At 71.0% G+C, this 112,931-nt stretch carries 104 protein-coding genes; 59 read left to right on the top strand and 45 right to left on the bottom strand.

Annotated elements, in window-relative coordinates; all coding sequences use genetic code 11:
- Window positions 1-471: 471 nt before the first annotated feature.
- The 5 genes from ACIBI9_RS40830 to ACIBI9_RS40850 form a co-directional block, all read right to left on the bottom strand.
- The gene (locus ACIBI9_RS40830) at window positions 472-1,788 is read right to left on the bottom strand and encodes a PP2C family protein-serine/threonine phosphatase (RefSeq protein WP_397230649.1); all 1,317 of its coding nucleotides are present in this window, start codon (window positions 1,786-1,788) and stop codon (window positions 472-474) included.
- Window positions 1,789-1,807: 19 nt separating this feature from the next.
- Window positions 1,808-2,071 (bottom strand): hypothetical protein, encoded by a 264-nt coding sequence (locus ACIBI9_RS40835; protein WP_397230651.1) that lies wholly within the window; start codon window positions 2,069-2,071, stop codon window positions 1,808-1,810.
- A 333-nt stretch (window positions 2,072-2,404) separates the two neighbouring features.
- Entirely contained in the window at window positions 2,405-2,572 is a 168-nt protein-coding gene (locus ACIBI9_RS40840) for a hypothetical protein (RefSeq protein ID WP_397230653.1), read from the bottom strand.
- Window position 2,573: 1 nt separating this feature from the next.
- Window positions 2,574-2,999, bottom strand: coding sequence for an organic hydroperoxide resistance protein (locus ACIBI9_RS40845; protein WP_397230655.1), 426 nt, complete (start codon window positions 2,997-2,999; stop codon window positions 2,574-2,576).
- 87 nt (window positions 3,000-3,086) lie between these two features.
- Window positions 3,087-5,582, bottom strand: a complete 2,496-nt coding sequence (locus ACIBI9_RS40850) for a BTAD domain-containing putative transcriptional regulator (protein ID WP_397230657.1) — start codon at window positions 5,580-5,582, stop codon at window positions 3,087-3,089.
- A 272-nt stretch (window positions 5,583-5,854) separates the two neighbouring features.
- Here ACIBI9_RS40850 and ACIBI9_RS40855 point away from each other — a divergent pair, with 272 nt between their 5' ends.
- Window positions 5,855-6,622: a BTAD domain-containing putative transcriptional regulator gene (locus ACIBI9_RS40855; RefSeq protein ID WP_397230659.1), complete on the top strand. Its 768-nt coding sequence runs from the start codon at window positions 5,855-5,857 to the stop codon at window positions 6,620-6,622.
- On the opposite strand, the gene ACIBI9_RS40860 is transcribed toward ACIBI9_RS40855, so the two are convergent.
- Entirely contained in the window at window positions 6,611-9,334 is a 2,724-nt protein-coding gene (locus ACIBI9_RS40860) for an AAA family ATPase (protein ID WP_397230661.1), read from the bottom strand. The two genes, ACIBI9_RS40855 and ACIBI9_RS40860, sit on opposite strands and share 12 nt — an antisense overlap.
- A 190-nt stretch (window positions 9,335-9,524) precedes the next feature.
- Here ACIBI9_RS40860 and ACIBI9_RS40865 point away from each other — a divergent pair, with 190 nt between their 5' ends.
- Both ACIBI9_RS40865 and ACIBI9_RS40870 read left to right on the top strand, forming a co-directional pair.
- The gene (locus tag ACIBI9_RS40865; protein ID WP_397230663.1) at window positions 9,525-10,160 is read left to right on the top strand and encodes a hemerythrin domain-containing protein; all 636 of its coding nucleotides are present in this window, start codon (window positions 9,525-9,527) and stop codon (window positions 10,158-10,160) included.
- Between the two features lie 6 nt (window positions 10,161-10,166).
- Complete coding sequence (locus tag ACIBI9_RS40870; protein ID WP_397230665.1) at window positions 10,167-11,018, top strand: LLM class flavin-dependent oxidoreductase; 852 nt, start codon at window positions 10,167-10,169, stop codon at window positions 11,016-11,018.
- Between the two features lie 130 nt (window positions 11,019-11,148).
- Here ACIBI9_RS40870 and ACIBI9_RS40875 read toward each other — a convergent pair whose 3' ends face one another.
- Window positions 11,149-11,700: a TetR/AcrR family transcriptional regulator gene (locus tag ACIBI9_RS40875; protein WP_397230667.1), complete on the bottom strand. Its 552-nt coding sequence runs from the start codon at window positions 11,698-11,700 to the stop codon at window positions 11,149-11,151.
- Between the two features lie 109 nt (window positions 11,701-11,809).
- Here ACIBI9_RS40875 and ACIBI9_RS40880 point away from each other — a divergent pair, with 109 nt between their 5' ends.
- Window positions 11,810-14,530 carry a LuxR C-terminal-related transcriptional regulator gene (locus ACIBI9_RS40880; RefSeq protein ID WP_397231013.1) on the top strand — a complete coding sequence of 907 codons (2,721 nt, stop codon included), beginning with the start codon at window positions 11,810-11,812 and terminating at the stop codon, window positions 14,528-14,530.
- A gap of 7 nt (window positions 14,531-14,537) precedes the next feature.
- On the opposite strand, the gene ACIBI9_RS40885 is transcribed toward ACIBI9_RS40880, so the two are convergent.
- Complete coding sequence (locus ACIBI9_RS40885) at window positions 14,538-15,311, bottom strand: alpha/beta hydrolase (protein WP_397230669.1); 774 nt, start codon at window positions 15,309-15,311, stop codon at window positions 14,538-14,540.
- Between the two features lie 226 nt (window positions 15,312-15,537).
- Here ACIBI9_RS40885 and ACIBI9_RS40890 point away from each other — a divergent pair, with 226 nt between their 5' ends.
- Window positions 15,538-16,539, top strand: a complete 1,002-nt coding sequence (locus ACIBI9_RS40890) for an alpha/beta fold hydrolase (protein WP_397230671.1) — start codon at window positions 15,538-15,540, stop codon at window positions 16,537-16,539.
- Window positions 16,540-16,605: 66 nt separating this feature from the next.
- Here ACIBI9_RS40890 and ACIBI9_RS40895 read toward each other — a convergent pair whose 3' ends face one another.
- Both ACIBI9_RS40895 and ACIBI9_RS40900 read right to left on the bottom strand, forming a co-directional pair.
- Entirely contained in the window at window positions 16,606-17,154 is a 549-nt protein-coding gene (locus tag ACIBI9_RS40895; RefSeq protein ID WP_397230673.1) for a DUF308 domain-containing protein, read from the bottom strand.
- Window positions 17,155-17,174: 20 nt separating this feature from the next.
- Window positions 17,175-18,797 carry a tannase/feruloyl esterase family alpha/beta hydrolase gene (locus ACIBI9_RS40900; protein WP_397230675.1) on the bottom strand — a complete coding sequence of 541 codons (1,623 nt, stop codon included), beginning with the start codon at window positions 18,795-18,797 and terminating at the stop codon, window positions 17,175-17,177.
- A 256-nt stretch (window positions 18,798-19,053) separates the two neighbouring features.
- On the opposite strand from ACIBI9_RS40900, the gene ACIBI9_RS40905 reads away from it, so the two are divergent.
- The 5 genes from ACIBI9_RS40905 to ACIBI9_RS40925 all read left to right on the top strand — a co-directional run bounded on the left by ACIBI9_RS40905 (window position 19,054) and on the right by ACIBI9_RS40925 (window position 23,658).
- Entirely contained in the window at window positions 19,054-19,881 is an 828-nt protein-coding gene (locus ACIBI9_RS40905; protein ID WP_397230677.1) for an alpha/beta fold hydrolase, read from the top strand.
- Window positions 19,882-19,909: 28 nt separating this feature from the next.
- Window positions 19,910-20,350 carry a VOC family protein gene (locus ACIBI9_RS40910; protein ID WP_397230679.1) on the top strand — a complete coding sequence of 147 codons (441 nt, stop codon included), beginning with the start codon at window positions 19,910-19,912 and terminating at the stop codon, window positions 20,348-20,350.
- Window positions 20,351-20,391: 41 nt separating this feature from the next.
- A complete protein-coding gene (locus ACIBI9_RS40915) occupies window positions 20,392-21,879 on the top strand; it encodes a dihydrolipoyl dehydrogenase family protein (RefSeq protein ID WP_397230681.1) in 1,488 nt (495 codons plus the stop codon).
- A gap of 69 nt (window positions 21,880-21,948) precedes the next feature.
- The gene (locus ACIBI9_RS40920) at window positions 21,949-22,791 is read left to right on the top strand and encodes an oxidoreductase (protein WP_397230683.1); all 843 of its coding nucleotides are present in this window, start codon (window positions 21,949-21,951) and stop codon (window positions 22,789-22,791) included.
- 9 nt (window positions 22,792-22,800) lie between these two features.
- Window positions 22,801-23,658, top strand: coding sequence for an SDR family NAD(P)-dependent oxidoreductase (locus ACIBI9_RS40925; protein WP_397230685.1), 858 nt, complete (start codon window positions 22,801-22,803; stop codon window positions 23,656-23,658).
- Window positions 23,659-23,669: 11 nt separating this feature from the next.
- Here ACIBI9_RS40925 and ACIBI9_RS40930 read toward each other — a convergent pair whose 3' ends face one another.
- Both ACIBI9_RS40930 and ACIBI9_RS40935 read right to left on the bottom strand, forming a co-directional pair.
- Window positions 23,670-24,344 carry a helix-turn-helix domain-containing protein gene (locus ACIBI9_RS40930; RefSeq protein ID WP_397230687.1) on the bottom strand — a complete coding sequence of 225 codons (675 nt, stop codon included), beginning with the start codon at window positions 24,342-24,344 and terminating at the stop codon, window positions 23,670-23,672.
- A 43-nt stretch (window positions 24,345-24,387) separates the two neighbouring features.
- On the bottom strand, window positions 24,388-24,768 hold the full coding sequence (locus ACIBI9_RS40935; RefSeq protein WP_397230689.1) for a hypothetical protein: 381 nt from the start codon (window positions 24,766-24,768) through the stop codon (window positions 24,388-24,390).
- Window positions 24,769-24,917: 149 nt separating this feature from the next.
- Here ACIBI9_RS40935 and sigJ point away from each other — a divergent pair, with 149 nt between their 5' ends.
- Window positions 24,918-25,829, top strand: a complete 912-nt coding sequence (sigJ, locus tag ACIBI9_RS40940) for an RNA polymerase sigma factor SigJ (RefSeq protein WP_397230691.1) — start codon at window positions 24,918-24,920, stop codon at window positions 25,827-25,829.
- 7 nt (window positions 25,830-25,836) lie between these two features.
- Here the strand turns inward: sigJ and ACIBI9_RS40945 are convergent, their stop codons facing one another.
- Window positions 25,837-28,602 carry a BTAD domain-containing putative transcriptional regulator gene (locus ACIBI9_RS40945; RefSeq protein ID WP_397230693.1) on the bottom strand — a complete coding sequence of 922 codons (2,766 nt, stop codon included), beginning with the start codon at window positions 28,600-28,602 and terminating at the stop codon, window positions 25,837-25,839.
- A 96-nt stretch (window positions 28,603-28,698) separates the two neighbouring features.
- Here ACIBI9_RS40945 and ACIBI9_RS40950 point away from each other — a divergent pair, with 96 nt between their 5' ends.
- The 3 genes from ACIBI9_RS40950 (at window position 28,699) to ACIBI9_RS40960 (ending at window position 30,122) form a co-directional block, all read left to right on the top strand.
- Window positions 28,699-29,151, top strand: coding sequence for a carboxymuconolactone decarboxylase family protein (locus tag ACIBI9_RS40950; RefSeq protein ID WP_397230695.1), 453 nt, complete (start codon window positions 28,699-28,701; stop codon window positions 29,149-29,151).
- 197 nt (window positions 29,152-29,348) lie between these two features.
- Window positions 29,349-29,639, top strand: coding sequence for a hypothetical protein (locus tag ACIBI9_RS40955; RefSeq protein WP_397230697.1), 291 nt, complete (start codon window positions 29,349-29,351; stop codon window positions 29,637-29,639).
- Window positions 29,640-29,963: 324 nt separating this feature from the next.
- Window positions 29,964-30,122, top strand: a complete 159-nt coding sequence (locus ACIBI9_RS40960) for a hypothetical protein (protein ID WP_397230699.1) — start codon at window positions 29,964-29,966, stop codon at window positions 30,120-30,122.
- Window positions 30,123-30,324: 202 nt separating this feature from the next.
- Here ACIBI9_RS40960 and ACIBI9_RS40965 read toward each other — a convergent pair whose 3' ends face one another.
- Both ACIBI9_RS40965 and ACIBI9_RS40970 read right to left on the bottom strand, forming a co-directional pair.
- Entirely contained in the window at window positions 30,325-30,966 is a 642-nt protein-coding gene (locus ACIBI9_RS40965; RefSeq protein ID WP_397230701.1) for a response regulator, read from the bottom strand.
- Window positions 30,967-31,533: 567 nt separating this feature from the next.
- Window positions 31,534-32,658: a sensor histidine kinase gene (locus ACIBI9_RS40970; RefSeq protein ID WP_397230703.1), complete on the bottom strand. Its 1,125-nt coding sequence runs from the start codon at window positions 32,656-32,658 to the stop codon at window positions 31,534-31,536.
- Between the two features lie 165 nt (window positions 32,659-32,823).
- Between ACIBI9_RS40970 and ACIBI9_RS40975 the strand changes: the two genes are divergently transcribed.
- Genes ACIBI9_RS40975 through ACIBI9_RS40985 form a run of 3 tightly spaced genes read left to right on the top strand, consistent with a single transcriptional unit; the run spans window position 32,824 to window position 35,953 of the window.
- Window positions 32,824-34,290, top strand: coding sequence for an alpha/beta fold hydrolase (locus ACIBI9_RS40975; RefSeq protein WP_397230705.1), 1,467 nt, complete (start codon window positions 32,824-32,826; stop codon window positions 34,288-34,290).
- Window positions 34,287-35,204, top strand: coding sequence for an ABC transporter ATP-binding protein (locus ACIBI9_RS40980; protein ID WP_397230707.1), 918 nt, complete (start codon window positions 34,287-34,289; stop codon window positions 35,202-35,204). The genes ACIBI9_RS40975 and ACIBI9_RS40980 overlap by 4 nt, the downstream gene beginning before the upstream one ends.
- Complete coding sequence (locus tag ACIBI9_RS40985) at window positions 35,201-35,953, top strand: hypothetical protein (RefSeq protein WP_397230709.1); 753 nt, start codon at window positions 35,201-35,203, stop codon at window positions 35,951-35,953. The genes ACIBI9_RS40980 and ACIBI9_RS40985 overlap by 4 nt, the downstream gene beginning before the upstream one ends.
- 774 nt (window positions 35,954-36,727) lie before the next feature.
- On the opposite strand, the gene ACIBI9_RS40990 is transcribed toward ACIBI9_RS40985, so the two are convergent.
- From ACIBI9_RS40990 to ACIBI9_RS41000, 3 genes are all read right to left on the bottom strand, one after another.
- Window positions 36,728-38,227, bottom strand: a complete 1,500-nt coding sequence (locus tag ACIBI9_RS40990) for a serine/threonine-protein kinase (RefSeq protein WP_397230711.1) — start codon at window positions 38,225-38,227, stop codon at window positions 36,728-36,730.
- Between the two features lie 186 nt (window positions 38,228-38,413).
- A complete protein-coding gene (locus ACIBI9_RS40995; protein ID WP_397230713.1) occupies window positions 38,414-38,572 on the bottom strand; it encodes a hypothetical protein in 159 nt (52 codons plus the stop codon).
- 330 nt (window positions 38,573-38,902) lie between these two features.
- A complete protein-coding gene (locus tag ACIBI9_RS41000) occupies window positions 38,903-39,457 on the bottom strand; it encodes a CHRD domain-containing protein (RefSeq protein WP_397230715.1) in 555 nt (184 codons plus the stop codon).
- A 194-nt stretch (window positions 39,458-39,651) separates the two neighbouring features.
- Here ACIBI9_RS41000 and ACIBI9_RS41005 point away from each other — a divergent pair, with 194 nt between their 5' ends.
- Window positions 39,652-39,795, top strand: a complete 144-nt coding sequence (locus ACIBI9_RS41005) for a hypothetical protein (RefSeq protein ID WP_397230717.1) — start codon at window positions 39,652-39,654, stop codon at window positions 39,793-39,795.
- A gap of 550 nt (window positions 39,796-40,345) precedes the next feature.
- On the opposite strand, the gene ACIBI9_RS41010 is transcribed toward ACIBI9_RS41005, so the two are convergent.
- Together ACIBI9_RS41010 and ACIBI9_RS41015 are read right to left on the bottom strand one after the other, a co-directional pair.
- A complete protein-coding gene (locus ACIBI9_RS41010; protein ID WP_397230719.1) occupies window positions 40,346-40,900 on the bottom strand; it encodes a plastocyanin/azurin family copper-binding protein in 555 nt (184 codons plus the stop codon).
- A 452-nt stretch (window positions 40,901-41,352) separates the two neighbouring features.
- Window positions 41,353-42,336, bottom strand: a complete 984-nt coding sequence (locus ACIBI9_RS41015) for a hypothetical protein (RefSeq protein WP_397230721.1) — start codon at window positions 42,334-42,336, stop codon at window positions 41,353-41,355.
- 266 nt (window positions 42,337-42,602) lie between these two features.
- On the opposite strand from ACIBI9_RS41015, the gene ACIBI9_RS41020 reads away from it, so the two are divergent.
- The 16 genes from ACIBI9_RS41020 (at window position 42,603) to ACIBI9_RS41095 (ending at window position 57,077) form a co-directional block, all read left to right on the top strand.
- Window positions 42,603-44,273, top strand: a complete 1,671-nt coding sequence (locus tag ACIBI9_RS41020) for a PQQ-dependent sugar dehydrogenase (RefSeq protein WP_397230723.1) — start codon at window positions 42,603-42,605, stop codon at window positions 44,271-44,273.
- A 201-nt stretch (window positions 44,274-44,474) separates the two neighbouring features.
- On the top strand, window positions 44,475-45,584 hold the full coding sequence (locus tag ACIBI9_RS41025) for a DUF418 domain-containing protein (protein ID WP_397230725.1): 1,110 nt from the start codon (window positions 44,475-44,477) through the stop codon (window positions 45,582-45,584).
- Between the two features lie 170 nt (window positions 45,585-45,754).
- The gene (locus tag ACIBI9_RS41030; RefSeq protein WP_397230727.1) at window positions 45,755-46,378 is read left to right on the top strand and encodes a hypothetical protein; all 624 of its coding nucleotides are present in this window, start codon (window positions 45,755-45,757) and stop codon (window positions 46,376-46,378) included.
- Window positions 46,379-46,476: 98 nt separating this feature from the next.
- Complete coding sequence (locus tag ACIBI9_RS41035) at window positions 46,477-47,226, top strand: SAM-dependent methyltransferase (protein WP_397230729.1); 750 nt, start codon at window positions 46,477-46,479, stop codon at window positions 47,224-47,226.
- Between the two features lie 146 nt (window positions 47,227-47,372).
- A complete protein-coding gene (locus tag ACIBI9_RS41040; protein WP_394493680.1) occupies window positions 47,373-47,789 on the top strand; it encodes an ArsR/SmtB family transcription factor in 417 nt (138 codons plus the stop codon).
- Window positions 47,789-48,688: a cation diffusion facilitator family transporter gene (locus ACIBI9_RS41045; RefSeq protein WP_397230731.1), complete on the top strand. Its 900-nt coding sequence runs from the start codon at window positions 47,789-47,791 to the stop codon at window positions 48,686-48,688. Before ACIBI9_RS41040 ends, ACIBI9_RS41045 begins: the two co-directional genes overlap by 1 nt.
- 86 nt (window positions 48,689-48,774) lie before the next feature.
- Window positions 48,775-49,479, top strand: a complete 705-nt coding sequence (locus ACIBI9_RS41050; RefSeq protein ID WP_397230734.1) for a DUF4097 family beta strand repeat-containing protein — start codon at window positions 48,775-48,777, stop codon at window positions 49,477-49,479.
- 85 nt (window positions 49,480-49,564) lie between these two features.
- Window positions 49,565-50,278, top strand: a complete 714-nt coding sequence (locus ACIBI9_RS41055; RefSeq protein WP_397230736.1) for a DUF418 domain-containing protein — start codon at window positions 49,565-49,567, stop codon at window positions 50,276-50,278.
- Between the two features lie 3 nt (window positions 50,279-50,281).
- Entirely contained in the window at window positions 50,282-50,800 is a 519-nt protein-coding gene (locus ACIBI9_RS41060) for a sigma-70 family RNA polymerase sigma factor (protein ID WP_397230738.1), read from the top strand.
- Window positions 50,797-51,978, top strand: a complete 1,182-nt coding sequence (locus ACIBI9_RS41065; protein ID WP_397230740.1) for a TolB family protein — start codon at window positions 50,797-50,799, stop codon at window positions 51,976-51,978. The genes ACIBI9_RS41060 and ACIBI9_RS41065 overlap by 4 nt, the downstream gene beginning before the upstream one ends.
- Before the next feature lie 54 nt (window positions 51,979-52,032).
- A complete protein-coding gene (locus ACIBI9_RS41070) occupies window positions 52,033-52,842 on the top strand; it encodes an alpha/beta fold hydrolase (protein WP_397230742.1) in 810 nt (269 codons plus the stop codon).
- 62 nt (window positions 52,843-52,904) lie between these two features.
- Window positions 52,905-53,723 (top strand): patatin-like phospholipase family protein, encoded by an 819-nt coding sequence (locus ACIBI9_RS41075; protein WP_397230744.1) that lies wholly within the window; start codon window positions 52,905-52,907, stop codon window positions 53,721-53,723.
- A gap of 43 nt (window positions 53,724-53,766) precedes the next feature.
- A complete protein-coding gene (locus ACIBI9_RS41080; protein ID WP_397230746.1) occupies window positions 53,767-54,069 on the top strand; it encodes a MerR family transcriptional regulator in 303 nt (100 codons plus the stop codon).
- Window positions 54,070-54,170: 101 nt separating this feature from the next.
- Window positions 54,171-55,364, top strand: coding sequence for a sugar ABC transporter substrate-binding protein (locus ACIBI9_RS41085; protein WP_397230748.1), 1,194 nt, complete (start codon window positions 54,171-54,173; stop codon window positions 55,362-55,364).
- Window positions 55,357-56,325 carry an ABC transporter permease gene (locus ACIBI9_RS41090; RefSeq protein ID WP_397230750.1) on the top strand — a complete coding sequence of 323 codons (969 nt, stop codon included), beginning with the start codon at window positions 55,357-55,359 and terminating at the stop codon, window positions 56,323-56,325. The genes ACIBI9_RS41085 and ACIBI9_RS41090 overlap by 8 nt, the downstream gene beginning before the upstream one ends.
- Complete coding sequence (locus tag ACIBI9_RS41095; RefSeq protein ID WP_397230752.1) at window positions 56,322-57,077, top strand: ATP-binding cassette domain-containing protein; 756 nt, start codon at window positions 56,322-56,324, stop codon at window positions 57,075-57,077. Before ACIBI9_RS41090 ends, ACIBI9_RS41095 begins: the two co-directional genes overlap by 4 nt.
- Here the strand turns inward: ACIBI9_RS41095 and ACIBI9_RS41100 are convergent.
- Window positions 57,074-59,026: a polysaccharide lyase 8 family protein gene (locus ACIBI9_RS41100; RefSeq protein ID WP_397230754.1), complete on the bottom strand. Its 1,953-nt coding sequence runs from the start codon at window positions 59,024-59,026 to the stop codon at window positions 57,074-57,076. The two genes, ACIBI9_RS41095 and ACIBI9_RS41100, sit on opposite strands and share 4 nt — an antisense overlap.
- A 15-nt stretch (window positions 59,027-59,041) precedes the next feature.
- Window positions 59,042-60,022, bottom strand: coding sequence for an Lrp/AsnC family transcriptional regulator (locus tag ACIBI9_RS41105; protein WP_397230756.1), 981 nt, complete (start codon window positions 60,020-60,022; stop codon window positions 59,042-59,044).
- 85 nt (window positions 60,023-60,107) lie between these two features.
- Here ACIBI9_RS41105 and ACIBI9_RS41110 point away from each other — a divergent pair, with 85 nt between their 5' ends.
- Entirely contained in the window at window positions 60,108-61,475 is a 1,368-nt protein-coding gene (locus ACIBI9_RS41110; protein ID WP_397230758.1) for an MFS transporter, read from the top strand.
- A gap of 3 nt (window positions 61,476-61,478) precedes the next feature.
- Here ACIBI9_RS41110 and ACIBI9_RS41115 read toward each other — a convergent pair whose 3' ends face one another.
- The 3 genes from ACIBI9_RS41115 to ACIBI9_RS41125 all read right to left on the bottom strand — a co-directional run bounded on the left by ACIBI9_RS41115 (window position 61,479) and on the right by ACIBI9_RS41125 (window position 64,915).
- Complete coding sequence (locus tag ACIBI9_RS41115) at window positions 61,479-62,900, bottom strand: WGR domain-containing protein (RefSeq protein ID WP_397230760.1); 1,422 nt, start codon at window positions 62,898-62,900, stop codon at window positions 61,479-61,481.
- A 78-nt stretch (window positions 62,901-62,978) separates the two neighbouring features.
- Complete coding sequence (locus ACIBI9_RS41120) at window positions 62,979-64,328, bottom strand: hypothetical protein (protein WP_397230762.1); 1,350 nt, start codon at window positions 64,326-64,328, stop codon at window positions 62,979-62,981.
- Window positions 64,329-64,447: 119 nt separating this feature from the next.
- On the bottom strand, window positions 64,448-64,915 hold the full coding sequence (locus ACIBI9_RS41125) for an ATP-binding protein (protein WP_397230764.1): 468 nt from the start codon (window positions 64,913-64,915) through the stop codon (window positions 64,448-64,450).
- A 215-nt stretch (window positions 64,916-65,130) separates the two neighbouring features.
- Between ACIBI9_RS41125 and ACIBI9_RS41130 the strand changes: the two genes are divergently transcribed.
- On the top strand, window positions 65,131-65,307 hold the full coding sequence (locus ACIBI9_RS41130; protein ID WP_397230766.1) for a hypothetical protein: 177 nt from the start codon (window positions 65,131-65,133) through the stop codon (window positions 65,305-65,307).
- 60 nt (window positions 65,308-65,367) lie between these two features.
- Here ACIBI9_RS41130 and ACIBI9_RS41135 read toward each other — a convergent pair whose 3' ends face one another.
- The 4 genes from ACIBI9_RS41135 to ACIBI9_RS41150 form a co-directional block, all read right to left on the bottom strand.
- Complete coding sequence (locus ACIBI9_RS41135; RefSeq protein WP_397230768.1) at window positions 65,368-67,665, bottom strand: xanthine dehydrogenase family protein molybdopterin-binding subunit; 2,298 nt, start codon at window positions 67,663-67,665, stop codon at window positions 65,368-65,370.
- A 135-nt stretch (window positions 67,666-67,800) separates the two neighbouring features.
- Entirely contained in the window at window positions 67,801-69,249 is a 1,449-nt protein-coding gene (locus tag ACIBI9_RS41140) for a multicopper oxidase family protein (RefSeq protein WP_397230770.1), read from the bottom strand.
- Window positions 69,246-69,635, bottom strand: a complete 390-nt coding sequence (locus ACIBI9_RS41145; protein ID WP_397230772.1) for a hypothetical protein — start codon at window positions 69,633-69,635, stop codon at window positions 69,246-69,248. Before ACIBI9_RS41145 ends, ACIBI9_RS41140 begins: the two co-directional genes overlap by 4 nt.
- Window positions 69,632-70,666, bottom strand: coding sequence for a carboxymuconolactone decarboxylase family protein (locus ACIBI9_RS41150; RefSeq protein WP_397230774.1), 1,035 nt, complete (start codon window positions 70,664-70,666; stop codon window positions 69,632-69,634). The genes ACIBI9_RS41145 and ACIBI9_RS41150 overlap by 4 nt, the downstream gene beginning before the upstream one ends.
- 167 nt (window positions 70,667-70,833) lie before the next feature.
- Here ACIBI9_RS41150 and ACIBI9_RS41155 point away from each other — a divergent pair, with 167 nt between their 5' ends.
- From ACIBI9_RS41155 to ACIBI9_RS41180, 6 genes are all read left to right on the top strand, one after another.
- Window positions 70,834-71,994 carry a sensor histidine kinase gene (locus tag ACIBI9_RS41155; RefSeq protein ID WP_397230776.1) on the top strand — a complete coding sequence of 387 codons (1,161 nt, stop codon included), beginning with the start codon at window positions 70,834-70,836 and terminating at the stop codon, window positions 71,992-71,994.
- Window positions 71,991-72,650, top strand: a complete 660-nt coding sequence (locus ACIBI9_RS41160) for a response regulator (RefSeq protein WP_397230778.1) — start codon at window positions 71,991-71,993, stop codon at window positions 72,648-72,650. Before ACIBI9_RS41155 ends, ACIBI9_RS41160 begins: the two co-directional genes overlap by 4 nt.
- A 19-nt stretch (window positions 72,651-72,669) precedes the next feature.
- The gene (locus ACIBI9_RS41165) at window positions 72,670-73,269 is read left to right on the top strand and encodes a sulfite oxidase-like oxidoreductase (RefSeq protein ID WP_397230780.1); all 600 of its coding nucleotides are present in this window, start codon (window positions 72,670-72,672) and stop codon (window positions 73,267-73,269) included.
- Window position 73,270: 1 nt separating this feature from the next.
- Window positions 73,271-73,984: a ferredoxin reductase gene (locus ACIBI9_RS41170; RefSeq protein WP_397230783.1), complete on the top strand. Its 714-nt coding sequence runs from the start codon at window positions 73,271-73,273 to the stop codon at window positions 73,982-73,984.
- 21 nt (window positions 73,985-74,005) lie between these two features.
- Window positions 74,006-74,272: a DUF6510 family protein gene (locus tag ACIBI9_RS41175; protein ID WP_397230785.1), complete on the top strand. Its 267-nt coding sequence runs from the start codon at window positions 74,006-74,008 to the stop codon at window positions 74,270-74,272.
- Window positions 74,273-74,405: 133 nt separating this feature from the next.
- Entirely contained in the window at window positions 74,406-75,812 is a 1,407-nt protein-coding gene (locus ACIBI9_RS41180; protein WP_397230787.1) for an LCP family protein, read from the top strand.
- A gap of 205 nt (window positions 75,813-76,017) precedes the next feature.
- On the opposite strand, the gene ACIBI9_RS41185 is transcribed toward ACIBI9_RS41180, so the two are convergent.
- Together ACIBI9_RS41185 and ACIBI9_RS41190 are read right to left on the bottom strand one after the other, a co-directional pair.
- Window positions 76,018-76,584, bottom strand: coding sequence for an NADPH-dependent F420 reductase (locus tag ACIBI9_RS41185; protein ID WP_397230789.1), 567 nt, complete (start codon window positions 76,582-76,584; stop codon window positions 76,018-76,020).
- Between the two features lie 74 nt (window positions 76,585-76,658).
- Complete coding sequence (locus tag ACIBI9_RS41190; protein ID WP_397230791.1) at window positions 76,659-77,255, bottom strand: TetR/AcrR family transcriptional regulator; 597 nt, start codon at window positions 77,253-77,255, stop codon at window positions 76,659-76,661.
- Between the two features lie 73 nt (window positions 77,256-77,328).
- On the opposite strand from ACIBI9_RS41190, the gene ACIBI9_RS41195 reads away from it, so the two are divergent.
- Window positions 77,329-78,597: a cytochrome P450 gene (locus tag ACIBI9_RS41195; protein WP_397230793.1), complete on the top strand. Its 1,269-nt coding sequence runs from the start codon at window positions 77,329-77,331 to the stop codon at window positions 78,595-78,597.
- Here the strand turns inward: ACIBI9_RS41195 and ACIBI9_RS41200 are convergent.
- Window positions 78,560-78,730, bottom strand: a complete 171-nt coding sequence (locus tag ACIBI9_RS41200) for a DUF3073 domain-containing protein (protein WP_364833949.1) — start codon at window positions 78,728-78,730, stop codon at window positions 78,560-78,562. The two genes, ACIBI9_RS41195 and ACIBI9_RS41200, sit on opposite strands and share 38 nt — an antisense overlap.
- Before the next feature lie 87 nt (window positions 78,731-78,817).
- Here ACIBI9_RS41200 and ACIBI9_RS41205 point away from each other — a divergent pair, with 87 nt between their 5' ends.
- Window positions 78,818-79,150: a helix-turn-helix transcriptional regulator gene (locus ACIBI9_RS41205; protein ID WP_090938046.1), complete on the top strand. Its 333-nt coding sequence runs from the start codon at window positions 78,818-78,820 to the stop codon at window positions 79,148-79,150.
- Here ACIBI9_RS41205 and ACIBI9_RS41210 read toward each other — a convergent pair.
- Entirely contained in the window at window positions 79,143-79,715 is a 573-nt protein-coding gene (locus tag ACIBI9_RS41210; RefSeq protein ID WP_397230795.1) for a hypothetical protein, read from the bottom strand. The two genes, ACIBI9_RS41205 and ACIBI9_RS41210, sit on opposite strands and share 8 nt — an antisense overlap.
- A 59-nt stretch (window positions 79,716-79,774) precedes the next feature.
- Between ACIBI9_RS41210 and ACIBI9_RS41215 the strand changes: the two genes are divergently transcribed.
- Genes ACIBI9_RS41215 through ACIBI9_RS41225 form a run of 3 tightly spaced genes read left to right on the top strand, consistent with a single transcriptional unit; the run spans window position 79,775 to window position 82,145 of the window.
- The gene (locus ACIBI9_RS41215; RefSeq protein ID WP_397230797.1) at window positions 79,775-80,287 is read left to right on the top strand and encodes a PadR family transcriptional regulator; all 513 of its coding nucleotides are present in this window, start codon (window positions 79,775-79,777) and stop codon (window positions 80,285-80,287) included.
- A 10-nt stretch (window positions 80,288-80,297) separates the two neighbouring features.
- The gene (locus tag ACIBI9_RS41220) at window positions 80,298-81,176 is read left to right on the top strand and encodes a 1,4-dihydroxy-2-naphthoyl-CoA synthase (protein ID WP_397230799.1); all 879 of its coding nucleotides are present in this window, start codon (window positions 80,298-80,300) and stop codon (window positions 81,174-81,176) included.
- Between the two features lie 54 nt (window positions 81,177-81,230).
- Window positions 81,231-82,145 carry an aminoglycoside phosphotransferase family protein gene (locus tag ACIBI9_RS41225; protein WP_397230801.1) on the top strand — a complete coding sequence of 305 codons (915 nt, stop codon included), beginning with the start codon at window positions 81,231-81,233 and terminating at the stop codon, window positions 82,143-82,145.
- Here the strand turns inward: ACIBI9_RS41225 and ACIBI9_RS41230 are convergent.
- Window positions 82,142-83,065: an NADP-dependent oxidoreductase gene (locus ACIBI9_RS41230; RefSeq protein WP_397230804.1), complete on the bottom strand. Its 924-nt coding sequence runs from the start codon at window positions 83,063-83,065 to the stop codon at window positions 82,142-82,144. The two genes, ACIBI9_RS41225 and ACIBI9_RS41230, sit on opposite strands and share 4 nt — an antisense overlap.
- 141 nt (window positions 83,066-83,206) lie before the next feature.
- Between ACIBI9_RS41230 and ACIBI9_RS41235 the strand changes: the two genes are divergently transcribed.
- The 3 genes from ACIBI9_RS41235 to ACIBI9_RS41245 are packed head-to-tail and all read left to right on the top strand — an operon-like array spanning window position 83,207 to window position 90,857.
- Entirely contained in the window at window positions 83,207-83,758 is a 552-nt protein-coding gene (locus ACIBI9_RS41235; RefSeq protein WP_397230806.1) for a hypothetical protein, read from the top strand.
- The gene (locus ACIBI9_RS41240) at window positions 83,758-85,854 is read left to right on the top strand and encodes a flotillin family protein (protein ID WP_397230808.1); all 2,097 of its coding nucleotides are present in this window, start codon (window positions 83,758-83,760) and stop codon (window positions 85,852-85,854) included. Before ACIBI9_RS41235 ends, ACIBI9_RS41240 begins: the two co-directional genes overlap by 1 nt.
- 59 nt (window positions 85,855-85,913) lie before the next feature.
- A complete protein-coding gene (locus ACIBI9_RS41245; protein ID WP_397230810.1) occupies window positions 85,914-90,857 on the top strand; it encodes a DNA repair ATPase in 4,944 nt (1,647 codons plus the stop codon).
- A 76-nt stretch (window positions 90,858-90,933) separates the two neighbouring features.
- Here the strand turns inward: ACIBI9_RS41245 and ACIBI9_RS41250 are convergent, their stop codons facing one another.
- Window positions 90,934-91,353, bottom strand: a complete 420-nt coding sequence (locus tag ACIBI9_RS41250; protein ID WP_397230812.1) for a MarR family transcriptional regulator — start codon at window positions 91,351-91,353, stop codon at window positions 90,934-90,936.
- A 101-nt stretch (window positions 91,354-91,454) separates the two neighbouring features.
- On the opposite strand from ACIBI9_RS41250, the gene ACIBI9_RS41255 reads away from it, so the two are divergent.
- The gene (locus tag ACIBI9_RS41255; protein WP_397230814.1) at window positions 91,455-92,600 is read left to right on the top strand and encodes an FAD-dependent oxidoreductase; all 1,146 of its coding nucleotides are present in this window, start codon (window positions 91,455-91,457) and stop codon (window positions 92,598-92,600) included.
- Here ACIBI9_RS41255 and ACIBI9_RS41260 read toward each other — a convergent pair.
- Window positions 92,562-93,440, bottom strand: coding sequence for a 4-hydroxy-tetrahydrodipicolinate synthase family protein (locus ACIBI9_RS41260; RefSeq protein WP_397230816.1), 879 nt, complete (start codon window positions 93,438-93,440; stop codon window positions 92,562-92,564). The genes ACIBI9_RS41255 and ACIBI9_RS41260 overlap by 39 nt on opposite strands.
- Before the next feature lie 71 nt (window positions 93,441-93,511).
- Here ACIBI9_RS41260 and ACIBI9_RS41265 point away from each other — a divergent pair, with 71 nt between their 5' ends.
- Entirely contained in the window at window positions 93,512-94,381 is an 870-nt protein-coding gene (locus tag ACIBI9_RS41265) for a LysR family transcriptional regulator (RefSeq protein WP_397230818.1), read from the top strand.
- On the opposite strand, the gene ACIBI9_RS41270 is transcribed toward ACIBI9_RS41265, so the two are convergent.
- On the bottom strand, window positions 94,378-94,962 hold the full coding sequence (locus ACIBI9_RS41270; protein WP_397230820.1) for a TetR/AcrR family transcriptional regulator: 585 nt from the start codon (window positions 94,960-94,962) through the stop codon (window positions 94,378-94,380). The two genes, ACIBI9_RS41265 and ACIBI9_RS41270, sit on opposite strands and share 4 nt — an antisense overlap.
- An 82-nt stretch (window positions 94,963-95,044) precedes the next feature.
- On the opposite strand from ACIBI9_RS41270, the gene ACIBI9_RS41275 reads away from it, so the two are divergent.
- On the top strand, window positions 95,045-95,998 hold the full coding sequence (locus tag ACIBI9_RS41275; protein ID WP_397230822.1) for a zinc-binding alcohol dehydrogenase family protein: 954 nt from the start codon (window positions 95,045-95,047) through the stop codon (window positions 95,996-95,998).
- 7 nt (window positions 95,999-96,005) lie between these two features.
- Here the strand turns inward: ACIBI9_RS41275 and ACIBI9_RS41280 are convergent, their stop codons facing one another.
- The 4 genes from ACIBI9_RS41280 to ACIBI9_RS41295 all read right to left on the bottom strand — a co-directional run bounded on the left by ACIBI9_RS41280 (window position 96,006) and on the right by ACIBI9_RS41295 (window position 99,874).
- Window positions 96,006-96,956: a serine hydrolase domain-containing protein gene (locus tag ACIBI9_RS41280; RefSeq protein WP_397230824.1), complete on the bottom strand. Its 951-nt coding sequence runs from the start codon at window positions 96,954-96,956 to the stop codon at window positions 96,006-96,008.
- A gap of 63 nt (window positions 96,957-97,019) precedes the next feature.
- Window positions 97,020-97,547: a flavoprotein gene (locus ACIBI9_RS41285; protein WP_397230826.1), complete on the bottom strand. Its 528-nt coding sequence runs from the start codon at window positions 97,545-97,547 to the stop codon at window positions 97,020-97,022.
- A gap of 62 nt (window positions 97,548-97,609) precedes the next feature.
- Window positions 97,610-99,067 (bottom strand): argininosuccinate synthase, encoded by a 1,458-nt coding sequence (gene argG, locus ACIBI9_RS41290; protein WP_397230828.1) that lies wholly within the window; start codon window positions 99,065-99,067, stop codon window positions 97,610-97,612.
- A gap of 78 nt (window positions 99,068-99,145) precedes the next feature.
- On the bottom strand, window positions 99,146-99,874 hold the full coding sequence (locus tag ACIBI9_RS41295; RefSeq protein WP_397230830.1) for a class I SAM-dependent methyltransferase: 729 nt from the start codon (window positions 99,872-99,874) through the stop codon (window positions 99,146-99,148).
- Between the two features lie 127 nt (window positions 99,875-100,001).
- On the opposite strand from ACIBI9_RS41295, the gene ACIBI9_RS41300 reads away from it, so the two are divergent.
- From ACIBI9_RS41300 to ACIBI9_RS41310, 3 genes are all read left to right on the top strand, one after another.
- Window positions 100,002-101,372 carry an LCP family protein gene (locus ACIBI9_RS41300; protein ID WP_397230832.1) on the top strand — a complete coding sequence of 457 codons (1,371 nt, stop codon included), beginning with the start codon at window positions 100,002-100,004 and terminating at the stop codon, window positions 101,370-101,372.
- 134 nt (window positions 101,373-101,506) lie between these two features.
- On the top strand, window positions 101,507-102,436 hold the full coding sequence (locus ACIBI9_RS41305; RefSeq protein ID WP_397230834.1) for an ATP-binding protein: 930 nt from the start codon (window positions 101,507-101,509) through the stop codon (window positions 102,434-102,436).
- A gap of 77 nt (window positions 102,437-102,513) precedes the next feature.
- Window positions 102,514-102,900: an SCO5389 family protein gene (locus ACIBI9_RS41310; RefSeq protein WP_397230836.1), complete on the top strand. Its 387-nt coding sequence runs from the start codon at window positions 102,514-102,516 to the stop codon at window positions 102,898-102,900.
- A 32-nt stretch (window positions 102,901-102,932) separates the two neighbouring features.
- On the opposite strand, the gene ACIBI9_RS41315 is transcribed toward ACIBI9_RS41310, so the two are convergent.
- From ACIBI9_RS41315 to ACIBI9_RS41325, 3 genes are read right to left on the bottom strand one after another with little or no spacing between them, the layout of a single operon-like run.
- Window positions 102,933-103,916 carry an LLM class flavin-dependent oxidoreductase gene (locus ACIBI9_RS41315; RefSeq protein ID WP_397230838.1) on the bottom strand — a complete coding sequence of 328 codons (984 nt, stop codon included), beginning with the start codon at window positions 103,914-103,916 and terminating at the stop codon, window positions 102,933-102,935.
- 28 nt (window positions 103,917-103,944) lie between these two features.
- Window positions 103,945-104,655, bottom strand: a complete 711-nt coding sequence (locus ACIBI9_RS41320) for a ribonuclease HII (RefSeq protein WP_397230840.1) — start codon at window positions 104,653-104,655, stop codon at window positions 103,945-103,947.
- Window positions 104,652-105,614: a LysR family transcriptional regulator gene (locus ACIBI9_RS41325; RefSeq protein WP_397230842.1), complete on the bottom strand. Its 963-nt coding sequence runs from the start codon at window positions 105,612-105,614 to the stop codon at window positions 104,652-104,654. The genes ACIBI9_RS41320 and ACIBI9_RS41325 overlap by 4 nt, the downstream gene beginning before the upstream one ends.
- A 79-nt stretch (window positions 105,615-105,693) precedes the next feature.
- Between ACIBI9_RS41325 and ACIBI9_RS41330 the strand changes: the two genes are divergently transcribed.
- The 3 genes from ACIBI9_RS41330 to ACIBI9_RS41340 all read left to right on the top strand — a co-directional run bounded on the left by ACIBI9_RS41330 (window position 105,694) and on the right by ACIBI9_RS41340 (window position 111,022).
- Complete coding sequence (locus tag ACIBI9_RS41330) at window positions 105,694-106,941, top strand: pyridoxal phosphate-dependent aminotransferase (protein WP_397230843.1); 1,248 nt, start codon at window positions 105,694-105,696, stop codon at window positions 106,939-106,941.
- Window positions 106,942-107,121: 180 nt separating this feature from the next.
- Window positions 107,122-107,766 (top strand): GNAT family N-acetyltransferase, encoded by a 645-nt coding sequence (locus ACIBI9_RS41335; RefSeq protein WP_397230845.1) that lies wholly within the window; start codon window positions 107,122-107,124, stop codon window positions 107,764-107,766.
- Window positions 107,767-108,022: 256 nt separating this feature from the next.
- Window positions 108,023-111,022 (top strand): BTAD domain-containing putative transcriptional regulator, encoded by a 3,000-nt coding sequence (locus tag ACIBI9_RS41340; protein WP_397230847.1) that lies wholly within the window; start codon window positions 108,023-108,025, stop codon window positions 111,020-111,022.
- Window positions 111,023-111,380: 358 nt separating this feature from the next.
- Here ACIBI9_RS41340 and ACIBI9_RS41345 read toward each other — a convergent pair whose 3' ends face one another.
- Window positions 111,381-112,772 (bottom strand): methyltransferase, encoded by a 1,392-nt coding sequence (locus tag ACIBI9_RS41345; RefSeq protein ID WP_397230849.1) that lies wholly within the window; start codon window positions 112,770-112,772, stop codon window positions 111,381-111,383.
- Between the last annotated feature and the right edge of the window lie 159 nt (window positions 112,773-112,931).

The raw sequence follows: 112,931 nt of genomic DNA on the forward strand, positions 1-112,931 counted from the left end.
TGGACGAACATCTCCTCCACCTCGCGGTGGTCTACGACCAGGACTTCGATCATGTCCTGCTGCGTGCCCATGACGGCCTCCCTCGAAGTTGGCGTGGGTCATGGGGCCCCGCCGCCGTATGGCAGCGACGTTGACGGGGCCTCCCGCTCTCGTGCCCGCTGACAGCGGCTGAAACATGAAACGACTCAGCGGAGCAGGTCGCGGATTCGTGCCGCCGCCGGGTGATCCTGAGGGGCGATGCGGAGGAAGCGTCCCAGGGTCCGGCGGCCCTGCGGCGGGTCCGTCACGAGCTGCGCCGGCAACGCGAGAGCGTGCAGGGGACCGCCTCCGCCCGCACGCTCGCCGCCGCCTCGCTCGAACTCCCGGCCGCGGCTGCCCGCCGGAATCCTGTGGCTCTGGGTGGGCGCCGGCTACCTGGTCACCATCGCCGTCTGGGTGGCGTACATCGGCTGGCGTCTGCGGCATGGGCGGTCATGAGCCGCTGGGCATGCGCGGCGCTCTCCGCGTGACCGCGTAATAGCGATGGGTGCCCAGCGGGGCATACGCCTGGGACTGCCATTCCGCGAGCAGCACGGTGGCGTCGTCCTGGAGCACGCCTTGCTGGTACTGCAGCAGCGCCTGGACCAGCCGGCGCAGCGTTTCGGGGGCTGAGACCTGATCGGCTTCGTGGCGGGCGATGAAGTCCACGAACCGGTCCAGGCCGAACTCGCGGCCGTGCGGGTCCTTGGCCTCGACGACGCCGTCGGTGTAGCACAGCAGCCGGTCGCCCGGCTGGAGCTGGTAGTGGGCCGGGTCCTCGTAGGCGCCCAGCCACAGCCCCATGGGAGGGTCGGGCTCGGTGGCCAGTTCGGCCACCACGTGGCCCTGGCGCAGCAGCAGCGGTGGCGGATGGCCGCGGTTGACCCAGGTGAGCACGCCGGTGCGGATGTCGAGGGTGGCCAAGATGCCGGTGGCGAACTGCGTACGGGCGAACTGCTGGGCGATGGCGCCGTCGATCGCCTCGCCGACGGCGCGCAGGCCGTCGCCGCGCAGGCGGTGATTGCGGAAGGCGCCGATGGCGATGGCGGAGGTCAGCCCGGCGGTGAGGTCATGTCCCATGGCGTCGAAGATCGCCAGGTTCAGCGTGTCACGGGTCAGGGCGTAGTCGAAGGCGTCGCCGCCGATCTGGTAGGCGGGTTCCAGGGCGGCGGTGACGACGATCCGGTCGGTGGCGAAGGTCTTGGCGGGCAGCAGGGACCACAGCACTTCGGCCGACAAGTCCATCGGCCGGTCGCGGACCACGGTGGCGTAGGTGTCGCTGGTGGCTCCTTTGGCGGCTATCACCATGGCCAGCAGGGACGCGAGCCAGTGCGCGCGGCGCCGGGTGTCGTCGTCGTCGACGGGAGCGGTCATGGCCAGGACGCCCATGCGGTCGGTGCCGTCCAGCAGTGGCAGCCACCAGCGCCTGGGGCCGCCCTCGCCGGGGCGTGCCTCGTCGAGCCCCTCCTCATCCGGGTCGGCCGCGCCGGGATCGCGGGTCTTGGTGGAGGAGACCAGGTACAGGCTGCGGTAGGCGCGCCCGGCCAGGGTGGTGTCGATGCGCAGGCGTTGCGGGGGCGAACCGTCGGGCAGGTGCTGGCCGGGCAGCGGCACCAGGTACTGCTGTTGCAGATCGGCCAGATACAGCAGCGGCTCGGAGAAGCCGGCCAGGCCGGCGTAGGCGACGAGCAGCGCGGGCAGGTCGTCCATGGGCGTGAGGTGATGGGCGGCGATCAGGCCTCCGAGCATCTGTTCGCCGTCCCTGTCCATGTGCTGCCTCGCGGGCAGTTCAGGCGTCCTCGCGCTGAGGGTTCTCCAGGCGGAAGAAGTTGCTCTGGGTGCCGTCGCTCTTGGATTCCTGATAGATGAAGTTGAGCCCCCGCTTGTCGAAGGTGTCGAACCACTCTTCCCAGCTCACGTGCCGAAGCTTGTCCCCGCCGCCGTAGCCGGGAAAGTCGAATCGCAGCACGCCCAGGTGATCGCCGTGCTCGGTGCCCTCCACCGTGGCGGCCGTCGCGTCGCGCCCCTCGGCCCAATCTTCTCGTCGTGACATGGCCTGTCCCACCTCCGTGTGGCCCGCCTACCCGTGCCCTGCCACACAAACGGGGTGCGCTGCCCAAGCTTTCTTGGTGATGACCAGGGCCGGGGCTCGGCGCCGTCGCGCTGCGGGACGCGGACGTGGCGCGGCCGTGGCGCCGTTCGGCCGCATGTTGCAACTGGGTGCCGTGCTGGTGAGCGGAGGGGTGGCGCTTTTGGTGGCGATGGTGCGGCCCGGACCGTCGTCAGAACACCTGGGCCAGGCACCCCAGGGCGACGGCCACCACGATCGTGGCCACCGCCAGGACTGTCGCGGATTTCGGTATGCGCAACACGAGCCCCTCCAGTTTCACAGGCAGTACCGAACGAGCCATTCGTCCGAGTCATAGGCGTCCCGCGCGGGGTCCGGCGCGGTGGCCGCGTGCTCTTCGACCGTGTCCTCGAGCCGGACCCGCTCGGGCAGCCGGCCGAAGCGGGCCCGGCGCGCCGCTTCGGCGAGGTCCTGCGTCGCCCGCATGTCAGGCGACTTTCGTGTTGATGGTGACCGGGATGTTGCCGCGGGTCGCCTTGGAGTAGGGGCAGATCTGGTGGGCCGCGGCGCCGAGCTCGTCGGCCGTCTGCTGGTCCACGCCTCCGAGCTCCAGGTTGAGCACGGCGCTGAGGCTGAACTCGCCGTCGTCGCCGTGGTTCAGGGTCACCTCAGCCGTGATGGCCGTGCTCTTCAGCGTGATCTTGCGCTGCGCCGCCGCCCTCCTGACCGCGCCGAGGAAGCAGGAGCCCCAGCCCGCGGCCAGCAGCTGCTCGGGGTTGGTGGCCCCGCCCGCGCCGCCGAGCTGCTTCGGGATGGCGAGCGTGGTGTCGAGGAGGCCGTCGTCGGCCTGGACGCGGCCTCCGTTGCGGCCCTCCCCCGTGACGGTGACGACCCCGGTGTAGCTGACGGCCATGGCTTTTCCCTCCTGGTCAGGTGAACGCGCCACTTGCGCGTCACCGGTTCAACTGGTGACGATATTGGCAGGATCGAGCGTCACCTGTCAAGCCGGTGACGAGTCCACTTCGGAGCGGTGGAACAGGTTCGGGTGCCGTTCGGCCCAGAGCTCTTCCTCCAGGTGGTGGTCTCGCCACTCCTCCGGCGGGTCGGCCAGCCAGTCGTGGCCGAAGATCGTGTACGGGTGGTCCGCGCGCACGCGCTCCACCTCGTACTGGCCCAGATACTCCATCAGCGGCCGCCACCACTGACCGTTCGCGACGACCAGGTACGAGGCCGCCAGCCCCGGCTCGTGCAGCCAGCCGCGCATCATCCGCGCCTGGAAGACGTCCATGACGGGAGACGGCTTGGCCTCGAAGGCCGGGCAGATCAAGTGCCGCGCGATCGCGATGTGCGCCCCCGGGGGCACCGCCCTGCGCCGGCTCACGTCGTGCCAGATGTCGCCCACGACAGGGTCGGCCTCCAGCTCGTCCCGCTCCGGCGCCCGCAGGGTCAGCCAGCTCATGAAAGCCCGCAGCCGGTTGTTCTCGCGGCACCGGAGGAGGAAGAAGGCCTCCGGCTGACGGCCCAGCCAGAACCGGACGGACGCGGCCGTGACCTCACCGCCGCACTCGCGCGCCATGGTGACGAGGTCGTCGTGGTCGGCGGGGGTCGCCTCGGCCACCCGCACATCGGCCTCGCCCACCTTCGAGACGTACCGGCGCACGACCCCGCCGCGCCGGCGCAGATGGCTGATCGTCCGCATGGCCGCCACGCTCGCCCGGGGTTCGCGGGCGTCGCGCAGGAGCTCGTCCATGGCGTAATGGCGGATCCGCCGGTGCATCCGCTCGTAGCCGACGGGGTCCCGCCACCGCAGGTCGTGGTCGAGGGCTTCGCGCAGCACGCCGTTGATGTCCAGGCCGTGAGCGGCGGTGTCGACACATGGTTGCGCCCGGAGCCAGTCGAACAGCTCCGCCGCCCGTCCGCCCGGCACCACGGCGCCGAGGAGATCCTCGGTGGTGTGGCGGGCGTGCGCGCACACGTGCAGCGCCCACCGGTGCGCGTCCGTCGGCACGCTCCCGGCCAGGCGCGCGAGCACGTTGTCGACGACGTGGCGTACGGCGTCACGGCGCGACGGCTGTCCCGTGGCCGACATGCTCCTGCCGACCTCGGCGGCGAGCGACAGGGCGAAGGGGTTGCCGGCGGCGAAGTCCACGATGGACCTCCGCAGGCCGGGGTCGACGCCGCGGGCCTCGACCAGCGCGGTGGACTCCGAGGCGGTGAGGACGTCGAGGTGGCGGATGACGATCGTCCCGGACCAGGCCGGATCGGTGAGCCAGGCGGCGCTCGGCCCGGTCCGGCCCGCCACCACGACGATCGTGTCGGCGGGCAGCCGCCGGAGGCATTCGTCGCGCAGCCACGGTTCGAGGTCCGCCAGTTCCTCGAACGAGTCGATGAGCAGGATCGGGCCGGGTACGCCGGAGAGCTCCTCCGCGAACCGTCCGAGGTGTTCGCGCGCTTGCGTGACCACCGAGCCGTGGAGGTGCCACACCCGCCGGCCCGCGTCGGCGGCGTCGTCGGCGAGCCGGCGCAGCAGTGTCGACTTGCCGATGCCGGCGGGTCCGCGGAAGAAGAGAAGGCCCGGACGTTCGCCACGGCTCTTCTTCAGCAGGTCCTGGAAGGCGGCGCGTTCCGTGTCCCTCCCGACGAACCGCCAATGGGGAGTCTCGTCCGGGGAGCGTACGGCGGGCCGCTCGGCCCATGGCGCGAGGGCGAACCCGTCGTCGTGGTCCGCGTCGGCCCGCAGGATCCGGTCGTGGATCTCCCGCAGCCGCGGCCCCGGGCTGACGCCCAGCTCCTTGCCCAGCAGGTCATAGACCATCCGGTAGACCTCGAGCGCCTCCACCCGCCTGCCGCAGCGGTACAGGGCGAGGAGGTAGATCTCGTACAGCGGCTCTTCGAGCCGGTTCAGCTGGATGAGCAGCGGGATCTCGGCCACCACCTCCGCGTGCTCCCCCCGCTCCAGGCGGAGCTGCAGCAGCTCCTGGGTGGCGAGCAGCTTCAGTTGTTCCAGCCGGAACCGCTCGCATTCGGCGGCCTCGCCCGGCACCCCGGCCAGCGCCGTGCCCGTCCAGAGGCCGAGTGCCTGCTCCAGACGGCTCGCGGCCACCGCGACGCGCCCGCTCGCGCGCTCCTGCCTGGCGGATTCGAGGAGATCGGCGAACTCGGTGGCGTCCAGCGCGCACAGCGACGGGTCCAGCATGTAGCTCCCGGACTGGGAGCTGATCGCCGACTCCAGCCCGCACTCGGACAGCAGCCGCCGGATGCGGGAGATGTAGGTCCGGATGACGGCTTCCCCTGTGGCCGGTGCCCGGTCGCCCCACACACCGGTGATCAGCTCACCCATCCGTACGAAAGTGCCGCTGTTGACCAGCAACAGCATCAGCACGGCCTGTTGTTGCGGTGCGCCGAGATCCAGGCGCGTCTCACCGCAATAGAGGCCGGGCGGCCCGAGAACGGTGAACCTGCAGGGAGCCGAGACGACGTTCGGCTGTCCAATCACGATCGGGCGCTTTCCTTACGAGTGCACAGTGCGGGCCCGCGGTAGTAGATCCCGGCCCGGACCGCCTTCGCGAGCGTCACGTGACGCCGTACGTGTACGTCATCCCGGGACAGCAGGGCCTGAGCCGGGAAAAGTCAGAAAACTCACAGACCACTGACAAGCCGGTCAATGCGCCAAAAACCCCGACGCGGCGTCAGTAGGGTCGGTCAGGGACGCCCGAGTACGGCGTCGGTGACGCTACGTGAGAGGGCGGGGGAACCTCGATGGGTGGGGTGAGCTTTGGGCTACTGGGCCCGATCAGGGTCTGGAGCGGCGGGGAAGAGCTGGACACGGGGTCGCCGCAGCAGCGGGGAGTGCTCGCCCGGCTGCTCCTGAGCCAGGGGCGTCAGGTCACGATCGACGAGATCGTGGGCGCGTTGTGGGGTCGCGAGGCGCCGCGCAGCGCCGTCGTGAGCACCCGTACCTTCATCTCCCGCCTGCGCCGGGTGCTGGCCGACGCCAGTTCGGCAGGACTGGGCACCGAAGCGGAGATCAGGTCGGTGGGCCGCGGTTACCAGTTGGCGGTCGACCCCGGTGCGGTCGACGTGACGGTGTTCCGCCAGGCCACCGCCGCCGCCCGCGAGGCCCGCGAGCAGGGGAAGATCACGGAGGCGTCCGGGCTGCTGCGTGGCGCGCTGACGCTGTGGCGCGGACCGGCGCTCGACGGGATGAGCGGCGCCTTCTTCGAGGGCCGCCGCGCCTGGCTCGAACAGCTGCGCGCCTCGGCCATGGAGGAGCGCTGGGCGCTGGACATCGAACAGGGCGACTGCGGCGACGCGATCGATGGACTGACGCTCGCGACGGCGGCGGAGCCCTATCGCGAGCGGTTGTGGGAGCTGCTGATGTGGGCCTTCGACCGCGACGGCCGCCGCGAGGAGGCTCTGTCGGCCTACCACCGGATCGCCGGGCTGCTGGACGACGATCTGGGCCTGGAGCCCGGCCCCGGACTGCGGAGGATGTACGCGCGGATCAGGACGGCGGCCGACGCCTCACTTGTCTGAGCCGTACGAAGTCGTGAGCACCCGCGCGAGATCGGCCCGGGAGCTCACCCCCAGCTTGGGGAAGATCCGGTGCAGGTGGGTGCTGACGGTCCGGTGGGACAGGTACAGCCGCTGTCCGATCTCCCGGTTGGTCAGCCCCTCGGCGGCCAGCTGCGCGATGCTCAGCTCGTGCGGGGTGAGCTTCTCCCGCGCGTCCGGGTCGCGGTTGGGGCTCGACTCCCCCGCGCCGCGCAGCTCCCGTCGTGCGCGCTCGCCCCATGCGGCCATGCCGAGCGCGTCGAAGGTCTCCCTGGCCGTACGCAGGTGCGTCCGGGACTCCGCGGCCCGGCGCCGCCGCCGCAGCCATTCGCCGAACGCCAGATGGAGGCGTCCGCGCTCGGCGGGCCATCCGGTCAGGTCCGCCCGCAGCGCGGCGGTGAACAGCTCCTCCGCCTCCTCGTCCGGGGCGAGCACGGCACGCGCGTAGCGCAACCCGATGTGCAGCGCCGGTGACGGCGTCGACGCGGCCAGCGGCTCCAGGTCGCGCAGAATGTCCCGCATGGCCTCGGTACGCCCGGCGCGCACGGCGGCCTCGGTGAGCTCCGCGAGGCAGTAGGCGCGCAGGGCCAGCTGGTAGCCGGGGTCCGCGGGATCGAGGATCCGGCTCAGGGCGGCGAACGCGTCGTCGAAACGCCCCTCGCTCAGGGCCGCGAGCCCCCGCGTGAGCTGGACGGTGGCCAGGACGGGCCGGGCGCCGACCGGGAGTGCGACGCGTTCCGCCTCGTCGGCGAGGGTCCCGGCCTGCCCGGTGTCACCCCTCAGCGCGGCGATCTCGGCCTGGACGGCCGTGGCCAGCCCGTACATGAACGGCTGGCCGGTCTCCCGGGCGAACGTGGCGGCCTCCGCCGCGGCCGTCAGGGCCCCGGCCAGGTCGCCGAGCCGGGCCCGGCTCCACGCCAGAACGGCCAGCGCCCGGGGCAGCAGGCCGAGCCGCCCCTGGGCGCGCAGGGCGGGCGCGGCCGCCGCGGAGAAGCGGGCGGCCAGGTCGAACGCCCCGACCTGCAGCGCCGCGCTGCCCAGGTAACGATCAACCTCCGGGTCGGCGCCGGCCACGGCGGCCAGTTCGCGCAGCCTGTCGAGCGTGGTGCCGCCCCGCTCGAACGGCGCGACGTACGCGGCGACCGCGACCAAGCGCGGATCGCCGGCGGGAACGGGCAGCCCGTCGGCCACGTCCAGCAGCGCACGCCGGGCGGCCGGGCCCGGTTCGGACCAGAAGCAGCGCATGGCGGCGCCCCACAGGATCCGGACAGCCGGCTCGACCTGCCCGTCGGCGGCGACCGAAGCGGCCAGCTCGGCCAGCTCCGGCACCCGGGAGAGGTCCTCGCGCACGCCGTCCTCGAAGCTGCTGAGCAACCACGCGGCGGTGGCCCGCCGGCGCGGCGAGAGTTCGAGTGCCTGCGCGTCGCGCACCAGACGCTCGGACGTGCCGCGGCTGCCGGACTCGACCGCGAGCTCGGCCGCTCCCAGCAACCTGTCCGCCTTCCGATCCGGTACCTCGCTCAGCCGGGCCGCCTGCTCGAAGGCCGCGATCGCGGCGGCGACGCCGCCCCGGCGCCGGGCCCGGTCGGCCGCGCGATCCAGCTCGGCCGCCACCGCCTCGTCGGCTCCGGACGTCGCGGCGGCCCGGTGCCATGCCCGCCGGTCCGGCTGGTCGCGCAGCGTCTCGGCGAGGGCCAGGTGGGCCTGCCTGTGTTCGGCGAGCGCCGAAGCAGCCGGGATGGCCGACCGCATCAGGGGATGGCGGAACCGCACCGCGCCGATGCCGAGCTCGATCAACCGGACCTCGACGGCCGGTGCGAGGATCTCCAGCTCGGCCGCCGACCCCAGGATCAGGCCCGTGGCCGCGAGCGTCTCGGAGACCGAATCGCTCTGGTTGAGCGCCGCGACCAGCAGCGCGGTGCGGGCCGGCACCGGCAGGGCGGCGACCCGGGCGGTGAACGCGCGCTCAAGCCGCTCGCTCAGCGGCAGCATCGGACCGCGCTCGCCGTGGTCTCCCCCGGCCACCGGCAGCTCGGTCAGCGCCAGCGGGTTCCCGGCGGCCTCCGCCAGCAGCCGCGCCCGGACCTCCGGGGTGAGGCCGGGAGCGATCGAGTCCAGGAGCTCGTCGGCGACGTCGTCGGAGAGGCGGCCGACGGGCATCGGGGACAGCCCGGCGTCCTGCAGGTGAGAATGCTCGCCTTCCCTGAGGGTCGCGACCATGCCGATGGGCTCGGACTCGATCCGGCGCGCCACGAAGGCGAGGATGTCCGCGCTGGCGCGGTCGAGCCAGTGCACATCCTCCGCGACGACCAGCAGCGGCTGGACGGCGGCCGTCTCGGCCAGCAGGGTCAGCGTGGCGAGGCCGACGAGGTACGCGCTGGGTTCGGCCCCCTCCGCCAGGCCCAGCGCGCAGCGCAGGGCGTCGCGCTGCGGGGCCGGCAGCGCGTCCACGCCTGCCCGGACCGGGTACAGCAGTTGGTGCAACCCGGCGAAGGCGAGGTGCTGCTCGGCCTCCACGCCGGTCGTCGTCAGCACGCGCAGGCCCGCGGCCGACGCCGCCGAAACGGCCTCCGCCACGAGCGCGGACTTCCCGATGCCGGTCTCCCCCCGCATGAGAACGCCGCTGCGCGCCGCAGGGTCGTCGATGAGCTCGGCCAGGGCCTTCAGCTCGGCTTCCCGTCCAAAAAGGCGCATGGTGCGGCGCTCCTCCCCTCGGTGGCCTCGGCCGGCTCCCCCAGCCGTTCGAGTCCCGCCGCGACCCTACCGAAAACGCCCCGGTACGATACCCCGTGCATTCGGACGTATACGTCCGGGACGGACGCCTGCCTCGGGCGCCAACCATTCGTCAACGTGACCTCCTCCCGCGGCTTCTACGCTCCCCGGCATGTCGACCAACACCGAGATCGCGGCCGTCACCGAGACCCGCCTCATCCACGCCTTCCACCGGCGCGCCACGACGTTGTTGTCGGAGGCCGCCCTCAAGCCCTCCGTCCCCCTCGGGGCCCTGGCCGAGCTGCGCGAGTTCCTCGTCAAGAACTTGCGCCACCATCACGAGACCGAGGACCACCAGCTGTGGCCGATGATCGCCGCGGTGGCGCCGGAGGCGGCGGAACGGTTCGCCGTCCTGAGCGAGGAGCACGACGACCTCGACATCGCGCTCGACGCCCTCGGCGCGGTGCCGATCCGCGAGGACGGCGACCGCCCGGGGCTGCGGCGGGCGGCCGAAGCGGTACGGGACCTGGTGCATCGGCATCTCGAGCACGAGGAGCCGCTGCTGTTCCGGGCGTTGCGCGAGCACATCTCGCCGGACGAGTGGGCCGCCTTCTCGCGCGCGACCGTCGCGAGCTCGCCGGCCGAGGCGGCACACCTGATCGTGGGATTCCTCGACGAGGTCGGCACGCCGGAGGAGGTCGCGCTCGTCCTGTCCGGCCTGCCGGAGCCCGCGCAGCAGTTCGTGCCCGCGATGCGCGAGCAGGCGCGTGCCGCCCTCGCGGTCCTGTCCGGCGCCACGGAAGGCTGAACGCACATGACGCTCGGACTCGCGGTGCCCTTCGTCGATCCGGCCGCGCTGGTCGCGTGGGCGCGGCGCGCGGACGCCGGCCCGTACGCCCGGATCGGCGTGCCGGACCGGATCGTGTACAACAATCCCGAGATCATGGTCACGCTGGCCGCGATGGCGGCGGTGACCGAGCGGATCCGGGTGCAGTCGGAGGTGCTGCTCGCGCCCCTGCGCGACCCGGTGCTGCTGGCCAAGCAGAGCGCGACCCTCGACCGGTTGTCCGGTGGCCGCTTCACCCTGGGTCTCGGGGTCGGCGCGCGGGAGGACGACTTCCAGGCCGTGGGCGCCGATCACGCCACCCGGGGGCGGCGGATGGACGAGCAGCTGGCGACCATGCGCCGGGTCTGGGCCGGCGAACCGGTCGCACCGGGCATCGGGCCGGTCGGTCCGTCCCCGGTGCAGCAGGGCGGTCCCGAACTCCTCTTCGGCGGTTTCACGCCGCCGGCGCTGGCCCGGGTCTCCCGCTGGGGCTCCGGCTACATCTGCCCGGCTCCGCCGGGATACGCGGGGGCGTTGTTCGAGCTGGTCAGACGGCAGTGGAAGGACGCCGGCCGGGCGGGCGAACCGCTGCTCGTCGGCCAGATCAACGTCGCGCTGGGGCCGGAGTTCACCGTGTCGGACGCGCGGGCGTCGCTGCTGCGCTATTACGGGTTCGCGCCGGAGCTCGCCGCGCAGTCCGCGCAGGGGATGGCGACCACCGCCGCGGAGATCCGGGAGACCGTCGCCGCGTACCGGGACCTCGGGGCCCACGAGGTGATGCTCAGCTGCTGGTCGGATGACATCGAGCAGATCGACCGGCTGGCGGATCTGCTGGCCTGAGCAGCCCGGCCATGGCTTGTATGCGCGTTGTCTGCGGTTCGTATGCAGGCGGTGCCTAGGGTCGTACCGGGGCGGGTTTGCCCGGCCGTGCCGTACGGGAAGGAGACCCATGACCATCACCGTCACGGGGTCAGCGCGCCCGCGGAACGCCGACGCCGCGCAGCAGTGTTTCGACCACGATGTCGGCGGCCTGCGCGGCGCTCAGCTCGGGCAGGTCCTCGGCGGCGTGCACCATCAGCGGCGGCAGGACCGTGGCCACCCAGCCGGGCGGCAGGTCGGAGCGCAGCAGGCCCTCGTCGGCGGCGCGCCGCAGGAAGGCGTCGACCTCGTCGATTAGGCCGCGGCGGCGCTCGCGGAGCGTCACCTCGCGGAGCATGCGGCTCGTTTCCACGGGCCATTTGCGGTTGACGGCGATGATGCCCTCGACGTAACGGTGCAGCGCCACCGCGACCGGGGCCTCGCTCAGCCGGGCCGCCTCGATGGCCTTCTCGACCGCGTCGTAGCGGGCTCCGTAGACGGCGGCCATGAGATCTTCACGGGAGGCGAAGCGGCGGTAGACCGTGCGGCGGTCCACCCCCGCCGCGGCGGCGATGGCGGCGATGGTCGCCGAGGGGTCGTCGGCGAGCATGCGGGCGCCTGTGCTCAGGACGCGTTCGAGGTTGCGGGTCGCGTCTGCTCTCACCCGCCCCAAGATACCTCTGTCGCGTGGCATATGAAGCAAATTAGTGTCACATTAGTGAGGCAGTTAGTTGTATGGGAGTGGGGGAAGCGTGGAGTCGCTCGTCTCGACAATGGTGGGCCGGGATGGCGTCCAAAGGGAGTTGTCCGCGTTCATGGCGGCCGCCGGGGGGCAGGCCCTCATCCTCAGGGGCGAGACCGGGGTCGGCAAGAGCGCCCTGCTCGACCACGTGGCCGGCCTCACGGGCCCGGAGCGGCACCGCGTGATCCGCGCCGCCGGGGTCGAGGCGGAGACGGAACTGCCGTTCGCCGGCCTGCACCAGTTGCTCTATTCGCTGCTGCCCCACTCGGCCGGGCTCGACGAGGGCCACCGGGCCGTCTTCGACGTCGTCTTCGGGCTGCACGAGGGCACGGCGCCGTCGGTCATGTCCCTCGGCATCGCCGTGCTCGACCTGCTGTCCCTGGCGGCGTCGGAGAAACCGCTGCTGCTGTTGCTCGACGACGGTCAGTGGATGGACGCCTCCAGCGCCGAGGTGTGCGGGTTCGTGGGGCGCCGGCTCAGCGGGAGCTCCGTGAAGATGCTCATCGCCGTACGGTCCGACGTCGGCTCGCGGTTCGACACGGCCGCGCTTCCCGAGCTGCCCGTGGCGGCCCTGTCGGAGGAGGCCGCCGGGCAGCTCCTGGACCTCCGCCATCCGCAACTCGACGCGCCCACCCGGCGCAACGTCCTGGAGCACGCCATGGGCAACCCCCTGGCGATCCTGGAGCTGCCCGCCTACCTTGACGGCGGCCATACCGGCGACCTCGGATTCGGCAACATCCCGCTGTCGCGCCGCCTGCAGCACGTCTACGGCATCCGCATCGAACGCCTGGCCGGTCCCGTACGAGAAGAACTGCTGCGCGGCGCCCTCGACGGCGTCGGGGCGGGACCGTCCGGCAACCGCGCCCCCGGCGCCCGCTACCGCATGCGCGAGGCCGACGAGGCGGTCGCGGCCGGCCTCCTGGACACCGACCCCGCCACCGGCGACCTCGTCTTCCGGCACCCGCTGGTCCGCGCCACCGTCGTTCAGCTGGCGACCCCCAACCAGCGCCGGGCAGCGCACGCCGAGCTCGCGCGGGTGCACCGCGACGACGTCGAGCGGCGCGCCCGCCACCTGGCGGCCTCGGCCGTGGATCCCGACGAGGAGGTGGCCGCCGCGCTGGAGGCCGCGGCCGACTCGGCGACCCGGCGCGGCGGCGCGGTCGCGGCCGTGGCCTGGCTGACCCGCGCGGCGGAGCTGAGCGAGACCCCCGCCGACCGCTCCAGGCGGCTCGGCGACGCCGCCTTCATCGCCGGGCATGCCGCGCTCCTGGAGCAGGCGCAGAAACTCGTCCGCTCGGACCTGCTGCCGGGCGGGAGCGAGTCCCCCGCCACGGTGGTCACCTCGGCGTACGTGGCCCTGTACGAAGACGGCGACGTACGCTCCGCGCATCGCCACGTCGCGGCGGCGATCGAGAGCCTGCGGGAAGACGGCGCGCACGAACCCCCCGAAGTGCTCACCCGGCTGGTCAACGTGCTGCTGGCCATCAGCCAGTACGCCGGCGACGCCGCGCTGTGGGAGCGCACCGAGCAGCTCATGGACTCTCTGGGGGACCGGGTCGACCTCCGCTCGGCGATCTACCGCGACGCGTGGAGCGACGTCGTCCGTCACGGCGCGGGCGTGCACGAGCGCGTCGAGCGCGCGTTCGCCGACGGCTCGGAGCTGGAGCCGTGGGACGTCTCGCGCCTGTCCGTGGCCGCCTACCACGTCGACACGCTGCGCCAGTACCGCCCCTACCTGCAGCGCGCCGTCGACCGTGAGGTGGAGACCGGCGCCGTGGCCACCGGTATGACCATGCTGCACCTGATCATGCTCGACCAGCTGGCCGCCGGCGAGTGGGACGACGCCGAACGGACGGGACAGCGCGCCCTGGAGCTGACCACGTCCCATGGACACGCGCTGTTCGCCCACCAGACCCGTGCCTACCTCGGGCTCCTGGCCGCCCTGCGCGGCCAGGTCGAACAGGCCCGCGAGGCGCAGGCCGTCCTGGAAGCCTGGGCCCGCCCGCGCGGCGTGGGGTTCCTGACCCAGATCGCCGACGCCATCGGCACGGCGGCGGCCCTGAGCGAGGGCGACTACGAGGCCGCCTACCTGTACGCCATCGGCATCACGCCGCCCGGATCGTTCGAACGCTGCGCCCATCAGGCCTCGCGCACGCTGCTCGACCTGGTCGAGGCCGCCGTGCACACCGGACGCCTGGAGCAGGCCCGCCGGCACGCCCAGGCGGCCTCCGACGCGGACCTGCCCGGCGTCTCCCCCCGGCTGGCCCTCATCACCTACGGCGCCCTGGCGATGACGGCCGCCGAGGAGAAGGAGGCCGAGGACATGTACGCCCTGGCCGAGGCCCACCCGGCCGCAGCCGGTTTCCCGTTCGAGCTGGCGCGCATCCGCCTGGCCCACGGCGTCCGGCTCAGGCACACCCAGGGTCCCAAGGCCGCACGGCCCGTCCTGGTCCGGGCCGCCGAGTCCTTCGAACGGCTCGGCGCCACCGGCTGGGCCGAGCGCGCCCAGGCCGAGCTGCGCGCCTCAGGGACGCCCGCCCGGGCCTCGCTGTCGTACCTGACCGCGCTGACCTGGCAGGAGCGCCGCATCGCCGAGCTGGCCGCGAGCGGGCTGACGAACAAGGAGATCGGCGCACGCATGCACCTGTCGCCGCGCACCGTCAGCTCCCATCTCTACCGCGTCTTCCCGAAGCTGGGCATCACCTCGCGGGCCGCGCTGCGCGACGCTCTGGGCAAGGCCGGGGACGTGTGACCCCTCCTCACCACTTCGACGGATCGGCGGACACCCCTCGCTCGGCGAGCCAGACCAGCACATAGTCGACGACCGCCCGCCAGCCGCTGTCGACGACCAGCGAATGGGCCCGGTCCGGGAACTGCTTGAGGCTGCTCGTGGCCGTCGAGTCGCCGTACAGCTTGTACACGGCCCGGGTGACGTGGTCGGGCACCAGCCGGTCCTCCTGCCCCGAGATCAGCAGCAGCGGGCCGCGGCGGGCGTTGCCGTGGTCCACGACCGCCCGCGGGTGCCGTACGGCGCCGCCGTGTCCCAGCTCGGCCAGCAGCCGGCGCGGCCCCGGGATCACGTGGCGCTCGAACAACTCGGCCGACTCCTGCTCGGTGACCGCGTTGGCGAACAGCCGCCGGAACCTCTCAGCGTCCATCGACACCGGCCACGGCTCCCCGGAGGCCGGGCAGGTCGCGTGGTCGACCGGGGCGGGGGCGATGGCGACCGCGGCGCGGCCCGCGTTCGCGCCGAGGAGGTGCTGCGCGATGAGCCCGCCCACCGAGTGGCCGACGATCACGGGCGGGGTGTCGAACGAACGGACGATGCGCGCGTAGTGGTCCGTGAGCGCGTCGAGCCCCAGCTCGTGGAGCGTTTCGGGATTCCGGCGGGCCTCGCCCACCGTGGCGGGCTCTCCCGGCCAGCCCGGCGCGTGGACGGCGAACCCGAAACTGGAGAAGCGCTGGTTCCATGACTCCCACGACGACGCGTGGAGCCACGCGCCATGGATGAAGACGATGGGAGTGGGGCTCACGGATCCTCCAGCTCGTACGGGCCGTGGATCAAGAATCGTCCAGAGGTGCGTGGGCGGGAACAGTCGAATGACTTAACGTTCCTCTTCGCCGTGCTTCGCCGGCCCGGAGGGTTTCGCGTGGCCCGTTCGCCGTGTCTCACCGTCATGTGACTGATGTGCTGTATTCTCCCTGCCCGAAACAGTGGGAGATGTCGCATTCCCACTATTTCGACACGGAGGATTCCACATGATCAACAGGCGCACCTTCGGCAAGGTCCTCGGTCTCGCGACCGTCGCCTCGCTGGCGGGCCCGGCCGCCTCCGCCGCCACGACGTCGCAGGCCGCCTCGTTCGCCTCCTTGAAGCAGGTCAAGGCCGGACTGCTGGACATCGGTTACGCCGAGGCGGGGCCGGCCCACGGGCCCGTGGTCATCTGCCTGCACGGCTGGCCGTACGACATCCACAGCTTCGTCGACGTCGCCCCGCTGCTGGCAGCGCAGGGCTACCGGGTGATCGTGCCCTACCTGCGCGGTCACGGCACGACGCGGTTCCTGTCCGCGAAGACGTTCCGCAACGCCCAGCAGTCGGCGATCGCGCTCGACATCATCGCCCTGATGGACGCCCTCAAGATCGAAAAGGCGGTTCTCGCCGGCTTCGACTGGGGGTCGAGGACCGCCGACATCATCGCGGCCCTGTGGCCGCAGCGGTGCAAGGCGCTGGTGTCGGTGAGCGGCTACCTCATCACGAACCTCGAGGCCAACCTCAGCCCGCTGCCGCCGAAGGCCGAATACGCCTGGTGGTACCAGTACTACTTCGCCACCGAGCGGGGCAAGCTGGCCATGGAGAACAAGGACAAGCGCCACGACCTGACCCGGCTCGTCTGGGACACCGTCTCCCCGACGTGGGACTTCGACGACGCCACGTTCGAGCGCACGGCCGCGGCCTTCGAGAACCCCGACTACGCCGCCATCGTGATCCACAACTACCGGTGGCGGCTGAGCCTGGCCGACGGGGAGCGCCGTTACGACGGCCTGGAGAAGCGGCTCGCCGCACGCCCGGTCATCAAGGTGCCGACCATCACCCTGGACGCCGAGCGCGACCCCTTCACGGCGCCGGGCGACGGCTCGTCGTACCGGGAGATGTTCACCGGCGCCTACGAACACCGCACCCTGGCGGGCATCGGCCACAACCTGCCGCAGGAGGCGCCCGCCGCCTTCGCCAAGGCCGTCGTGGACGTGGACCACTTCTGACCGAAACGCCGAGACAGCCTGCCGGATTCGATCCGGCAGGCTGTCGGCGTGTTCGCGCTGGTTCCGTCAGACGGTCTGCGTCCGCGGCGAGCGGGCACGCCAGGCCAGCAGCCCGGCCTGGATGATGAAGAACACGCCGCCGCCGGTGGCATAGACCGACAGCACGTCGAGCGAGGCACCCTCCCCGAGGGCCTGGATGTTGTAGAAGATGCCCACGAGGAACGACAGCCCGCCCGCGATCAGTATCGGCCACTGCTTGCCCAGCTCCGGGCCGCGCCGCCGGAGCCCGACCAGCACCTGCGCCGCACCCGAGACGACGGCCCAGGCGCCGAACACGTGCAGCACCGCCGCCACCCCGCCCATCCCCGCGATGCCTACGGCGACGGCGGCCAGGGTGCTGAGCACCCCGTTGAACAGCGTCAGGCGGCGCTCCGACCCGTCAGGCAGCGCACGCAGGTCGATCAGCGACGACACCGCGTCGATCAGCGGATAGACGACCAGCAGGGCGATCGCGAGGGCGTCGATGGGGTCGTGCGCCAGGGCGAACACGGCGGCCCACGCCACGGCCAGGACGCCACGGCCCAGGTACAGCTTCAGCAGGGGTGAGGCTTTCATGATGGGGGCCTTTCCAGAAGTCAGTGCCGGGCGGGGGCGCAGTAGTAGCTGCCGGCGACAGCCGGGTCGCCGTGGCCGGAGTAGCGGGAGACGAGCGGGTACCGGCACAAATCGCGCGTCACCGTCTTGCCGGACGAGTCCGTGATGGCGGCGTGCAGCGTCTGCGGGGCCTTGCCCTGCTCGACCCAGGCCGTCAGGGCGCCGAGAGCGTCGGTGGGCTTCGGACCGGTGCTCGTGTCGCCGGCGCAGTGGGCGACGCCCGGCGCCAGGAACAGCCGGTAGAAGTCGTCGACCCGGCTCGCACCGCCCATGGCCAGCTCCACCCGCCGGCGGTAGTCCACGGTGCCCTGGGCGGGAATCAGCTGGTCAGCGGCTCCGTGCCAGGTGAGGAGCTTGCCGCCGGACCTGCGGAACGCCGACAGGCCGGGGTCGTCGGTGCCGATGATCGCGTCGTACTCGGTCTGGGACTGCTCGAAGAGCTTGGCGAACTCGGCGTAGGTGATCGTCGTGAGGTCGTACGAGGGCTGCCGCTTCAGGAACGTCGCGACCCAGGCGGCCGGCACGGGGAACGGCGCGCCCACGCGGTCACCGTTGTCGTCGACGCGGGTGCCGGCGAGGTCGAAGCCGGCGCCGATCGGGATGCCGGCCCACAACTTCCTGCCGGACGGGGTGTGGGGGCCGGCCCAGATCTTGCGTACGACGGCGGCGTCGGCCGCGGTGATGGTCTCCTGCTCACCGTCGCATTCGACGCTCTTGCCGATGAGCTGCCGCGGGTCGAAGGCGCACGTGGCGGGGTCGCCGATCAGCCCGTCGGGAGCGCCGTCGAGCGGGTCGCAGGCCTTGACGGCGGCCGCGTTGAAGGCGTTGAACTTGCAGGGGGAGGGGAAGGTGTTCTCCTCGTTCATCACCACCTGCGGCCACAGGGTCGCGACCTCGAACTCGTCCCAGTTGATCGCCGGCGCGGTGGCCAGGATGCCGTCGAAGTCGTCGGGGTGGCGCTGGGCCTCCATGTAGCCCTGGCGGCCGCCGGTCGAGCAGCCGTTCCAGTACGAGTAGGAGACGGGCCTGCCGTAGACCTCGTTGACGACCTGCTTGCCGACGACCGCCATCTCGTGCTGGGACCGGTCGGCGAAGTTCTTCAGCAACGGCGTGTTGACCTCGCCGTCGCTGTTCAGGGCCCAGCCGGTGTCCAGGTACGTGCTGACACCGGCGTCGGTGGTAGCGGCGGCGTAGCCGCTCTTGATCGCGCCGGCCAGGCCCGCGCCGTAGTCGCCGGCGGCGAAGGCGCTGCCGCCCACCGCCTGGAAACGGCCCGTCCAGCCCGTCTCGGGCAGCCAGACCCGCACCTTGGCGTGGTCGCCGACACCCGGGTGGGTGAGCGTGACCGTGACATCGCAGTAGGCCGGCACGTCCGGGATCTTCACCACTTCGGTGAACGGCGGCACGGGCTGGATGGTCAAGGTGCCCCCCTCCTGGCGCACCGCCGTCACGGACTCCACCGCGGTGCCGGACGGGGCGTTCACGGAGATGGACGAGCACGTGAACGGGGTGGCGGCAGAGCTCGCGGTGCTGGCCGAGGCCGCGGCCGGCAGGCACGCCGCCACTGCCACTCCGGTCGCGAAGATCATCAGAAGACGTTTCATGACGTTCACTGTCGTTTCGCGACCGGCACCGGCACATCAGTCAGTTGACGGTCAGCACCGACGGGCCGCTCCGCACGCAGGTCGGCGGCCTGCCTGCGGGGGGGATCCGCGCAGTGCCGCCGGTCGAGTGGCCCAACGCGCCGAGGCGCGCGGAATGACTGACCGTCATGTGACGGATGTGACCGCGATCCTTCCCGGACGAGAGTGCTTGCACCAGATCAGCAACCTTCGCGAAGCATCCTGAAAGGGGAAAATCGTGGTCAGCATCAAAGGTGGCGGCAGACGGCGGCTCATGTTGGGCGCCCTGTCGACGGTCGCGATCGCTCTCCTCCCTGCCGCCACCGCCTCCGCCGCCTCCGGCGCGGAGAAGCCCGCAAAGCCGACCATCGTGCTGGAGCACGGCGCCTTCGCCGACGCCTCCAGCTGGAACGCGGTGATCGAAGTGCTGCGCGCGGACGGCTACCCCGTCGTCGCCGCGGCCAACCCGCTGCGCGGCCCGGCCAACGACGCCGCCGCGCTCCGCAGCGTCCTGGACCACGTCTCCGGGCCCAAGATCCTCGTCGGGCACTCGTACGGCGGCACGGTCATCACCGTCGCCGGCGCGAACGACCCCGAGGTCAAGGCCCTCGTGTACGTCGCCGCCTTCCTGCCCGCCCCCGGCGAGACCGCCCTGGAGCTGACGAACAAGTACCCCGGCTCCACCCTCCCCGGCACCCTCGACCCCGCACCCTTCACCCTCCCCGACGGCACCAGCGGAACCGACCTGTACATCAAGCAAGGCAAGTTCCACCACCAGTTCGCCGCCGACGTGCCGGCCGACACCGCGGCCCTCATGGCCGCCACCCAGCGGCCCATCGCGCAGTCGGCCCTGGAGGAGAAGACCGAGGTCGCCGCCTGGAAGGACAAGCCCTCCTGGGCCGTCATCACGACCCAGGACCTCAACATCCCCGTCGAGGTCCAGCGCTACATGGCCAAGCGCGCCCACGCGCACTCCATCGAGGTACGCGCCTCCCACTCCGTCGCCGTCTCCCAGCCCAAGACCGTGGCCGGGGTCATCGAAAAGGCCGCGCACGCCGCCCGCTAGCACCGAAAGAGAGATCACGACCATGGACATGAAGCTCGAAGTCGTCGTCCTGCCCGTCTCCGACGCCGACCGCGCCAAGGACTTCTACACCCGGCAGCTGGGCTTCCGCCTCGACGCGGACTTCCCCATCAAGGACGGCTACCGGATCATTCAGGTCACTCCCCCCGGCTCCGCCTGCTCGATCATCTTCGGCGACGGCCTCACCGACGCCGAACCCGGCACGGTCCAGGGGCTGCACCTGATCGTCTCCGACATCGAGCAGGCCCACAAGGAGCTGACCAGCCAGGGCGTCGACGTCACCGGCCCGTTCCACGACGCCACCGGCGCCTTCCACCAGGCCGACGAGGCCGGCCGTGTCATGGGCGCGCACCCGCAGCGTGCCAGCTACGGCTCCTTCGCCTCGTTCGCCGACCCCGACGGCAACCGCTGGTTCCTGCAGGAGATCACCGTACGGCTGCCCGGCCGCTGACCGGCGGTTTCCCCGAGACACGGCCACATCATGGAGGACCAGTGACCACCGAAGAAACCCGTACCTATGACGTGGTCGTGATCGGGGCCGGTCCGGTCGGCGAGAACGTCGCCGACCGGACCGCCGCCGCCGGCCTGAGCACCGTCATCGTGGAGAGCGAGCTCGTCGGGGGCGAATGCTCATACTGGGCGTGCGAACCGAGCAAAGCCCTGCTGCGGCCCGCGCTCCTGCGTGCCGACGCTGGCCGGGTACCCGGCCTGGCCCCGGCCGCCGCCGGACCGCTGGACACCGCCGCCGTGCTGGCGCACCGCGACCGCATGTCCGCCCACTGGAACGACGACGGCCAGGTCGAATGGCTCAAGACAGCCGGCATCGAACTCCAACGCGGCCACGGCCGCCTCGACGGGCCACGGCGCGTGACCGTGACCACCCCCGACGGCGGCACCGTCCACCTGCGGGCCCGGCACGCCGTGGCCGTCTGCACCGGCAGCGGCGCCGCTCTCCCCGACCTGCCCGGGCTCGCCGCCCTGCGCCCCTGGACCAGCCGCGAAGCCACCAGCGCCCGGCGGCCGCCCGGACGGCTCGTCGTCGTCGGCGCCGGGGTCGTGGCCACCGAGATGGCCACGGCCTGGCAGGCTCTCGGCACCGAGGTCACCCTCCTCGCGCGCGGCAGTCGCCTGCTGCCGCAGCTGGAACCCTTCGCCGGCGAACTCGTCGCCGACCGACTGCGCGAGGCGGGCGTCGACCTGCGCTTCGGCGTGACCGTCGCCACCGCCGAACGCACGGACGGCGAGGTCCACATCACCCTCACCCCTTCCGACGACGGCCGGCTCACCTCTCCCGACGGCAACCGGCTCACCGCTTCCGGCGACAGCCGGCTCACCGCGGACGAGATCCTCTTCGCCATCGGCCGCACGCCCCGCACCGGCGACATCGGCCTCGAGAGCGTCGGTCTGCCCCCCGGGGACTGGCTGACCACCGACGACACCCTCACCGTCACCGCCGTCCCCGGCGACTGGCTCTACGCCGTGGGCGACGTCAACCGGCGGGCCCTGCTCACCCACCAGGGCAAGTACCAGGCCCGCATCGCCGGCGCCGTCATCGCCGCCCGGGCCTGCGGCACCCCGCTCGACACCGGACGCTGGAGCCCGCACGCCGACACCGCGGCCGTACCCCAGGTCGTCTTCACCGACCCCGAGATCGCCAGTGTCGGCCTCACCACCATCGAGGCCAGGCGCACCGGCCGCCGCGTCCACGTCGTCGACTACGACCTCGGCCACGTCGCCGGAGCCCTCCAGCACGACCCGGCCTACCGCGGCAGGGCCCACGCCCTCATCGACCCCGACCGCCGCACCGTCGTCGGCGCCACGTTCGCCGGATCGGGCGTCGCCGAGCTCCTCCACTCCGCCACCGTGGCGATCACGGGCGAAATCCCCGTCGAACGCCTCTGGCACGCCGTACCGCCCTTCCCCACCATCAGCGAGGTGTGGCTGCGCCTGCTCGAGACGTACCGAGACCAGTCACACTAACGCGGACCTTAGATTTGTAACTGCTACATTGATGAGGCAGTTAGACGACATCGACCAAAGGAAGCACCCATGGCCAGGACATGGCTCATCACCGGATCGTCACGCGGCTTCGGCCGCCACCTCACCGAAGCGGTCCTCGAAGCGGGCGATCAGGTCGTCGCCACCGCCCGCAGTCCCAAGCAGCTCGACGACCTGGTGGCCCGCCACGGCGACCGGATACGAGCGATCGCGCTCGACGTCACCGACGCCGCCGCGGCCTCCCGGGCGGTCAAGGAGGCCGTCGACGCCTTCGGCAGCGTCGACGTGGTGGTCAACAACGCCGGCTACGGCAACAGCGCACCGATCGAGGAGATGGCCGAGGACGACTTCCGCGCCCAGATCGAAACCAACCTGTTCGGCGTCGTGAACGTCACCCGGGCCGCCCTGCCCGTCCTGCGCAACCAGCGCTCAGGGGTCTTCGTGCAGTTCTCCTCCATCGGCGGGCGCGTCGGCGGCACCCCCGGGATGGGCGCCTACCAGACCGCGAAGTTCGCCGTCGAAGGGTTCTCCGAAGTCCTCGCCAGTGAGGTCGCGCCCTTCGGCATCAAGGTCGTCATCGTCGAGCCGGGCGCGTTCCGTACCGACTGGCAGGGCCCCTCCATGGAGATCCACCCCGTCGGCCCCGACTACGAGCAGACCGTGGGCGTCATCCACCGCTACCGGCGCGACACCGACGGCACCCAGCCCGGCGACCCCGCCCGCGCCGCCAGGATCATCATCGACGTCGCCCGCCACGACGACCCGCCACGACGGCTCCTCCTCGGCAGCGACGCCGTCGCCACCGCCCAGAAGGCCGCCGAGATCCGCGCCGCCGAAACCGAGAAGTGGGCCGACGTCAGCCGCTCGGCCGACTTCCCCGCCGACGAACGCTAGGAGCCTGCGATGGATCCCCGAACCTGGCTCATCACCGGCGCGTCAAGCGGCCTCGGACACGCTCTCGCCGAACACGTCCTCGCCCGAGGCGACCGGGCCGTCATCACCGCCTCCAGCACCAAGGCCACCACCGAACTGGCCTCCCGCCACCCGCGCACCGCCCTGGCCCTCCCTCTCGACGTGACCGACCCCCAGCAGCGCGAGAACGGCGTCAAGAAGGCCGAAGAACACTTCGGCGGCATCGACATCCTGGTCAACAACGCCGGCATCGACTTCATCGGCGCGTTGGAAGAGCAGGACGAGAACGACTACCGCAAACTGTTCGAGGTCAACTTCTTCGGCGCCGTGGCCCTCACCCGGCTCGTCCTGCCCGGCATGCGCGCCCGAGGACGCGGCACCATCGTCAACGTCTCCTCGATGGACGGCCTGGCCAGCCTTCCCGCCAACGGCTATTACTCCGCCAGCAAATTCGCGCTCGAAGGCTTCACCGAAGCCCTCTGGCAGGAGATCGAACCCCTCGGCCTGAACGCGATGGTCATCCAGCCGGGCTCCTTCCGTACCGGCATCGAACACCGCACCAAGGCCTCCGGCACCCCCATCGACGCCTACCACGCGACAGCCGGTGCGTTCCGGAACATGATGGGCACCCTCACGCCCGAAATGTTCCCCGGCGACCCCGCCCGGGCGGCGAAGGTGATGTACGAGGCGGCCACCTCCGAGCGCCCCCGCCACTGGATCGTGCTCGGCAGCGACGCCCACCGCAGGATCGACGCCAAGCTCAACCAGCTCCGGGCGGAGTTCGACGCGGGCAGGCAGGTCGCGCTCAGCACCGATTTCCCGGGAAGTGCCGAGCACGCGGTCCTGTGACCGCTGCCCGATCAGCTCGGCCGCGGCGATGATCCGGCCCCCGGGCGCGCGGCCGGCGGGGGTGGCGGCAGGGCGAGGACCGCGCGGACGGCGACCTTCAGACGGTCTCGGCTGTCAGCCCCGATCACGGGCCGGCCGTCCGCGGTCGGGCCCGCCAGCGCCCGCCGGAACACAGCGGTCGGCAGGTCGACCACGCACAGCGTCACCACCTCGACGCTCGCCCCGTCGGCACGATCCCACAGCGCCCGCGACAGGCGGGTCAGCAGCGCCACCAACCGCTTGTCCAGGGCGAACATCTCCTCGGCCAGCTCCTGCGGCACCTCGGGACCGAGCAGCTGGTCACGGCGGACCGCCACGAGCATCCGGGCCGCGGCGGGCCGGCGGTCGGCGAACACCGCGGGTGCGCTCGCCACCGCCGCCACCGCCTCGACTGCCGCCTCGCGATCGCCCCCTTGCACCGCGTCGGCCAGCTCGACCTGCAGATTGAGGAAATCTCCAGCGGCCCTCAGCCACAGCCGCCCGAGCAGCACCGGCAACGACCCGAACGCGTGGTAGATCACCCCGTTCGACACCCCGGCGGCCGTCGCCAGCGCTCGCACCGTGAACCGCTCCGGACCGCCGTCGGCCACCAACTGCTCGGCGACGTCCAGCAACCGGTCGAGATCATGAACTCGAGGGCGAGGCATGCCCTCAATCATAACAGAGCACACGCTCCAGAATTGCCGGCCGTCATACCGTGGCGTCCACGCGGGCGCGGCTGCCGGCCCAGATCCGGCCGAGTTGAACGACGCTCATGCCGAACATCAGGACGCCCAGCGGGACGTGAAGGGTCTTCACGTGCGCTATGCCCAGCGCCACCTGCGCCGACGTGATCAGCAAGAAGCCGGCCGCGTACAGGATGGGCCTGGGCGAGCCGCCACCCGGCCGCCACACCAAGATCGCGACCACCAGGTGCAACACCGTCACGATGAACGTCGCGTACGCTCCAGCACTGTGCAGTACCCCACCCCCGGGCGTGGACAACAGCAGCCCCGCAGTGATCGCCTGGACGAAGACGGCCAAGGTTTGCAGAGTGATCGCGATCCGCAGGAACATGAGGTTCTTGGACAAGGGGCTTCCCTTCTCGATACCGGTGTCTCGGCAGTCCGACGACACGACCGCCGGGAACGTGAGGTCAGGCGACTCGACGACCTCACATTCCGAGGCGTTGTCTCGTCTGTCCGGGTGAGGGCAGAAACGACCGAGGAGCCGGCGACACCATGACCACCCCATCCGAGCCAGGCATCGACCCGAGCCTGAGCGTGATCATGAGCGAGCGGCGTCAGCTGATCAATCTCGCCTACCGTCTCCTCGGCTCCCTGGCCGACGCCGAGGATGTCGTGCAGGAGACCTACGCCCGCTGGTACGCCATGACCCCGCAGCAGCAGGAAGCCATCCAGTCCCCCGGCGCCTGGCTGACGACGGTCGCCAGCCGCATCTGCCTCGACGTGCTCGGCTCGGCACGCGCGAGGCGCGAGCGCTACGTGGGCGAATGGATCCCCGAGCCGCTGCCCAAACCTTCGGAGTGGGTCACCGCCGATCCGGCCGACCGCGTCACCCTCGACGAGTCGATCAACATGGCCTTCCTGGTCGTGCTCGAGTCGATGACCCCGGCCGAGCGCGTCGCGTTCATCCTGCACGACGTCTTCCGCTACTCCTTCGCCGAAGTGGGGGAGATTGTCGGCCGTTCGCAGGTGGCATGTCGCCAGCTGGCCTCCTCGGCCCGCCGTCGTCTTCGCACGTCACAGGCTCCCGCGGCTCCGGCGGCCCGGCCCGGCATCGTCAGTGACTTCAAGCAGGCGTGGGAGGCCAAGGACATCAAAGCCCTCATCGGCCTCCTCGATCCCGACGCCACGGCGGTCATCGACGGCGGCGGCCTCGTCAGCGCCGGACTCCGCCCGATCGAAGGTAGCGAGCAGATCGCCCGCTACCTCCTCGCCATCGCCGGAATGTCACCCGGCCTGACGCTCCTGGAGCGTACGGTCAACGGTCAGCCCGGTCTGGTGGCCCAGCAGGACGGCGTGACCGTGACGGTGGCGGCGTTCGACGTCACGGGCGACCGGATCAAGCAGATCTGGGCGGTACGCAATCCCGAGAAGCTCCGGCCCTGGACGGTGCAGCCGCAGCCCTAGGACCGGCTCATCCGGCATGTTCCAGGAGGACGCGGACCTCCCCGGCCTCCGGAACGCCGAGCTCCTCGTACAGGCCGAGAGCCACCCGCCCGTGCTCGCAAGCCTGCTCCGCCCGCCCGAGCGCGAGGTGGGCGCGGGCCAGCCCGTCGTGAGCACGCGCCTGCTCCGGGCGGTTGCGCGTCAGGTCGGCGAGCGCGAGCGCGGCCGTGTGCTCCCCGACCGCCCGGGCCGGGTCGCCCGCCGCCTCGGCCAGGCCGTTGAGCGCGGACGCCTCGTCGGTGGCGTTGCCGAGCTTGCGGTAGAGGGCCGCGGCCTGCTCGTGGCGGGCGCGTGCGTGGGCGAGCTCGCCTTGGTGCCGGAGGACGACGCCGAGGTGGTTGAGGATCATCGCCTCTCCGGCCGGGTTGCCGACCTTGCGGTGCAGCGCCAGTGCCAGGTCGAGATGGCGCCGGGCCTCCTCAGGACGGCCGGCCCGGTCGAGGACGAGGGCGAGGATGCCGAGCACGTTGGCCTCGCCCCAGGTGTCTGCGCCGATCCGGGTGAGGTCGAGTGCCTGCTCCAGGTACTGCTCCGCCTGCTCGTCCTGGCGCCGGCGCAGGTGCACGTTGCCCAGGGTGAGCAGTGCCCGAGCACGTTCGTAGGCCTCCTCGCACGCGTCGAGGGCCTGGTGGGCGTGCTCCTCCGCGCGCTCGTACTCGCCGAGCCGCCAGTAGGTCCACGCCAGGTCGGTGAGCGCCCGCTCCTCGAACTCGCGGTGCCCGAACTTGCGGCTGCGCTGGAGCGCCAGGGTGTGCAGCGTGAGCGCGTCGTCGTGGTGCGCCTGCCGGTCGAGGAAGGGGCGCATGGTCAGGGCCAGCATGCCGACGCAGATCTCGGGTCCGTGGACGGCGGTCGCGATGATGTTGGAGCGTTCGGCGTCGAGCCAGGCGATCGCCTCCGCGGCGTCGCGGATGGGCGCGATCGGGGCGGCCGGCTGGGGGATGCCCTCCCGCTGGCTGACGGTGTACGGATAGAGCCGGTCCATCGCCGCCCGAGCGCGGTGCAGGTAGTAGGTGAGCAGTTGCAGGACCGCGCCGTCGTCCTCGGCGATGGAGCGCGCGTGCTCGCGGAGCAGGTCGTGGAAGGTGTAGCGGCCCGGTTCGAACTGCAGGAGCATGTGGGCGTCGAGGAGGCCTTCCAGGAGCTCCTCCGCCTCGTCCTCCGGGATCCCCGCCAGCGCGGCCGCGCCGCAGGCGTCGATGTCGCGCCCGGGCGCCAGCCCGAGCAGGCGGAACATGCGCTGCTCGGCCTCGTCGAGCTGCTCATACGACAGGGCGAAGGCCGCCGACACCCCGTCGAGGAGGCGGCGGTGGTCCCGCAGCCGGCCCGCCAGGTAGGACACGGTCCAGCGCGGGCGGTGCTGGAGGCGGGCGGCCGAGATCCGGATGGCGAGCGGGAGGTGCCCGCACAGCTGCAGCACCTCGCGTACGGCGTCCGGCTCGCGGCGCGCGCGTTCGCCCACGATCCGCTCGAACAGCTCGGCGGCGTCCGCCTCGTCCAGCACGTCGACCGAGAGCGCCTGGGCGCCGTCCAGGTCGACCAGCCGCCGCCGGCTGGTGATCAGGACGAGGGTGTCGGAGAGTCCCGGCAGCAGGGGGCGTACGTGCTCGGCGTCGAGGACGTTGTCCAGCACGGCGAGCGCGCGGCGATCGGCCAGCTCGGCACGCCAGAGGGCGCTCCGCTCGACCAGCGTGACCGGGATGCGGTCGGCGGGCACCCCGAGCTGGCGCAGGAGCGCCTCCAGCGCGGCGGCGGCGTCGAGCGGCTCCCGGCCTGCGGTGTGGGCCTGCAGGTCGATGAAGAGCTGCCCGTCGGGATAGTGGGCGGCCAGCCGATGGGCCACGTGTACGGCGAGCGTGGTCTTGCCGATCCCGGCCATGCCGTCGATCGTGACGACCGCCGACCCGTGCTGCTCGCCCACGAGCCGCTCCAGCTCGGCGGTACGTCCGGAGAAATCGGGAATGTCGTACGGCAGGAAGGTGGATCGACGCGGCGGGCCCGAAACCACCGGCGCCGCGTCAGCCAGGCGCAACGCCGGATCGTCCGCCAGGACCGCCCGTTCCAGCTCGGTGAAGGCGTGCCCGGGATCCAGCCCCTGCTCGTCCGCGAGGGCCGTACGGTAGGAACGCGCCGCGGCCAGGGCGTCGGCCTGCCGCCCCGCGCGGTGCAGGGCCAGGACGAGGTGGCCGTTGAGCTTCTCGCGGAGCGGGTTGGCGGTCACCTGGGCGGCGAGCTCGTCGAGCAGCTCGCCGTGCCGCCCGGCGGCGAGCTCGCCCTCCACCAGGCGCTCGTATGCCGACAGCCGCCGGTCGTTCCAGAGCTCCCGGACGCCGGTGACGTAATGCGCGTGCACGTCCTCCAGCGCCTCGCCGCCCCACAGATCCAGGGCCTTGCGCAGCTCGCCCGCGGCTGCCAGCTCGGTGAACTCCTGCGTGTCGACCTGCCCGGCCTCCGGCTGCGCGACATAGCCGCCGGCACGCGTCTCGAGAAGTTGTACGGCTCCCGCCCCGCGCAGCACCTTGCGGATCGCGGTGATCGAGGCGTGGATCTGGGACCGGGCGGTGTCGGGCTGGTCGTAGCCCCACATCGCGTCGATCAGCCGCTCGATGCTGATCACCCGGCCGGCGTTGAGCAGGAGGTAGGCCAGCACGGCCCGGTGACGTGGGGCGATGCCCGTCAGCGGCGCGCCGTCGACGATCATCTGGACGGGGCCGAGAAGAGTGAAGCGCAGCATTCGTCCCCCATCACCTACGCATCGTGCACGCATCGCGAATGTATCAACGCGGGCCGACACTCTGATCTCACACGAACCGAGACGGAGGAGAACACGATGGAAGCCCGGATGAAGAACCCCGCCACACTCATCCCCGCCGCGCTCCAGCCCATCCAGCAGGTGATGAAGGCCGCTCAGTCGCAGGGTCTCCCCCAGGAGCTCATGGAGATGATCCACCTGCGGGTCAGCCAGATCAACCGCTGCAGCTTCTGCGTCGACGCCGGCCTGAAGAACCTGCGCAAGCTCGGCGAGAGCGACGAGCGCATCGGCCTGATCGCCGCCTGGCGCGAGGCCCCGTACTACACCGACGCCGAGCGCGCCGCGCTGGAGCTGGCCGAGGCCTCGACCCGGCTGGCCGACCGCGACGACGCCGTCTCCGACGAGGTCTGGGACAACGCCGCCGACCACTTCGACGAGCAGCAGCTGGCCTCGATCCTGCTGATGACCGCCGTCACCAACCTCTTCAACCGCCTGAACGCCCCGATCCGACAGATCGCCGGCACCTGGTAACCCCCGGCCCCCCCACGTACAGAAGTCGCCAGCACCTGGCAGCCCTCTATCCCCCACGTACAGAAACCGCCGACACCTGGCAACCCCCTACCCCCCACGTACAGAAACCGCCGACACCTGGCAACCCCCTACCCCCCACGTACAGAAACCGCCGGCGCCTGGTAACCCCGGCCCCACGTACAGAAGGAGAAACCGACATGTCCGCCGTCCGCTCCCACCGCTACTCCGTCCCCGAGGCCGACCTGGAGGAGTTCCTGGCCCGCCGGAGGTCGCTGATCGCGACTGTCCGGAAGGGGCACCCCGGGCTCACCCGCACCGTGCTGATCCAGCTCGACGACAGTACGTACACCGACACCTGGCACTGGGAGAGCGCCGAGCAACTGGGCGCCGCGCTCGCCGCCCTGCCCACCTTCCCGGAGGCGCCGCTGACCATGGCCCTCACCAAGGACGCCACCGCCCTGAACGGCCGGGTCGTCGACGAGCACTGAGACACGCACCCACATACCCAACTCGGCCACCACCCCACCCCCCACAACCAACCCGCCCATACCGTGACACACCGCGCAACAAGCGAGCGGCCGGGCCGTCGACGAACACTCAGAAGCGCACCCACATACCCAACTCGGCCACCACCCCACCCCACCCCCAACAACCAACCACCCATACCGTGACGCACTGCGCAGCAAGCGGGCGGCCGAGCTGCTGCTCGGCGACCCGCTGGCCAACATCAGCACGGGGCATGATCCTCGTGGCCATGCCCGTGCTGACCCTGCACATCCACAGGGGACCTGCCCCCGGCGATTGCCGTCAGGATGGTGGAGGCGGCCCCGTTCATCCTGTCCACGGTCCTGTCACTCGGCATCGGCCCGGGCCTGCTCGTCTCCGGCCCCCTCACCCTGCCACTGATGCCAACCGCAGCCGCAAGCACCCTGACGCGCCGCCAGACCACCGTCGAGGCCAGCCAGAGCTGACCGACACGGACCCGAACCTGCTCCTCTCCGCCCTCCCCACCCTGCTACCGATGCCAACCGCAACCGTAAGCACCCTGACGCACGACTCGGCATCGTGAACGGCAGACGGCGCTGTTGGAGGTGATCGGAGAGGTCCGAGCGCGCCATCGCCGGGCGATGACCGCGCTCGCCCGGGGCCGCCCGCGCGCGGAGACCGTCTACGCTAACCCGGCTTGACGAGGCCGGCTTCGTAGGCGGCGATGACGAGTTGGGCACGGTCTCGGGCCTGCAGTTTGGCCAGCAGGCGGCCGATGTGCGTCTTCACGGTCCCGGGACTCAGCTGGAGCTGGGCGCTGAGCTCGGCGTTGGACAGTCCGTGGGCGATGAGCGTGAGCACCTCGCGCTCCCGATCCGTCAGGTTGTCGAGCCCGTGGAAGACCCGCTGGGCCGGCGGCCGCCGTACGAACTCCGCGATCAATCGCGTGGTGACGCTCGGCGCGAGCAGCGTCTCACCCGACGCGACCACCCGGATCGCCCTCAGGAGATCGTCGGGAGGCGCGTCCTTGAGCAGGAACCCACTGGCACCCGCGCGCAGCGCCGCATAGACGTACTCGTCGAGGTCAAACGTGGTCAGGATGAGGACCCGGGTATCCCCGGCGATCTGCTTGGTCGCGGCGATGCCGTCCATCTCCGGCATCCTGACGTCCATGAGCACCACATCGGGTGACTCCGTCCGCGCGAGCGCCACCGCCTGGTGTCCGTCCGCCGCCTCCCCGACCACGGAGAGATCGTCCTCCGAGTCGATCAGCAAACGGAAGCTGCCACGCAGCAGCGCCTGATCGTCGGCGACGAGCACTCGAATCAAGAGATCCCCCACAACACGCCCACCACAAGCAGGCTCGACGCTAGGTCCGCGGACACTCTGTCCAGGTCTGCCGCTCCGCCTCCCATCTTGCGCCACTCAACACCACGGATGCCGGCGGGGCCGCGATCTTGACATCACACGCTCCCGCATCCATCCACCCCTGTCGCACGGGACAGCCGACCTCGAACGGCATCGCCGGTCAGCCGACAATCCCCAGATTTCCAGGAGAGACGGAGTCGTATGCCAAAGATCTCCCGCGACCGACCAGCCACAGGACCGCGTCGGCCACGACGCCCAACCCACCACAACGCCCCACCAACCACAGCGCCCCGCCAACCACGGGGCCGCACCGGGTTCGAGGTCCCACCGACTACAGCGTCCTACCGGGTTCGAGGTCCCATCCACCACAGCGTCCCACCGCCTCACGGGATCGCACCGACTACAGCGCCCCACCAACCGCAATTCCCATCAACCGCAGCGCCCCACCCACCACGGCATCGCACGGCTGCGGAGTCGTGGCGGGCGCGCCGAGGTCTCGGACGGGCCGCGCAGCGTGAGTCAGGTAGGTCAGGGGACCTCCCATGATGCGTGCACGCCGAACCCACCCCCCGGCAGAGGTCCCGCCTCAAAGGCGCCGCCGTACATCATGGCCCGTTCCCGCATCCCCGCAAGACCGTGCCCACCCGCCTTCCCCGACAGCACTCGCTGCCCCGGCCCGTCGTCGACCACGGAGATCTTCAACAACCCGTCGACGACCGACACGCTGACCCGGCAACTGGCGGGAGCGGCGTGCCTGACGACGTTGGTGATCGCCTCCTGAACGATGCGATAGACGGACAGCCCCATGCTGTCGGGCACGGCTCCGCTCACCGAGAGGTCAACCTGCACACCGGCCTCCGCCGCGCGTTGTGCCAGGGACGACAGGTCCGCGAGGCCGGGGAGCGGCGTACTCTCGGGTGCGCTGCCGGAGGAACGCAGCGTGCCGAGTAACTGGCGCATCTCCACGAGCGAACCGCGCCCGATCTCCTCGATGGCCCGCAACGCCGCGCGCCCTTCCTCCGGGTGCTTGTCCAGGACCTTGGCCGCCACCCCCGCCTTGACGGTGATCATGCTCAGCGAATGGGCGACGACGTCGTGCAGCTCGCGGGCGATCCGCAGGCGCTCGTCGACCACCGCCTTCTCGGCCTGCATCTCGGACTCGCGCGCGGCGGACAGCCGGCGGGTGCGCGCCGCCGTACCGAGACTCCAGCTCGCTCCCACGACCAGCCAGGCCGCCCCGACGATGAAGACGGGATCCGGCCAGCCGTTCACCCGCGGTGCGCCCATCACCGAGGCCAGCAGAGCGCCTCCGGTGACGAGCAGGCCCAGCACGAGGGCGATCGCCGATCGCCGCACCGGTTGGGCAGCAGACAGCGGGTAAATGGTCAAAGCCACCACCCCGACCATCATCAGCCGGTTCACCTGTAACGTGAGCAGAAGGAGGCCCGCCAGGAGCGCACCGTAGTATGCGGGCACCGGCCAGATCCGCCGCACCGCCACGGGCACCACGAGCAGCCAGCAGATCAGCACCGACGCGGTGCTCACCTCCAGGCCCTCCGGATTCGTCGTGGACCCCAGTGCGAGCAGCACTGCGACGACGGCGTCGGCCAGGATGAGCAGCCTGTGCGCAGGCCGCAGGGCGAGCAGGTTCACATCTCGACGCTATCGAGGAACGATCGCGAGCGAATCGGAGCACGAGCCGTCAGACCAGGGTCGTACTTCGCTCTCTTACGCCCGCACCGTATGACCCTGGTCCGAGCGGCAAGACCGGATCTGGCTCCGATGTGCGAAGCCACCGCCGTGCAGGATCGTTGCCGCATGGATCGACGCACACTCATCGCCCTGTGCCTCACTGCCTGCCTCGTCGTCTCGCTCGGCGGCATCGCGCTGGCGTCGGCGCAAGCGTACCGCCTCACCTGGAAAGAATGTGGTGACGGCTTGCGATGCGCCGAGCTGGTCGTTCCCGTGGACTGGGCCGATCCGGGCGGTCCCAAGACCTCGGTGCACGTGGCCAGACTGCCCGCGACGGGCAAGAGCATGGGGCCGCTGATCGTCAACTTCGGCGGCCCGGCCACCAGCACGGCGATGCTGAGGCCGAGAAACGATCCTGACATCCCGCCGGAGCTGCCGACCCTGCTCAAGGAGCTGCGGAGCCGGTTCGACGTCATCGCGGTGGATCCGCGCGGGATGTCCGAGCCCGGGAGCGGCAAGAGAGTGAGCTGCGAGGAGCCCTCGGCCTCCGTCTTCGGATTGATCCTGGCGCGGACGAAGCAGGACTGGGACGCTCACGCCGCCAAAAACGCGGCACATCAGGCGAGCTGCCGCAAGACGGCCAAATCGGCGTGGTACGGAATGACGGCATGGAACGTGGCGCACGACATCGACGCGCTGCGCACCGCACTCGGCCTGGAGAAGCTCCGCTACGCGGGCAACTCTTACGGCACCGTCTACGCCCAGGCCTATCTGGAGCTGTTCCCGCAGCGGGTGGAGCGGATGTATTTCGACGGGACCGCCGATCACACCCAGCAGGAGTTCGAGCCCTGGTTGCGCAACTACGCACGCACCCAGGAGCGACATCTCACCCGCTTCCGTGACTGGTGCGCCCGCCGTACGGACTGCGCCCTGCACGGCAGGGATGCGGGCAAGGCATGGGACGAACTCGTCGCAAGGGTGCGCCGCGCGCCACTGCCGGCGTCGCCCGGCAGGACGGTGCACGAGGGGCAGCTGTACGCAGGCGCGGTCAAAGGCATGGCCCCGGCGTACTGGCCGCGGTTCGCGACTGCCATCCGCAAGGCCCTCGACGGCGACGCCGCCCACTTTCTCACCGAGCTCGCGCCGGATCAGGGCAGCTCGTCAGTGAGCCAGGACTCCCTGTGCAACGACTTCATGCCGAAGATGCCGACGTACGAGGAGTTCCAGGGCATCGAGGCCAGGCTTCGCCAGATCGCGCCGAGGTTCGGCTGGATCGAGGGACGCTTCGAACTCGGGCGGTGCTGGGGGCGCAGCGGGGGCGCTTCCTGGGCGCCGCACCCGTTACGCGTGGAAAACGTCCCACTGATCCTCTTCGCGATCGGGGAGCTCGACAACAACACCAACTACCTCGGGCAGCAGCACGTGGCGGAGCAGGTTCCGTCCGCCCAGGTCCTGTGGCACGGCGACGGCCACGCGGCGTGGGCCGCCAGCACCTGCCTGCGGCGGCACGTCCTCGCCTACCTGTCAACGGGAGCGCTGCCCGCGCGGGGCACGCGCTGCCCGGCCGAGCTGATTCACCGGGTGGGGAAATGATCGAGGTCATAGATCTGACAAAGGTGTACGGTTCCACGCGGGCGATCTCGGGGCTGACGTTCGACGTCAAGCCCGGACAGGTCACGGGCTTTCTCGGGCACAACGGAGCCGGCAAGTCCACCACCATGCGAGTGATCCTCGGCCTTCACGTCCCCACCTCGGGCAAGGCGTTGATCAACGGCGTCCGCAAGCGCGACCTGCATGACCCCATGCGCGAGGTCGGTGCGATGCTCGACGCCACAGAGGTGCAGGGCGGGCGCAGCGCGTTCGATCACCTCCAAGCGCTGGCGCATGCCGGCGGGATCGCGCGCCGCAGGGTCGTACAGGTTCTCGAGGAGGTCGGCCTGGCCGGTGCGGCACGCAAGCGGATCGCCGGGTTCTCCCAGGGGATGCGCCAGCGTCTCGGCATCGCGGCGGCGCTGCTCGGCGACCCTGGAGTGCTCATCCTTGACGAGCCGGTCAACGGCCTCGACCCTGACGGCATCCGCTGGCTCAGAGCGCTGCTGAGATCCCTGGCGGCCGAGGGGCGGACCGTCCTCCTGTCGAGCCATCTGATGACCGAGATGTCCCTCACCGCCGACCGGCTCATCATCATCGGCCACGGCCAGCTGATCGAGGACACCTCGATGGCGGAGCTACTGGCCCGCTTCCAAGGCGACGTATCGGTCCGATCGCCCCATGCGGCCCGCTTGACCGGGGCACTCGAAGCGGCGGGAGCAACCGTACGCCGCGCCCAGACGTCCGACGCGAGCGCGCCTTCGGCATCTCTCTCCTGGGCTGAAGGAGAGCTGCTGGTGACCGGCTTGTCCGCAGCCGCCATAGGCGATGTCGCCCTGGCGAACGGCTGCGCCATCCACGAATTGGCGCCCCGCCAGGCGTCGCTGGAAGAGGCCTTCATGGAGATAACCCAATGATCAACGTCGTCGCATCGGAATGGCTCAAGCTGCGCTCGCTCCGATCCACCTACTACGTCCTGGCCTCCACGCTCTCGGCCCTGGTGCTCACCGGCTTCGCCGCCCTCTCGATCTCGCGCCATTTCGACACCAAGGGTCCTGGCGGCGAGCCCGTCGGCACGGGGCTCACCTTCAGCGCCGACATTCCCCCCGTGCTCTTCGGCATGCTGGGCGCGCTCGCCATCTCCGGCGAGTACAGCACCGGCATGATCAGGCTGACGTTGACCACGATCCGACGCCCATGGGTTCTCCTCCTGGCCAAGGCCACCGTGGTGGCCGCCGTGGCGGCGATCGCAGGTCAGGTGCTGGCGTTCACCACATACCTCACCGCACAGTCAGTGGTGGGCGAACGCCCGATCGGCGCCTCATTCTCCGAACCGACCGCCCTGCCCGAGGTGCTGTCGACAGGCGCCGGCTCCGCCGTCGCCGCGGTGATGGGGTTGTGCCTGGCCACGATTCTGCGCTCGACACCGGGAGCACTCATCGCACTGGTGGCCCTCCTGACGACCCCGCCTGTGATCGAACGCTTTCTCCCCGCCCCATGGAACGACTGGACGGGCTCCCTGACGATCCCATCACTGACGAGACAGTTAGCCGGCGTCCCCGACTCCGGCGCCTTCGGCTCCTCCTCAGCCACCGCCGTCCTCGCCGGTTATGTCACGATCTTCCTCGTCACAGCAGCCCTGGCAATCACCCGCCGCGACGCCTGACCCAGCTGGCCAACACGGATGACGTCCGACAAGGGCACGGCGGCCGCAACCTCGGGCACTTCAGCCCCTTTCACCTCAGCCCACTGCGCCCTACTTGCCTCAGCCGCCTCCGCTCCTTACACCTCGACCACCTCGGTCTCTTGGTTTCCGCCTCCGTCCATTCACCCAGCCGCCTACGCCGCTTGCACCTCGGCTGCCTCCGCCCCTTCGGCTCGACCGCCTCGGCGCCTTCCTTTCACCGCCTCCGGCCCATCGCCTCCACCGCCTCGGTCTCTTGCTTTCCGCCTCCGCCCATTCACCCCAGCCGCCTACGCCGCTTTAACCTCGGCGACCTCAACCCCTTCGGCTCGACCGTCTCGGCGCCTTCGTTTTGGGAGCCTCTGCCCCCTTCCTAAGCCGCCTCGGCGCCTTCCTTTCACCGCCTCCGGCCCATCGCCTCCACCGCCTCGGTCTCTTGCTTTCCGCCTCCGCCCATTCACCCCAGCCGCCTACGCCGCTTTAACCTCGGCGACCTCAACCCCTTCGGCTCGACCGTCTCGGCGCCTTCGTTTTGGGAGCCTCTGCCCCCTTCCTAAGTCGCCTCGGCGCTTTCGCATTCGGCGCCTTGGCCTCTTTCTCTTCAGGCTCGCGCTGCCCCAGTCCCACAAGCCAATGAATGCGCGTCGGTGAAGCCTGACGGCCTGTCGGTACGGCGGCGAAGGGGCGGGTCGTCGAATTCGCCGGAACAGCCGACGGCGCCAGCCGCTGAGTAAGAGAGCGTCGTTCAGTGGGGTGTCAGCGATATTTGTTGAGGGCTGTGGCGACGAGTTTGGCGGTGCGGTCGGCGGTGCCGAATCCGGAGCGTCGGGCTCTGACGGTGATGGACACCGCGACGTTCGACAGCCGGAAGGAGATCTTGGTCTCGTAGAGCCGCCACGGCCAGCCGGGCACCTGCCGGGTGTAGCTGAACGCCTCGTCGCCGACCTTCGGTCCCGTGCGAATCTTGGTCTTCTCGTCGCGCTTCGGCTCGTCCTTCATGTACTCGACCATCTGATCATGGGTCAAGTTGGCCGCGGAGGCGCTCGGCAAGCGGTACGCCATGATGTTCAGGGTGGAAGTGTCCGTACTGGCCCAGGAGCAGGCGGCGTCGGTCAGGAACTGGCGCTTCATCGGACCGCCGAACAGCGAGCGCGTCTGGGCGCTGGTCAGCAGATCGCATGCCTCGAAGTCGCGGGAGATGATCGGGGTGGCCTCCGGCGACAGGCTGAACATTGGCCGCGGCGAATAGGTATAGCTGACGCGGGGCGCGAGCAGGACGCCGAGTACGCGGATGGTGTTCGGGAACAGGTACGGCACGACCACCACCCCTGCCGCCACGATCAGCACCACCGCGAGCAGGGCTCCGACGACGACCTGGACGCGGCGGCGTCGAGGTTTGCCGCCCGGTACGGTCCGAGTCCGTGGTGAGGTCGGGACGTTCGTGGTCTCGCCCCGTGAGAGGGCCCTCAGCCAACCGACCACCTCGTCCGGGGAGCAGCGGCGGGCCGGGTCCTTCTCCAAGATCGCGGCCAGTATGGGTGCCAGTGGGCCGGCCAGCCGGAAGGGGGCCGGCTCCTGCATCAGTACGGCGGCCAGGACCGCGGCCTCGTTCGGGCGGGGGAACGGCGGGCCGCCCTCCACGGCCGTGAAGAGCGTGGCGCCGAGCGACCACAGGTCGGCGAGCGGGCCGTCGGCCTCGCCGCGCAGGCGCTCCGGGGCGATGTAGCCGGGCGAGCCGGTCAGCATCCCCGTCTGCGTGAGCCCGCTGTCCCCGGCGATCGTCGCGATGCCGAAGTCGGTGAGCAGTACCCGCCCGTCGTCGGTGAGCAGGACGTTGGCTGGTTTGACGTCCCGGTGCAGGATGCCGGACGCGTGCGCGGCGGCGAGGGCGTCGAGCATCTGTATGCCGATCTCGGCGACGCGCTGCGGCGGCAGCGGGCCGTCGTCGCGTACGACCCGGTCGAGGGAGCGGCCGCGGACCAACTCCATGATGATCCACGGCCGACCGTCGTCGAGGACCACGTCGTGCACGGTGACGATGGACGGGTGGGAGCGCAGCGTCGCCGCGGCGCGCGCTTCCCGGAGTGTGCGTTCGGCCAGTTCGGCCCGCGACGCCTCGTCGAGGTCCGACGGGAGCCGGACTTCTTTGATGGCCACTTCCTGCCGGAGGAGTTCGTCCATCGCCCGCCAGACGGTGCCCATGCCACCCTGGCCGAGCTGCGAAAGCAGCCGATAACGGCCCGCGAGCAGCGTCACCGTGCCATTACCGACGTCTCGGACTCCGCGACCATTCGTCGCCTCCTGTCGATATTCGGCTCAGCACGGGCACATCAGATAGTAAGCGAACGGATCGCGAGCGTCAGGGAATGTCGATCAAAGGTCAATGACGCCTTTGAATGTCTGGCCCCAGCCGATCTTGACCTTCCGTGCCGAGACCCGGCTCTAGTTGGTCGCCGACGACGCCGGTATCTCGGTGCTTGTGGGTGCTTGCGGGTGCTTCCGGTGCCCATGGTGCTTCGGGTAGGTGACGAGCAGCGGGATCGCCTCGATGCGCTGGTCCCGCGCCAGCGTCTCGACGTCGAACAGTTCCTCGATGCTCATGGTGCTCTCGGCGTTCCCGGTGCTACAGCCTTCGCGGTGATCGCGGTGCTGCAGTGATCGCGGTGCTGCAGTGATCGCGGTGCTGCGGCTTCACATTCGAGGATCCCGGCGTCATTCCACCCCCTTGAGCTTGCCGGTGTCCGTGATGGCCGCAGTCTTCTCCGATGTGCTGGGCCGTCCGTTCGCTGGGTCCGCGTGCCCTATGACGGCGTCGTCGGTTCTGACCTCGGCCTGACGCCCCCTCCGCGCCTGGCCGAATGAGGGCGGCTGCTGGGCCGACGTCCCCGCGCTGCGGCGGCTCGGCCCTGGTCCGCCCACCTTTCAGCATGTTTACCAGTGGTGGGCGCCGTGGAGCTGGCCGCGGACCGCGCCGTCGGGGAACTCGGAGGTGTGCAGGTTGGCGTACCAGTTCTTCGGGTTCTTCTTGATTCCGTTAAGGACGCTGGTGTCCTTGACGCGGACGGAGCCGGAGCTCGTGTTGCCGTGGGTGGCGCCGTTGCTCAGCAGGTCGATGACGACGGGGCCGTTCTTGCCGGCCTTGCCCCGGTGGATGTGGAAGGCGGTGGGCTTGGCGACCTTCTTCCACTGGACGAAGTAGTAGAGGCGGTTGCCCTTGATGCGGAACTTCGCGACCGCCAGGCCGTTCCGGTCGTTGACCTTCTTGCCGGCCTCCGGCACCTCGTTCTTGCCGAGAAGGACCGAGGTGAAGTAGTACGTCTTGCCCGCGCTGGCCACCTTGGCGCTGGTGAACGTGGTGGGGGCGGCGTTGGCCGGTGCCGAGGTGACGGCCAGGGCCGCAGTGGAGGCCATCGCCGCGATGGCCGCACCCGCCACCGCACGCCGCCACTGGATACGCCCGTTGCCGATCTGCTGAGAAGTGCTCATGGGGACTTGCCTCCGGGTGGTCTTACGGATCTCTTCGGACACGGCAGGACGTTAGTGAGGCGGCATCCGACGTTCTGTGGACAAATCCGCATAAGGCGTGGGGGTGATCAGTGTCACAAAGTCTGAGGCGGGCAGACCAAAAACCCGGCGCCGATTTCGTGCAGGGCTCAGGCGGGGCTGGCAAGCGAAGGTGGGTGAATGAGGGGCGGGAGAAGGCCGGGGACGGGCGGGCCAAGGCCGAAGGCAGGCAGGCAAAGGCCCACGCCAGGCGGGCCAAGGCCAGCGACGGGCGGGGCAAGGCCGAGGGCAGGCGGCCAAGGCCGGCGACAGGCGAGTGAAGGCTCACGATCGCGAGTGATGGCTGGCGAGGGCAACGAAGGCCGATGAGGGATAGGCGAAGCCCGGCGTCGGGTGGAGCCAAGGCCAGGGACTGGCGGGCCAAGGCCCAGGAACGGGCAGGCGGAGGTCCGCGACGGGCGAGTGAAGGTCGAGGACACGCGGGTTAAGGCCGGCGAACGAACGGGCTAAGGCCAGCGGCACGTGGGCTAAGACCGGGGACGGGCGGGCGAAGCCCACGACGGGGTGAAGGCAAGCGACTGGCGACCCAAGGTCGGCGAGGGGCGAGTGAAGGCTGGCGACGGGTGTAAAGGCCGGGAAGGGTAGGCGGAGGTCGGCGCCGGGCGGGCGAAAGCCAGCAACGGATGTGCGAAGGCCAGAGGCAGGCAGGCGTGGGCCTACGAAGGGCGAGTGGGCTCGCGGCGTTGGAGGCAAGGCCGGGGACGGGTAAGCCGAGCCGGTGAGGCGGGGAAGGGGTGGCGGTATTCGGCTCAGCATGGGTGAGGTGTGGAGTGGTGGGTTTCGGGTGGGGTCGGGTGCCGGGGGTGTGGGTTACTGGGCGACGTCGAGTTCTGCGCGCATGCCTGCGGCGTAATGCCCCGGGAAGTTGCAGATCAGCTCGTACCGTCCAGGTTGCAGTGTCAGCGTCGTCCAGCCCTTGGACCCGGGTGCGATGCCTCCGCCCTCGCCCGCGCCGCAGTTGTGGGACGCCTCGCCGAGGGAGCCCGTTTCGGTCACGCGGCTGTCGGCTCCGACCGGCCGCTTTCCGATGGTCTGGCCGGCCGCGAGCGGGAGTACGGCCACCTCGTGGGCCAGGGTGCCGGTGTTGGAGGCGCGGAGCGACACGGTGCCCGCTGTGACCTTGGCAGGCTTTACGGTCAGGCGCATGGGCGCCGCCCCGGCCGTGTCGGTCAGGTCGACGTCCACCAGCTTGCCCGGCAGCGGTGGAGGGGTGCACTCTTGCGTGGGCTGCGACTCGGCCGCCTGCCCTGTGGTCGTTGGTGTGCCGGTGAACTGCTGTCCTGTGGCCGTTGGTGTGCCGGTGAACAGCGTGGCTGTCATCGCGACCGCCGCGGTGCCTGCGAACCAGACGTCGTGAGGACTCATCGGGCTCACCCCCCGAGTGCGCGTGTGCTCACCCGTCTCCCGCGTCGTGGTCGCGCTCGACCGGCGAGCGTCCCCTCTTCCAGACTACGCGTGGCACACCTGCCACGGCTGCCGTGAGCTCGTCGGTTGCCGCAGCTCACGAACCGGAGCGTCCCGGATGCGACGGTGTACGAGCCGCCGACCCTGATCTCCATCACCGCCACACGCCACACTCGCCCACGGGCAGCACGAATCCGTCACACGCCGCAACTCACAACCGAAGAACCCCGGGCGCGACGGCGCACGAGCCGCTGAGCCTGATCTTCACCGCCCCGCGCACCACCCCCCATGGTGGGCGTGAGCTCGTCAGGCGCCGCAGCTCACCAACCGGAGTGGCCTAAGTACGACGGTGTACGACCCGCCGAGCCTTCTCCATCGCCACGGGCGCCACGGGCGCCACGTTGGTGCAACCGTCACGCGCCGCAGCTCACAAACCGAAGAGCCCCGGGTGCGACGGTGTACGAGTCGCGGGTCGTGATCTTCTTTGTGGTGGTGTCGACTTCGAGGATGCGGACACGGGTGGGTTTGCCGTCGTCCTGGTGTGAGAGGTGGACGGTGATCTTGGCGGGGGCGGTCCATGCGATCGCGTCGGGTGACCACTTTCCGGTGTGGAGCCGCATGGGGATGCTCGTGAGGACCTTTTCGGACGCGAGGTCGTAGACCTTGAAGGCCACTCCGCCGCCCTCATAGCCCACGGTCGCCACCTTCCTGCCGTCCGCCGTCAGGCCGTAGGGGATGAACGACTCCTTCACCGGCGGCCTGGCGTGGATCGTCTGCCTGCCTTGGACGGCGAAGACGAAGAGGTCGGTCAGTTCGTACTCGCCGCTCTTCTCCCTCTCCCGGGTGGCCAGGACCTCGTCGCCGTCCGGGCTGAATCCGGACAAGGTCACGTTCCAGGGGATCGATCCGAGTTTGGTGCCAGTGGCGACGTCGTATATGTCGGTGGGCCGCTTGTCCTTAATGTCGTACTCGTCGACGTAGTCGACCGCCAGGCGTGTACCGTCCTGGGACAGCATCGTCTGCACGTCCCCCATGCCGTAGCCGCGCGCCGGCACCTCGTCCGCGATGGCGTGTACGTCGCCGCCGAGCTCGCGTACGACCAGGCGCCCGTCGCCCTTCCTGAAGTAGGCCACCCGGCGGCCGTCGTCGCTGACCGAGAGCGGCGCGAGATCGTTGTTCAAGGTCTTGCCCTTGGCGTTCAAGGGCTTGACGCGAGCGTCCCGGAGCCGCGTTCGGCTGCCGTCGCGCCGGAACAGGATCCAGTCTCCGCACGGCTTCGCGGGAGCGCCGCATCCCCGTATCCAGGCGTACCTGACCGCGTCCGCGTCACCGTGCGCCGGATGTGCCAGGGCGGGGAGAGGGGTGCAGGTGATCATCGCGAGAGCCGCCGCTGACATTGCCGTAACCCTCATCGGTGCCCCTTGTCCGAGTGAGTGTCGGTCCGGTCATGGAGAGGCCGGAACCGTCTGCCTGATCAGACAGCGTCCGGAAGGGGTGGGTTGAACACGGTTTCATTACGGGGCGTCGGTTGTTGAAAGTTTCAGGGAACCGTGACCGTCGTCGCAGATGGGCGAGACGCGCGGCTTGTGATGTTTGAGGTCCTGCGGCTGCGATGCCTACGGTGCTGGGGTCCGCACACGGTGATCCCGTCAAGGAGTCCGTCATGCGCGCCCGTGTCGTACCTGCCCTGATTCTGGCCCTGATCGCCCTCATCGTCAGCGCTCCCGAGGCACGCGCGCAGGTGGTCGGGGGCTTCGACTTCTCCAGGGCGGAGGTCTCGGTCACGGGCCTGCAGGTGCCGTGGGGTCTGGCGTTCCTGCCGGACGGCAGCGCGCTGGTCTCCGAGCGGAACACCGGGCGGATCCTCCAGGTACGGCCCGGCCAGACGCCCACCCAGGTCGCCACCGTCAGCGGGGTGAGCGCTTCCGGTGAGAGCGGCCTGCTCGGCATCGCGGCCAGAGACGGCTGGGTGTACGCGTACTTCACCAGCACCGCCGGGGACAACCGCCTGGTCAGGTTCCAGTTGAGCGCCCCTCAGACGCAGACGGTGATCTTCTCCGGTGTCCCCAGCGCCACCATCCACGACGGCGGCCGCCTCGCCTTCGGCCCGGACGGCATGCTCTACCTGGGCACCGGCGACGCCGGCAACACCAGCAACGCCCAGAACCTCAACACCCCCGCCGGCAAGATCCTGCGCATGACGCCCACCGGCGGGGTGCCTTCGGACAATCCGTTCGCGGGATCCCGCGTCTGGAGCTACGGCCACCGCAACGTGCAGGGCCTGGCCTGGGACTCCCAAGGCAGGATGTACGCCAGCGAATTCGGCCAGAACACCTGGGACGAGATCAACCAGATCGTCGCGGGCGGCAACTACGGCTGGCCCACCTGCGAAGGCAACTGCGGCAACTCCTCCTTCCGCAACCCCATCGTCACCTGGACGACCGCCGAGGCGTCGCCGAGCGGGCTCGCGTACGCCAACAACACGCTCTTCGCCGCGGCGCTGCGCGGCCAGCGCCTCTGGACGGTGCCACTGACCGGCAGCGGCACGCCGGGCACGCCGCTGGCCGAGCTCCAGTCCACGTACGGACGCCTCCGCGCGGTCGCGCTCGGACCCGACGGCTGGCTCTGGGTGACGACCAGCAACCGGGACGGCCGCGGCACACCGGTGGCCCAGGACGACCGCATCATCCGCATCCCGCCGGCCACGAGCGGAACCGACACCGCCGCGCCGACCGCCCCCGGCAACCTGGCCGCCTCCGCGACCACCTCCACCGGCACCACGCTGGCGTGGACCGCCTCGACCGACAACGTCGGCGTGACCGGCTATGACGTCCTGCGCGCGCCGGGCTCGTCCGGCGGCACCTTCACGCAGGTGGGCACCGCGGGGACCACCTCGTTCACCGACACCGGGCTGACCGCCGCCACCACCTACCGGTACCAGGTACGCGCCCGCGACGCGGCAGGGAACCTGTCGCCGGTGTCCAACACGGTCACCGTCACCACCGGTCCGGGCGGCACCACCGGCGGGTGCACGGCCACGCCGACCACCCAGACCCAGTGGAGCACCGGCTACGTGATCCAGCCGGTCACGGTCGCCAACACCGGCACCTCCACGGCCAACGGCTGGACGGTGACGTTCACGCTGCCCAGCGGGCATGCCGTCACCGGCTCCTGGAACGCCACGCTGACCGTCAGCGGCCAGACCGTCACGGCCAGGAACGCCGGTCACAACGGCACGCTCGCGCCCGGCCAGAGCACCACGTTCGGCTTCCAGGCCAGCCGCCCCAACGGCGACACCCAGACCCCCTCCGGCTACCGGTGCACCAGTCCCTGACCTGGCCGCTCGGGCTGGAGCTTCCGGCATCGGCCAGGACGAGACGGCGTCGCGCGGCTGAGCCGGCCACGAAGTCCAGCGGGGACGCGTCATCGGCGCTCCCATTGACCAAAGATGTAAAGCCATACATCGATCGATGTACGGCTCATTTCGCCCGGCGGGACGACGGCGACGAGCCACCGCGCCACCAGGCTTGATGGTGTGACCAGACGTATCGACGCGCTTGACGTGTTACGCGGCGTGGCCATCATGGGCACGCTCGGCACGAACATCTGGATCTTCACCGCGCCGGGCGGGTCCGCCGAGTTCCTTCAGTTCGGCGGCGGCGCCGGTGTGGTGGAGACGTTCCTGCGGTTCCTGGCCAACGGCAAGTTCCTCGGGCTGCTGACCCTGCTCTTCGGCGTCGGCCTGGAGCTGCAGTACCGCAGCGCGGTCCGGCGCGGGCTGACGTGGCCGGGCAGGTATCTCTGGCGCGCGACGCTGCTCTTCGTCGAGGGGGCGCTGCACTACGTCCTGGTCTTCGAGTTCGACGTGCTGATGGGGTACGCGATCACCTCCATGATCGTGGCGTACCTGGTGGGCAGGAGCCGCCGCGCGGTCACCGCCTGGATGGTCACCGCGGGAGCGGTGCACGTGGCCATGGTGGCCTTGGTCACGACGGCCCTGATGGCGGGGCCGGCCGGCGGCGGCACCCCGATCTACCCCCAGGACGGCTGGCTCGACCAGGTCGCCTTCCGGCTGCGGCATGTCGCCGTCTTCCGCGCGGAGCTGGTGTTCATCATCCCCATGGGCATCGTCCTGTTCCTGCTCGGCGCCCGCCTGCTGCGCGCGGGCGTCTTCGAAGAGCACGGGGCGGGCCTGCGGAGGAAGCTGATCGTCGTCGGCCTCGGCGTCGGCGTGCCGCTGAACCTGGCCACCTCCTTCGCGGGCCCGGCCTGGTTCGCCGTCGACCGCTATCTTCTGGCGCCGCTGGTCGCCCTGGGGCTGCTGGGGCTGATCACCTCGATCGTGCTCGGCATGCGTGGCGCGCCGGGCGTGCTCAGGAAGGGGATCACGGACGTCGGGCGTACGGCGCTGTCCTGTTATGTCTTCCAGAACCTGGCGGCCAGTGTCCTGTGTTACGGCTGGGGTCTGGGGCTGGCGGATCGGTTCGACGGGCTGCGGCCCTGGTGGGTGCCGGTGGCGTGGGGCGGGATCTGCGTGCTGTTCATGGTGCTGTCGTCGCTGTGGCTGCGCCGGTTCAGCCGCGGGCCGCTGGAGCTGGCCTGGCAATGGGCCTACCAGGCACCGGCCCTGGCGCGACGCCCATGACGACCAGCGGCAAGGCACGGGTGACGGGGCTGAGGCGGCTGGCGGCCGAAGGCGGGCAGGTGGGTGGTGGCAGGAGCGGCATGGGGCGGCTGGCTGCAGCGGGGCGGATGTAGCGGGGTGGGGAGCCCGTACGCTGGGTCGCGGGTCCGGGACAGGGAGGTGAGCGGGGGATGCGCTACCGGCGAGCGGTGGAGAGGCTGCGGCAGCTCGCCCAGGCCTGCGAGCAGACCCGCCGCGTGCCGGCCGACGAGCCCTTCCTGCGCGCGGCACACGTCTTCGGCGACCTGCTCGCGGGCAACGACCCGATCGATCACCTCGAGATCGTCCTGGTGCTGAACCTCCCGCCGGAGGACGTGACCTGGGGCTCGCACCCGCCCGGCACCGCGTGGCTGGTCGATTTCCTCCGGCTGGATCAGGGCGGGGTCGCGTACTGGTGGCGCTCCCATCTGGATCCGGTGGAGAACCATCGCATCCACGACCCGGTGCGGTTCTGGTCGCTGGACGGACCCGAGCAGGACGTGCTCGACGCGCTGGCCGAGCGCCGCTTCGACCGGCTGCGGGAGGTGACTCCCCGTCCTCAGGAGGAGCCCGCCCAGGTCGCCGGGGAGTTGCAGGCGGCGCTGGACCATCTGCGCGCCGTACGCGACTCGTACTGGGACCGGCAGTGGCGCCGGCGGCACCGCAGCCTGGGACGCTACCCCGAGCACCACTTGTGGGAGGCCGTTCAGGGCTACCTGGATCTGCTGGATGCGCACGAGGAAATTCGGTTGCCGCCGGAATCCGGGGAGAACTAAGGTCACGATCACCATCTCGTGACGGAGGAGTTGCTTTATGCGTGTCGATGAGCTGACCGTCCCTGTGAATCAGCCATCACACGTAAGGACTCACGATCTTGGATCTGCCACGTAGCTTCGCCGTCCGGGAGAGCAGCCACCGGATCCTCAACCCGTTCACCCCTGAGAAGCTGGCCACGGTCGGCGCGGCGATCGGGCTTCGGCCCGGGGACACCGTGCTCGATCTGTGCTGCGGCAAGGGTGAGATGTTGAGCACCTGGTCCCGCGATCACGGGATCACCGGCACCGGTGTCGACATCAGCACCTTCTTCCTCGCCGCCGCCCGCGAGCGCGCCGCCGAACTCGGCGTCGGCGAGCGGGTGACGTTCACGCACGGGGACGCCTCCACGTACGTCGCCGGCGAGCCGGTCGACGTCGCGGCGTGCGTCGGCGCGACATGGATCGGCGGCGGGACCGCCGGCGCGGTCGCGCTGCTGGAGCGCAGCCTGCGGCCGGGCGGCACGATGCTGATCGGCGAGGTGTTCTGGCGCGCCGAGCCGCCCAGCCAGGAGGCCGTCGAGGCGTGCCACGCGTCCTCGCGCGACGACTTCGGGACGCTGCCCGACCTCTTCGAGGTGTTCGACGGGCTCGGGTACGACGTCGTCGAGATGGTGCTCGCCGACGAGGACAGCTGGGACCGGTACTACGCCGCCCAGTGGCGCAACCTGCGTACCTGGCTGGACGCCAACCCCGACGACGAGCTCGCGCCCGAACTGCGCGCCGAGCTGTCGCACGCGCCGATGCGATACGTCCGCTTCCAGCGGCATTTGCTCGGCTGGGGCGTGTTCGCCCTCATGAAGCGCCGATGAAAGCGCTGATGAAGCGCTGAGCTTCGCATACTTCGGCCCGGTCTCGAACACGAGACCGGGCCGAAGCCCTTTCAGCGGTCAGGTTTGAAAGGGGACGCGCGGAGAAACTTGACGGAGGGATCACCTCGCGGGCTATCGTTGCTTATATGAATAGCTCTTCAAGTGAGCGCGTCGTCCTGTCCGCGGACGGCTGCGCGGTCCGGGTGGTCGACCCCGACCGGGTCGCCGCCGTGTGCGAGCGGATGCCGGCGGCCGACGATCTGGCCGACACCGCCGACATCTTCGGCCTGCTGTCCGATCCCAACCGGCTGCGGCTGCTGGTGGCGCTGCTGGACGGAGAGCTGTGCGTGTGCGACCTGGCGGCGGTGACCGGCCAGAGCGAGTCCGCGGTCTCCCACGCGCTTCGGCTGCTGCGCGCCCACCGCATCGTCGTCGCCCGGCGCGCCGGGCGGATGGCGTACTACCGGCTGGACGATCCCCACGTACGCATGCTGCTCGACCTGGCGCTCGCCCACACCGAGCACACCGAGGCCATCCACCCCGAACGGGAAGGGGCCGACTGATGGGCGCCGGGCACGGACACGGGCACGCGGGTGCGCGGCACCGGTGGCGGCTGACGGTCTCCTTCGTCCTGATCGGCTCGTACTTCGTGGTCGAGCTGGTCTACGGCCTGATCTCCGGCTCGCTGGCGCTGATGTCGGACGCCGGGCACATGGCCGCCGACGTCGTCACCCTGGGCGCCGCCCTGGTGGCCACGCGCATCGCCACCCGGCCGGACGCCACGGGAAGGCGCAGCTACGGCTCCTACCGGGCCGAGGTGTTCGCGTCCCTGCTGGCCGTGATCATGATGCTCGGCGTCGCGCTGTACGTGGTCGCCGAGGCCATCGGGCGGATCGGCGGACCCGCGGAGGTCTCCTCCGGCCCGATGCTCGTCGTCGGCGGCATCGGCCTGGTCGTCAACCTCGCCGCCCTGTTGCTGCTGCGTGCCGGGGCCACCGAGAGCCTCAACGTCAAGGGCGCCTACCTGGAGGTCGTGGCCGACACGGCCGGATCCGTCGGCGTCATCGTGGCCGGCTGGCTGATCACGGCCACCGGCCAGACGTTCTGGGACACCGTCGTCGCCCTCGCCATCGGCGTCTTCGTCGCCGTGCGAGCGGTCTCCCTCGGCCGTCAGGTCTTCGCGGTGCTGGGGCAGCACGTGCCCGAAGGCATGGACGCGGCCGCGGTGGCGGCCGACCTGGCGGCGCTCGAAGGCGTACGCGACGTGCACGACCTGCACCTGTGGACCCTCACCTCCGGCATGAACGTCGCCACCGCCCACCTGGTCACCGTCGACCCGAAGAACCACCACGCCATCCTGGACCAGGCCCGCGACCTGCTGCTCCGCCGCCACGGCGTGGCCCACGCGACCCTGCAGGTCGAGCCCGCCGACCACACCGGCTGCGACGAGCTCGGCTGGTGACCGCCCGTCCCTGAGGGGCTCCTCAGGGACGTTTCAGGGAACTCCCCGACGCCCGGACAGGGCCCGGTGAACCACACTTGGGCGTTATGGGCATGAAGAGAGCGGGCATGATCGCAGGGCTGCTGGGGGTCGCGGCGGTGTTAACCGGGTGCGGCCTCGGCGGCCCCCTCGATGAGGACACCAAGTCCTACGACGTCACCGACAAGGTGGCCGGCCTCCGGATCGGCTCCGACTCCGGCACCGTCGAGGTGGTGGAGTCGGACCGCCAGGGCATCCACGTGACCGAGCATCTCGTCTGGCGCAAGAACAAGCCGGAGACCAGCCACGAGGTGCAGGGCGACACGCTCGCCCTGACGTTCAAGTGCCCCCGCACCTGGGGGCTGGGCAGCGGGGCCACGTCCTGCGACGTGAACTACAAGGTGGAGGTCCCCAAGGGGCTCCACATCAAGATCAACTCCGACTCCGGGGACATGACGCTGAAGGGCCTGTCCGGCGAGGTGGACGTCCACAGCGACTCCGGGGTGATCGAGGCCAGCGGGCTGTCGGGCAAGCGGGTCATCACGGAGACCGACTCGGGGGACGTCCAGCTCGCCTTCACCGCGCAGCCTGACAAGGTCGTGAGCTCCTCCGACTCGGGCGCGATCCGCGTCCGCGTGCCGCAGGGGCCGTACAACGTGATCGCCAAGACCGACTCTGGCGCCAAGGACATCACGGCGGCCACCGATGCCTCGGCGCCGCGTACGATCGAGCTCTCCAGCGACTCCGGCGACCTGGAGGTCGTCACCCCCTGAGGCCACAGGACCGGCCGAAAGTACTGTCGCGAACCCTGCTTTCGACCGAAGCGGCACCGGCATGAGGCCCGCAGGATGAGGCGTCATGCCACCCGAAACTCCCGATTCCCGAAGAAGGGCGCGGATCGGCGCGCTCGACGTCGTACGCGGCTTCGCGCTCTGCGGGATCCTCCTGGCCAACGTCCAGCCGATCGCCCACGTCGGCGACGCCCTCGTCGCCGTCCAGAACACGGTGCAGACCCCTGGCACGAAGTGGATGGGGCTGCTGGTCGAGCAGCGGTTCTTCCCGATCTTCTCGCTGCTGTTCGGCATCGGCTTCTCGCTGCTCCTGGAGTCGGCGGCGGGGCGCACCTCCAGCCCGCGGCTGCTCCTGCTGCGCCGGCTCCTGGTGCTGCTCGCGATCGGCCTGGTGCACATGTTCGCGCTCTGGCGGGGCGACATCCTGACGATCTACGCCGTCGTCGGCCTGGTGGTGTGCGGCCTGCTGGTCCTGCTCAGGACGCCGCTCCGGCCGGTCCTGCAGGCCCTCTTCGCCCCGCTGGGCCGGATGGCGCTGACCAACTACCTGTCCGCCACGGTCCTCGTCCTGGCGATCTCCCGGTTCGTGGCCGGCCCGCCGGAGACCTGGCCGGTGACGACGGTGCTGCTGATCGCCGGGGCGATCCTCGCGGGCCAGTGGCTGGTCTCCACCGTCTGGCTGCGCCGCTTCCGGTACGGCCCCATGGAGTGGCTCTGGCGCTGGGCCACCTGGCTGCGCCGCCCGGCGATGCAGCGGATCGGGGACGGTGCGCGTTCCTAAGGCATGAACGGTGAGACAATCGCTCGCGCGTCCGCGCCGCCAGGACCCGAGGCGGTGCTGGCGAGTCTGTATCGCGAGCACTGGCTCGCCCTGGTGCGCCTGGCCCTCCTGCTCGTCGGCGACCGGGAGAGCGCCGAGGACGTCGTACAGGACGTCTTCTCCAGGTTGCACGGCAAATGCCCCGAGAAGCTCACCCTGGCGTACGTCCGCGTCTGCGTGCTGAACGCCTCCCGCTCGGTCCTGCGCAGGCGCGGCGTGGCCGCCCGGGCGCCGCTGGGCGGGCCGGGCGAGCCGGTGGACTCCGCGGAGACGGCCGCGCTGCTGGGAGAGTCGCGCCAGGAGATGCTCGACGCGCTGGCCCGGCTGCCCAGGCGACAGCGCGAGGTCCTCGTCCTGCGTTACTACCTCGATCTTTCCGACGCCGAGATCGCGAAGGCGACGCGCGTCAGGCAGAGCACCGTGCGGTCCACCGCCTCCAGGGCCCTGGACCGGCTCCAGCGCGAACTGGGAGGCAAGGCATGACCGGCATCGAAGAACGCCTCAGGGACGCGCTGGCCGCCAAGGCCGACACCGTGCGCGACGACGGGCGGCCCCGCCACCTGCCCGCGCCGCGCGAGCGGTCGTCCGCCGCGAGGTGGTGGGCGCCGCTGGCGGTGGCGGCCACGATCCTGATCGTGGTGGCGGCCACCGTCGTGGTCACCCGTACGGTCACGTCACCCGCTCCGGCCGTCCGGCCGACGCCCGACACCACGGCGCCCCCCGCCGAGCAGGTGTGGCCGGGCACCGTGCACGAGGTCCCGGCCAAGGGGCCGGGCGGCGGGGGGTTCCTGCCGGACGTGTTCGTCAGCGACCGGATCGTGGTGGGACGGGGCTTCCCCAAGAACCGGCCCGGCGAGATCTGGTCGTACGACCTGGACAAGCGGACGTTCGCCAGGATCGCGCGGTTCAAGAAGGAGGACGTGGGGAACCATCCGGTGGTCTTCGGCGACGGCCACCTGGCGTGGTCGTCGTTCCGCGGCCGCCTGAAGGAGGTCTGGACGGTTCCGGTCACGGGCGGCGTGCCCCGCCGGATCGCCTCGGACCGCGCCACGGTCACCCGCGACAACATGACCTTGGGGATCGGCCGCCTGGCCGTCGCGGACGGCACGGTCGTGTGGTCGCCCGACGAGGGCGGCGTCTACCGGGCCCCGCTGAAGGGCGGCAAGGCGACCTTGATCGACGGAACGAAGGGTTACAGCCTGGTCGAATGGCCCTGGGCCGGGTCACCGCGCAACGACAGCCTGGTGGGCGACCCCAGCCCTCGGCCCGTGGAGCACCTGAAGAACGTGCTCACCGGCGAACGCAGGGACGTGGTCCCGCCCGCCGGGCGAGCGTCGTGGACCGACTGCGGGGTGACGTGGTGCTTCAACGGTTCCGAGGCATGGCGGCGCGACGGCACGGGCCTGCGGAAGCTGCCGGGGAGCGCCCACGGGGAGCTCTGTTCGGGCCGCTTCTTCCGGCTCCTCCAGGCGACCTCCGTCGAAAAACAGGCGATCGGCATGCACGACCTCGCCACGGGACGCACCGGCCTGCTGTTCCAGCTCTCGACGAGCGTGAGCGACGAGCCTGCCCCCACCCTTCACCTGCAGGATGGCATCGCCTGGTTCCAGAGGGAGCGGGGCACCCTGGTCCTCGTCAATCTGGCCGCCATCGGCCGATGAGTTTCGCCGGCGACAGGAGTCATATCCACGACGGTGAAACGACTGGAGGTTTCCATGACGACCACGCACACCCTCGCCATCCCGGGCGGACGCCTGCGCTACGAGGTCCGCGGCGCAGGCCCGGTGCTGGTGATCACGGGGTCGCCGATGGCCGCGGCCGAGTTCGCGCCGCTGGCCGAGGCGATGGCGGGCGACTACACGGTGGTCACCCACGACCCGCGGGGCATCTCGGGCAGCGTGCTCGACGACCCCACGCAGGACTCCACCCCCGAGCTGCGGGCCGACGACCTGGCCCTGCTCCTTGACGCCCTGGGCGCCGAGACCGCCGACGTGTTCGGCAGCAGCGGCGGCGCGGTGACCGGCCTGGCGCTGGTGGCCCGGCACCCCGGCCGGGTCCGCACGCTCGTCGCGCACGAGCCGCCCTTGCTGGAGCTGCTCCCCGACGCCGCCGAACAGCGTGCCGCGACCGAGGACATCATCGCGACCTACCACCGGGACGGCGTCTGGGCGGCCTTCGCCAAGTTCATGGCCACCGCCGGGTTCGACCAGGGCGACGAGGGCGCCCCGGCCGGGCCTCCCGGGGAGCCGACGGAGCAGATGCTGGCCGACAGCGCGCGCTTCTTCGCCCATGAGCTGCGCGGCACCGCCCGCTACGTGCCCGACGTCGCCGCGCTGAAGGCCGCCCCGGCCCGGGTCGTGGTGGGCATCGGCGACGAGTCCGGCGGGCTGGTCACGTACCGGACCTCCGTGGCGCTGGCCGAGCTGCTGGGCACGCCTCCTACGGAGTTCCCCGGCGACCACGGCGGCTTCATGGGCAGGACCGAGGAGTTCGCCGCGGTGCTGCAAAAGGTGCTCGCCGGCTGAGATCGGAAGACGTCCGCGGGCCCCGGGCGTTGGGGTGGAGGAAACCCCTATGAGGAGGGCCGATGAGCAAGCGGGCACTGGTGCTGGGTGGCGGCGGGGTCGCCGGGATCGCGTGGGCGACGGGTGTGCTGGCGGCGCTCGCCGACGGCGGTGTGGACGTCACAGGGGCCGACCGCATCGTCGGCACGTCGGCGGGCTCGGCGGTCGCCGCCCAGATCACCAGCGGGCTGCCGCTCTCCGCGCTGCTCGAGCGGCAGGTCGATCCCGCGCTCCAGACGCTCGAGCTGCCCAGCGGGGTGCGCATGGAGGAGCTCTGGGCGAAGCTCCAGGAGGTCTACGAGAGCACGTCAGACCCGGTCGAGCAGCGGCGGAAGATCGGCGCGCTGGCGCTGGCCGCCGACACGATCAGCGAGGCCAGGCGGCGCGAGGTGATCGAGGCCCGGCTGCCCGTGCACGAGTGGCCGCGGCGTGACGTGGTGATCGTGGCGGTCGAGGCGGTCAGCGGCGAGCCCCGGCTGTTCGATCCCGGGTCGGGGGTGGAGCTGGTGGACGCGGTGGCGGCCAGCTGCGCGGTGCCCGGCGTGTGGCCGTGCGTGACGATCGACGGGGTCCGCTACATGGACGGCGGCGTGCGTACGAGCACCAACTCCGACCTCGCGGCCGGGTTCGACCGGGTGCTGGTGCTGGCCCCGATGCCCGACGTCGGCGAGCCGTCCTGGGCCGCGCTCGACGGCCGGATCGAGGTGATCGAGCCGGACGCCGACTCGCTGGCCGCCTTCGGGACCGACCCCCTCGCCCCGGAGGTACGCACGCCCAGCGCCCGGGCCGGATACGCGCAGGGCCGCGCCGCGGTCGCCCGGGTGGCGGCGCTCTGGGACTAATGAGCTTGAACCTCCCGCCACGGGAGGTTCTACCGTCGGGTGCGTGAGCGAAGACGCGCGTCGATGGACGATCGGGGAGCTGGCCAAAGCCTCCGGGGTGACCGTCAGGACTCTCTACCACTACGACGAGATCGGCCTGGCCAGGGCCGGCGAGCGGACGGCGTCCGGGCACCGTCGCTACACCGAGGCGGATCTGCGCCGGCTCTACCGGGTGCGCGCGCTGCGCGGCCTCGGGCTGTCATTGGAAGAGATCGCCGAGGTCCTGAACAATCCTGCTGGACGCGGGCGCGAACTGGAGCACGATCGTCGCCCAGCAGACGGGCTGGCTGGCCTTCGTCATGCGTGAGCTGGGACTTCGCCCAGGCGACGACGTTCGCCAAACCGTGTCCTGACATGACCGGCATCAAGGAGTTCACTGACGGAAGGGGGCGATTCACGAGGCGGTCGATGGGCCGCGCACCACCGATCCGCAAGGAACGCGAGGTCGTGCAGATGAAGAAGATCCACCCCAAGGTCGAAGAAGCAGTCGACACCCTCAAGCTGACCCCGGTCGCCAGGCGGCGCCTGCTCACCGGTGCCGGGCTGGCCAGCGCGTCGGCAGCCGCCTCCGCGCTGCTGGCGGCATGCACGTCCGGCCAGGACAAGCCCGCCACGAGCGGCGCGGCCGGGGCGGCGGCGCCCGGTGACTTCCCCGCCACGCCCAAGTGGAAGTTCGTGCTGGTCTGTCACGTCACCACGAACCCGTTCTTCACCCCCACCCAGTACGGCGCCCAGGACGCGTGCGCGCTGCTCGGCACCGAGTTCCAGTGGACGGGCTCGAAGGACTCGATCGTGGCCGAGATGGTCAACGCGTGCAACACCGCCATCTCGGCCAAGGCCGACGGGTTAGCCGTGGCCGTCGTGGACAAGGCGGCCTTCCGCGACCCGGTGAACCGGGCGCTGGACGCGGGCATCCCGGTGGTGTCGTACAACGCGGACGGCTCCCGCGACGACAAGGGCACGAGCCGGCTGGCCTACATCGGTCAGGGCTTGTACGAGTCCGGCTACGCCCTCGGCCAGCGGGCGCTCCAGCAGGTGGAGTCGGGCGAGGTCGCCGGCTTCATCGCCACCCCGGGGGCGCTGAACATCCAGCCCAGGATCGACGGCGCCCAGCAGGCGATCAAGGACTCGGGCAAGCCCATCAAGTTCACCCCGGTGGGCACGAACGCCGACGTCACCAAGGGCCTGTCGATCATCGACGCCTACGCCCAGGGCCACGCGAACCTGGCCGGCATGCTGGCCGTGGACGCGGGCTCCACCCAGTCGATCGGGCAGACGGTCAAGAAGTACAACATGCGGAGCAAGGGCCTCAAGGTGGCCGGAGGCTTCGACCTGGTGCCGGAGACGCTGGCCGCGATCAAGGCGGGCGACCTCGACTACACCATCGACCAGCAGCCCTACCTGCAGGGCTTCCTGCCGGTGCTCTACCTCTACCTGTACAAGCTGTCCGGCGGGCTGCTCTTCCCCTCCGAGACGAACACGGGGCTGCTGTTCGTGACGAAGGACAACGTGGGCCCGTACCAGACGACCAAGACGCGCTTCGAGGGCTCCGACACCGCGCAGAAGCTGGTGGAACGTTCGGGCGCCATCGCCCATGCGTAGGGTCCGCGAGGAGTTCCTGAAGCACCGGGAGGCCGGCGTCCTGGTGGTGGCGATCGCTCTGGGGCTGTACTTCATGTCGGTCACGGACGTCTTCCTGACCAGGGACAACCTGGTCAACATCACCCAGGCCGCCGCGCCCACGGCCATCGTCGCCTGCGGGACCGTGCTGCTGCTGGTCAGCGGGGAGATCGACCTGTCGGTCGGCGTGGTGGCGGCGCTGGCGCCGTTCATGATGCACTACGCGATCGACTTCTGGGGGTTCCCGGCGCTGCCGGCGATCCTGCTGGCGCTGCTGACCGGGACCGCGATCGGGTTGGCGAACGGGTTCGTGACCGTGGTGCTGCGGGTGCCGTCGTTCGTGACGACGCTGGGCACCTTCTACGCGGTGACCGGCATCGTGCTCACCACGTCGCACGCCTACCCCGCAGAGATCCCCGCCGCGGTGGACGGGACGATCGGGTCGTGGCTGGGGGCCTTCCCGTGGGCTCACCTGGCGTGGGCGACGGTGATCGTGGCCGTTTTGCACGTGCTGCTGACGCGTACCAGGTGGGGGTTGCACACGATCGCGGTCGGGGGCAATCCGCTGGGGGCGTCGGAGGCGGGCGTACGCACCGCGCGCATCAAAATCGGAAATTTCATGATTGGCGGGACCCTGGGGGCGTTCGCCGGGTTGATTGAGGCGTTCCGGATCCACACCATCGACCCGAACATCGGCGGCGGCACCGGCCTGATGTTCACCGCGGTGTCGGCCGCGGTGATCGGCGGCACGGCGCTGGCCGGCGGCTCCGGGACGATCGTCGGCGGCGCCATCGGGGCCCTCGTCCTGGCCGTCCTCCAGAACGGCATGAACCTCATCGGCATCTCCGCCAACCCCTACTTCCTCATCCTGGGCGGCGCGATCCTGCTCTCCATGATCGCGAACGTCTCCCTGACCCGGCTGCGAAGGGCGGGACGGACATGACCGAGGTCCTGCGTACCGAGTCGCTGTCCAAGCGGTTCGGGGCGGTGACCGCGCTGCGGGACGTCAGCCTGACCCTGAGCCGGGGCGAGGTGCTCGGCCTGATCGGCGACAACGGCGCGGGCAAGTCGACGCTGGTCAAGCTCCTGTGCGGGTTCCACCAGCCGGACTCGGGCCGGATCCTGCTCGACGGCGAGGAGGTGACGCTCAAGTCGGTGCGCCAGGCCAGGTCGCTCGGGATCGACATCGTCTACCAGGACCTCGCGCTCATCAATGAGCTCAGCGTCTACCACAACATGTTCCTGGGCCGGGAGCACGTCGGGTTCGCGCGGCTGCTGAGCAACCGGCGCATGCGCCGCCTGGCCACCGAGCACCTGGACACCATGGGAGTGCGCGTCCCGTCGGTGGACGTCGAGGTCGCCAAGCTGTCGGGCGGCCAGCGGCAGGCCATCGCGGTCGCCCGCTCGGTCTACTCGCGCTCGCGGATCCTGCTGCTCGACGAGCCGCTGGCCGCGATGGGCGCCAAGGAGGGCGCGCTGATCCTCGACCTGGTCAGCGACCTGAAGGCGCGCGGCGAGATGTCCATCGTGATCATCGCGCACAACTACGCGCAGATCCTGGAGGTGTGCGACCGGGTCAACCTGCTCCAGCACGGCACGATCACGTTCGACAAGCCCACCGCGGACACCTCGCTCCAGGAGCTCACGGACCTGGTCGTGCAGGAGTACCGCAGGGCGCGCGGCGGCGGCCCCTAGCGGAGCCGCACGGTCGTGGAGGCGCCCTCCCGTCCGGTCAGCCCGTCGAAGGTGAACGTCTCCCCCGCCCACGTGACGGTCAGCTCGTCGAGGTCGCACCGGGGGTCCGACACGGTCAGCGTGTCCCCGCGCACCAGCACCGCGCACGGGGCCGAGGCGGTCAGGCCGCCCGCGGTCCCGGCGTCCCAGAAGCTGGCCGCGGTGAGTCCCAGCGAGGGCACGTGGACGGCCTGCAGGCGGTCGGTGTTGGCGAGCACGCGCACCCAGCCGGGGTCGGCGGCCCGCGCGCGGGTCTCCTCCGGGCCGGCGCCCGGCATGAGCAGGTAGACGTATCCGGCCGAGCGCGGATCGACGCCGTGGTCGAGCCAGAGCGTCACGTAGTCGCGGGTCACGCCGCCGCCGGCGCGGCGCTCGCGCAGCGTGCGCAGGGGCCCGCGCACGACGTAGCCGCCGTGCCCTTCGAGGTGGGCCCAGCCCTCCCCCACCGTCAGAGCGGCGCCGGTCCTGCGGTTGTCCACGACCGTCTCGACGGGCACGCCGTCCTCCGCGGTGATGCCCGCGCCCAGGCACACGATCGCGTCGTCGAGGAAGAACCACGACTTGAACGCCTCCATCGTGCTCTCCAGGCCGTTCAGGTGCTGGCCGACGGTGGCGTACGTGCCGTCCGTGGCCCCGCCCACCCACCGGCACGGCGGGCAGGTGTCGCCCCAGTCGCCGCCCGCGCCGTCGGGCAGCCTCTTGGCGGAGACGGTCGTCCCGGGCAGCCGGTAGGGGTCCACGGTGGGCCAGAAGTCGTCCGAATACTGGTCGCCGTGGCCCGCCGCCCACCAGTAGAGCATCCCCGAGCCGGTGTGCCAGCCGCGCAGGTTCTCGCCGTTGCCGTGCTCGTAGTGGCCGATCCTGGACGAGGCCATGCTGAGCGCCGCGCACCAGCCCGGCCTGCGGTGCACGGCCCTGGCGCTCATCGGCAGCAGCCGGTGCCCGACCGGCTCCTGCGCCGCGGGCACGGAGGCGTCGTCCACGACCGCGACCAGCCGGGCGTGGAAGGCGGGGTCGGGGTGCTCCATCATCGGCCGGTACGTGTCGCGTACCGCCCAGCCCTTGACCATGGCGTGCCAGCGCGCCCGCTCGGCGGCCGAGGCGCCCTCCCCCAGCAGCAGGACCGCGGCGGCGATCTCCCGCCCGCGCTCGTGGTCGCCGAACGGCTTCCGGCCGACTCCCCTGCCGCGGACCACGTCCATGCAGGCGCCGTCGCGGACGAAGGGGGCGAACGACCTCTCGACCATGTCGAACACGTTCTGGTCGGAGACCTCCCACGGCGTCCCCCGCAGCACCGCGAACATCGTCGCCAGCCCCGACAGCAGCGTCACCCCGTAGGCCCCCTGGTAGGGCACGTACGTGTGCTGGATGAACGACCCGTCCCGCAACCGCGCGCTCTGCGGCTCGGGCAACCCGACGAGCACCGCCGCGTCGAGCAGCGCCTTCGGCACGCCGATCTGCCAGTGCCACCAGTTGCCGGTCGCCTCGGCACCGTCGGCGTACACGCTCCGCCGGTAGTGGTCCACGCCCTCCGCGACCGCCGCGGCCAGCCCAGCGTCGCCGGTCAGGCCGGTGCCCTCCAGCACGTACGCCTGCGCCATGGCCCGCAGCCGCCTCGGTGTGGCCACGAAAGAGGGGAACGCCTGGTCGGGCCAGAGCGAGGCGCGGCCGGGGGCCAGGGTGTCGCGGTGGCGGGCGGCCGTCCTGCCCAGCTTGTCCAGCCAGGTCCGGTACGGCTCGGCGGCCGGGTCGTACCCGCCGCCCACCGTGACCTCCCGCCAGCGGCGGCGTAAGCGGAGGAAGGAGTCGTCAGGGGTGTGCGCGGGGGCGGCGGGCACCAGCGCGCCCAGCGCCCCGGCCGCGGTCACGCCGCCGAGCTGGAGGAACGAGCGCCTGGTTGGCCGGTGCACGCCTCGATTATCGGGTCAGAGCGGGAGCACGGCCCCGAACCGCTTCACGGTCCTGATGATCGGCGCGGTCTCGATGCGCCCGATCGCGGGCAGCGCGCCCAGGCTCTCGGTCAGATAGCGGTAGAACGCCGCGTCGTCGCGGCACACGACGTTGGCCATCAGGTTGGCGGGGCCCGTCGTCGCGCCGACGTACGCGACCTCCGGGTGCCAGGCCAGCGCCCGCCCGGTGGCGTCCAGCTCGGCCGGCGGCACCGACATCCACAGCTGCGCCTCCACCCGCCGGCCCAGCAGCACGGGCATCACGTCGAGGTGGAAGAAGAGCGCCCCCGCCCCGTAGAGCTGCTCCACGCGGCGCCGGACCGTCGACTCGGACCAGCCCGTCACCGCCGCCAGGTCCGCGTAGGGCGCCCGGCCGTCCCGCGACAGCGCCTCCAGCAGGACGTCGTCACCGGGCCCCAGCATGATCTCCTCGCCGTCGGTGTGGCGGGCGAACGTCCGCCCCTCCTCGACGGCCGCCACCTGCTCGGGGGAGAGCGCGGCCAGCCCGGCCCAGCCGACCCGCCCGCCGACGAACATGTGCAGGGTCCGGTGCGCCGTGACCGACAGCACGCGGTCGGTCTTGGCGAGCCTGCCCAGCAGCAGCGACTGGCGCTCCTTCGCCGTGCGCTGGATCGTGGTGCAGGAGATCTCGGTGCCGCCGGACAGCAGATTCACCCAGAACGTGTCAGTGCGCCGCGCGAGCGCCTCGGCGATCGAGACCGCCGCGTCGGGCGTGCACCGCAACCTGATGGACCACGACTCGAAGCCGAGCCGCCGCCCGTCCACGGCGCCGACCACGCGTACGGTGCCGCCGGCGCGCAGCCGCCGGTAGCGGCGGGCCACCCGCTGGTCGGACACGCCGAGCACCTCGCCGATGCGGCTGAACGAGGCCCGCCCGTCCACCTGCAACGCGTGCAGGAGCCCTCGGTCCACCTCGTCCAGCGCGATGTTTTTCACCAGCACAGGCTAGCTCGCACGGAAAACCACCAGAAGTGCCGCTTCTGCTGGCGATTATCCTCATGCAAGCCCGACCTTATCCACCATGACCCAGACCCCCGTAGCGACGAGGACCGGCTGGTGGCCGCTGGTGGCCGCGTGCACCGGCGCCTTCATGCTCCTCGTCGACGTGACCATCGTGATGGTCGCGCTCCCCGACATCATCGACGACCTCCACATGTCCTTCACCGGCACCCAGTGGCTGCTGGACGGCTACGCGCTGGCCCTGGCCGCGCTGCTGCTCGCCGCCGGTTCCTTCGCCGATCACGCGGGGCAGCGCAGGGTCTATCTGTGGGCGTTGATCGTGTTCGCGCTGGCCTCCCTGGCCTGCGGGCTGGCGCCCAGCGGCGGCGTGCTGCTGGCCGCCCGCGTGGTCCAGGGCGCGGGCGGGGCCGCCATGATGGCCACGACCCTGGCCCTGGTCAGCGCCACCTATCACGGCAGGCAGCGCGGCATCGCGTTCGGCGTGTGGGGCGGCGTCAGCGGGGCCGCCGCGGCCATCGCCCCCGTGCTCGGCGGCCTGCTCACCGAGCACCTGCACTGGCGGGCCATCTTCCTGGTGAACCTGCCCATCAGCCTGGGTGCCGTCTGGCTGACCCTGCGCACGGTCGAGGAGTCGCGCCGGCCGGGCAAGGGGCGGCTCGACTGGCCGGGCATGGTGACGTTCACGATCGCGGCGGGCGCGCTCACGTACGGGCTCATCGAGGTCGGGCAGCACGGCTGGACGTCGGCGCGGACGCTCGTGCCGCTGGCCGCGGCGGCGGTGGCGCTCGCGGTGTTCGGCGTCATCGAGACGCGCGGCGACCAGCCCATGCTGGACCTCAGGCTCTTCGCGAACCGGTCGTTCACCGGGATCATGACCGGGGCCACGCTGCTGGTGCCGGCCGCGTTCGCCTGCCTCGCGTTCACCTCGCTCTGGCTGCAGCAGGACCTCCGGCTCGGCCCCATGACGGCCGGGCTGGCGCTGTCACCGATGGCCCTCGCCTCCCTGGTGACCTCGGTCGCCGCCGCCCGGCTCCTCCCCTCGCTGTCCCCGAGGGCGGCGGTCGGCGGCGGGCTGCTGCTGATCGGCGCGGGCGCGTTCCTCCAGGGCACGCTCGGCCCGGACTCGTCGTGGACCGCGCTGGTGCCCGGCCTGATCGTGACGGGCGTGGGCGTGGGGCTGGCCATCCCGTCGCTGAGCTCGGCCGCCATGGCGTACGCCCCGCCGCACCGCGCGGGCATGGCCGCGGGCACCGTCAACACGGTCAGGCAGCTCGGGTACGCGCTCGGCGTCGCCGTGTTCGGCATCCTGTACCAGGACGGCCTGGCCCCGCACGCCGCGCTCAACGACGTCTACCGGGCGAGCGCCGTCACCGGCCTGGCGGCGGGGCTCCTGGTCCTGGCGACCGTCCGTCCGGCGAGAGCCACGTGAGCGTCAGAGCAGCTTGCGGATGTCCCCGTACGCGCGGTAGAAGCCGCCCCGGCCGGCGGAGCGCACGCCGGCGACGAGGTAGCGGGCTCCGGCCTCCCGGATGTCCTTGGGGAACTGCACGTTCCACGACTCGTAACCGGGGCTGACCACGCGGACCCGCAGCCGCTCGCCCTCCTTGAAGCACTCCACCACCACGCCGTCGCCGGCGTCGGTGGTGGTCTCCAGCGTCACCGACGGCTCGACCACCTGCAGCGACGCGGCCGCCTTGACGTCGAGCGGCTGCGGCACGGTGCCCGTGCGGGCCGCGGCGATGGCCGCCTCACTGGCGTCGATACAGGCCAGCGAGCCGTCGGTGGTGACGATGTAGAGGCGGTCGTCCAGGAACTGCATGGAGAACGCGGAGCCGCAGCCGGTGGCGAGCTTCCACAGCCGCTCGCCGGAGGCGTCGAAGCAGTAGACCGACGAGTGGTTGTCACCGGCGAAGACGTGGCGGCCGCCCGGCGAGGTGGCGCAGGAGTAGACGGCGCCGTCGCACTGGTAGGCGGCCTCGATCCGGCCGTCGCCCTTGGCCAGGCGGATCACGCGGCCCACGGAGCCGCGGGCGGTGCCGGCGTAGACGGAGTGTGCCTCCTGCCAGCCGAACAGCACCTGCTCGCCGAGGGCGGTCTGCCAGACGGGCGTCCCGTCCTGGACGTCGTAGCGGGCCACGCCCTTCGAGTGCCCGTGGTAGACCGAGTCCTCGTCGCACCTGACCATCCAGGCCGAGTCGCCGGCGACGCCGCGCGACCACTGGAACTCGTCCTCGTAGTCGATCGTGGTGACCCCGCCGGCGCGGTCGGAGACGCCGAGCACGCCGTCGTGGATGTCGAGCCAGTAGATGTCCACGTCGGCGGCGATCTCGTACGCGGACCTCGGCACCTTGCCGCTCAGGTCGTACACGCGGCCGTCGTCGCAGCCCGCGTAGATCCAGAAGTCGTCGGCCACGATGCACTTGACGCCGTCGGGCAGCTTGAAGCGGCCGGTCACGGTGCCGGAGTGGGTGACGGTGTAGACGTCGCCGTGCTGGTTGCCGACCCAGCAGCGCTCCTCGTCCACGAAGATGCCGAACGCCGACGCCCCGCTGTCGAAGCGCCACAGGACCGGCGCCTGCTGGGCGGTCGACCGGGTGCTGGCGATGGCCCGGCGGGTGACGGCCCGGCGCTGGCGCACCCCGCGGACCGCCGGGGCGTACCCCTTGCGGGTCTTCTCGCCGATCTTCTTGGCGGCCGCGGCCTGGGCCTTGGCCACGGTGGGAAAGTCGGTGACCTTGGTCTGGCCGGGCTCGCCGATGCGTCCGTAGGTGATCGTGACGCGGGTGCCCGCCACGCTCACGTCGTAGAACTTGTGCGATCCGCCGCCGTCCTCTGACAGCTCCAGGTAGGTCATGTCCGTACTTCTCCTGATTTGCCGGGCCTGATCACTTGCCCCGGAGAGTAGAGGACGGCGGCGACAAATCGCAGGGACTTACTTGTCGTACTCGTACGCTCCGGCGTCGACCGCGCCGTCACTGCCGTCGATCGCCCGGCCGGTCACGTCGCTGTCGCTGAACTTGGTGATCCCGAAATCGATGGCCGGGCTCCCGGCGCGCAGGCTCAGCGGGTTGGCGGTGTTCGACAGGTCGAACCGCGGGTCGGCCGTGACGTTGTCGTGGCCGCCCATCTGGTGCTGCGCGGCGCCGAAGAACACGTTGTGGTGGCTGTCGGTGACGTTCGGGCCGTAGGCGGTCTTGGCCGTGACCTGGATGATGTTCTGCGACATCGACAGGTGGGCGTTGGTGCAGCCGGCGTCGCAGACGACGCCCTGGGAGCCCGCCTGGGGCAGGTACACGGAGTTGTTGCGGAACACGGTGCCCAGCACGGGTCCGTTCGGGTCGGGGTCCTCCCCTGGCTCCTGCGGGCCGCGGGTGACGAGGGCCGCGCCGGTCTTGGGGCCGGTGATCACGTTGTACTCGAAGACGTTGCCCGAGGTGCCGTCGGGGTCCTCGGGGTCGCCGTTCTCGTCGACGCCCTTGCTGGTGCCGAGCTCGGTGAAGGTCTCGTTGTCCACCGAGATGTTGTGGTGGATGCGGTTGTCGGAGCCGAGGAAGATCTCCACGGCCGCGCCGTCCAGCCCGTAGTCATGGCTGGTCGCGATCGAGCCGCGGAACTCGTTCCAGCCGATGTCGGAGTTGTCGCCCTGGACGAGGATCGCGAACGCGCCCGAGTCGTCGTTGGTCGGCTCCTCGGTGTTCTTGCTCATGAAGTTGTTGTCGATGAAGTCGTTGGCCGTCACCGCGTTGCGCTGCGCCTTCGGCGCGATGAAGACCCCGGCCGCGGCGCCCGTGATGTAGTTGCGCTCGACCACGTTGTCGTTGCCCGTCACCTTCACGCCGGCCCACGAACAGCGGCCGTCGTCCTGGGGCACTCCCACCTGCAGGTTGTAGACCTCGATGTGGTCGCCCTCCAGGCTCACACATGCCTCGGTGTCCCCGGAGACGATCGGTCTGGCGGTGCTCGTGCCGTAGGTGTCCACCACGATCGGGGCCTCAGCCTTGCCCGACTCGCTGATCGCGAGTTGCTGCCCCTTCCACCTGCTGCCGCGCTTCAGCAGCAGCTTGGAGCCTTCGGGCAGGTTCGCCGCCGTCGCCTTGGTGAGGGTCTTCCACGCGGTGGCCTCCGTGGTGCCTAAGGCGGCGTCGTTGCCGTTGACGGAGTCCACGTAGAAGACGGCGGTGTCCGCCGATGCGGTACCCGTGGCCACGGTCGTGGCGAGCGTGGTGGTGACGAGCGCGAGCGCCGCCGTCGACGCGCCGGTCCGCAAGTTCCAGCCTGACATTTCAGCCTCCAGAACTGCCGGGGCTCCGTCACACAACGAAGATCATCCCCGGCTTGCGGCTGACACATTAACTGGATTTAGTCGGAAAGTCCCGATTTTTCCTGACTCAAATCGGACGTTTAGGTCCCGGCCCGGATCGGCACCACGTTGCCGGGCGCCCCGCCCCGCGGCAGCGCGAACCAGGTGGCCTTGCCGACCAGATCGGGGTGGGTGACGTAGCGCTGGGGATGGCAGCCGTAGAACCCGTCGGAGAGCCTGGCGATGATCCGCAGCCCCCGCCCGTGCTCGGCCCGCACGTCCGGCGGGGCGGGCTCCGGCAGCAGCGGACTGCTGTCCACGACCAGGCACATGATCTCTTTCGCGTCGATGTGCAGGGCCAGTTCGTACGGGCCGTCGCCGTACATCAGGGCATTGGTGATCAATTCGCTCACCATGAGGACGGCGTCGTCAACGAGGTCCGAACAAAGGGAGAGTGCCGACAATTCTTCGCGGATGATCGCCCGCGCGTGACCGACCGTCCGGACGTCCTCGCGCAGTGGCCACACGTACTGCATCCGGCTCCGACGAGCTGATCGCAGCGTGGTCATGGCATCTCTCTCCTGTGTTTGCCGGGCTTCCGGGACAGAGGGGCAGCGAATGCGCGTTTCACTCAACAAGAGGGCCTGCCTATGGGTCGACGTACACGGCCGTCGAAACCTGTACGCACGGGGAGGCCTTTTGGGTCGAATCTTCGGTGAGAAATCGCAATTCTTTTTAGCCGCCGCCCGAAACGACGGGTATGGGCCCGGGTATGGGCCCTGCCATGAGCACTGACGAGAACACACCCGAGATCGACTCCCAGCCCCCCGCCGCCGCCCGCCGGCCGGGCAGGCGTGGAGAGCCGCCGCAGAAGCCCAAGCCCGCGGGGATGCAAGCGCTGGAGCAGGCGCTGTCGAGGGCGGGCAAGGAGTTGAAGGACATCCTGTGGGTCCGGCCATGACCACTGGCTCCTGAGGGCCCCGTTCGCGTCGCCGCTGCCGCGGCCCGGCGACGCGACGGCTCAAGCGGTCTCGGCCACCCCCGCGAGCAGTGACCACAGCGAGTACGGGGTCAAGGGGACGTCGGTGATCCGGCCGGCGATCTCCGGGAGGGCGGCGGCCACGGCGTTGGCGATGGCGGCCGGAGGACCGATCGTGCCCGACTCTCCCACACCCTTCATCCCGCCGGGCGTCAGCGGCGACGGCGTCTCCAGCATCACGACCTCGATGTCCGGCACCTCCCGCGTCGTCGGCAGGAAGTAGTCGGTGATGGGCTGGCCTTCGGGGGTGTAGACGATCTCCTCGGTGAGCGCCTGCCCGATCCCCTGGACCACGCCGCCACGGATCTGGCCCTCGACCACGGCCGGGTTGACCAGCACCCCGGCGTCGTTGACGACCCAGTAGCGCTCGACCTCGACGGCCCCCGTCTCCGGGTCCACGGCCACGGCGGCCGCATGGGCCCCGTAGGCGAACGTGTAGGCGTCGGGGTCGTAGCTGACCCGTTCCTCCAGGCCCGGCTCGACCCCGTCCGGGAGGTCCCAGCCGCGCCACGCCGACGTGGCCAGCTCGCGCAGCGTGAGGGACGCCGCCGGGTCGCCCTTCACCCGCACCACGCCGTCGGCGATCTCCAGGTCGTCGGGGGCCGCCTCCAGGCGGTGCGCGGCCAGGGCCACGAGCTTGGCCCGCAGCCGGACGGCGGCCCGGGTGAGCGCCCCGCCGCCGACCACCAGCGAACGGCTGGCGATCGACCCGATCGACGAGTACGGCGTGGCCGCCGTGTCCCCCAGCACCACCCGTACCCGCTCGATCGGCACCCCCACCTGGTCGGCCGCGAGCTGGGCCAGCGCCGTCTCGATGCCCTGGCCGATCGACACCACCCCCGACGACACGACCACGGACGCGTCCTGCTCCATGCGCAGGAACACAGACTCGTAGCCGCCTGCGTTGATGCCGGCGTCCCTGAACTCCTTCGAGGGACCCATGCCGGTGGTCTCCACATGGCAGGAGTAGCCGATGCCGCGCCTGCGCCCGTCGTCCTTCTCGACGGGGGTGACCAGGTCGCGCAGGGTGCGCAGGGCGTGGGGGTAGTCGCCGGAGTCGTAGCGCTGGTAGACGCGGTTCGTGTACGGCAGTTCGCCGGGCCCCAGCATGTTGCGCAGCCGCAGCTCGACCCGGTCGATCCCCAGCCTGCGCGCCGCCTCGTCGATCAGCCGCTCCCTGGTCAGGCTGCCCTCCGGCTGGCCGAACCCGCGGTAGGAGCCGGTCGGCGTGGTGTTCGTGACGACGCCGCGCACGCGTACCGCCACCCGGTCGAACCGGTACGGTCCCGGCAGCAGGGTGGCCGTCACGGCGAAGGTGGACGCGCCCACGTTCGAGGGATGCGCGCCGATGTCGCCGACCAGGTCCACGTACATCGCCACGAATCGCCCGTCCCCGTCGAGCGCCAGCCGCCCCCGGTGCACGGCGGCCCGCGCCGGCAGCGTGGCGACCAACCGGTCGCCCGGCGACTCCGACCAGCTCACCGGCCGGCCCAGGCGCATCGAGGCCAGGCAGATGAGCGCCTCGTCCGGATAGACGTGCTCCTTGCCGCCGAACCCGCCGCCCGTGTCGCGGCTGATGACGCGTACCCGGTCGTGGGAGAGCCCGAACGCCTCCGCCAGGTGCTCGCGCGCCTGGTGCGGAGCCTGCGAGGAGATGTGCACGGTCAGCTCGTCGTCGGCGTACGAGGCCACCACGCCGCGCGGCTCCATGGGGTGCGGCGAGACGCGCCCCATCGTGAACGTCAGCTCCACGACGTGCGCGGCCCCCTCGACGAAGGCGGCGCAGTCCTCGTCGCCCATCGTGAAGTCGGTGAGCACGTTCGTGCCCCACTCCGGGTACAGCAGCGGGGCCCCGTCCTGCATCGCCCGCTCCGTACCGACCACCGCCGGCAGCTCGTCCAGCGAGAGATCGACGAGCTCGGCGGCGTCCCTGGCGGCCTCGGGCGTGCGGGCGACGACGAGCGCGAGCGGCTGGCCCGCGTACCTGATGGCGTCGTCCAGCACCCGGTAGGACTGCAGCGGCTGGCCGGGGGACAGGTGGACGCAGGGCAGGCGCAGGTCGGGGGCGTCGCCGGGGGTGATGACGTCGAGGACGCCCTCGACCGCCCAGGCCGCCTTGGCGTCGCACCCGAGCAGCCGCCCGTGGGCGATGGGGCTGCGGACCACGTACGCGTGGACCGTTCCCGGCAGCCGCACCGCCCCGACGTACCTGCCTCGACCGGTCAGCAACCTGGCATCTTCCCGCCGCGGCGTCCTGGCGCCGACATAAGGCTCACCCATGGTCCCGATTCTGAGCGCCCCCGCCCGGCCTGTCGATGACCCCGTGACAACGCCGCCACCACCCACCCCTCCCGCCAAGGGACCGCAACCAAGCACTGCGGTCACGCCGCGCGCGGAGGGAAGGGACCGCGGGCCTCAGATGACCTCGAAAGCCGCCATCATCGCCATGTCCTCGTGTTCGAGGTTGTGGCAGTGCAGCACGTACCGCCCCCGATAGTCGGTGAACCTGGTGACGATCTCGACGGTCTGGGCCTCGCGCAGCTCGACGGTGTCCTTCCACTCGGGCGGCCCCTGCGGGCGCTCACCGTTCACCGTCAGCACCTGGAAGTGGTCGAGGTGCAGGTGCACGGGATGGGCGACGTCGCTGGTCAGCCGCCAGACCTCGATGTCCCCGAGCCTGGGCCGAGCCTCCATGCGCTTGGGGTCGAACGGCTTGCCGTTGATCAGCCACCCCATGCCCCCGCTACTGAACTCGAACTCCCGCGTCACCTTCGCCTTCCCGGGATCGAGCGCCTCCACCGTGGACAGCCGCGCCGGCACGGACGACTCGTCGCTCTCGTCCCGGTCCACGGCGAACCGCATGACCTTGGCCTGCGCGCCCTCCCCCGCCAGGTTCCGCAGCTCGACGTGCTGACCCACCTTGTACGCGGAGAAGTCGACCACCACGTCGGCCCGCTCGCCGGGCGCCAGCCGGAGCTGCCGCACCGTACGCGGCTGTGCCAGCAGCCCGCCGTCGGTGCCGATCTGGACCATCGGCCCGCCGGTCGCCAGCTCGTACGTCCGGGCGTTGGAGGCGTTGCACAGCCGCAGCCGGTACCGGGCTCGGGCGACCCGCAGCTCGGGCCACGGCGCCCCGTTGACCAGGATCACGTCCCCGAGCACGCCCCCCATGTACGCCTCCCGCACCCCGGGCCGCCCCTCCAGCGCCGGATACAGCATCGTTCCGTCGGCGGCGAACGACCGGTCACAGATCAGCAGCGGCAGGTCGCGCTCCCCGGCGGGCAGCGGCAGCGCCTCCTCCTCCGCGTCCCGCACCAGGAACATCCCGGCCAGCCCGCGCCAGACCTGCGGCCCCGTGTAGTCCATGCGATGGTCGTGGTACCAGAGCGTGGCGGCCCGCTGCTCCAGCGGGAACACGTACTCGCGGGACGCCCCCGGCGCCACCAGGTCGGTGGGGAAGCCGTCGGACTCGGGCGGGGTGTGCCCGCCGTGCAGGTGCAGGACGGTCGGCTCGCCGAGCTGGTTGACCAGCTTCACGACGGTCCGCCGCCCGGCGCGGGCCTGGATGGTCGGGCCGGGGAACGTGCCCCCGTACCCCCAGATCCCGGTACGCAGGCCCGGCAGCACCTCCACCTCGGCCGCCCGTTCGGTCAGCTCGTAGAAGTCGGCCCCGCCCGCGCTACGCACCGGCTTGGCCACCTCCGGGACGGGCAGCGGCACCGCGTACGGCCTGGGCAGCGGCGCCGCGCTCGTCAGGAGCTGCGGCTGCGGGGTGCCGGCGATCAGCGAGCAGCCCGGCACCCCGGCCACCGCCACCGCGCCCAGTCCCAGCAGCCGCAGCACATCGCGTCGTGTGGTTGTCATCGCCGCGAGGTGACCCTGATGAGCTGGACGACCCCGCCGCCGAACATCATCACCCCGAGCGGCACGTGCACGGCCTTCACGTGGGCCGCGCCGAGGATCGCCACCACCACCGTGGCCACCAGCAGCGCCGCGGCCGGAAGGATGAACTTCGCGCTCCCCCCGCCCGGCCACCGGACGAGGATCGCCACGACGACGTGCACGAGCCCGACGGCGAGCAGGGCGATCGCCGAGGCCATGTGCAGCGCCCGGCCGCCGGGCATGGAGAGCAGCAGGCCCGCGGTCACCGCCTGGACCAGCAGCGCGACAACATGCAGGCCCGCCACGGCCGCCAGCGCCCGCATGGGCCAGGTCACGGGCCGGACGGCAAGGGTGTGTTGCGCGGTCATGATCGATCTCCCGAGAGTGTTCGCGCGGGGAGGGCTTCCCCGTGCGCTGAGGCGGTGATGAAGGTCTCCATGCGTTCCATGGCCGAGACGGCGCCGAACGCGCAGAGCCGTACCAGGTCCTCGTCCGGCCGCGAGCCGCGCCAGGCGGCCACGTCGGCGTCGGTCACCCGGTACGGCGCGAGCGCGGCGAGCAGGGCCAGCCGGGCCCCGGCGCGCTCACCCGCGGGAACCTCCGAAAGAGCCGCGTCCAGCCAGGCGCCGCCCATGGGCGGGTGCTCCCCGTCCCAGGCCGCGACCGTGTCCGCCACGGCGGCGCGGGCGGCGTCCCCGAGCAGTTCGCCACCGGCGGCGCCGACGGCCCGCAGCGCGGCGTGGGCGGCGCCGACGGACGTGCCGGCGCCCCAGGCGGGCTCCGGCCGTGCGGGCAGGTCCACGATCAGGGGCAGGCTCGCGCCTGACAGCAGCCGCCTGCGCACCGTACGGGCCATCACCCGGCCGCCCACGCTCCTGACCAGCCGCGATCTCTGGAGGTTCGCGGGCAGGAGGTTATCGGTGAGCAGCGCCGAGGCCATGCGGTTGATGAAGTGGAAGGTCAGCGCCGTGCCGATGTGCTCCGGCCCGATCTGCGCCCCTGCCCGGGCTCCGCCGCGCCGCGACGTGGCCCAGGCCAGCAGCGCGGCGTGCTCGGGGTCGTCGGGCGTGCCGCCGGCGGCGATGGTCTCCGCCAGCCGGTGGTCGCCGGTCGCGTGCAGCAGCGTCGTGTGCGCGGCCACGCAGAACGGGCACCGGTTCGCCATCGACACGCCCAGTGCCACGACCTCCTTCGCGGTCCTGGGCGCGTGCCCGGCCAGCAGCGACTCGCGCAGCGTGGCCCAGGTGGCGGCGAGCACGTCCGGCGCCGGCGACAGCGTCAGGAAGACCGCCATGCGTGCCATGCCGAAGTCGTCCGCGAGCTGCGCGTAGACCTGGGCCACCCGGCCGGTCGCCGCCTGCGGCTGTACGGGAGTGACATAACGGAACTGTGTCTCCATAGCCGGACATCGTGGTATTTCTCATGCCTCGGGGGCGTCGTGCCCGGGTCGACTCCTGCGCCTACCGCCGGGGGAGCAACTTCGTGCGGAGTACTTCGCCGGGAGTAGTCCGGAATTACATCCAGGCGGCGAGGATCGTGCCCTGGTCAAGGCTCTAATGTGCAGTAATGACCTTTCTGCGCGGATGGCACCCGCTAGCCGTGGACAGCGCACTCGCCGCCGTCGTGGCCGTCATGCTGGCCGCCACCGTGCTGGTCACGCCGCAGGCGGGCGCCCTGGACCTCGCTGCGATTCTGGTCGGCTCGCTCTCCCTCGTCGCCTGGCGACGCGCGCCCCTGGTGCCGCTGGTCGTCGGCACAGTCAGCATGCTCGTCTTCTCCGTGCACGCCCAGCCGGGCCCGCCCGCCGCCTTCCCCGTGCTGATGGCGGTCTTCGCCGCGGTATGGGCCGGACACCTGCTGCTGCCCGCGCTGGCGAGCGCGGTGTTCCTGGGCGTCAGCCTGGCGATCAACCTGGCCACCGCCACCGGGCAGAGCCCCAAGGACATCGTCCAGGGGACGACGCTGCTGCTCGGCTGGTTCCTGGCGTCGGGGGTGACGGCGACGGTCACCCGGCAGCGGCAGGCGTACCTGGAGCAGGTCGAGCAGCGGGCCCTGGAGGCCGAGCGCACCCGCGAGGAGGTCGCGCGCCGGCGCGCGGGCGAGGAGCGGCTCAGGATCGCCAGGGAGCTGCACGACTCGCTCACGCACAGCATCTCGGTCATCAAGGTGCAGGCGGGCGTGGCCGTGCACCTGGCCCGCAAGCGCGGCGAGGAGGTGCCCGGTGCGCTGGTGGCCATCCAGGAGGCCAGCGGGGACGCCATGCGCGAGCTGCGCGCCACGCTGGAGGTGCTGCGCGACACCGACGACCCGGACGGCTCCGGCGGCTCCGGCGCGCAGGACAGCCGGCTCGACCGGCTCGACGGCCTGGTGGACCGGGCCCGCTCGACGGGGCTGGCCGCCACGGTGACGATCTCGGGGGTACGGCACGAGCTGCCGCCCGAGGTGGACCGGGCCGCGTACCGGATCGTCCAGGAGGCGCTCACCAACGTCTCCAGGCACGCGGGCGGGGCGGCGGCGTCCGTACGCGTCGACTACGGCGGCGACGAGCTGGTCGTGCAGGTGGACGACGACGGCCTGGCGCGCAGGGACGCGCCGCCCGTGCCCGGCGTGGGCCTGCTCGGCATGCGCGAGCGGGTCACGGCGCTCGGCGGCCGGCTGCGGGCCGAGCCCCGCCCGGAGGGCGGCTTCACCGTACGCGCAGAGCTTCCACTGGGGGAACCGACGTGATCCGCGTGCTGCTCGTGGACGACCAGGCACTCATCCGCGGCGGCTTCCGCGCCCTGCTGGAGGCCGAGGACGACATCGAGGTCGTGGCCGAGGCCGCCAACGGCGAGCAGGCCATCGCCCTCGCCCTCGAACACCTGCCCGACGTGGCGCTCATCGACGTCCAGATGCCGGTGATGGACGGCATCGAGGCGACCCGGCGCATCGCGGCCGACGAGCGGCTGAGCGAGGTCCACGTCGTGATCCTCACCAACTACGGCCTCGACGAGTACGTCTTCAACGCGCTCAGGGCGGGCGCGGGCGGCTTCCTGGTCAAGGACACCGAGCCTGCCGACCTGTTGCAGGGCGTCCGGGTCGCGGCCCGCGGCGACGCGCTGCTGTCCCCCGCCATCACCCGCCGCCTGATCGGCGAGTACGTGGCCCGCCGCCCCGAGCCGGATCCGCAGGGCCTGGAGGTGCTGACCAACCGCGAGCGCGAGGTGACCGCGCTGGTCGCCCGCGGCATGTCCAACGACGAGATCGCCGCGCACATGGTGATCAGCCCGACCACCGCGAAGACGCACGTCAGCAGGGCCATGACCAAGCTGCGGGCACGCGACCGGGCCCAGCTCGTGGTCTTCGCGTACGAGTCGGGCCTGGTGGCTCCGCGTAAGGGCTGAGCGCGTGATGGAATGAGGCGTGAACATCATTTCGCGCGGTTTCCGCGGACGGCACAGGCCGGACGGCGACCGGGTGCCACCGGGGCAGTACCTCGTCGACGACTTCCCCGTGCTCTCGGCCGGGCCGACGCCGCGGGTGCCGCTGGACCGGTGGGAGTTCGCCATCGACACCGAGGCCGAGCAGACCCACCGCTGGTCGTGGCAGGAGTTCATGGCGCTGCCCACTGAGACGCCCACGGTCGACATCCACTGCGTGACCAAGTGGTCCAAGCTGGACACCACCTGGGAGGGCGTCTCGCTCGACGTGTTCTTCGAGGACGTCGAGACCGCCGCCGAATACGCGCTGATCTACTCCTACGGCGGCTACACCACCAACCTGCCGCTCGAGGACCTGCTCGACGGCAAGGCGTGGATCGTGCACCGCTTCGACGGCGACGAGCTGGAGCCGCGGCACGGCGGCCCGGCCCGGCTGATCGTGCCGCACCTGTACTTCTGGAAGTCGGCCAAGTGGGTACGCGGCATCCGGCTGCTCAACGAGGACTGGCCCGGCTTCTGGGAGACCGCCGGCTACCACAACTACGGCGACCCGTGGCGCGAGCAGCGCTACGAGGGCGACTGAGGTGCGCCGCCTGACCTGGCGGGCGGCCGAGCTCGCCGAGATCGTCAAGGAGACCGCGACCGCGCGCACGTTGCGGTTCCGGGTGCCCGAATGGCCGGGGCACCTGGCGGGGCAGCACGTGGACGTGCGGCTGACGGCCGAGGACGGCTACACCGCGCAGCGCAGCTACTCGCTGGCCGGCCCCGCCGACGGCGACCTCGTCGATCTGACCGTGGAGACCGTCCCGGACGGCGAGGTCTCGCCGTACCTGACCGAGGTCATCGAGGTCGGCGACCAGGTCGAGCTGCGCGGCCCGGTGGGCGGCTGGTTCGTCTGGCGGCCGGAGAGCAAGGCGCCGGTGCTGCTGGTGGCCGGCGGGTCGGGGATCGTGCCGCTGATGGCGATGATCAGGGCGCGCAGGCAGGCGGGCAGCCGGGTGCCGTTCCGCCTGCTCTACTCGCTGCGCGACCCGGACCGCCGCTACTACGCCGAGGAGCTGCGCCGTCCCGACCCGGGGCTCGACATCTCCTACCTCTACACCAGGTCCGCGCCGCCCGGCACGTCCCGCCCGGCGGGGCGGATCATGCTGGACGACCTGGCCGAGGGCGGCTGGCCCGCGACCTTCGAGCCCGACTGCTACGTGTGCGGGCCGACGGCGTTCGTGGAGGCGGCGGCCGACCTGCTGCTCGCGCTGGGGCACGCGCCCGAGCGCATCCGTACCGAACGTTTCGGATAGTTTCGGATAGGGGGAACTGACATGACCGCAGAGCACCTCGACGGCAACGCGCTGGCGGGCCCGCTCGGAGAGATCTTCGCCGTGGACGTCACCGCCGCCACCGGCCGCTGCGCGAGCTGCGGCCTGGCGGGCCCGGTCGCCTCGCTCCGCGTGTACGGCCCCGACCCCGGGCTGGTCGCCCGGTGCCCCGGCTGCGAGGAGGTGATCCTCCGGCTGGTACGCGGCCCGGGCACGGCCTGGCTCGACCTGCGCGGCACGGTTTCACTGCGCATTACCCTGCCCGACTGACGACGTTGGGGACAGATCGTTCCTCATGAACGTGCCCGACTGAGTACACTCGGGCACGTTCAACCGGCCGAGATCTGTACGGCGAGGCTCTTGGCCATGGGCGCGGCCCGCGGCCCCGTCCCTCTGGAGTCACGTGAGCAGCGGGCTAGTCGACGCGCCCCCGTCCGAACCGAGCGCGCCACCCCGGCGTCGCCGCCGCTGGCTGCGCTGGACGATCGCGGTCACCGTGACCGTGATCCTCCTGGTCGCGGGCGTCGCCGTCGGCGTCTACGCGAAGCTGACCGGCAACGTCAAACACATCGACGTCACCGCCGACGACCTCGGCGCCACCCGGCCGCCCAAGGTCGCGGGCACCGCCATGAACGTCCTGGTCGTCGGATCGGACCAGCGCGACGGCAAGAACGCCAAGTACGGGCACCACATCGCGGGCGAGCGCACCGACACGATCATGCTGGTGCACGTGTCGTCCAAGCGCGACAACGCGATGGTCGTCAGCTTCCCGCGCGACTCGCTCGTCCAGCTCCCCGCCTGCCGCGCCACCGGCGGCCTGCCCGGCCAGCGGCCCCACCTGGGCATGATCAACGAGTCGTTCAACTCCGGCGGCATCGCCTGCACCTGGAAGACGATCGAGTCGCTCACCCACATCCGCATCGACCACTTCGTGAAGGTCGACTTCACCGGCTTCAAGAGCATGGTCAACGCCATCGGCGGCGTCGAGATCTGCCTGCCCGAGCCGGTGAACGACAAGAAGGCCCTGCTCCACCTGCCCGCCGGGCGGCAGACGCTCACCGGCGAGCAGGCGCTCGGCTACGTACGCGCCCGCTACAGCATGGGCGACGGCTCGGACATCGGGCGCATCCAGCGGCAGCAGATGTTCATCGCGTCGATGGTCAAGAAGGTCATGAGCGGCGAGACGCTCACCGACCCCGCCAAGCTGCTGGGCATCCTCGACGCCGGCACCAAGGCGGTGACCACCGACCGCGGGCTGAGCATCGGCGTCATGAAGGACCTCGCGACCAGCCTCCAGGGCCTGAACGCCGGGCAGATCCGCTTCATCACCACCCCCTGGCACTACTCCCTCACCCAGCCCGGCCGGGTCGAGTGGGTACAGCCGCAGGCCGGCCACCTGTTCCAGATCGTGGCCAAGGACCAGAGCGTCCAGGGCGTCAAGGGCGGCCAGGCCAAGGTGGGCCGGACCAAGATCCAGATCGAGCTCCGCAACGGCACCTGGCGCAGCGGCCTCGGCACCCAGGTGGCCGCCGCCCTGGAGCAGCGCGGCTACCACATCACCAAGATCGGCGACTCGGCCCGTAAGCCACAGCCCAAGACCACCGTCCTGTACGGACCCAACGGCGAGACCCGCGTCCCCACCCTCACCAACGACCTCCAGACCTCCATGCTCAGGAAGGTGGCGGGGGCGCAGACGAATCGGCTGGTGCTGGTGATCGGCTCCGATTGGACGGGGCTGAAGCCGTTGCGCGCGGACGACACGGAGTCGATCAAGGGCTTCGACGCCACCCACGACACCTGTGCCACCTGACCCCCGACGCACCCCGCCCAACGCCACACCCCGCCCCGGGAGGACACCCGGCACGTCAACCCCAGGGCACATCCCGGCGCAACGCGCACGACGGCCAGCCCACCAGCGCGGCGGTCAGCGCTGCCGGAGCGGCGCACGGGGCGGGTGCGGGCGCGGGGTGTGGTGGGCCGGGAGTGGGGGTTCGGTGGCCGGGTGGGGGGAATCGTCAGCGGGCTTTGGAGAGGCCGCCGCCGTCGATGGCGGTGAAGCCGGCGTCCTCGATCAGCGGCACCACCGCCTTCTTGGCCGCGTCGTCGTCCCCCCAGTAAGGCATGTCGGCCCGCGACCCGCCCCGCTGCCCCACCGTCCCCAGCGTCAGCAGTTCCTTCGAGTACTTCGTGTTGAACGTCCGCACCAGCCGGACCTCCGCCCCGAGTACGTGCTGCTGGTACTGCGAGCTGGTGAGCCCGCCGGGGACGGCGACCACCACGGCCAGGCCGTCCCGTTCGGCGATCGGGTTGCTGGGGTCGACGACGATCTTGCCGGAGAGCGCGCCGTCGAGCTCCGCCGCCACGGCGGAGAACGCCTCCCACCCCACCGAGAGCACGATGACCTCGCCGAACCGCGCGGCCTCGCTCGGCGTGCCGCCCCTGGCCCGGCCGCCGGTCGCGGCCGTGGCCGCCTCCACGCGGCCGGGGTCGGCGTCGCTGAAGAACACCTCGTGTCCGCCCGTCGAGAGCAGGCGGCCAAGAGGCACGCCGAGTCTTCCAGAACCCACGATTGCCACACGCATGTCTTGATCACCTCGTCACCGAAGGAAACCCACCAGACCCCGCCGGTGACATTCCTCCCCAGGTCAGAGGCTTGCTACGCGATGAACGACGAGAGAGCGGCGAGGGAGTCGACGACCTGCCGGGCGTCGGGCGTGGCGGCCGGGTCGAGCAGCCACTGCAGCAGCAGCCCGTCGGTGATGGCCACCAGCACCGACACGAGCACCTCCGGCGCCACCGGCAGCTCGATGTCCAGCTGGGCGAGGGCCCGGCGCACCATGTCGGCGCCCGCCCGGCGGCAGCGGGCGTACGACTCGGCCAGCCGTTCGCGCAGCACGGCCTCGCGCAGCGCCGCCGGGTAGCCCTCGACGAAGAGCACGAGCTGCGGCCTCAGCTCCGCGAATCTGTCGACCAGCTCCGTCATGGCGCGCTCCAGCATCTCCCGCGCGCTGCCCACCTGCGAGCTGAACATCGCCCGCTCGACCTGGGCGATCCACTGGTCGAAGAACTCGGCGAGGGCCTCGTTCAGCAGCGCGTCCTTGCCGCCGAAGTGGTAGCCGATGGAGGCCAGGTTGGTGCCTGAGGCGGCGACCAGGTCCCGGGCCGTCGTACGGGCATAGCCCTTCTCCTGCAGGCAGCTCACCGCTCCTGCCAGCAGTCTCTCCCGGTATCCACCGGCCTCTGTTCGTGCCACGTGATCCATGCTACAGATGTATACAAGCGTCTATGACGGACGTACGTACATCCATTCACACGAGAGGTCCGAAATGATTCCTCCCGGGCCGAGACTTCCCTCGGCGGTGCAGACGGCGTGGTTCATCCGGGACGCGCCCGGCATGCTCACCAGGCTTCAGCGCAAGTACGGGCCGATCTTCACCGTCCGCTTCACCGGCCTCCCGCCGGAGGTCTACGTGACCACCGGCGAGCTGGCCGAGCAGGTCTTCCGGACCGACCACGGCGGCGGGCGCGCGGGCGAGGCGCGGCGCGAGTTCCTCGCACACATGGTGGGCGAGCACTCCGTCCTCACGCTCGACGGCGACCCCTGGTGGCGGCACCGCAAGCTGCTCAACCCGCCGCTGCGTGCCAAGCAGGTCGCCGGCTACCGCGACGACATCGCGGCCATAGCGGCGGAAAGGATCGCGACCTGGCCGCTGGGCACGCCGTTCGCGCTGCGCGACCGCATGCAGGACATCACGCTGGACATCATCATCCGGTTGATCTTCGGCATCCAGGACGCCGGGCGCGTCAGCCGGCTACGCGCGCTGCTGCCCGACCTGATCGAGACCGGCGGGTCCCCGCTGATCCCCATGCTTCCGGAGAAGTTCCGCCGGATCCCGTTCGGGCCCTACCCCCGGTTCGTACGGGTGAGCGCCGAGGTGGACGCGATCCTGTTCGACGAGATCCGCCGCCGCCGGGCCGCGCCAGGAGGCACCGACGTGCTCGGCCGCCTGCTGGACACCGAGCTGGGCGACCATGAGATCCGCGACGAACTGATCACCATGCTCCTCGCCGGGCACGAGACCACCGCCACCGGCCTCGCCTGGGCCTTCGAGCGGCTCCTGCGCATGCCCGAGATCCTCGACCGGCTCCCCGACGACGAGACCTACCTCGACGCGGTGGTCAAGGAGGTGCTGCGGGTCAGGCCGGTCGTCTACGAGGCGCCGAGAATGCTCGACGCCCCGCTGCAACTGGGCGAGTACGAGATCCCCGCCGGATGGTACGCCGGACCGTTCATCCCGCTCGTGCACCACGACCCCGCCGCCTTCCCCGAACCCGACGAGTTCCGCCCGGAGCGCTTCCTCGACGGGCCCCAGAGCAGGGCCTGGATGCCGTTCGGCGGCGGGCGACGCTTCTGCGTCGGCGCACAGCTGGCCCTGCTGGAGATGCGCGTCATCATCAGCGAGGTACTGCACCGCCTGGAGCTCACGGCGCCCGATCAGGCGCCGGAGGCCAGGCGGCTGAAGAACGTCACGCTCGCGCCCGCGAACCTGACCCGCGTCATTGCGCGCGCTCGGACTCCTGCTCGGACGCCGTAGGCGGGTAGATCTCCTCGCGACGCGCATCGGCTCCCAGCTCCTCGCGAAGCCGGTCATAGTCGATGTTGTGGTTGGTGTACTTCAGCTGGCGAGCGACCTTCGTCTGCTTCGCCTTGGCTCTTCCTCGGCCCATGGCTACTCCCTAGTCCCCGCTGTCATGCTATCCAACAACGTTACGACTTGAAGAATTATGCAACTGCGCTGGATTAGTCTGGGCTATATGCACGTGGAGGTCCACCAGGCCAAGGCCGACTTCTTCAGAACGCTCGGCCACCCCGCTCGCATCCGAGTGTTGGAGCTACTCCAGGAAGGGCCGCTTCCCGTCCGGGATCTGCTGGCCCAGATCGACATCGAGGCCTCGAGCCTCTCCCAGCAGCTCGCCGTCCTGCGCAGAGCGGGGATCGTGAGCGCGATTCGCGAGGGCAGCACCGTCGTCTACACGCTGGCCACGCCCGAGCTGGCCGACCTGCTCGGGGCTGCCCGCAGGATTCTCACCGACATGCTCGCCGACCAGGGCGAGCTGCTCGCGGAGCTGCGAGCGGAGGTCACTTAGCCAGCGCCTGCCGCACGCGCTTGGGGTACCAGGCCGTGAAGACGGCGGGCAGAACGAATGTGAGCACCTTGATGGCGATGACGACCGTCGTCGCGTGAGGTGAGACGGAAAGCACGAGCGTCAGGGAGACCGCGGCGACGGTGAAGGCCGCCGCCCAGACCGTGGTGATGACCGCGTTGACGCGGTAGAACCGCGGGGTCTCCCAGACCTCCTTCGGCGCCATCGTGCGCGCGATGCCGAGCGTGAAGGGCTTGCGGATGGCCAGCGAGCCCCAGGCGGTGCCCGCCAGCCAGACGTTGACCAGCGCGGGGCCGTACGGAGTGAGCGGCGAGTGCGGGGCCACCAGCGACAGCGCCGTGAGGCAGGCGAAGAACAGCGCCGCGCTGCTCTCGATCACCATCTCGTCCCAGGCCTTGCCCGCCCTGCGGTCGATGACGACGAGGCCGAGGGCGATGACCAGCCCGGCGATGGCACCCCAGCGCCATTCGTCACCGGTGGCGATGACCGCGTAGACGATCCAGGGCAGGAAGCCGAGCAGGCCGCGCATGGTGAGGTGTCCTTCCACATTCCTAAAGTGACATGTCGAAGCTAGAACCTCCTGCGTCGATATGTCAACATAGGAATATGAGCCTTCGACACGCCGTGCTGGGACTGCTCTCCGAGGGACCCGCGAGCGGATACGACCTGATGAAGATGTTCGACATCTCGCTGTCGAACGTGTGGCCCGCCACGCAGAGCCAGCTCTACGCGGAGCTGGGCAAACTGGCCGAGGCGGGTCTCGTGGACGTGTCGGCGGAGGGCCCGCGCGGCCGCAAGGAGTACGCGATCACCGAGGCGGGCCTGGCCGAGCTGCGCCACTGGATCACCGAGGTCGAGCCGGCCAGGGTCCTGCGCAGCGACATGCTGCTCCGCGTGTTCTTCCTGGCCCAGGTCTCGCCCGAGCAGGCCCGCGGATACCTCCGCCACCAGGCCGAGCACGTCCGCAAGCACGTGGAGCACCTGGAGGGCATCGGCGAGTTCCTCGACAACCGCGAGGACAACCTCTCGGTGTACGGCCGGATCAGCCTCGAATACGGCCTGCGCCTGGGCAAGGCCCAGCAGGAGTGGGCCGAATGGGCCGAAGGCCAGATCCGTTAGGCTCTGGCGCATGGTCTCCGAGCTGTTCGATCCCAAGGCGTGGCAGGCGGTCGAGGGATTCGACTTCACCGACATCACCTACCACCGAGCGGTCGACCAGGGCACCGTGCGGATCGCGTTCGACCGCCCCGAGGTGCGCAACGCGTTCCGCCCGCAGACCGTTGACGAGCTCTACCGCGCGCTCGACCACGCCAGGCAGACCACCGACGTCGGCTGCGTGCTGCTCACCGGCAACGGCCCCTCGCCCAAGGACGGCGGGTGGGCCTTCTGCTCCGGCGGCGACCAGCGCATCAGGGGCAAGGACGGCTACCAGTACGCCGACGGCTCGGCGGCCACCGGGCGGCTGCACATCCTGGAGGTGCAGCGGCTCATCCGGTTCATGCCCAAGATCGTGATCTGCGTGGTGCCCGGCTGGGCCGCGGGCGGCGGCCACAGCCTGCACGTCGTGGCGGATCTCACACTGGCCAGTGCCGAGCACGCCCGCTTCAAGCAGACCGACGCCGACGTGGCCAGCTTCGACGGCGGCTTCGGCTCGGCCTATCTCGCGCGGCAGGTCGGGCAGAAGTTCGCCCGCGAGATCTTCTTCCTCGGCGACACCTACACGGCGGCCGACGCGCACCGCATGGGCATGGTCAACGCCGTCGTCCCGCACGAGGAGCTGGAGCGCACGGCCCTGGAGTGGGGCCGCAAGATCAACGGCAAGTCGCCGACGGCGCAGCGCATGCTCAAGTTCGCCTTCAACGCGATCGACGACGGGCTCGTGGGGCAGCAGGTGTTCGCCGGCGAGGCGACGCGGCTGGCCTACATGACGGAGGAAGCGGCCGAGGGGCGCGACTCGTTCCTGGAGAAGCGCTCGCCCGACTGGTCGCCGTACCCCTGGCACTACTGAGTCTCGCCGGATAAGGCGATGCCCCGGGCCGGCGTCCCTGGGCAGACTGGGGGCATGAAGATCAGGGTGCCGGCGGCGCTGACCGAGTCACACGTGAAATGGAGCGGAGAGGCGGGGCGCACCTGGTCCGCGGGGCTGCCCGCGCTGGCCGAGCGGTACCTGGAGGAGTGGGGGCTGCGGCTGGACGGGGAGCCCAGGCACGGGGTGGTGTCCCTCGTGCTGCCCGTCGTACGCGAGGACGGGACGAAGGCGGCGCTCAAGCTCCAGCCCGTCACCGACGAGAACGACACCGAGGCCCCCGGCCTGCGCACCTGGGCCGGTGACGCGTCGGTGCTGCTGCTCGATTCCGACCCCGGGACCGGCACCCTGCTGCTCGAACGGCTGGAGGCCGACCGGTCCCTGTCCGCCCTGCCGGACGGCATGAAGGCCCTGGGCATCCTCACGGACCTGCTGGCCCGCCTGGTGACCTACCAGGCGCCCGAGGGGATGCGCCGGTTGGGCGACATCGCCCGGGCCATGCTGGACGACGTGGACGGGGCCGTGGAGAAGCTGCCGCGCGAGAGCGACCGCCACTGGATGCGCTACTGCGCGGGCGCCGTCGGCGAGCTCGTCTCCGAGCCGGGTGACCGGCTGCTGCACTGGGACCTGCACTACGACAACGTGCTGGCCGCCGACCGGGAGCCGTGGCTGAGCATCGACCCCAAGCCGCTGGCGGGCGACCCGGGGTTCGACCTGTTGCCCGCCCTGCACAACCGCTGGGACGACGTGGTCGCGACCGGCGACGTGCAGCGGGCCGTGCTGCGCCGCTTCGACCTCATGGTGGACCGGCTCGGCCTCGACCCCCGGCGCTCTGCCGGGTGGACGCTCGGCCGGGTGCTGCAGAACGCCCTGTGGGACGTCAAGGACGGCGAGACCGCGCTCAACGAGATCGGCCTCGCCGTCGCCGAGGCCGTGCGGCAGCGCCTCTAGACCGTCAGTACGATCTTGCCCTGCCCGTGGCCGGTCTCGATCTCCCGGTGCGCGTCCGCCGCGTCCTCCAGCGTGTACGTCCTGCGTACCGGGAACTTGAAGGCGCCCTCGGCGTACAGGCGGGCGTAGCGCCCGAGCCGCTCGGCGGAGCGCTGCCCCTGCACCACCCGGACGCCCAGCTCGGCCGCCTTGCCGTGCTCGACCAGTGTGAAGATACGGCCGCGGTCCTTGACCAGCTCGATCGAGACCTCCAGCGCGTGACCTCCGGCCCCGTCGAGCGCGGCGTCCACACCGTTCGGGGCGAGCTCGCGTACGCGGTCGGCGAGCCCTTCGCCGTAGACCACCGGGATGGCGCCGAGGTCGCGCAGGTACTCGTGGTTGGCCTCACGGGCCGTGCCGATCACGGTGGCCCCGCGCCGCCGGGCGATCTGCACGGCCGCCGTGCCCACGGACCCGGCCGCGCCGTGTACGAGCAGCGTCTCGCCCTCCGCCAGGCCGAGCCCGTCGATCGCCAGCTCGGCGGTCTGCACGCCCGAGGTCAGCCCGCCGGCCACCTCCCACGGCACCTCCGCGGGCTTGGGCGCCACGTTCGTGCCCGGCACCACGATGTACTCGGCGTAGGCGTACAGCGCCGAGAACCCGAGCACCTCGTCCCCCACGGACACTCCGGTCACCCCGTCGCCCACCTGGTCCACCACGCCCGCGAACTCGTTGCCGGGAATGCGGGGGAAGGGGGTCGAGGGAATGTACGCCGGCAGCCACCCGGCCCGTACGGCCGTGTCGAACGGCTGCACACCGGCCGCGCGCACCCGCACCCGGACCTCGCCGGAACCCGCCTGCGGCGCGGGCAGCTCCATCACCTTCAGGACCCCCGGGCCGCCAGGTTCGGCGAAGGCAGCGGCTCTCATCACGTCAGTCATGAGCCCCAGCCTGCAACCTCAACCTAGGTGGAGGTCAAGCCGGAAAACTCGCCAGACTCTTCGGGAACTTTCCGCTTTAGTCGTGCTTTATCTGTATATAGTCCATCAGGACATCAACGGGGGATGGGCACACGGGGCGGGATGATCGAGTTCTTAGACACCGTACTGAGCTTTCCGACTGTCATTTTCACTTTCCTTCTCGTGGTGGTCATCGGTTATTGGCTGACCGTGATCACCGGGCTGTCCGAACTGGAAGATGACGCTGCCTGGCTGGGCCTCGGGGGAGTCCCTGCCGGGATCGTGCTTTCGCTGTTGATTGCCCTGGCCTGGTTGCTCTGCCTGACAGGCAGCGTGGTGGCGAGTGGCGGCCTGCTGATCGCCGTCCCCTTCGCCGCACCGGTCGGGGCCTGGCTGGCCATCCGTGGCCTGCTGGGTCCGCTGCGCAGGCTGTTTCCCGCCGGGGACCGGCACTCGCGTGGCGACTTCGTCGGCCAGATGTGCGTGATCCGCACCGGCGCGGCCACCCCCGACTTCGGCCAGGCCGAGGTCACCGCCGCCGACGGCTCGTCCGCGATCGTGCAGGTACGCACGACCGGCAAGGACCGCCTCGCCCGCGGCGACAACGCACTCATCTTCGAATACGACAAAGACGGCGAATTCTTCTGGGTCATGCCCTACGAAAGTGAGCACTGATGGACGTCATCTCCACCGGCTTCGGCGTTTTTCTCGCCGTCATCCTGGTCATCGTGATTGGCCTGATCGTCGTCGTCGGCCGCCTTTTCCGCAAGGTGGAGCAGGGCAAGGCACTGATCATCTCCAAAGTCAACAAAGTGGACGTGACGTTCACCGGTGCCGTCGTCTTACCGGTCGTCCACAAGGCCGAGACCATGGACATCTCGGTCAAGACCATAGAGATCGAGCGGACCGGCCGCGAAGGGCTGATCTGCCGCGACAACATCAGGGCCGACATCAAGATCACGTTCTTCGTCCGCGTGAACAAGACCGCCGAGGACGTCATCAAGGTCGCCCAGGCCATCGGCACCGTGCGCGCCAGTGACGAGTCGACGCTGCAGGAGCTGTTCAGCGCGAAGTTCTCCGAGGCGCTCAAGACGGCCGGCAAGCAGCTCGACTTCGTGGACCTCTACACCAAGCGCGACGAGTTCAGGGACCAGATCGTCCGGCTCATCGGCACGGACCTCAACGGCTACAGCCTCGAGGACGCCGCCATCGACTACCTCGAGCAGACCTCGCTCCTGCAGCTCGACAAGAGCAACATCCTCGACGCCCAGGGCATCCGCAAGATCACCGAGCTGACGGCGATCGAGCACGTGCGCACGAACGAGTTCCAGCGCAACGAGGAGAAGGAGATCACCCGCCAGAACGTCGACGCCCGCGAGGCCATCCTGGAGCTGCAGCGCCGCCAGGCCGACGCCGAGCTCAAGCAGCGGCGGGAGATCGAGACCGTCAAGGCCCGCGAGGAGGCGGAGATCGCCCGCGTGCAGGCCGAGGAGCGGCTGCGCGCCCAGAGCGCGAACATCAAGGCCGACGAGCAGCTCGGCGTGCAGAACGAGAACCGCGCCCGCGAGGTCGCCGTCGCCGAGAAGAACCGCGAGCGCGTGATCGCCATCGAGACCGAGCGGATCGAGAAGGACCGCGTGCTGGAGGTCATCGCCCGCGAGCGGGAGACCGAGCTGTCGCGCATCGCCAAGGACAAAGAGGTCGAGTCCGAGAAGCGGGTCATCGCCGAGGTCATCCGCGAGCGCATCGCGGTCGACAAGACCGTGGCCGAGCAGGAGGAGAGCATCAAGCGGCTGCGCGTGGTCGAGGAGGCCGAGCGCACCCGCCAGACCGTGATCATCGCCGCCGAGGCCGAGGCCCAGGAGAACCTGGTCAAGGACATCAAGGCGGCCGAGGCCGCGGAGGCCGCGTCCAAGTTCAAGGCCCGCGAGGAGCTGGTGCTCGCCGAGGCCAGGCAGCAGGCGGCCGAGCTGGAGACCAGGGCCAAGATCCGGCTGGCCGAGGGCATCCAGGCCGAGTCGGCCGCGGCCGGGCTGGCGGAGGTGCAGGTCAAGGAGCGCGACGCCGAGGCCATCGAGAAGGTCGGCCGCGCGGAGGCGCTGGTGCTGAAGGAGCGGCTGGCCGCCGAGGCCGAGGGCGCCAGGTCCATGGCGCTGGTCGAGGGCGACCGCCTCAAGGCGCAGGCCGAGGGCGAGCAGGCGATGGCGCTGGCCGGGGCGGCCGCGGTGGGCGAGAAGCTCAAGGCCGAGGCCGAGGGCCTCACGCAGAAGGCGGCCGCGATGGCGGCGCTGGACGAGGCCAGCAGGGCGCACGAGGAGTACCGCCTGCGCCTCGAGGCCGACAAGGAGATCAGGCTCAAGCACATCGACGTGTCGCGGCAGGTGGCGGAGTCGCAGGCGAGCGTGCTGGCCGCCGGCCTCGCCAAGGCGAACATCGACATCGTCGGCGGCGACACGATGTTCTTCGACAAGGTGGTCGGGTCCATCACCGCGGGCAAGGTGGTCGACGGGTTCGTGGACCACTCGGAGGTCGCGGGCGCGCTGGTCTCGCCGTACGTGAACGGCTCGGCCAGCCTGGCGGCCGACCTGGCGAGCGTGATCGGCGGCGTGCGTTCTGAGGACATCAAGAACCTGACCGTCTCCGCCCTCCTCATGCGGCTCATCCAGGACGGCGGCCCGCAGGCGACGGCGCTCGGCGAGCTGCTGGAGACGGCCCGCAGGCTCGGCGTGGCCGACTCCCCCGTGGCGGCCCTCGCCGGGGCCGCTCGGTGACCGAGCGAAGCGAGGGCACCAATGAACGCAGCACCGTCAGTCACAGGGCCGGAGGCCCTGTGACTGAATTGGAGGCGGGGACTTACGAGGTCCTCAGGAACAGGCTCCAGGCCCAGGCCAAGACCCTGACGGCGGCGGCCGAGGCGCTCAACGGGGCCCGGCTGAAGGTGTTCGGGGGCGCGGAGCTGCGCCTGCTGGGCACCGAGCGGATCCGCACGGAGAACAACTGCGTTCCCAGGGACATCGTCTCCCTGGGCGACGTGATGCTCTTCGGCTACAACGTCTTCATCGGGCTCAAGCCGGAGACCGCGGTGGCGGACGTGTTCGCGGTGCACCGGTTCTCCAGGGACGGTGACGCGTTCAGGTTCGACGCCGACAAGCTGGAGGCGCTGGACGATCCGGCGTTCAAGAAGGACTTCGCCGAGCTGTACCGGTACTACAAGGAGACCAGGCTGCAGCAGCTGCGGCGGGTCGAGGGCAAGCTGCTGGCGGTGTTCCAGACGGGTCCGGCGGACCTGCGGGTGCTGCGGTGGACGGTCGACAACGGCGGAGTCCCGAAATATCTGGACAACCGGGGGGAGCGTGACCACACCTTCCCCCCGTCCCACGACTTCGAGTGGACTCCGACCACCCGCGACGACCACGTGCTCGGACGGCACCCGCACATCGCGATCGGTGGCGAGGTGTTCGTCGAGACGGTCGGCGGCGACCTGACCATCAAGATCGAGAACAACACGGAGACCGGCGCCGGCATCTACGCCGAGCCGGTCGCCGAACACCTGCAGAGCCTGGCGGACGCCGACGTCGAGTACGCCAGGGTGGGACCGCTCATCCTCATGCGGATCAGGCCGTACAAGGAGACCGAGTGGCGCCACCTGGTCTTCAACACCCGCACCAAGGCCGTCATCAGGCTCGACGGCCTCGGCCAGGCGTGCCAGCGCCTGCCCGAGGACCAGGGGCTGATCTTCCCCGGCGGCTACTACCTGGCGACCGGGGTCAGCAAGACGTTCGACACGGACGTGACGGACCTGGAGTTCGAGCGGGTGGTCCGCTCGCCCAACGGCGAGGACGTCCTGTACGTCTTCCACGCCAGGGGTGACGGGCGCTCGCTGCTGCTGCCGTACAACGTGATCAGGAAGGAGGTCGCCAACCCCATCGTCTGCCACGGCTACTCGCTGTTCGACGACGGCACGATGGTGGTCTTCCGCGCGATCTCCGACGAGCCCACGCGGGTGCACCCGATGCAGGTCTGGCAGACGCCGTACGTCTCCGACACGTACGCCGCCGCGCAGCCCGCCGGGACAGGGCCCCTGGAGCGCATCGGCAACGCGGAGCTGGTGCGCGGCATCTCCGACTGCCTGTCCGTCTCGCGGATGGTCGAGGAGATGGCGGCGTCCGCGGGGACGTTCGAGGGGCTGATCGCGGCCTGCACGCGGACGTTCGACTCCTACCACTGGCTGGAGGAGCACGGCCTGAGCGGGCCGCTCGCCGACGTGCGGGCCACCGCCGAGCAGGTGCTGGACGAGTACGAGAACGTCGAGCAGCTCACCCGCCAGGCCGCCGAGGCGCTCGCCGCCGCCTCCGAGGAGACCACCCACCTGGTACGCGAGGCGCGGGCGGACAGTCCGGTCACCGCGGACGCCTGGGTCGACACGCTGGCCACGCTGCGGCGGGCCCAGGGGCGCCTGGTGACGTTGCGCGAGACCCGCTACATCGACCTGGCCGGCCTGGACGCGCTGTCCTCCTCCGTGACGGAGGAGCTCGCGTCCGTCGGCAGGCGGGCGGTCGGCTTCCTGCAGGGCGCGGACGCGTTCACCGCCTACCACGCGGCCGTCGAGGAGCTCGCCGCCGCGGCGGCCGCGATCGGCACGGTCGCGGAGGCCGCCCCCGTGGCGGACCGGCTGGCCGCGCAGGCGGAGGGGCTGGAGGTGGTGACGGAGGTCGTCGGCTCGCTGGACATCGCCGACGCGACCGTACGCACCTCCATCCTGGGCCGGATCGCAGAAGTACTCGGCGGGGTGAACCGGGCCCGCGCCATCCTGGACGGGCGCCGGCGGGAGCTGCTCGGGGCGGAGGGGCGGGCCGCGTTCGCCGCCGAGTTCGCCCTGCTCGGCCAGGCCATCACGGGCGCGCTGGCCATGGCGGACACCCCGGCCAAGTGCGACGAACAGCTCGGGCGGCTGATGCTGCAGCTGGAGACCCTGGAGTCGCGCTTCGGCGAGTTCGACGACTTCGCGGCGCAGCTGTCGGCCAAGCGGGAGGACGTCTACGAGGCGTTCTCGGGCCGCAAGCAGACCCAGCTCGACGACCTCGCCCGGCGCGCCGACCGCGTCTTCTCCTCCGCCGAACGCATCCTGGGCAGCATCACGCGCCGCCTCGGCTCCCTCGGCTCCCTGGACGAGGTCAACACCTACTTCGCCACCGACCCGATGGTGGCCAAGGTCCGCTCGGCCGCCGTCGAGCTGCGCTCGCTCGGGGACGCCGTACGGGCGGAGGAGCTGGACGGGCGCGTCAAGTCCGCCCAGCAGGAGGCGGGCCGGGCCCTCCGGGACCGCCTCGACCTCTTCTCCGACGGCGGGGAGACGCTCCGGCTCGGCCGCCACCACTTCGCCGTCAACACCCAGCCGATCGATCTGACGCTGGTGCCGCACGACAGGTCCATGTACTTCGCGATCACCGGCACCGACTACCGCTCTCCGGTGCCCGCCTCCTTCGCCGACACCCGACCCTTCTGGGACCAGCTGCTGGTGTCGGAGACGCCTGAGGTGTACCGGGGCGAGCACCTGGCCGCCTCGCTCCTGGACTCCGTCACCCCCGGGACCTCTCTTGAGGACGTGGTGCGGCAGGCGGTGGAGTCGCGCTATGACGAGGGGTACGAGCGCGGGGTCCACGACCACGACGCCGTCGCCATCCTGGACGTGCTGGTACGGCTGCGGTCGGGGGCGGGGTTGCTGCGGTACCCGGCGGAGGTGCGGGCGGGGGCGCAGCTGTTCTGGGCGTTCGGGTTGGACGAGGTTTCACGTAAAACATTCACCACGCGCGCCGTGTCGCTCGTCCGCGCCCGCGCCGTCTTCGGCCCCACCCCTGCCCTGGACTCGCTGTCGGTCGAGCTGGAGACGTTGATCGCGGGTTGCCTGGCGAGCCTTCGCACGATTGCTCCGGGTGTCGTATGCGCGGCACCTCACCCCAGCCCGGCATCCACCGGCGCCGAGTCGGCGGGATGGGGTGCGGCGGCACTCGGCGCAACGGGGACGGCGCTCAGCATGGGCACGGGCGCCGTACCGGCGGTTGACGCGAGCATCGCAGTGGGGGCCGGGCTGGCGGGTGAGTATCTCGTCGAGGAGCTGGGCAGCACCCCGTTCGGGTTCGTGACCAGCAAGGCGGCTCGCGACCTCCTCGACGGCTTCCGCCAGACCATGGGCCCCGCCAAGGTGCGGGAGTTCGAGGAGGAGCTCAAGAGCGTGCCGCTCCCCGAGCGCCTGCAACTGGCCCACGCCTGGATGGCCGCCTACCACCAGGGCCCCGAGGTGGCGGAGGCCATCGCGGTGCTGCTGTGCGACGTCCCCCGGCACGACTCCAGCGCCGCCACCCGCGAAACCGTGGACGGCCTCCTGGGCGCCCACCCCCGCATCAAGGACCGCAAACTCGGCATCCGGCTGGACGAGCTCCTCGCCAGGACCCGCCACTTCCGGGAGGAGCGGGTCCCGGCGTACCGGGCCTACCAGCGGCGCAGGAGCGAGCTGGTCGAGGCCGAGCGCCACCGCCTGCGCCTGGACGAGTACAAGCCCAAGGTCATGAGCGCCTTCGTGCGCAACCGGCTGCTCGACGAGGTGTACCTGCCGCTGATCGGCGACAACCTGGCCAAGCAGCTCGGCGCGGCGGGCGCGGGCAAGCGTACCGACCAGATGGGCCTCCTCCTGCTCATCTCACCGCCGGGCTACGGCAAGACGACCCTGATGGAGTACGTGGCCAGCCGCCTGGGCCTGGTGTTCGTCAAGGTGAACGGCCCGGCCCTGGGCCACGAGGTGACCTCGCTGGACCCGGCGGACGCGCCCGACGCGACGGCCAGGCAGGAGGTGGAGAAGATCTCGTTCGCGCTGGAGACGGGCAACAACACGCTGCTCTACCTCGACGACATCCAGCACACCTCGCCGGAGCTGCTGCAGAAGTTCATCTCGCTCTGTGACGCCCAGCGCCGCATCGAGGGCGTGTGGAACGGCCGCACCCGCACGTACGACCTGCGCGGCAAGCGGTTCGCGGTGTGCATGGCGGGCAACCCGTACACCGAGTCAGGACAGCGTTTCCGCATCCCCGACATGCTGGCCAACCGCGCCGACGTCTGGAACCTGGGCGACGTCCTGTCGGGCAAGGACGACCTGTTCGCGCTGAGCTACGTGGACAACGCGCTGACCTCCAACCCGGTGCTCGCGCCGCTCTCCGGCCGCGACCGCGCGGACGTCGAGCTCCTCGTACGGCTCGCCAAGGGCGACCCGACCGTCCAGCCCGACCAGCTCCGTCACCCGTACAGCAAGCCCGAGCTCGACCAGATCCTCAGCGTGCTGGCCAAGCTCGTACGCGTCCAGGAGATCGTGCTGGCCAACAACCAGGCCTACATCGCCTCGGCCGCCCAGTCCGACGCCGCCCGCACCGAGCCCCCGTACCGGCTGCAGGGCTCGTACCGCAACATGAACAAGCTGGCCGAGCGCATCGTCCCCGCCATGAACGACGCCGAGCTGGAAGCGGTGATCGACGACCACTACCTCGGGGAGGCGCAGACCCTGACCACGGACGCCGAGGCCAACCTGCTCAAGCTGGCCGAACTGCGCGGCCGCCTCACCCCGGCCCAGGCCGGACGCTGGGCGGAGATCAAGACCGCCTACCTCAAGGCCAAGGCCCTGGGCGGCGCCGACGACGACCCGATGGCCCGGGCCGTGGGCGCACTCGGCCTGCTGGCCGACCGCGTGAGCGAGGTCGGCACCGCCATCCGCGAAGCCGACCGCTAGGCCACCCCGGTTGCGGCGCTGGTGAACCCACCCACCGGCCCGGTGCGCCGCGCGCATCGGGCCGTGCGGTGCCGGGCTACGTCGTCAGGTCGCGGGTGGCCGCGCGCTGGAGGGCTGTGGCGCGGTTGAGGTAGTCGAGGATCAGCTCCAGCTCGTCATCCGTGTACCGCTCGTACAGCTCCCCCAACGCCGCCACGAACGGTTCGAACAGCTCGCTGAACCCGGCCAGCTGCTCGTAGTTGATCTCCACGATGACCCGCCGCCGGTCCCGCGTGTCACGTATCCGCCGCACCAGCCACTTCGACTCCAGCCGGTCGATCAGCCCGCTGACGGTGGCCGGCGCCAGCCCCGCATGCTGGCCGATCTCCCCCGCCGTCAGCGGCCCCATGCGTTGCAGCAGGTCGAGCGTCTTCTCCTCCGTCATCCCGAGCCCCAGCCGCTCGCCCATGGCGGTGTGGTACATCACGGCGGCGTTGCTGCTGTCCCGCCCCGCCATGCTGATGGCCTCCAGCAAATTCTTTCGACGGTCCGAAATATCTCTGGACACAGGTAAAGCCTCCGCATATATTTCGTTCGGTCGAACGAAAGGTTATCACCATGAAGGCTCTAGTCATAGGCTGCGGCATCGCCGGACCCGTCACGGCGATGGCCCTGCGCGAGGTGGGCGTGGACGCCGAGATCTTCGAGGCGTACGGGCAGGGCGCGGAGGACGTGGGCTCGTTCCTGAACGTCGCCTCCAACGGCCTGGCCGCGCTCCGCGCGCTGGGCGCGCACCAGAAGATCCTGTCGCAGGCCATCCCCACCCCGCGCATGGTCATGTGGAGCGGATCGGGCAAGCGGCTGGGCGAGGTGGCCAACGGGCTGCGGCTCGACGACGGCACGGTCAGTCACACCGTCCTGCGGTCCGACCTCTACCGGACCATGCGTGACGAGGCGACCCGGCGCGGCATCGAGGTCACGTACGGCAAGCGCCTGGTCTCGTACGACGAAAGCGGGAAGCAGGTGACGGCCAGGTTCGCGGACGGCACGGAGGCGACGGGCGACCTGCTGATCGCGTGCGACGGCGTGCACTCACGCACTCGCACGATCCTCGACCCGCAAGCTCCCGCCGCCCGCTACAGCGGCCTCTACAGCTTCGGCGGGATCGTCAGGGACACCGGTTTCGCCGGCGAGCCGGGCGTCTACAACATGGTGTTCGGCAAGCGCGCGTTCTTCGGCTACGCGGTGCCCGAGTCGGGCGAGACCTGGTGGTTCGCGAACCTGCCCAGGCGGCTCGGCGACACTCCAGACGACTGGAAGCCGGTCCTGGTCAGGGCGTTCGAGGACGACGCGAACTTCTCCGCCGAGCTCATCCGGCGCAGCGACGTCGAGCCGGGGTCGCCGATCTATGACCTGCCGCCGGTGCCCGTGTGGCACCGCGGCCGGGTCCTGCTGACCGGGGACGCCGCGCACGCCACCTCACCCAGCTCCGGCCAGGGCGCCTCGCTGGCCATCGAGGACGCGGTCGTGCTGGCCAGGTGCCTGCGCGACAGCGGGAGCCACACGAAGGCGTTCGAGCGGTTCGAGGCCGAACGGCGGCCCAGGGCGGAGCGGGTGGTGGCGTACTCGAGGACGATCAGCAACAGCAAGGCCGCGGGCCCGGTCGCCCGGGTCTTCCGCGACCTGATGCTGCCGCACTTCCTGAAGAAGAGCGCGAGCCAGGAGTCACTCGCCTGGATGTACCGCTATCAGGCGAGCCTGTGAAACCGCCGCCTCCCCGGCCGGGACCAGCGGCAACCGCACGTCCGGGGTGGGGATCAGGCCCTGGGCGTGCAGCACTCCCTTGATCACGGTGGGGTTCGGCTCGGCGAAGAGCGCGGCCGAGAGCCTGGCCAGCCGGTGCCCGAGCGCCCTCGCCCTGGCCACGTCGCCCGCGTTCCAGGCGTCCACCAGCTCGACGTAGCCGCGGGTCTGCAGGTGCGCCGAGGCGAGGATCCCGCCGACGGCGCCCAGCGCGAGCAGCGGCGAGACGAACGCGTCGTCGCCACCGACCACCTCGAACCCCTCGGGCAGATCGCCCAGCAGGTCCACCGCGTCCTGGTCGATCCCGCCCGCCGCGTACTTCATGCCCGCGATCATCGGGTGCGCGCCCAGGTGCCGGAACGTCGCGGCGCGGACCGCCTGACCCGTCCGGTACGGGATGTGGTAGATCACCAGCGGCACCGGCGTCGCCTCCGCCAGGGCCTCGAAGTGCGCGATCACCCCACGCTCGCCCGGCCGCAGGAAGTACGGCACCGTCACCAGCGCGGCCCCGACCCCCGAAGGCAGGCCCTGCAGCGCCCGGGCCGTCGAACGCGTGTCGTTGCCCGTCACCCCCACCGTCAGCAGCGCCTGCCGCTCCGCGCACACCCGCGCGCACGCCTCGATCACCAGCTCCCGCTCGCCGGGGTCGAGCGCGGCCACCTCGCCCGTCGTGCCCAGCGCGACCAGCCCGGCGGCGCCCTGGTCGAGGTAGTCCGAGGCGAGCTTCTCGATCGCGTCCACGGCCACCTCTCCCGACGAGGTGAACGGGGTGACCAGCGGTACGTGTAGTCCTCTCAGCATGTTCCGAGCCTGTCCTGTCCGAACCCGTTAGGTCCAGCGCGGATTTCTTCGTTTGAGATTAAGCTGAGCTTATGCTCGACCCGCGCAAGCTCCACCTCCTCCGCGAACTCGCCAGGCGCGGCACCATCGCCGCGGTCGCGGAGGCGGTGACGTTCACGCCTTCGGCCGTCTCCCAGCAGCTCAGCGCCCTGGAGCGGGAGGCGGGCGTGCCGCTGCTGGAGCGCACCGGCCGTACCGTGGCGCTGACGCCCGCCGGACACCTGCTGGTCGAGCACGCGCACGCCGTGTTGGAGCAGCTCGAACGCGCGTCGGCGGCGCTCGCCTCCGCGCGTGGCGGGCCCTCGGGGCCGCTGCGGATCGGCGCGTTCCCGACGGCGGCCCGCGTGCTCCTGCCCCCGGCGCTCGTCGGCCTGACCGGGGCGCATCCGGGGCTGGTGCCGATGGTCTCCGAGATCGACCCCGCCGACGTCTCGGCCGCGCTGCGGGCAGGTGAGCTGGACGTGGCGCTCGTGCACGAGTACGACTTCGTGCCGCCCGTGACGGACGCGTCCATCGAGACGGAGCCGCTGTACAGCGAGCCGATGTACCTGACCGACCGGCCCTCCGTGGCCGACGCCCGCGCCGACTCGTGGATCACCGACAGGCCGGGCACCCTCTGCCACACCATGGCGATCCGGGCGTGCCAGGCGGCCGGGTTCGAGCCGCTCGTACGGCACCACATCGACGACTTCGACACCGTGCTCGCCTTCGTCGCCGCCGGGCAGGGGGTCGCGCTCGTACCGCACCTGGCGGCGATCGACCCGCCGGACGGGGTGACGCTCACCCGCCTGCCGCTGAGCCGCCGCACGCTCGCGGCGTTCCGGAAGGGAAACGGCGAGCACCCGGCGATCAGGGCGGCCGTCGCCGCCTTCCACGCGGCGATCCCCCACCTGCCCCTCTAACGCAGCAGCCCTCTGACCAGGTCGGCGAAGCCGGCGGCGAGCCGTTCGTGCTGCCCGGCCCGCAGCTGGCTCGCGATCGGCTCCATGTGCAGCGTGCCGAGCAGCATGTGGGCGATCTCCTCGGCGTCCACGTCGTGCCGCCCTTCGGCGATCAGCCGGGACACGTGCCGGTGCCAGGACAGGTAGATCGGATTTTCCTGCCTGGGCTGCTCGCCGTGGGCCTTCGTCGTGACCCTGGCATGCTCGATGGCGCTCACCAGGTTGCCGTTGCGCGCCGCCAGCACGGCCAGGTCCGCGAAGAACGCGACCAGCCGCTCGACCGGCTCCGCACCCGGCCCGAGCGGCGGCGGCCCCTCGGTGAACGCCTGCTCGAACTCGCGCGCCCGCTCGCTCATCAACTCGAGCATGAGCCCCGTACGGCTCCCGAACCGGTGGAACACCGTCCCCTTGCCCACGCCGGCGGCCGCCGCCACCCGCTCGACCGAGACCTGCTCGGGCGGGTGCCGCCGCAGCAGTTCCTCGGCCGCCCGCAGGATGGCCTGCCTGTTGCGCGCGGCGTCGGCCCGCTCTCGACGTTCCATCCGGTCATTCTTTCCCATGGACAAACTTGACCAGTGGTCCATATATTAACTGGACCATCGGTTCAGTTAGAGGAGCTCAAGCATGCGCGCGATCGTCCTGTCAGAAAAGGGCGGCCCCGAACGGCTCGAAGTCGCGGACCTGCCGCGCCCCCGCCCAGGCGAGGGCCAGGTCCTCATCCGCACCCAGGCCGTCGGCGTCAGCTACGCCGAGACGCAGATCCGGGCGGGGACGCTGCCGTTCCCGCTGCCGCTGCCCGCCGTGATCGGCGCGGAGGCGGCCGGCGAGGTGGTCGAGGTGGGCGAGGGGGTGGACGCGAAGCTGCTCGGGAGCACGATCGTGGGGATCACCGGCGGGGTCGGCTCGTACGCCGAGTACGCCGTGCTCCCGGCCGCCATGACGGCACCGGTGCCGGACGGCGTGACACCGGCCCAGGCGCTGGCCGCGGGGGCGCCCGGCGCGATAGCCCTCGCCCTGCTGCACAAGGCGCGCCTCGCCGGCGGGGAGACCGTGCTGGTCGAGGCGGGCAGCAGCTCGGTGGGGACGTACCTGGTGCGGCACGCGAAGGAGTTCGGGGCCGGGCGGGTGATCGCCACCGCCGGCTCGGCCGCCAAGCGGGACCGGACCGCCGAGCTGGGCGCCGACCTCGTGCTCGACCACGGCCCGGCCGGCTGGCCCGGGGAGCTGCCTGAGGTGGACGTGGTGTTCGAGGCCATCGGCGGCACGACGGCCAGGCGGGTGCTCGACCACCTCACCCCCGGCACCGGCCGGATGTTGTACTACGGGCTGCTGACCGGCGAGCCCGCCGCCGTCACGGCCGCCGACCTCATGGAGCGCGGGGTGGCGATCGTCGGGTGCAGCGGCCCCGGCTGGGCCGGGGAGGTGTTCGGGACGCACTATCCGGCAATGCTCGACAGGCTCGCCTCCGGGCGCAGCGTCGCCTACATCGACCGCACGCTGCCGCTGGAGGAGGCCGCGCAGGCCCACCGCCTCCTGGAGAGCCGCGCGGTCACCGGCCGGATCCTGCTGGTTCCGTAAGGAACCGTCAGGAGGCGAGGACCGCTTCGAGCACGGCCGTGGAGCTGTCGCCGCCCTGGTCGTAGTCGCCGGCCGTCAACGCCACCACCAGCTCCTCCTCGGGCAGGACGAGCAGGCGCTGACCGCCGTTCCCGAGGCCGCCGACCCAGCGGCGGTCACCGGTGTTCAGGTACCACTGGTAGCCGTACTCGAACCCGTCGTGGATCACCACCCGCGACCGCACCAGCTCCCGAAGCCACTCACCCGGCACGATGCCCCGGCCGCCGTCGAGCACCAGCTGACCGACGGCGGCCAGGTCGACCGGCCGCAGCCGCAGGCCCGCCGCGGCGCTCACCGTGTCGTGCTCTCCCTTCGACCACTCGAACGCGTCGATCCCGAGCGGGCGGAAGAGCGCGGTCGCGGCGTACTCCTCCAGCGGCCTGCCGGCCCCGCGGGCGATCAGGCCGCCGAGCAGGGCGGTGGCGCCGCCGCAGTAGTGCCAGAGCTTTCCCGCCTCCTCGACGACGGGCCGCTCCAGCACGTACCGGTACCGGTCGGGCGCCAGCTCCATCGCGATCTCGCTGTTGGCCGGGCTGGTGTAGGGGGCGCTCTCGTCCCATTCGAGGCCGAGGGTCATGGTCAGCGCGTGCTCGACGGTGAGATGAGCGCGCTCCGGGTCCGCCACCAGATCCGGATATTGCGGGAATTGGGCCATCAGGGCCGCACCCGGCTCCGGCACGAGCCCTTCGCCCAGCGCGATGCCGTACAGCAGCGCCACCATGCTCTTGGACACGGACCGCAGGTCGTGCAGCGTGTCCCGGTCGAACTCGACGTGCCCCAGCGAGTCGCCCAGCCGGTGGTCCGGCCCGGCGCCGTAACGCTCCAGCACGATCTCCCCGCCTCGCATCACCACGAGGCCGTGGAAGTTCGGCGCCTTGCCGGCGCGCAGGATCTCGTCGACCCGCTCAGCCATTGCCATGATGTTCCTCCTGAAAGTCGGCACACCCTGGCATACCGCCTCACACGGTGTCAGGTGCAAGCTCTAGGACAGCTCCGACAGCGCGCGTTCCCAGGGGAAGCGGTGGGCGCCGGCGTCCGGCTCGTCCGTCGCGATCTGCCGCGGCCCGCCGAACACGACCCGGACGCCCTCGCCACGCAGCTCGTCGATGCTGCGCAGGAAGGGCCGGCGGGCGGCCAGGGCGCTGTTGACGAAGGGCAGCACGACGACGGGGATCCCGAGCCCGGGCGCCTCGGCCAGCAGGCCCAGGGCGTAGGTGTCGGCGATGCCCCGGGCGAACTTGTTGACCGTGTTGTACGTGGCCGGCGCGACGATGATCGCGCCCGGTCGAGGGGGTTTGGGCTCGTGCGGCTTGCGATAGCGGCTGCGGACGGGCCGGCCGGTCTGGGCTTCCAGGGCGGCCACGTCGATGAAGTCGAGGGCCGACGGAGTGGCGACGACCTGGACGGCCCGGCCCTGCTCCTGCGCCAAGGCGACGAGCCGGCCCACGTCCGGGGCCGGTCCGGCGGCGCACACGATGACGTAGAGCTCGTCGCCCTGCGGTTCGGCCACGCGTTGACTCCCGGGGGGTTCGGCGGTGCCGCGGCTGCCGGGCAGCCGCGGCATTCTCCTTGTCAGTCGGTGCCGGACTCCATCGCGGCGTGGTCGAGCAGCTCGTCGTCGCCGGGGATCTCACCGCGCTCACCGCGGGTGGCGATCGCCTCGGCGCCGCCCTCGGGCATCGCGCCGATCAGCTCGGTCGAGGCCGTCTGCGGGGCGTCGATCAGCATCGGGTGCTGAGGGCCGACGATGCCGAGCCCGGCGTACTGCTCCAGCTTGGCGCGGGTGTCGGCGATGTCGAGGTTGCGCATGGTCAGCTGGCCGATGCGGTCGACCGGGCCGAAGGCGGAGTCCTCGGTGCGCTCCATGGACAGCTTGTCCGGGTGGTAGCTGAACGCCGGTCCGGACGTGTCCAGGATGGAGTAGTCCTCGCCGCGCCGCAGCCGCAGGGTCACCTCGCCGGTGACCGCCGTGCCGACCCAGCGCTGCAGCGACTCGCGCAGCATCAGCGCCTGCGGGTCCAGCCAGCGGCCCTCGTACAGCAGCCGGCCCAGCCGCCGCCCCTCGGCGTGGTAGTTGGCCAGGGTGTCCTCGTTGTGGATCGCGTTGACCAGCCGCTCGTAGGCGGCGTGCAGCAACGCCATGCCCGGTGCCTCGTAGATGCCCCGGCTCTTGGCCTCGATGATCCGGTTCTCGATCTGGTCGGACATGCCCATGCCGTGCCGGCCGCCGATGGCGTTGGCCTCCAGGACCAGGTCGACGGCGGAGGGGAACTCCTTGCCGTTGATGGTCACCGGCCGGCCCTGCTCGAAGCCGATCGTGACGTCCTCGGCGGCGATCTCGACGGCGGGGTCCCAGAATCGCACGCCCATGATCGGCTCGACGATCTCGATGCCCGCGTCGAGGTGCTCCAGCGCCTTGGCCTCGTGGGTCGCGCCCCAGATGTTCGCGTCGGTGGAGTATGCCTTCTCCGTGCTGTCCCGGTAGGGCAGCCCGTGGGCGAGCAGCCACTCGGACATCTCCTTGCGGCCGCCGAGCTCGGTGACGAAGTCGGCGTCCAGCCACGGCTTGTAGATCCGCAGGGAGGGGTTGGCGAGCAGGCCGTAGCGGTAGAACCGCTCGATGTCGTTGCCCTTGAAGGTGGAGCCGTCTCCCCAGATCAGCACGTCGTCGTCGAGCATCGCGCGTACGAGCAGGGTGCCCGTGACCGCCCGCCCGAGTGGCGTGGTGTTGAAGTAGGTGCGCCCGCCGGACCGGATGTGGAACGCCCCGCAGGCCAGGGCCGCGAGCCCCTCCTCCACGAGCGCCGCCCGGCAGTCGACCAGCCGGGCGATCTCGGCGCCGTAGGCCGTGGCGCGGCCGGGCACCGAGGCGATGTCAGGCTCGTCGTACTGGCCGATGTCGGCGGTGTAGGTGCACGGCACCGCGCCCTTCTCGCGCATCCACGCGACCGCGACCGAGGTGTCGAGGCCGCCGGAGAAGGCGATCCCGACACGTTCACCGACAGGCAGGGAGGTGAGCATCTTAGACACGAGTAGAAGTATATACACACCGATGCATGACCATGCAAAGCCCCCCGCCGGATTTCCGCCGCGATGTGCATCGCCGGCTCAGGTGGTGGGTTTCCTGGCCTCCAGGATGCCGGTGCTGAACCACGGCCCGCCGTACCAGAACCGCCAGCCCGCGTCGCGCCGCCGCACGTCCACCACGCCGAGCGAGCGCAGCGTGTCCTCGTACGCGGCCGTGTGCTGGAAGTCGGCGATCAGCATCAACCCGCCGGGCCGCAGCACCCGGTGCGCCTCGCGCACGGCCTGCGCGCGCCCTTCGGCGTCGGGGATGTTGTGGATGGCCAGGCTCGACACGATCGCGTCGAACGCGCCGTCGCCGAACGGCAGGTCGCGCATGTCGCCCGTCACCAGCTCGACGCGGTCGGCGACGCCCTCGGCCGCGGCGTTCGCCCTGGCCTTGGCCTCCCGGTTGCCCGACTGGTCCTTCGACTGCCACAGGTCGATGCCGGTCGCCTTGCCGTGTTCCAGCCGTTCGGCCGCCATCAGCAGCACCGCGCCCCGGCCGCAGCCGAGGTCGAGGAGGAGCTCGTCGCCCTTCAGCAGCTCGAGCTCCCCGGCCCAGACCGCGAACTTGCCGCGCCGCGTCGTGTAGAGATAGCTGGCCGCGCTGGCCAGCGTGTAGAGCCCGCCGAACAGGAACGCGATGCCCGCCGCGGTGATGTCGAGCAGGAACGAGACAGACGCCAGGGCCAGGAGCACGAGGGCCCCGAACGATAAGCCGACCAGCGCCCAGGGAGCGTCGAATCCGTAGCTTCCGTGTCGCTTGCGCACACTCACGTTATATCTCAAGGTGGTCTTGACGTGGAATTGACCTGACCCGTCCCTTCCTACCGTCTTTCCCGCACAGCGCATTACTAAGGTGGCGTGGATGGGCGCGCAAATGGGGGTTTGACCAGGCATGACGGAGAAAGAGCGGGGATTCGGCCTGGGGGCGAGCATGGCCCTGACGCTGGCATCGTCCTTGTTGTGGGGGGTGGCGCACCTGGCAGCAGAGCGCCGCAAGACCGGCCTGGCTCTCATGTTCGGATATGTCATGATGCTGGCCGGCATCCTCATGGTGTTCACCGCGTACAGCACTCGCCTGCTGTCGCTGGCGGTGCAGCCCCGCTGGCTCGCCGGGTTCACCGTGGTGCTGGTGGCGGTCGCGATCGTCTGGACCGGCGTCGTCGTCTGGTCCTTCGTCCTCGTACGCCCGCCGCGCTCCGACAGGATCGGCCGCTTTCTGACCACGGCGCTGACGCTCGCGCTCTGCGGGCTCATCATGACCCCGACGGTGTACGCCACCAGGCTCGCGTACCTGTCACGCGACGTCGTGAACACCCTGTTCCCCAGCACCGCCGCCACCGCGCCCATCATGGCCCAGGACCCGTGGAACGGCGCCCGCCGGGTCAACTTCCTGCTCCTGGGCGGCGACGCCGCACCCAACCGGCCCGGCGTGCGTACCGACAGCATGACCGTGGCCAGTGTGGACACCGAGACCGGCGCGACCACCCTGTTCGGCCTGCCGCGCAACCTCCAGCGCGTCGAATTCCCCGAGGGCCCGGCCCGGGACCAGTTCCCCTACGGGTTCACCGGCACCGGCCCCGACACGCCCGGTCTGCTCAACGAGATCTTCCAGTACGCCGAGGACCACCCGGAGGTGGTGCCGGGCGTGGAGCGGCGCCGGCGCGGGCCCATCCTGATCAAGCAGACGATCGGCGACATCCTCGGCCTCAGGGTCGACTACTACGCCCTGGTGGACATGAAGGGCTTCGCGGAGATCATCGACGCCATGGGCGGCGTGAAGGTCACGATCAAGGAGCCCATCGTGTACGGCAAATACCGCGAGGGCCTGCTGCCGGCCGGCACCCGCAGGCTGTCCGGCGAGGAGGCGCTCTGGTACGGCCGCTCGCGCACCGACAGCGACGACTACGTCCGCATGGGACGCCAGAAGTGCCTGCTCAACGCGCTCGCCAAGCAGGCCGACCCGATGACCGTGATCAACAGCTTCGAACGGCTGGCCGTGGCGACCAAGCGGGCCATCTCCACCGACCTCCCGCAGGACCTGCTGCCGGCCGTCATCGACCTCGCGCGGCGGGTCAAGGACGCGAAGATCCGCAGCCTCAGCTTCGTGCCGCCGCTGATCAACACCGCTTACCCCGACTGGTCGTTCATCCGCCGCAAGGTCGCCGAGACCCTGGAGGCCGGCCCCGTGACCAGGGCGGGCACCGCCGCCGAGCGGACACCGGACCCGGAGACCCCGGTCAACCTCGACGCCACCTGCACCTGAATCACCTCGACAGGAAAGGCCACGTGGAACCCCCGCCACGTGGCCTTTTCCGCGTGTCCGCACACGCCCCGCACGGAGTGTGGCATGATGACAACCGAAACGGAAACGGTTTTCATATCCACATCGGAGGGGTCGTGAGGGTGGCGTTCGTCGGAAAGGGCGGCAGTGGCAAGACGACGATGTCCGCGCTGTTCGCCAGACATGTGGCGAGCCAGGGCGGGCCGGTGGTGGCCGTGGACGCCGACATCAACCAGCACCTGGCCATGGTGCTCGGCCTCGACCGGCAGCCCGAGCCGCTCGGCGCCCACCTCACCGAGATCAAGGAGCGGCTGCGCGGCGACAACCCCCGCATCCCCTCCGCCGACGCCATGGTCAAGACCACCCCGCCCGGTCGCGGCTCCCGGCTGCTGAGCTTCGAGGACCTGGCCGCCGACCCGTACGCGCTGACCACCCCCGAGGGGCTGCGTCTCCTCGCGACCGGCCCGTTCAGCGAGGACGACCTCGGCGTGGCCTGCTACCACTCGAAGGTCGGCGCGGTGGAGCTCCTGCTCAACCACCTGGTCGACGGCCCCGGCGAGTACGTCGTGGTCGACATGACCGCGGGCGCCGACTCCTTCGCCTCGGGGCTGTTCACCCGGTTCGACCTGACGTTCCTCGTCGCCGAGCCGACCAGGCAGGGCGTGAGCGTCTACCGGCAGTACCGCGAGTACGCCGCCGCGTACGACGTCGCGCTGGCCGTGGTGGGCAACAAGGTCCACGGCCCGTCCGACGTCGACTTCCTGCGCGAGCACGTGGGTGACGACCTGCTCACCTGGATGGAGCACTCCGCCGCCGTCCGCGCCATGGAGCAGGGCCGCCACTTCACGCTCGACGACCTGGAGCCGGTCAACGCCGACGCGCTGGCCGTGCTCCGCAAGACCCTCGACGAGCAGGAGAAGGACTGGGCGCGCTTCGGCCGGCAGACCGTGGAGTTCCACCTGCGCAACGCCCAGGCGTGGGGCAACGACCGGGCGGGGTTCGACCTGGCCTCACAGATAGACCCGGATTTCGTGTTCGGCCCCTGAGTGCCCCCCTCCAGGCATCTGGAGGGATCACAGATCCCCACCTAGCGTCAGATTGATCCCATTCGAGAGGAGACAGCATGTCGCTGACCGTTCCGAACGAACTGCTCGACCAGGCCAGAGCCGGTGACGTGGACGACGCGGCATTCCTGGCGTGCGTCCGCGACTCGCTCCCGTACGCGTGGTCGCTGATCAGCGGCCTGGCTGAAGCGCGCGAGCAGACCGGAGCCGAGTTCGCCGACAACCAGGTACCACCGCCGTCCGAGGAAGCCCGCGGCCAGCTCCTGCGCTGCCTGGCGAGCGACTCGATGCGCGGAGCGCTGGAGCGCCACTTCGGAGTACGGCTGGCCTTCCAGAACTGCCACCGGGTCGCCGTCTTCGACCCGACGGCGACCAAGGCCCTGCACGAGTTCGTCACCCCGAGGGCCCAGATCCTCAACCAGAAGCCGGAGCTGGTTGACTGCTGACCGGCCGGCCCGGTGACCCGGCTCTGTCCGGGTCACCGGGCCCGCAGCAGCGGCAGCACCTCCGCCCCGAACCGCCGCACGTTCTCCACCGTCCGCCGATGCTCGCCCAGCCCCTCGACCAGCAGGATGAACCGCTCGATCCCGGTGTTCTCTGCGGTACGCAGGATCGTCGCGGCACAATGCTCGGCCGACCCGACCGGATGAATCCTGGCCAGCAAATCCACATATGCCGGGATATTTCGCATAGGTCGGGGCCGATCGTCCACCGGCACGTACCCCGCCAGCCCCGGCCCCAGCCACCGGGGCAGCGACTCCTTGATCTCCCGCACCGCCTCCGCCGTGGAGTCGGCCACGTAGGCCACCCCGGCTGCCACGTGATCCGTGGCGGTCCCGCCGCGGGCGACGTAGTCCTCGACCAGGGCGGCCTTCTCGGCGTCCCCGATGTGCATCCCCAGCAGCATCGGCAGCCCCCGCTCCGCCGCCACCCCCACGGTCGCCTCGGAGGTGCACGCGACCACCGGCCGCATGCTCGCGCCCGGCACCACCCGGACCTCCCTGAACCGGAAGAACTCCCCGTCACCGGCGACGGGACCTCCGGAGAGCCCGTCGAGCAGGAGGTCGAGCGACTCCCCGAACCCCCGCTCGAACCGCTCGGCCCCCGTCCCGAACACCTCCAGGTCCACCCACGGCCCGCCCCTGCCGACCCCCAGCGTGAACCGCCCGCCGGACAGATGGTGCAGCATGGCCGCCTGCTCGGCCAGCGCCACGGGATGCTGCGTGGACAGCACGCTGACGGCCGTGCCGAGCCCGATCCGCGAGGTCCTGCCGAGGGCGACCGCCGCCAGGGTGGTCGCGGAGGGGCACACGCCGTAGGACATGAAGTGATGCTCGGCGACCCACGCGTCGTCGAACCCCGCCTCCTCGGCGGCCACGATCACTTCGACGGCATCGGCCAGCACCTGCCCGGCCTCCTGGCCGGGGAACTGCGCCGCGATGACGAAGACGCCGATTCGCACCCACCCGATGATGCCCGATGCGCCCCGTTCAGCCGAACAGGCTGGCCTGGCCCTCACCCACGAGCGGGTCCCGATGGTGCTTGAGGTGCCGCCATCGAGGGAGATCGTCCAGGTAGGACCACGAGAGCCGGTGGTGGGGCGTGGGGCCGAGCCGGGCCAGGGCCTCCTGATGGAGGGGTGAGGGGTAGCCGGCGTTGTCGGCGAAGCCGTACTCCTCGCAGCCGATCGTCCCCATGTACGCGTCGCGCCGGACCTTGGCCAGGACGGACGCCGCCGCGACCGAGATGCTCGCCGAGTCGCCCTTGACCTCCAGGCGCACCGGCCAGGGCGCGCCGATGTAGTCGTGCTTGCCGTCGAGGATCACCGCGTCCGGGCGCGCCGGCAGCGCCTCCAGCGCCCGCCTGGCGGCCCGGCGCAGGGCCTCGGTCATGCCCAGCTCGTCGATCTCCGTGTGGGTGGCCTCGCCGAAGCCGATGCCGGCCGCCCACGCGGTCAGCTCCTCGGCGAGCGGGGTGCGTTTGGCCGCCGAGAGCTGCTTGGAGTCCGTGAGGCCGGACGGCGGGTCGGACAGGTCGGTGACGACGGCGCAGACCGTGACCGGCCCCGCCCAGGCGCCGCGGCCCACCTCGTCGATGCCCGCGACCGTGCGGGTGCTCGGCTGGGAGAGCAGGAGGTGCTCGATGTCGTACGTCGGCGCCATAACGGCAGACGCTATCGCCTCACCAGGCCGCCCCGTCATTCATCCAGCGGATCTCCGGGCGGGTGGCGGTCCGCCGGGCGTACCGGGTCCAGGTCGGCGGCGAGGTAGCGGGCGGCCACGTGGATCGCGCGGAGCGTCACCGACACCGACGGGCGGTGGACGCTCGAGTTCCGGGCGACCGCGTGCACGTCGCGCCCCACCGGGTTTCCCGGGAACTGGCGCACCGCCAGCCCCCGCACCCCTGCCGCCAGCGCGAGCGCGGGCACGGCGGCGATGCCGATCCCCTTCGCCACCAGCGACAGGATCGTTCCCAGTCCCTCGAACTCCCACGGCGTGGGCCGCGTGCCGCCCACGTCCACCAGGAGCCGGTCCACCGCCAGCCGGGACGGCTCCCCGTCGGGCGTCGCCATCCACGGCTCGTCCCGCAGCTCCCGCAGGTCCACCGGCACGTCGGGATCGGCGAGGCGGTGCTTGCGCGGCACCACCAGCACCAGAGGGTCGCGCAGCAGCGGGAACACCCGCAGGCTCTCGTTGTCGCGCACCCGCCCGTACCAGTCGTCCACGAGGGCGATGTCCACCTCGCCCGACTGCACCTCGCGCATGCCCCGGCCCGACCTGCTCTGCCCCAGCCGGAGCGCCAGCTCGGTGTGGCGGCGCAGCGAGCGGGCCAGCGCCGGGGCGAAGGCCACCGCGGCCGTCGGGAAGGCGGTGACCACGACCCGCCCCGCGGGTGTCCCCGCGTGGGCGGACAGGTCGGACTCCGCCTCCTCGACCATGGACAGGATGCGCTCCGCGTGCGCCACCAGCCGCCGCCCCGCGTCGGTCAGCTCGGCGCTGCGCGCGGTCCTGTCGATGAGAGCCGTGCCTGTCTCACGTTCGAGCGCGACGAGTTGCTGCGACACGGCCGAAGGACTGTACCCCAGCGAAGCCGCGGTCGCAGCGATACTTCCGCGACGAGCGAACTCGCAGATCAGGACCAAACGCCGCAATTCAAGCATCAGTCTTCCTTATGCCTACCCACGAAAAGCCTCGCTTGTACCGATGCCTTCATCCAACCACCCTGGGAACGTGACAAACATGACCGTGACGTTGTCCGCCACATTGGCGGCAAATGAGGACATCGACCGAAGACGGCGCGCCGGGGAACGAGTGCTCCACCTGGCCTTCGGCGAGGCAGGGCTGCCCGTCCACCCGGCGCTGCGCGACAGGCTGGCCGGCGCGGCCGAACGCAACGGCTACGGGCCCGTCGCGGGGGCGGCCGAGCTCAGGACGGCGGCGGCGGGCTACTGGACACGACGCGGGCTCCCCACCGACCCCCAGCTCGTCGTCTGCGGACCGGGCAGCAAGTCCCTCCTGTACGGCCTGCTCCTGGCGATCGGCGGAGACATCGTCCTGCCCATGCCCAGCTGGGTCAGCTACGCCGCACAGGCCGAGCTGGTCGGCTCCCGCCCCATCCTGGTGCCCGCACCGCCAGGAGGGGGCGGAGTGCCCGACCCCGACCTCGTGGCCGGCGAGGTGCGCCGGGCCAGGGCACAGGGCAGGACGGTCAACTCTCTGCTGGTGACGCTGCCCGACAACCCGACGGGCCGCCTGGCCGGCCCGGAGACCATCGCGCGCCTGGTGGAGATCGCCCGCGAGCTCGATCTGATGATCATCTCGGACGAGATCTACCGCGACGTCGTGCACGACCCCACCCTGCCGTACACCTCCCCTGCCGACCTCGCGCCCGAGCGCACGATCATCACCACCGGGCTGAGCAAGAGCCTGGCTCTGGGGGGCTGGCGGATCGGCGTGGCCAGGCTGCCCGCGGGCAGCCACGCGCTGCACAGGAGCCTGCTCGCGGTGGCCAGCGAGATCTGGTCGGCGCCCGCGGCCCCGGTGCAGGAGGCGGCGGCGTACGCCTTCGACGAGCCGCAGGAGCTGCTGGTCCGCATCGAGCTCGCCCGGCGGCTGCACGGCACGGTCGCCAGGGCCGTGCACGAGAGGTTCACCGAGATCGGGGCCGACGTGCCCGTCCCCCAGGGCGGCTTCTACCTCTATCCCGATCTGAGCCACCTCCGGCTCGGCGGCTCCGCCGAGATCACCAAGATCCTCTTGGAGGAACACGGCATCGGCGTCCTGCCCGGACACGCCTTCGGCGACGACCCGGCGGCGGCCAGGATGCGGGTCGCGGTGAGCCTCCTCTACGGCGAGACCGCCGAAGAGCGACTGACCGCTCTGAACAGCCCGAACCCCCTCCAACTCCCCTGGATCGCCGACAATCTGGACTATCTTTCGACGGGTCTGAATGAGCTGGCCTCGGCGCGGCTCGGAGCGGTGCGTTAACAGCGTCCCGCGTTCGTCCCGACACCATGTCACAGTTAGGCGAATCTTTCCCCAAGGGCGGGTTTACCATCCCTCAAAAGGGGCCGCTGACCTGCAGCAACACCCCGTCTGCAGAAAGCTGCAAAAGATCTTCCTAACTGCATGGTTACGCGCACCCCCGCTTCCCCTCATCATGTGCACATGCCCGCTCTTGTCACCTTGTCCGGGCGCTCCGTGCGCCTGGAACCTCTCAGCCTCGCGGCGATCGATGACCTCGTCGCCGCGGCGAGTGAAGACCGTTGCACTTACGCCTTCACTCGGGTCCCGGATGGCCGGGACGAGATGGTCTCCTATGTGGAGGCCGCCATGGCTGAGCAGGCGGAGGGCCGCTCCATGCCCTTCGCCATCCGGTGGCTGAACACCGACCGCGTGGTCGGTGCCACCCGTCTCATGCACCTGGAGTATTGGCAGGGCCCCATGCCCTGGCCACCGGGTACACGTGGTGTGGTGGGCGATATCCCGTCCGTGGCGGACATCGGTTACACCTGGCTGGCAGCCAGTGCCCAGGGCACAGGTGTCAACCGTGAGAGCAAGTTCCTGATGCTCTCGCACGCCTTCGAGACATGGAACGTCCACCGCATCACCCTCAAGGCAGATGTACGTAACACCAAGTCCCGGGCCGCCATCGAGGCCCTCGGCGCACACTTCGACGGGGTGCGGCGAGCGGATAGCCGAGGCGCCGACAACACGGTCCGAGATACCGCGTTCTACTCGATCCTGAGCTCCGAATGGCCGCTCGTACGCGAGCGGCTCGCCCTGCGGCTCGGACTGGTCGAGGCAGCCTGAGAACCTGTCCACCACGGCCCCGCCCCAAGAAAGTTCGGGCGGGGCCGTATTTTTTCCTGCCTACGAGTGCTCTACATGACACGCCCCCGCGGTGTGAGTCATGCCTAGCCGACCTTCAGCATCCAGGGGCGCGCTCAACACCGGATCAAAGACGGATCAACGGCACATTTAACGATCAGTCCGGAGTCTAGGTGACAAAGGACGTTGGATCTATCATTTGGTAACAAAACGTTCCATTGGCTGGGAGACATTCGGCATGGCTGGTCAGAGCGTCGAGGGCGGGCTGAGGTTCGCCGTGCTCGGTCCTGTCCGCGCCTGGCGTGATGGCCAGGAGCTCGATCTGGGCACTCCGCTGCAGCGTTCCATCCTGGGCATGCTGCTGCTGCGCGAGGGCCATGCGGTCACCCCCAACGAGATGATCGATGCGGTCTGGGGCGAGGAAGCGCCCCCGCGGGCCCTGGGCGCCCTGCGCACCTACGTTTCCCGGCTGCGTACGGTGCTGGAGCCGGACCGGCCCGCCCGTTCCCGCCCGGAGCTGCTGACGTCCATCGGGAGGGGCTACGCGCTGCGGCTGCCCGACGGCTCGCTCGACCTGATCCGCTTCGAACGCGGCGTCCAGGAATCCGAGAGTGCGCGCAAGGGCGGCCGGCTGCGCGAGGCCGCCGAAGGGCTGCGCGAGGCGCTGTCGCTGTTCGAGGGCGAGCCGCTGGCCGGGACCGTCGGCCCCTACTCCGAGCACCAGCGCGACCGGCTGGTCGAGCGCCGCATCAGCATCGTCGAGACGCTCATGGACGTGGACCTGGAGCTGGGCAACCACGCGAAGATCGTCTCCGAGCTGATCGCGCTGACCGCCGACCACCCGCTGCGCGAGAAGCTGCGCGCCCAGCTCATGCTGGCCTACTACCGGTGCGGGCGGCAGGGCGACGCCCTCAGCGTGTTCACCGAGACGCGCGAGGCCCTCATCGACGAGCTCGGCATCGAGCCGGGGCCGGAGCTGGCCGCGCTGCACCAGCGCATCCTGGCCGCCGACCCCACGCTGGCCGCCGCCGAGGTGCCCGCCGAGGACCCGGCGGAGGAGCCGGAGCAGCGGCAGGCCCCGCAGCTGCCGCGCCCCGCGCAGCTCCCCGCCGCCGTCAACGACTTCACCGGCCGCAAGGAGATCGCCGTACGGGTCCGCACGCTGCTGTCGGCCCAGTCGTCGGCGCAGTCGTCGGCCGAGGGCGTGCCCGTGGTGGCGGTCTCCGGCATCGGCGGCGTGGGCAAGACCGCGCTGGCCGTACACGTCGCACACCTGGCCGAGGACCTGTTCCCCGACGGCCAGCTCTATGCCGACCTGCGCGGCTACACCGACGAGGCGACCGTGCCCGAGTCGGCGCTCGGCGGGTTCCTGCGGGCGCTCGGCATCCCGCCGGACATCGTCCCGGACGGGCTGCCCGAACGCGCCGCGCTCTACCGGTCGATCCTCGCCGACCGCCGCATCCTCGTGCTGCTCGACAACGCCCGCGACGCCGAGCAGGTCAGCCAGCTGCTGCCGGGCTCGCCCGGGTGCGCGGCCATCGTGACGAGCCGCGGAAAGCTGGCCGACCTGCCCTCCGCACGGCTCATCGACCTCGACGTGATGGAGCCGGGCGAGGCGCTGTCGCTGTTCGCGTCGGTGGCCGGCGCCGAGCGCGTGTCGGCCGAGCACGGCGCGGCCATGGACGTGGTGGCCGCCTGCGGGTTCCTGCCGCTGGCGGTGCGCATCGTGGCCGCCAGGCTGGCCGCGCGACCCTCCTGGACGGTCGCCTCGCTCGTGCCCAGGCTGGCCGACGAGCAGCGCCGCCTCGACGAGCTGCGCGTGGGCAACCTGGCCGTCGAGGCCACGTTCTCGCTCGGGTACGGCCAGCTCGCACCGGCCCAGGCGCGTGCCTTCCGCCTGCTCTCGCTGTCCAAGGGGCCCGACATCTCCACGGGTGCGGCGGCCGCCGTGCTGTCGGTGAGCCAGTTCGAGGCGGAGTCCGTACTGGAGTCCCTGGTGGACGCGAGCCTGCTCGAGGCGCCCGCGCCAGGCCGCTACCGCTTCCACGACCTGCTCAAGCTGTTCGCCAGGCGCCAGCTGGACAAGACCGAGCGGCCCGAGGCCAAGGCGCTGGCGCTGCACCGGCTGCTCGGCTTCTACCTGGCCTCGGCCCAGTCCGCGCACAGCCTGGCCTACGAGGGCAGCATGATCCCGGCCAACATCGTGACGATCGGCGAGGGGCTGTCGTTCACCAGCGTGGACGAGGCCGTGGCCTGGCTGATCGCCGAGGGCGACTCGTTGTTCGCGGCCATCAACCAGGCCGCCGCGTCGGCCGTCGCCGGCGAGCAGCTGCTGCCCGCCGGCGACCTGCTGGTGGCGATGGAGCCGCTGCTGGAGGCGGGCACGCACACGCGCGAGTTCGCCCAGGGCACGCGCGCCGTGCTGAGCGCCGCGCAGCGGATCGGCGACCAGGGCAGCGAGCTGCGCAGCCGGTACGTGCTCGGCCGGGTGCTGTTCGCCGACAACCAGCTGAAGGCCGCAGAGGGCCACTTCAGGGTCGTCCACGAGCTGTCCGCGGCCCGCGGCGAGAAGATCGTCACCGGCGAGGTGCTGAACGCCCTGGCCGTCGTCGTCGGCAGGCAGCGCCGCCACATCGAGGCGCTGGAGCTGTTCGACGCGGCCATGCGGTTCTACCGCGCGAACGACGTGCCGGCCGGCGAGGCGCTGGTGCTCAGCTACTCGGCTCGCGACCACCTGGGGCTCGGCCGGCCCGCGGATGCGATCGCGGCGGCGGAGAAGGGCCTGGCCCTGTTCACCGAGATCGGCAGCGGCGCCGGGACCGCCCGCGCCCGCTACCACCTCGGCATCGTGCTGTCCCGGGTCGGCCGGCTCACCGAGGCCGTCCACCACCACGCCGAGTGCCTGGCCTTCTTCCGGGCCAGCAAGCAGCGCGTCTGGGAGCAGCGGGTCTGCTCCCGGCTGGCCGAGACGTTCATCGCCGCCGGACGCCATCCCGAGGCCGTGCGCCACGCGGAGCAGGCGCTGGTGGTCTCCCGCGAGATCGGCCACCCGTACGGCGAGGCACTGTCGCTCACGGTGCTCGGCAAGGCGCTGCGGGGTCTGGGCAGCACGACCAGGAGCCTGGAATGCCTACGGCAGGCGTTCGCGATCTTCTCCCGGCTCGGCGCCCCCGAGGCCGGGGACCTCAAGGCCCTGATCGAGGCCATCCCCGTCGAAGGGGCCGTCGTCGAGTCCTGAGTACAGCTCGTCGTCCAGACGTGTCATCCACACATGGTTGATCAAGGCTGTCCCTTCGATGAGAAACCTGCTGAATGGACTGCCGCTACGGTCTTGACCAGGCGCCGACAGTAGGGCGGCAGTCTGATGAGCAGGTTTCTTGTCGATCAGGCCGTGAATGTGTCCGTGATGCAGCCCGGCCGGTCATCTGTCGCCACCACGCGTCGCTAGGGGGCCCGGTTATCCGGATGCTCCGCGTTGTGGCTAGCCGCCTCACTCAAGACGACCGGCCGGACCTGACACGGCCCTCGAACCCCCCGGGGTCCGTGTCTTGGCCATGAGCCTCCACCCGAGCGCTCAACGTCCAATCAACGGGCGATTAAAGCAGGAAGTAGCCCTCCGCGATCAGCGGCCTGACCGCGTCGGAGTCGGGGATCTCGCCGTCGCCGACCAGCTCGGCGATCACGTTGAGCAGGGGGCCGAGCGCCAGCTCGCCGTCGCAGACGCCGGCCAGCGCGGCCTCCACCGTGCCGACCTCCCTGCTGCGGCGCAGGCCCTGCGTCTGGCGCAGCACGATGCGGATGGGGTCTTCCGCGCCCGGCAGGCCGACGCGCTCGTCGAGCAGGCCGTCTGCGGTGCGCAGGAGCGCCGTGTCCAGCTCCTTGGCGCGGTGCGCGGCGGCGATGGCGTCGAGCACGGAGTCGACGTAGTCGCCGACCGGGAGCGAGACCTGGTGGTCGAGGTGCTCGACGCGGACGACCGGGTCGAGCGTGCCGGAGTTGCGCATGGTGATCCAGCCGAACCCGATGCCCTCGACCTTCCGCTCGTCGAACCAGGCCAGCCAGCGGTCGTAGTGCTCGGCGTACGCCTTGGTGCCCTGCTCGGCGGCGTCCCTGAGCCAGAGCTCGACGTATTCGGCCGGGTCCTGGACGTCGCGCTGGACCACCCAGGCGTCGCAGCCGGTCTCGCGCAGCCAGCCGCCCACGCGGTCGTGCCAGTCCTCACCCTCGACGTGCAGCCAGTTGGCCAGGAAGTGGGCCTGGCCGCCGGGGTTGAGGTGGCCGGGCGTGCGGCGTACGAGGTCGCGGCAGAAGCCGTCGCCGCCGGCCTCGCGGTAGGTCAGCCCGCCCCCCGGGCCGATGACGAACGGGGGGTTGCTCACGATCAGGTCGAACAGCTCGTCCTCGACCGGCTCGAACATCGACCCCGTACGTGCCTCCACGCCGGAGATGCCGGACAGCTCCCAGCTCAGCCTGGCCAGCTCGACGGCCCGCGGGTTCACGTCGGTGGCCACGATGTGCTCGGCCCGCCCGGCCAGGTGCAGCACCTGCACGCCGCAGCCGGTGCCGAGGTCGAGCGCGCGCCCCACCGGGCGGCGGGTGGCGAGTTGGGCCAGGTTGGCCGAGGCGCCGCCGGCCCCGACCACGTGATCAGAACGCAGCGCCGGGTCGCCGGGGCGCACCTTGCGGTCGGAGACGAGGTAGCCGCCGGTCTCCCAGGGCTGCAGGTGCACGGTCGCGCTCACCTGGTCGCCGTCGGCCCTGACCAGCCCCGAGTCGAGGACCTCCGGGGCGAGGGACGCGGCGGGGACGGGAACGCCGAGCCAAAACAGCCTGATCAACGCCGCCGGCGGATCGAGGTCGGCGGTGGCGCGCAGGGCCGGCACCAGCTCCTCCCTGGCCAGAGCCGAGGCCGCCATGCTGCCCAGCCGCTCGCGTACGCCGTCGATCGTGTAGTCGGTCTCCAGGAGGTGATGGCGCAGTCGTTCCACAAGTCCATCCTTTCACCACGGACTCTCCCGCATGGCCCGATACCGCGCCGATGGCCGCTACCGCCCTCCGCTCTCGGCCCTAAAGCTCGTCGCTCTGAGCCGATGGTCGCACTCGCACGGGCTCCGCTGGTCACGCAAGCTACCGCCCTCCGCCCCAAG

This window comes from Nonomuraea sp. NPDC050451, from assembly GCF_044458585.1.

Coding starts and splice junctions, on each gene's coding strand:
- ACIBI9_RS40830 (WP_397230649.1), bottom strand. CDS start 1,788: ATGGACAGGGACGGCGAACAGATGCTCGGAGGCCTGATCGCCGCCCAT.
- ACIBI9_RS40835 (WP_397230651.1), bottom strand. CDS start 2,071: ATGTCACGACGAGAAGATTGGGCCGAGGGGCGCGACGCGACGGCCGCC.
- ACIBI9_RS40840 (WP_397230653.1), bottom strand. CDS start 2,572: ATGCGGGCGACGCAGGACCTCGCCGAAGCGGCGCGCCGGGCCCGCTTC.
- ACIBI9_RS40845 (WP_397230655.1), bottom strand. CDS start 2,999: ATGGCCGTCAGCTACACCGGGGTCGTCACCGTCACGGGGGAGGGCCGC.
- ACIBI9_RS40860 (WP_397230661.1), bottom strand. CDS start 9,334: ATGCGCCTTTTTGGACGGGAAGCCGAGCTGAAGGCCCTGGCCGAGCTC.
- ACIBI9_RS40865 (WP_397230663.1), top strand. CDS start 9,525: ATGTCGACCAACACCGAGATCGCGGCCGTCACCGAGACCCGCCTCATC.
- ACIBI9_RS40870 (WP_397230665.1), top strand. CDS start 10,167: ATGACGCTCGGACTCGCGGTGCCCTTCGTCGATCCGGCCGCGCTGGTC.
- ACIBI9_RS40880 (WP_397231013.1), top strand. CDS start 11,810: ATGGTGGGCCGGGATGGCGTCCAAAGGGAGTTGTCCGCGTTCATGGCG.
- ACIBI9_RS40890 (WP_397230671.1), top strand. CDS start 15,538: ATGATCAACAGGCGCACCTTCGGCAAGGTCCTCGGTCTCGCGACCGTC.
- ACIBI9_RS40895 (WP_397230673.1), bottom strand. CDS start 17,154: ATGAAAGCCTCACCCCTGCTGAAGCTGTACCTGGGCCGTGGCGTCCTG.
- ACIBI9_RS40900 (WP_397230675.1), bottom strand. CDS start 18,797: ATGAAACGTCTTCTGATGATCTTCGCGACCGGAGTGGCAGTGGCGGCG.
- ACIBI9_RS40910 (WP_397230679.1), top strand. CDS start 19,910: ATGAAGCTCGAAGTCGTCGTCCTGCCCGTCTCCGACGCCGACCGCGCC.
- ACIBI9_RS40920 (WP_397230683.1), top strand. CDS start 21,949: ATGGCCAGGACATGGCTCATCACCGGATCGTCACGCGGCTTCGGCCGC.
- ACIBI9_RS40925 (WP_397230685.1), top strand. CDS start 22,801: ATGGATCCCCGAACCTGGCTCATCACCGGCGCGTCAAGCGGCCTCGGA.
- ACIBI9_RS40930 (WP_397230687.1), bottom strand. CDS start 24,344: ATGCCTCGCCCTCGAGTTCATGATCTCGACCGGTTGCTGGACGTCGCC.
- sigJ (WP_397230691.1), top strand. CDS start 24,918: ATGACCACCCCATCCGAGCCAGGCATCGACCCGAGCCTGAGCGTGATC.
- ACIBI9_RS40945 (WP_397230693.1), bottom strand. CDS start 28,602: ATGCTGCGCTTCACTCTTCTCGGCCCCGTCCAGATGATCGTCGACGGC.
- ACIBI9_RS40950 (WP_397230695.1), top strand. CDS start 28,699: ATGGAAGCCCGGATGAAGAACCCCGCCACACTCATCCCCGCCGCGCTC.
- ACIBI9_RS40955 (WP_397230697.1), top strand. CDS start 29,349: ATGTCCGCCGTCCGCTCCCACCGCTACTCCGTCCCCGAGGCCGACCTG.
- ACIBI9_RS40960 (WP_397230699.1), top strand. CDS start 29,964: ATGGTGGAGGCGGCCCCGTTCATCCTGTCCACGGTCCTGTCACTCGGC.
- ACIBI9_RS40975 (WP_397230705.1), top strand. CDS start 32,824: ATGGATCGACGCACACTCATCGCCCTGTGCCTCACTGCCTGCCTCGTC.
- ACIBI9_RS40980 (WP_397230707.1), top strand. CDS start 34,287: ATGATCGAGGTCATAGATCTGACAAAGGTGTACGGTTCCACGCGGGCG.
- ACIBI9_RS40985 (WP_397230709.1), top strand. CDS start 35,201: ATGATCAACGTCGTCGCATCGGAATGGCTCAAGCTGCGCTCGCTCCGA.
- ACIBI9_RS40995 (WP_397230713.1), bottom strand. CDS start 38,572: ATGAGCATCGAGGAACTGTTCGACGTCGAGACGCTGGCGCGGGACCAG.
- ACIBI9_RS41000 (WP_397230715.1), bottom strand. CDS start 39,457: ATGAGCACTTCTCAGCAGATCGGCAACGGGCGTATCCAGTGGCGGCGT.
- ACIBI9_RS41010 (WP_397230719.1), bottom strand. CDS start 40,900: ATGAGTCCTCACGACGTCTGGTTCGCAGGCACCGCGGCGGTCGCGATG.
- ACIBI9_RS41015 (WP_397230721.1), bottom strand. CDS start 42,336: ATGTCAGCGGCGGCTCTCGCGATGATCACCTGCACCCCTCTCCCCGCC.
- ACIBI9_RS41020 (WP_397230723.1), top strand. CDS start 42,603: ATGCGCGCCCGTGTCGTACCTGCCCTGATTCTGGCCCTGATCGCCCTC.
- ACIBI9_RS41030 (WP_397230727.1), top strand. CDS start 45,755: ATGCGCTACCGGCGAGCGGTGGAGAGGCTGCGGCAGCTCGCCCAGGCC.
- ACIBI9_RS41040 (WP_394493680.1), top strand. CDS start 47,373: ATGAATAGCTCTTCAAGTGAGCGCGTCGTCCTGTCCGCGGACGGCTGC.
- ACIBI9_RS41045 (WP_397230731.1), top strand. CDS start 47,789: ATGGGCGCCGGGCACGGACACGGGCACGCGGGTGCGCGGCACCGGTGG.
- ACIBI9_RS41050 (WP_397230734.1), top strand. CDS start 48,775: ATGGGCATGAAGAGAGCGGGCATGATCGCAGGGCTGCTGGGGGTCGCG.
- ACIBI9_RS41055 (WP_397230736.1), top strand. CDS start 49,565: ATGCCACCCGAAACTCCCGATTCCCGAAGAAGGGCGCGGATCGGCGCG.
- ACIBI9_RS41060 (WP_397230738.1), top strand. CDS start 50,282: ATGAACGGTGAGACAATCGCTCGCGCGTCCGCGCCGCCAGGACCCGAG.
- ACIBI9_RS41065 (WP_397230740.1), top strand. CDS start 50,797: ATGACCGGCATCGAAGAACGCCTCAGGGACGCGCTGGCCGCCAAGGCC.
- ACIBI9_RS41070 (WP_397230742.1), top strand. CDS start 52,033: ATGACGACCACGCACACCCTCGCCATCCCGGGCGGACGCCTGCGCTAC.
- ACIBI9_RS41075 (WP_397230744.1), top strand. CDS start 52,905: ATGAGCAAGCGGGCACTGGTGCTGGGTGGCGGCGGGGTCGCCGGGATC.
- ACIBI9_RS41085 (WP_397230748.1), top strand. CDS start 54,171: ATGGGCCGCGCACCACCGATCCGCAAGGAACGCGAGGTCGTGCAGATG.
- ACIBI9_RS41090 (WP_397230750.1), top strand. CDS start 55,357: ATGCGTAGGGTCCGCGAGGAGTTCCTGAAGCACCGGGAGGCCGGCGTC.
- ACIBI9_RS41095 (WP_397230752.1), top strand. CDS start 56,322: ATGACCGAGGTCCTGCGTACCGAGTCGCTGTCCAAGCGGTTCGGGGCG.
- ACIBI9_RS41110 (WP_397230758.1), top strand. CDS start 60,108: ATGACCCAGACCCCCGTAGCGACGAGGACCGGCTGGTGGCCGCTGGTG.
- ACIBI9_RS41115 (WP_397230760.1), bottom strand. CDS start 62,900: ATGACCTACCTGGAGCTGTCAGAGGACGGCGGCGGATCGCACAAGTTC.
- ACIBI9_RS41120 (WP_397230762.1), bottom strand. CDS start 64,328: ATGTCAGGCTGGAACTTGCGGACCGGCGCGTCGACGGCGGCGCTCGCG.
- ACIBI9_RS41125 (WP_397230764.1), bottom strand. CDS start 64,915: ATGACCACGCTGCGATCAGCTCGTCGGAGCCGGATGCAGTACGTGTGG.
- ACIBI9_RS41130 (WP_397230766.1), top strand. CDS start 65,131: ATGAGCACTGACGAGAACACACCCGAGATCGACTCCCAGCCCCCCGCC.
- ACIBI9_RS41135 (WP_397230768.1), bottom strand. CDS start 67,665: ATGGGTGAGCCTTATGTCGGCGCCAGGACGCCGCGGCGGGAAGATGCC.
- ACIBI9_RS41140 (WP_397230770.1), bottom strand. CDS start 69,249: ATGACAACCACACGACGCGATGTGCTGCGGCTGCTGGGACTGGGCGCG.
- ACIBI9_RS41145 (WP_397230772.1), bottom strand. CDS start 69,635: ATGACCGCGCAACACACCCTTGCCGTCCGGCCCGTGACCTGGCCCATG.
- ACIBI9_RS41150 (WP_397230774.1), bottom strand. CDS start 70,666: ATGGAGACACAGTTCCGTTATGTCACTCCCGTACAGCCGCAGGCGGCG.
- ACIBI9_RS41155 (WP_397230776.1), top strand. CDS start 70,834: ATGACCTTTCTGCGCGGATGGCACCCGCTAGCCGTGGACAGCGCACTC.
- ACIBI9_RS41175 (WP_397230785.1), top strand. CDS start 74,006: ATGACCGCAGAGCACCTCGACGGCAACGCGCTGGCGGGCCCGCTCGGA.
- ACIBI9_RS41185 (WP_397230789.1), bottom strand. CDS start 76,584: ATGCGTGTGGCAATCGTGGGTTCTGGAAGACTCGGCGTGCCTCTTGGC.
- ACIBI9_RS41195 (WP_397230793.1), top strand. CDS start 77,329: ATGATTCCTCCCGGGCCGAGACTTCCCTCGGCGGTGCAGACGGCGTGG.
- ACIBI9_RS41200 (WP_364833949.1), bottom strand. CDS start 78,730: ATGGGCCGAGGAAGAGCCAAGGCGAAGCAGACGAAGGTCGCTCGCCAG.
- ACIBI9_RS41205 (WP_090938046.1), top strand. CDS start 78,818: ATGCACGTGGAGGTCCACCAGGCCAAGGCCGACTTCTTCAGAACGCTC.
- ACIBI9_RS41215 (WP_397230797.1), top strand. CDS start 79,775: ATGAGCCTTCGACACGCCGTGCTGGGACTGCTCTCCGAGGGACCCGCG.
- ACIBI9_RS41220 (WP_397230799.1), top strand. CDS start 80,298: ATGGTCTCCGAGCTGTTCGATCCCAAGGCGTGGCAGGCGGTCGAGGGA.
- ACIBI9_RS41225 (WP_397230801.1), top strand. CDS start 81,231: ATGAAGATCAGGGTGCCGGCGGCGCTGACCGAGTCACACGTGAAATGG.
- ACIBI9_RS41230 (WP_397230804.1), bottom strand. CDS start 83,065: ATGACTGACGTGATGAGAGCCGCTGCCTTCGCCGAACCTGGCGGCCCG.
- ACIBI9_RS41235 (WP_397230806.1), top strand. CDS start 83,207: ATGATCGAGTTCTTAGACACCGTACTGAGCTTTCCGACTGTCATTTTC.
- ACIBI9_RS41240 (WP_397230808.1), top strand. CDS start 83,758: ATGGACGTCATCTCCACCGGCTTCGGCGTTTTTCTCGCCGTCATCCTG.
- ACIBI9_RS41250 (WP_397230812.1), bottom strand. CDS start 91,353: ATGGCGGGGCGGGACAGCAGCAACGCCGCCGTGATGTACCACACCGCC.
- ACIBI9_RS41255 (WP_397230814.1), top strand. CDS start 91,455: ATGAAGGCTCTAGTCATAGGCTGCGGCATCGCCGGACCCGTCACGGCG.
- ACIBI9_RS41260 (WP_397230816.1), bottom strand. CDS start 93,440: ATGCTGAGAGGACTACACGTACCGCTGGTCACCCCGTTCACCTCGTCG.
- ACIBI9_RS41265 (WP_397230818.1), top strand. CDS start 93,512: ATGCTCGACCCGCGCAAGCTCCACCTCCTCCGCGAACTCGCCAGGCGC.
- ACIBI9_RS41270 (WP_397230820.1), bottom strand. CDS start 94,962: ATGGAACGTCGAGAGCGGGCCGACGCCGCGCGCAACAGGCAGGCCATC.
- ACIBI9_RS41275 (WP_397230822.1), top strand. CDS start 95,045: ATGCGCGCGATCGTCCTGTCAGAAAAGGGCGGCCCCGAACGGCTCGAA.
- ACIBI9_RS41280 (WP_397230824.1), bottom strand. CDS start 96,956: ATGGCAATGGCTGAGCGGGTCGACGAGATCCTGCGCGCCGGCAAGGCG.
- ACIBI9_RS41300 (WP_397230832.1), top strand. CDS start 100,002: ATGACGGAGAAAGAGCGGGGATTCGGCCTGGGGGCGAGCATGGCCCTG.
- ACIBI9_RS41310 (WP_397230836.1), top strand. CDS start 102,514: ATGTCGCTGACCGTTCCGAACGAACTGCTCGACCAGGCCAGAGCCGGT.
- ACIBI9_RS41320 (WP_397230840.1), bottom strand. CDS start 104,655: ATGACGGGGCGGCCTGGTGAGGCGATAGCGTCTGCCGTTATGGCGCCG.
- ACIBI9_RS41325 (WP_397230842.1), bottom strand. CDS start 105,614: ATGCTTGAATTGCGGCGTTTGGTCCTGATCTGCGAGTTCGCTCGTCGC.
- ACIBI9_RS41330 (WP_397230843.1), top strand. CDS start 105,694: ATGACCGTGACGTTGTCCGCCACATTGGCGGCAAATGAGGACATCGAC.
- ACIBI9_RS41335 (WP_397230845.1), top strand. CDS start 107,122: ATGCCCGCTCTTGTCACCTTGTCCGGGCGCTCCGTGCGCCTGGAACCT.
- ACIBI9_RS41340 (WP_397230847.1), top strand. CDS start 108,023: ATGGCTGGTCAGAGCGTCGAGGGCGGGCTGAGGTTCGCCGTGCTCGGT.